Genomic DNA, 114,258 nt, shown 5'->3' with positions numbered 1-114,258 from the left:
CAGTTCGCTGCCCGTTTGCCTTTTCGCACGATAAACATCCAATTACGTTTTATTTCGCCAGGTACAGGTGGCGCGAAAAACGAATTCGTTTACACTGCGATTTCTAAGCATGTTCCAGGGAAATGATTATGTTGAGATTTTTAAACCAGTGCTCCCGCGGTCGCGGAGCGTGGTTGTTAATGGCCCTGACCGCCTTTGCGCTGGAAATGGTCGCGCTGTGGTTCCAGCATGTAATGGGACTCAAACCTTGCGTGCTTTGTATTTATGAACGCTGCGCGCTGTTCGGCATTATGGGTGCGGGCCTGGTGGGCGCGATTGCCCCAAAATCGCCGCTTCGCTATGCCGGTATTGCCATCTGGATATACAGCGCCTGGAAAGGAATTGAACTCTCCTGGCAGCACACCATGATGCAATTGCATCCGTCACCGTTTATGACCTGTGATTTTGCCGCCCGCTTCCCGAGCTGGCTGCCGCTGGACAAATGGCTGCCGCAGGTGTTTGTCGCATCCGGTGACTGCTCCGTTCGTCAGTGGGAATTCCTGACGCTGGAGATGCCGCAGTGGCTGGTGGGCATTTTTGCCGCATACTTCGTCGTGGCGCTGCTGGTGCTGATTGCCCAGCCGTTCAAACCGAAGAAACGCGATTTGTTCGGAAGGTAAAAGCAAAACGGCAACCGAGGTTGCCGTTTTTAGTGTTTGCGCCCTCTCCCGTGGGAGAGGGTTGGGGTGAGGGCATCAGGCCGCACAAACACAAGAAAAAACCCGCCTAGGCGGGTTTTTTTATCTCAACGGGTCGGGTGGTTCATGATGTGGTCTTCCCAGTCACGCACCTCGGACTCTTTCACCGCGATGTGGCGCACTGAAATGCGCTCACCGTGCATCGCCGCTTTTGAACCGGTTAACAGCGGATGCCAGTCAGGCAGACCTTTCCCTTCCGCCAGCAGGCGATACGCGCAGGTATGCGGCAGCCATTCAAAGGTGGGCAAATTATCCCGGGTTAACTTGATGCAATCCGGCTCAAACTCGAAGCGGCGCTCATAGTTACGGCACTGGCAGGTTTTAATGTTTAACTGCTTGCAGGCAACGTTGGTGAAGTAGATTTCGTCCGTGTCTTCATCCATCAGCTTGTGCAGGCAGCACTGACCGCAGCCGTCGCATAAGGATTCCCATTCCGCGTCCGTCATGTCGTCGAGAGTTTTGCTTTGCCAGAAAGGGATGTCGTTCATCAGGATGTCCACACGTCAAAAGAAAGCGCACCTTATAACGAGTCTGGCACGTCGATGCAAGTTTTGCCGCCCTTTTCAGGCGGCAAGAGGAGGTTACAGCACGCGGGTTTTCAGCGACAGGCCGTTAAAACCGACCTCAAGCTCGTCACCGCTGAGCAGCGGGCCAACACCTTCTGGGGTTCCGGTCAGGATCACATCGCCCGGCTTCAGGGTAAAGAAGCGGCTCATGTAGGCGATCAGCGGCACAATCTTATGGATCATGTCTGCCGTGGTGCCCTGCTGGCGGATTTCACCGTTAACCTTCAGGCTGAGCGGGGTGTCCTGCGGATCGCCGGTAAATTCGCTCACCGGCACAAACGCCGAGATCGGGCAGGAATTATCAAACCCTTTGGCTTTTTCCCAAGGCTGCCCGGCTTTCTTCATTTTGCCCTGCACGTCACGTAGCGTCAGATCCAGCGCCACGCCGTAGCCGGCAATCGCTTTCTGAACATGATCTTCGGAGGCCTGACGCAGCGTTGCGCCGATCAGCACGGCGAGTTCAACTTCGTGATGCACCGAGCCGAGCCCCTGCGGCAGGGCCAGCGGCTGGCGGATATCGCAAAGCGCCGTTTCAGGCTTAATGAACAGAACCGGCTCTTCTGGCGTCGCGCTGCCCATCTCCTGAATATGTTTTGCATAGTTGCTGCCCACGCAGACGACTTTGCTGACGGGATAATCCAGTAATGCACCTTGCCAGTTGTGATGTTGATACATGGTCGACCCCTAAACGGTTGATGTGTTGTGCCCAAAAACAGTTGAGACTATTTTTTACCGTTCGCCTCAAGATGCTGTTTTAATAAATTCTCGGGTGGCGGTGGAAGCTGTAAATAATAGCCTTGCTCGGCTAAGGCCGTTTTTACTTTATCCAGATCGGCATTAATCAGTTTCTTACGACCATCAAGCGGCAGCAGCATCGCCAGCTGTGGTCGGCCAAAGTTCTTCATTAATTCTTCAGGCACGCGTGAAAAATCGTCTTTCTTTTCGACATAAAGATAGGTCTGGTCACGGCTTGTACTTCTGTAGATCACACAAAACATGTTTTTACTCTGAATTAATGGGTGGTTGCTTGCCTCAATATACTCCTGACTATAACATGCCTGATACTCTTCGGAATATCGCAGCGAGTGGTTGCGGTTAATAGCAAATTGAGTAAGGCCAGGATGTCAAACACGCCCATCGAGCTTAAAGGCAGTAGCTTCACCTTATCAGTGGTACATTTGCATGATGCAAAACCCGAGGTTATTCGTCAGGCGTTAGAGGACAAAATCGCCCAGGCTCCCGCCTTTCTGAAGCACGCCCCTGTTGTTATCAACGTTAGCGGTCTTGAGGCTCCGGTTAACTGGAAACTTCTCCAGCAGGCCGTCTCCTCGACCGGACTGCGTATCGTGGGCATCAGCGGCTGCAAAGATACTGAGCTGAAAGCGGAAATTGAGCGTGCGGGGCTGCCTCTTCTGAATGAGGGCAAAGAAAAAGCCTCGCGTGCGGCACCCGTTGCCGTGCAAACGCCCCCTCCTGCGGTGCAAAACGTTACTACCGTCACAAAAACGCGAATGATTGATGTGCCGGTTCGTTCCGGTCAGCGCATTTATGCACCAAACTGTGATCTGATTGTTACAAGCCACGTCAGTGCTGGCGCTGAGCTGATTGCAGATGGCAACATTCACGTATACGGTATGATGCGTGGACGTGCGCTCGCGGGTGCAAGTGGCGATCGAGACGCGCAAATATTTTGTACTCACCTGACGGCGGAACTGGTGTCCATCGCAGGTGAATATTGGCTGAGCGACAAGATCCCAGCCGAATTTTATGGCAAAGCGGCTCGCCTGCTTCTGGCAGACGACGCGTTGACCGTTCAACCGTTGAATTGATCCCTTTTTAACAAGGAATTTCTATGGCACGCATTATTGTTGTTACTTCGGGTAAAGGAGGCGTTGGCAAGACCACCTCCAGCGCGGCCATCGCTACTGGTTTGGCCCAGAAGGGAAAGAAAACCGTCGTTATCGACTTCGATATCGGCCTGCGTAACCTCGACCTCATCATGGGATGTGAGCGTCGCGTCGTGTATGACTTCGTGAACGTCATTCAGGGCGATGCCACGCTGAACCAGGCGCTGATTAAAGACAAGCGCACCGAGAACCTCTACATTCTCCCGGCCTCTCAGACGCGTGACAAAGACGCCCTGACCCGTGAAGGGGTAGAAAAGGTGCTCGACGAGCTGAAAAAAATGGAGTTCGACTTCATTGTCTGTGACTCCCCTGCCGGCATCGAAACCGGTGCTCTGATGGCGCTCTACTTCGCTGATGAAGCGATCATCACCACCAACCCTGAAGTTTCATCCGTGCGTGACTCAGACCGTATTCTTGGGATCCTCGCCTCTAAATCCCGTCGTGCGGAAAATGGCGAAGATCCGATTAAAGAACACCTGCTGCTCACCCGCTACAACCCGGGCCGCGTGAATAAAGGTGACATGCTGAGCATGGAAGACGTGCTGGAGATCCTGCGCATTAAGCTGGTGGGCGTTATCCCGGAAGATCAGTCCGTGTTACGCGCCTCTAACCAGGGCGAGCCAGTGATCCTGGATACAATGGCAGATGCAGGTAAAGCTTACGCCGATACCGTTGACCGTCTGCTGGGAGAAGAACGTCCTTTCCGCTTCATTGAAGAAGAGAAGAAAGGTTTCCTCAAACGCCTGTTCGGAGGATAAGTTATGGCATTACTGGACTTTTTTCTCTCGCGGAAAAAGAACACCGCCAACATCGCAAAAGAACGTCTGCAAATTATCGTTGCGGAGCGTCGTCGTAGCGACGCCGAGCCTCACTACCTGCCGCAGCTGCGTAAGGACATTCTGGAAGTGATCTGTAAGTACGTGCAGATTGACCCGGAGATGGTGACGGTGCAGCTGGAACAAAAAGACGGGGATATTTCGATTCTGGAGCTGAACGTGACGCTCCCGGAAGCGGAAGAGTCGCGTCCGTAGGTTTGTGATTTCGTAGCCCCGGTAAGCGCAGCGCCACCGGGGGAATATGCCGGGTTTATCACCCGGCATATTTTTTATCGCGGATAACCTTCCAGCAACGTATTCAGACGATCGGCCATCAATTCCCCGCGCCATCCCGCCATCATTTCCGGTACGCCATTCTGCGGCTTCAGCTTCCAGTGCCAGTTAAGCAGCTGGTTAATCTGACGGCGTGAAGCGAGCAGTTCCGCGCTCAGCTTGCTTTCCGTTGCCACCATCTGCACCAGCGCTTTGATATCTTTAAACGCTTTGCGATAGCCCGGCATATCCATCAGGTTCAGCAGCGGTTCCGGCAGCGCATCTTCCGGCAGCTCCTGCGCTTTTGCGACCAGCGCCAGCAGGGTTTTGCCGTGGAAGCGGATCTCGCTGCCCGAAAGCCCAATGCTGTCCAGCTCGCCCAGGCTGCCCGGCATATAGCGCGCCACCGCCCAGAGATGTTCTTCGCGAACCACAAAGTTAACGGCCAGATCGCGCTCGCGCGCTTTACGCAAACGCCAGTCTGCCAGCAGCTGCAGGCACGCCAGCTGACGCGTACGCAGCTGCCAGGCGTTGCTGATGTCGCGCCAGGCCTCTTTCGGGTCAACTACTTCCTGACGACGCTGCTGGGTCATACGACACTCGTCGAGCGCTGCAGGCAGCCATCCGGAGGCTTCTGCCTCTTTCATTAACTGTCCGGCAATCGGCAGCAGGTAAAACACGTCTGCCGCCGCATACTCCAGTTGACGCTCGGTTAGCGGACGCGCCAGCCAGTCGGTACGGGATTCACTTTTATCCAGCGTCAGCCCCGTATACTCCTCTACCATGGCAGCAAAGCCCCATGAGAGGGGACGATTGCTGAATGCCGCGAGGATCTGCGTGTCAATCAGCGGCTGAGGCATGATGCCAAAGGTGTTCAAAAAGACTTCCAGATCTTCACTGCCTGCGTGCAGGTATTTCGTCACGGCGGTATCGAGCAGCAGGTCACGCATCGGCGTCCAGTCGGTAATGCCGAGAGGGTCGATCAGCGACACGTGTTTACCGTCGTACATCTGAATCAAACCCAGCTGCGGATAATAGGTCCGGGTACGGACAAACTCGGTATCCAGGGCAATGGCAGGAAAGTCGCGCGTCACTTCGCACAGCGAAGCCAGCTCGTCGTTGGTCGTGATCATCTGGTAATTCAAAACGGGTTCTCTTTTGTTTGCGCCCATAAAAAACGCCGGCTTAACCGGCGTCTGGGCGATTAGCGTGAAGCTCAGGCCTTATTGTCTACTTTGCCACGGGCTTCGTCACGTAATTCTCGTCGTAATATCTTCCCGACGTTGGATTTCGGCAGCTCGTCGCGGAATTCCACCAGCTTCGGCACCTTGTAGCCCGTCAGCTGACGACGACAAAACGTTACCAGCGCTTCCTCGGTGAGAGAAGGATCTTTCTTGACCACAAATATCTTCACCGCTTCACCGCTGCTGCCGGAAGGCACGCCGACTGCCGCCACTTCGAGCACGCCGCTGTGCTGCATAACCACGTCTTCGATCTCATTCGGATAGACGTTGAAACCGGAGACCAGGATCATGTCTTTCTTACGATCGACGATGCGCAGGAAGCCTTCGTCATCCATCACCGCAATATCACCGGTGTGCAGCCAGCCGTCTTTGATGATTTCGTCGGTCGCATCGGGGCGCTGCCAGTAGCCCAGCATCACCTGCGGACCTTTGACGCACAGCTCCCCCGGCTCGCCCGGCGCGACTTCGTTATCGTTATCATCGACCAGTTTCGCTTCAGTGGAAGGAACGGGCAAACCAATGCTTCCGCTATGATAGTCGATGTCATGCGGGTTAACGCTGACCAGCGGCGCGCATTCCGTCAGGCCATAGCCCTCCAGCAAATACTGACCGGTGAGCTTCACCCAGCGCTCGGCGACAGCCTGCTGAACCGGCATGCCTCCGCCCGCAGAGAGATGCAGCGTGGAGAAGTCCAGCTGCTGGAACTCTTTGTTATTCAGCAGCGCGTTAAACAGGGTATTTACCCCCGTCATGGCGGTGAACGGGTATTTCGCCAGCTCTTTCACCAGGCCCGGGATATCGCGCGGGTTGGTGATGAGGATGTTCTGACCACCCAGTTCAATAAACAGCAGGCAGTTCATGGTCAACGCAAAGATGTGATACAGCGGAAGCGCGGTGATCACCACCTCTTTGCCCGGATGCAGCAGCGGCCCGTAGGTGGCGTTTACCTGTTCAAGGTTTGCCAGCATATTGCGGTGGGTAAGCATGGCCCCTTTGGCGACGCCGGTGGTCCCGCCTGTGTATTGCAGAAACGCAAGATCTTCCGCGACCACTTCGGGTTTCACATACTGCATACGGTAGCCCGCATGCAGCGCGCGGCGGAAGGAGATGGCGTCCGGCAGATGGTATTTTGGCACCAGACGTTTGACGTATTTGACGACAAAGTTAACCAGCGTGCCTTTGGCGGTGGAGAGCTGGTCCCCCATGCGCGTCAGGATAACGTGTTTCACCTGGGTTTTGTCGACCACCTTTTCCAGCGTATGGGCGAAGTTGGACACAATGACAATCGCGGCCGCGCCGCTGTCGTTCAGCTGATGCTCTAGCTCGCGCGGGGTGTACAATGGGTTGACGTTGACGACAATCATCCCGGCTCGCAGGATACCGAACAACGCCACCGGGTATTGCAGCAGGTTCGGCATCATCAGCGCGACGCGGTCCCCTTTTTGCAGCCCCAACCCTTCCTGCAGATACGCCGCAAACGCCCGGCTGCGCTCCTCCAGCTTACGGAACGTCATCACCTCGCCCATATTCACGAATGCGGGCTGGTCCGCGTAGCGCCTTACCGAGTGTTCAAATAATTCCACCAGGGATTGATAACGGTCAGGATTGATCTCGGCAGGAACATCTGCGGGATAACGGTTAAGCCAAACCTTCTTCAATGCATCACCTCTGAAATGAGTGTTCGTCGTCATCACAACCCCGATAATAAACAGTTTGTTAACATTATATTAACTCAGCGTACCAGTTTATTAATTGTTCAGATTTAAGGTTGCGAAGCGCGTCACTCTTTTTTTTCGTTTTATCCGTAAAAAAACAGAGACAGCGGCTGAGCCGCTGTCTCTTTTCTAACAATAACAGTAAGTTACTCAGTAACGATCGTCTGAACCTGTGCAGGGCCCGGGTTGTACCAACCCCAGCCCGGGTAGCCATAACGATAAGGATGTGGACCCCACATCCACGGATCCATCGGCTGAGGCGGCATGATCACCTGCTGTGCAAGCCGCCAGCGTTTATACCCGTTGACCTGCATGGTCATAAATTTGTACGGCGTGTTGCCGATTTTGCCCTGCACGGCGCCGGTAATCGGCCCGACGACGGTCACCAGCTGTCCGCGGAAATCGACCGGATCGAGGAAACCGCTGACGTCCGCGTAGATACGTCCCCGGGAGGCCTCGCCCAGTACAGGCCGCGCGCCGCTGTCCAGCGGAACGGTGGCGATCTCCAGACGGGTTTTCCCCTGCTGGTTTTGCACGTCTATGACCTTACCGCCAAAGCGTGCTTCCTGGCCGACGTACAGCTCAGGGGCATTCATCACCCGAACCAGATCCTGCTGTGGCGTCGGGCTGCTGCCCTTAATCGCATCAGGAACGGAAACGCATCCGCTCAGTGCTATGGCAACTGTGCCTGCCATAATAAGGGGTACTACTTTAGTCTGAACCGCCATGATGCGACTCCTTTTTCTCAGTTCCTGTTACTGAGATTCACTCGCGGCCCGGAAGTTTCTTCCACGCGACGGTGTTTCGCAAATAAACCGGTTCCGCCTGTTCAACGGCCACGGTTTTTCCTGCTGCGAGCAGCTGGCTGGCAATCGGAAGCATATCTTCAGCAGCCGGGAGCAGCATGTTGCCGTCCACCAGCGTCAATCCGGTGTCGTTCGCCATCTCAGGCCACGCTGGCCAGCCCGTGCCGACGGTCGCCCACTCGCCGGACAGCTGCTTCAGTCGTTCTGTGACCGCTTCTGGCTTAAGCACGGCTTCCGTCTCTTCGCCGTGCCACACGCCCTGCTCGTCGCGGGTGTATTCGGCCCAGTAGACTTCGCCCATGCGTGCATCAATCGCTGCCAGGACGCGCGTTGCCCCGGTCATGCGCCATGCGCCCTGCGCCATGGTGGCAAGGGTAGAGACGCCGATCATCGGCAGTTCGGCGCCCAGCGCCAGCCCCTGCGCAATGCCAATCCCGATACGTACGCCCGTAAAGCTGCCGGGGCCGCGGCCAAAGGCCAGCGCGTCGAGGTCGGTTAAGGAGGTGTTGCCCTGGGTTAAAATGGCTTTTACCAGGGGCAGAATGCGTTGGGTGTGTTCCCGGGGGCACTCTTCGAAATGGGCAGAAACAGCACCGTCGTTCAACAGGGCAACAGAGCAAGCCTCTGTCGCGGTATCAATAGCCAGAATTCGCATCAGTCGTCGCGCTCTCGCAAGGGTCAGTCACAAAATGGCGCGCATCTTAGCACACTCCGGGGTAAATTACTCCGCCGTTGGGTTTGCCAGGAAACGCACCGCGCGTTTTATGTCCCGCGTCCGCGGCGCGGGCGGCAGGCTTGCGAGGAAAGTCGCACCGTAAGGACGCATCACCAGCCGGTTATCGCAGATGACCAGCACGCCGCGGTCGGTGACGTCACGGATTAAGCGCCCTACCCCTTGCTTAAGCGTGATGACCGCATCCGGCAGCTGTACCTCGTCAAACGGATCGCCGCCGCGCAGACGGCAGTCTTCCATCCGCGCCTTCAGCAGCGGATCGTCCGGGGAGGTAAACGGCAGCTTATCAATGATCACCAGCGAAAGCGTGTCGCCGCGCACGTCCACCCCTTCCCAGAAGCTGCTGGTTGCGACCAGCAGGGCATTACCGGCGCTGACAAACTGCTGCAGCAGCTGGCCTTTGCTGGTTTCGCCCTGCAGCAGCACCGGTAGGGTCATCGTGGCGCGGAACTGCTCGGCGAGATCGCGCATCATGGCGTGGGAGGTGCAGAGCATAAAGCAGCGGCCGTTATTGGCCTCGATCATCGGTTTTAGCATTGCAGCCAGATGGCGCGCCGCACCCGGCTGGTTCGGCAGCGGCAGATTACGGGGAACGCAGAGCAGCGCCTGTTTTTCGTAGTCGAACGGGCTGGGCAGGAGCAGCGATTCCGCCTGCTCAATGCCGAGGCGCTCGGTGAAGTGGTGCAGATCGTCATTCACCGACAGGGTTGCCGAGGTAAAGATCCAGCTTCCCGGCTTTTGCGCCATCACCTCTTTGAATTTATCGGCCACCGTCAGCGGCGTGAGCGCCAGCGTGAAATGCCGCGAGGTGCACTCATACCAGTAGCTGTACCCCGGCTGGTTGATCTCTTTCAGCCGTTTGAGCCGACCGCGATAGAGCGTAGCGCGCTCGAAGGCCGCATCCAGCAGCGCGGAGCGGCCGAGGGACAGTTTCGCCACGTCGTAGCAGAGCTCCAGGGCGTCATCGAGCAGCAGCAGCGCGCGCTGGATATTTTTGTCCGCCAGCAGCTCGCGCAGGTTGCCGCGATAGCCCGGCTCGCCGAGCTGTAAGCGGAAATCCTGCGCGCTCTGCGCCAGGCGGTCGGCGCACTTCTGCAGCTGCTGGGTATCTTTGAGTTCGGTCCGGTACGCAATGGTGAAATCTTTCGCCAGATCCTGCAGCTGACGGCTGGAGAGCGACTGACCGAAGTACTGGCTGGCGATATCCGGAAGCTGGTGCGCTTCATCAAAGATCATCACGTCCGCCTCGGGGATCAGCTCGCCGAAACCGTTGTCCTTGACCACCATATCCGCGAGAAACAGGTGATGGTTTACCACCACGACGTCGGCGTCCATCGCCGTTTTGCGCGCTTTCACCACGAAGCAGTCTTTATACAGCGGGCAGTCGCTGCCGAGGCAGTTGTCGTTGGTGCTGGTCACCAGCGGCCAGGCCGGGGAATCTTCCGGCACGCTCGCGCAGGTGCTGATATCGCCCTCTTCGGTCTGGTTCGCCCAGGCACGAAGGATAATAACATCGCTGAGGGTTTGAACAGGCAGGTCGCCGCCCGCCAGCGCCTGCTGCTCAAGGCGCTCCAGGCAGAGATAGTTGGAGCGCCCCTTCAGCAGGGCCAGACGTCCCTTGTATTTCAGCGCCTTAGCTACCGTGGGCAAATCGCGGCTGTAGAGCTGATCCTGCAGCGCTTTTGAACCGGTGGAAATAATCACCTTCTTTTTCGCCCGCAGCGCCGGCGCAAGGTAAGCATAGGTTTTACCCGTGCCGGTACCGGCTTCAACCACCAGCGGCTGAGCCTTATCGATGGCGCGTGCAACGGCGTGCGCCATCTGTCGCTGAGGCTCACGGGGTTTGAAGCCGGGGATAGCCTGCGCTAATTGACCTTCAGGGGAAAAATCGTCTGCCACGGTGCTCTCTCACTGTATTTTTGCACAGGGATTATGTCAGCCCATCCTCTCATGTGCCACCCCAAATAGTGACGACAGGAGAACAATATGGCAGTCTTGCCGCCTGATGACGAAAAATAACGAGGAAACGTTTATGACAATTGTGCGCATTGATGCCGAAGCCCGCTGGTCTGATGTGGTGATCCATAACCAGACGCTCTACTACACCGGCGTCCCGGCTAACCTGGACGCGGATGCGTTCGAGCAGACGGCAAATACCCTGGCGCAGATTGACGCGGTGCTGGAAAAACAGGGCAGCGACAAATCCCGCATTATGGATGCGACGATTTTCCTGGCAAACAAAGATGACTTCGCGGCAATGAACAAAGCCTGGGATGCGTGGGTGGTGGCGGGTCACGCGCCTGTACGCTGCACCGTACAGGCCACGCTGATGAAGCCGGAATACAAGGTCGAGATTAAGATTATCGCGGCGGTTTAAGCCCGATTACTCTTCATCTTCATCCTCGAAACGCGCCACGATCCGCTCGCCGGTATGCGTGGCGCGCAGTTCTTCCGCCACCTGGGAAATCGCCTGTCCGCTGCTCATCCCCTGGGACATCAGTTCCTGAATTCGCTCAACCGCTTTCTGCTGCTGTTCATGGCTCAGAGAAGGTAAACCTGCAAACATCGTCAACTCCTGCTAAATTATTCGCGCTAATTATTTCACGCTGCCCGGTAGTATGCCATACATGAACATGCGCTTCCCCACTGTTATTACCCTGCCCTGGCGGACAGACGCCGCTGAATACTGGTTTGCCCGCCTGAGCCATCTTCCGTTTGCGATGCTGCTGCATTCCGGCCATGCGGATCACCCCTATAGCCGCTTTGATATTCTGGTCGCCGATCCGCTGAAGACGCTGACAACCGATGACCTGTCGCTGACGGACGATCCGCTGGTGCAGCTTCAGCACGACATTAACGCGCTGGGCTTATCTGCCACACCCAACCCGGACCTTCCTTTTCAGGGGGGCGCGCTGGGCCTGTTTGGCTACGATCTGGGTCGCCGTTTCGAAACGCTGCCGGAGCATGCGCAGGCTGATATTTCCCTGCCCGACATGGCCGTGGGGCTGTATGACTGGGCGTTAATTGTTGATCACCAGAAAAAAACGGTTTCCCTGCTGAGCCATCGTGACGTGCAGGCGCGTCTGGCCTGGCTTGAGGCGCAACAGGCTGCACCCGCAGAGACGTTCACGCTGACCTCCGACTGGCGCTCGAACATGAGCGCCGCAGAGTATGGCGAAAAATTCGCGCGCGTTCAGGCGTATCTGCAAAGCGGTGACTGCTACCAGGTTAACCTTGCCCAGCGCTTCCAGGCGACATACCGGGGAGATGAGTGGCAGGCGTTTACCCGCCTTAATGCCAGCAATAAGGCGCCGTTTAGCGCGTTTGTGCGTCTGGAACAGGGGGCGATCCTCAGCCTGTCGCCCGAGCGTTTTATTCATCTGGCCGAGGGCACGATTCAAACCCGTCCGATTAAAGGCACCTTGCCGCGTCTTGCCGATCCCGACGCCGACCGCAAGCAGGCGGAAAAACTCGCCGCCTCGCCGAAAGACCGCGCCGAAAACCTGATGATTGTCGATCTGATGCGTAACGACATTGGCCGGGTGGCCGTTCCGGGGAGCGTCCGCGTGCCGGAACTGTTTGTCGTCGAGCCTTTCCCGGCGGTGCATCATCTGGTCAGCACCATTACCGCGCGGCTGCCTGACTCGCGCACGGCCTGCGACCTGCTGCGCGCGGCGTTCCCGGGCGGCTCCATCACCGGCGCGCCAAAGGTGCGGGCGATGGAGATCATTGATGAGCTGGAGCCGCACCGCCGCAACGCCTGGTGCGGCAGCATCGGCTATATCAGCCTGTGCGGCACGCTGGATACCAGCATTACCATTCGTACGCTGACCTCCTGCAACGGAAACCTTTACTGTTCGGCCGGAGGCGGCATTGTTGCCGACAGTGAGGTCGATGCGGAATATCAGGAAACCTTTGATAAAGTTAACCGTATCCTGAAACAACTGGAGTAATCACGGGTGGAAAAAGAGAACCTGACGCTGGATGACTTTTTATCGCGTTTTCAGCTATTACGACCGCAGGTTAATCGCGAAGCGCTGAATCAACGTCAGGCGGCCGTGCTGATCCCGGTCGTGCGTCGCGCGCAGCCGGGCCTGCTGCTCACCCAGCGTTCCGCCCATTTACGCAAGCACGCGGGTCAGGTCGCTTTTCCGGGGGGCGCGGTAGACAGCTCCGACGCCTCGCTGATTGCCGCCGCGCTGCGCGAAGCGCAGGAAGAGGTGGCCATTCCGCCGGAGGCCGTTGAGGTCATCGGCGTGCTGCCGCCCGTCGACAGCGTCACCGGTTTTCAGGTCACGCCGGTTGTCGGCATTATCCCGCCGGGCCTGCAGTATCACGCCAGCGTCGATGAAGTCTCTGCGGTGTTTGAAATGCCGCTGGAGGAAGCCCTCCGACTGAGTCGTTACCACCCGCTGGATATTCAGCGTCGTGGGCATGACCATCGGGTCTGGTTGTCCTGGTATCAGCATTATTTTGTCTGGGGCATGACGGCGGGCATTATTCGTGAGCTGGCGTTGCAAATCGGCCTGAAGCCTTGACTATACTTTACATTCCGCCCTCTTCTGCCAGGTTTGCGATCTGCGTCGCGCTATTAGCAAAACCCATCGTTAACCATTAGTTTAATTCATGTGAATAGTTAAGCCGAGGTCGGTGTTCCCTCTTACACTATGCGCAGTTATAACATCGTTACTGGAACCCCGGTAACCCTGTCAGGAGTGTGAAAGTGATTAGTATATTCGACATGTTCAAAGTGGGAATTGGCCCTTCGTCTTCCCATACTGTTGGCCCGATGAAGGCCGGTAAACAGTTCGTCGATGATCTGGTCGAAAAAGGATTACTGGAAAGCGTTACCCGTGTCGCCGTGGATGTTTACGGCTCGCTGTCATTAACGGGTAAAGGCCACCACACCGATATCGCCATTATTATGGGTCTGGCAGGCAACATGCCGGATACCGTTGATATTGATGCCATCCCGGCATTTATCCGCGACGTGGAAACACGCGGTCGCCTGCTGCTGGCAAACGGCCAGCAGGAAGTCGATTTTCCGCAGGATGACGGCATGCGTTTCCGTAGCGACAACCTGCCGCTGCATGAAAACGGCATGACCATTCACGCCTGGAGCGGTGAAAAAGAGATCTACAGCAAGACGTACTACTCCATCGGCGGTGGCTTCATCGTGGATGAAGAGCATTTTGGCAAAGACAGCGTCGGCGACGTCAACGTACCGTACCCGTTCAAATCGGCTACCGAGATGCTGGGCTACTGCAAAGAGACCGGTCTTTCACTGTCCGGTATGGTGATGCAGAACGAGCTGGCCCTGCACAGCAAAAAAGAGATTGAAGACTATTTTGCGAACGTCTGGCAAACCATGCGCGCCTGTATCGATCGCGGGATGAACACCGAAGGCGTTCTGCCGGGTCCACTGCGCGTACCGCGTCGTGCCTCCGCCCTGCGCCGTATGCTGGTGACCACGGACAAGTTTTCCAACGACCCGATGAACGTGGTTGACTGGGTAAACATGTTTGCCCTGGCCGTTAACGAAGAGAACGCCGCCGGTGGCCGCGTCGTGACGGCGCCAACCAACGGCGCGTGCGGCATTGTTCCTGCAGTGCTGGCGTATTACGACCACTTTATTGAGCCCGTGACGCCGGATATCTATATTCGCTATTTCCTGGCGGCAGGTGCCATCGGTGCGCTGTACAAGATGAACGCCTCCATCTCCGGTGCGGAAGTGGGCTGTCAGGGTGAAGTCGGCGTGGCCTGTTCCATGGCGGCGGCAGGTCTGGCAGAGCTGCTGGGCGCAAGCCCTGAGCAGGTCTGCGTGGCGGCTGAAATCGGTATGGAACATAACCTCGGTCTGACCTGTGACCCGGTCGCGGGCCAGGTGCAGGTGCCGTGCATCGAGCGTAACGCGATTGCCTCAGTGAAAGCCATCAACGCCTCACGTATGGCGATGCGCCGTACCAGCGAACCTCGCGTATCGCTGGATAAGGTGATTGAAACCATGTACGAAACCGGCAAAGACATGAACGCGAAATACCGCGAGACGTCCCGTGGTGGCCTGGCCATTAAGGTGCAGTGCGACTAATACTGCCTTTCGCCCATCTGCAACGGATGGGCGAATTTCCCTCTTCTTCCTCGTCTCCCGCTGTTTTCCCCACTACACTTTCACTGTTGCGTCCGGCTTTTGTGGCTGGTGGCTTATCAGGCGACCGTTCATGCAAACTGCACAAACGATCATTAAAAACTATCGCCGAAAACGCGTTATCGTCTGTGTCACGGTTGCGCTCCTCACACTCATTCTGACGTTAGGCATTCGCTTTATTTCACAGCGCAATGTTAACCAACAGCGGATCCTCGATTTTACCAGCCACACCGTCCGCGCCCTTGATAACATACTGCTTTCTCTGGAGAACCGCCGCAGCGTGCTGCAGCCCCTGGTGGGACAGCCCTGTCCCCAGGCGCACCTGGCGCTGCGAAAGCAGGCCGCCATTTTGCAGACGGTACGCTCTATCGCCCTGATTAAAGACGGTATCCTGTACTGCTCGAGTATTTTCGGGAGCCGCGATGTGCCCGTTCGTGACTTCCTGAAGGAACTCCCCGCCAGCACGACGAAGCTGATTTTATCCACCGACCAGTGGTTGCTTAAGGACAGCCCGATATTGATTCAGTGGTATCCCGTTTCTCAGGACGGTGAAGCAGGCGTCATCGAGATCATCAATATCGATCTGATCGCCAAAATGATCCTCGAGCCCCAGCGCCCGCTTATCAATGACGTGGCGCTAACCGTGGGCGATCGTTTTCTGCGCTATGGTCAACGCGTCAGCGACAGCCTGACGTTTGATGATAAAGACTCTCTTTTCCAGCAGTCATCAACCCGAAATCCTTTCACCATTACGGTCAGCGGGCCAGGTCCTGGAGCATTAGCCTTAAAAAGCCTGCCAGCCCAGCTGCCGCTGGGGCTTATGCTGAGCCTGTTGCTGGGCTATCTCGCCTGGCTGGCGACGGCAAACCGGATGAGCTTTACGTGGGAGATTGATATGGGCATTGCGGGGCGGGAATTTGAGCTTTTCTGCCAGCCGTTGGTGAATGCCCGCACCCAGGCGTGTACTGGCGTGGAGATCCTGCTGCGCTGGAACAACCCCCGTCAGGGTTGGATCACCCCGGAGGTGTTTATCCCTCTGGCAGAAGAACATAACCAGATTGTCCCCCTGACCCGCTATGTCATCGCCGAAACGGTGCGCCAGATAGGCTACTTCCCTTCCAGCGCCGGTTTTCACATCGGCATTAACGTTGCCGCCAGCCATTTCCGTCACGCGGTGTTGATACAGGACCTGAACCGTCTCTGGTTCAGCGCCTGTCCGCGTCAGCAGCTGGTGATAGAACTCACGGAACGGGATGCGCTGCTGGATGCGGATTATCGCATCGTGCGCGAACTGCATCGCAAAGGGGTGAAGCTCGCCATCGACGATTTTGGCACCGGGAACAGTTCCCTCTCCTGGCTTGAGAAGCTGCACCCGGACGTCCTGAAAATCGACCAGTCGTTTACCACCGCCATCGGCACCGACGCCGTGAACTCGACGGTGACGGATATGATTATTGCGCTGGGCCAGCGGCTTGATATTGAACTGGTTGCTGAGGGGGTCGAGACAGAGGAGCAGGCGCGCTATTTGCGCCGCCACGGCGTACCTGTCCTGCAGGGCTTTTTCTATGCGCGGCCCATGCCGCTACGGGATTTTCCGAAGTGGCTGGCGGGGAGCGCCCCCCCGCCAGCGCATCATAACGGGCACATCGTGCCCTTAATGCCGCTGCGCTAAGCCGGCTTACTCATCTTCGTCGTGGGCTGATTGTTCTTTAACAATACGAACCATATCAACGCGATAGTCGTTGGCTTCAACGATCGTAATGTGCAGCGGCGAAAGCTCGATCACATCTCCGACGCGCGGGATTTGCCCGTTAACCGCGATCACCAGACCAGCAACGGTCGCGATGTCTTCTTCATCGTTGATCACGTTTTCCAGCCCCAGCGTGTGCGAGAGCGCGTGCAGGTCGGTGGTACCTTTAACCAGCCAGCCTTCACCGTCGGCAACAATCTCTGGCGTTTCGTCTGCATCCGGGAACTCACCGGCAATCGCTTCCAGCACGTCCAGCGGCGTGACCAGCCCCTGCACCACACCAAACTCGTTGGTGACGATAACAAAGCTACCGCGAGCGCGACGCAGCACCCCGAGCAGGTTGATCGGATCCAGCGTTTCCGGCACGACAATCGCAGGCGACGCCGCAGCAACGGCTTCCACGTTGACGCCCTCTTCCAGGGCCACCAGCATCTCTTTCGCCCGCACGACGCCGATGATCTCATCCAGCTCACCACGACACACCGGGAACAGGCTGTGCGGTGAAGAGAGCAGCTGCTGGCGAATTTCATCAACGCTCAGGTTAGCATCGACCCAGCTGATTTCCCCGCGCGGCGTCATGATGCCGCGCAGCGAACGGGAGGCCAGGGAGAGCACGCCGTTAATCATGTAGCGTTCCTGTTCCACAAACGCCCCTTCCGGGACCGGAACCGGATTATGGTTTTCGGAATCAGACTGAACGTTCACCTGACGACGACCGCCCATCAGGCGCAGAATGGCATCTGCGGTACGGGCACGCAGCGGCTGATTCGACTGCTGCTTAATAAAGTTACGACGCGCAATCTGGTTGAACAGCTCGATCAGGATCGAGAAGCCAATCGCGGCGTACAGGTAGCCTTTCGGAATATGGAAGCCAAAGCCTTCCGCCACCAGGCTCAGACCAATCATCAGCAGGAAGCTCAGACACAGCACGACCACCGTCGGATGCTGGTTGACGAAGCGCGTCAGCGGCTTCGAGGCCAGCAGCATAACCGCCATTGCAATAACGACAGCCGCCATCATTACCGGCAGATGGTTGACCATGCCGACCGCAGTGATCACCGCATCCAGCGAGAAGACCGCATCAAGCACCACGATCTGCAGTACCACTACCCAGAAGCTGGCATAGCCTTTACCGTGCCCATCATCGTGCTGACGGTTTTCCAGCCGCTCGTGAAGCTCTGTCGTCGCTTTGAAGAGCAGGAATATCCCCCCGATCAGCATGATTAAATCACGCCCGGAGAAGGTGTAATCCATGACGGAGAACAGCGGTTTGGTCAGCGTGACCATCCAGGAGATGACGGAGAGCAGCCCCAGTCGCATGACCAGCGCCAGCGAGAGACCAATCAGACGCGCTTTATCACGCTGTTTTGGCGGCAGTTTGTCCGCAAGGATGGCGATAAACACCAGGTTATCAATGCCGAGAACAATCTCCAGCACCACCAGCGTGAGCAATCCCACCCAGATTGACGGGTCCATTAAGAATTCCATGACAAGCTCCTGCTAAAGGAATGACGAAACGGTGCCCCACTCAATGTGGGCAAAACAGAGGTAAACAGAGTCGATACGTGGCGAGGATCGCCGGTGAATAAGGCGCGAAATGGCCTGGTAGATGACTGACGTCGGTGACGGTCCATATAGTGGGCTGTAGCCCTATACTCCTGAACAATTAAACGGAGGCTAAACATATCAGAGACACTGTGTTTTTAGCAAAGATTTACGTTCCTTTGCAAAGTTCTGTAACACAGCCGCTTTACGCTACAGATAAATCTGTAACGCGTGGCTAAATTACGGATCTTCATCACATAAATTATTTTTTCACTATCTAAAATAATTCGCGGAAGTCTTAGTTTTTTGAACTCTAACCCTTATCTGAATCGATTCGGTTCGCCAATACGATTCTCAGTACGACTGCCTGGCAGGCGTATTAATGATAATAAAAGGAGGTAGCAAGTGACCATTGCTATTGTCATAGGCACACATGGTTGGGCTGCTGAGCAGCTACTCAAAACGGCAGAGATGCTGTTGGGCGAGCAGGAAAACGTCGGCTGGATCGATTTCGTTCCCGGTGAAAACGCCGAGACGCTGATTGAGAAGTACAACGCTCAACTCGAGAAGCTGGATACCAGCAAAGGCGTGCTGTTTCTCGTTGATACATGGGGCGGCAGCCCGTTCAATGCTGCCAGCCGCATTGTCGTCGATAAAGAGCACTATGAAGTTGTCGCCGGGGTCAACATTCCCATGCTGGTGGAAACCTTCATGGCGCGCGACGACAATCCGACGTTCGATGAGCTAGTGGCACTGGCCGTTGAAACCGGTCGCGAAGGGGTTAAGGCCCTGAAAGCGCAGCCGGTTGAAAAACCTGCCCCTGCGCCTGCAGCGGCACCGAAAGCGGCAGCACCGGCAAAACCGATGGGCCCGAACGATTACATGGTTATCGGCCTTGCGCGTATTGATGACCGCTTAATCCACGGCCAGGTCGCCACGCGCTGGACCAAAGAGACCAACGTTCGACGCATTATCGTGGTCAGCGACGAAGTGGCCGCCGATACCGTTCGTAAAACCCTTCTGACTCAGGTTGCTCCTCCTGGCGTTACCGCGCACGTCGTGGATGTCGCCAAGATGATCCGCGTTTACAACAACCCGAAATACGCGGGTGAACGCGTGATGCTGCTGTTCACTAACCCGACAGACGTTGAGCGCATTGTTGAAGGCGGCGTGAAAATCACCTCCGTGAACATTGGTGGTATGGCATTCCGTCAGGGCAAAACGCAGGTCAACAACGCCATTTCAGTCGATGCGAAAGATATCGAGGCATTCAACAAGCTGAATGCGCGCGGTATTGAGCTGGAAGCCCGTAAGGTTTCCACGGATCAAAAACTGAAAATGATGGATTTGATCGGCAAAGTTGGGAAATAAGCCCGCGCCGGTTCTCATATAAAGTTTACGTAATAGGAGAAGTGCAATGGAGATTACCACTCTTCAGATTGTGCTGGTGTTCGTGGTCGCATGTATTGCGGGTATGGAATCCGTACTTGATGAATTTCAGTTCCACCGCCCGCTGGTGGCCTGTACCCTGATTGGGGCCGTTCTGGGTGACATGAAAACCGGTATCATCATCGGTGGTACCCTGGAAATGATCGCCCTGGGCTGGATGAACATCGGCGCGGCGGTTGCGCCCGATGCCGCGCTGGCCTCTATCATTTCTACCGTTCTGGTTATTGCCGGTCACCAGAGTATTGGTGCAGGTATCGCCCTGGCAATCCCGCTGGCAGCCGCAGGCCAGGTTCTGACCATCATCGTTCGTACTATCACCGTTGCCTTCCAGCACGCGGCGGATAAGGCGGCCGACAACGGCAACCTCACGGCACTGTCGTGGATCCACGTTTCATCCCTGTTCCTGCAGGCGATGCGTATCGCGATCCCGGCGGTTATCGTGGCGATCTCTGTCGGTACCAGTGAAGTCCAGAGCATGCTGAACGCCATTCCAGAAGTGGTCACCGGCGGTCTGAACATCGCGGGCGGTATGATCGTGGTCGTCGGTTATGCGATGGTCATCAACATGATGCGCGCAGGCTACCTGATGCCGTTCTTCTACCTCGGCTTCGTGACCGCTGCCTTCACCAACTTCAACCTGGTTGCACTGGGCGTGATTGGTGCGGTGATGGCGATTCTCTACATCCAGCTCAGCCCGAAATATAACCGCGTCGCGGGTGCCCCAGCGCAGGCTGCTGGTAACAACGATCTCGATAACGAACTGGACTAACAGGTGAGCGAAATGGTTGATATGACAAAAACTACCACCGAGAAAAAACTCACTCCGGGTGATATTCGTGGCGTGTTCATCCGTTCTAACCTGTTTCAGGGTTCATGGAACTTCGAACGTATGCAGGCGCTGGGCTTCTGCTTCTCCATGGTACCGGCGATCAAACGCCTGTACCCGGAAAACAACGAAGCGCGCCGTCAGGCCATCAAGCGTCACCTGGAATTCTTTAACACCCATCCTTACGTTGCGGCTCCCGTACTGGGCGTAACGCTGGCAATGGAAGAACAGCGTGCAAACGGCGCAGAGATTGACGATGGTGCTATCAACGGTATCAAAGTCGGTCTGATGGGTCCGCTGGCCGGTGTCGGTGACCCTATCTTCTGGGGTACCGTGCGTCCGGTCTTCGCGGCACTGGGTGCCGGTATCGCGATGAGCGGCAGCCTGCTTGGCCCGCTGCTGTTCTTCATCCTGTTCAACGCCGTGCGTCTGCTGACCCGTTACTACGGCGTGGCCTACGGCTACCGTAAAGGGGTGGACATCGTTAAGGACATGGGCGGCGGCTTCCTGCAGAAACTGACTGAGGGGGCGTCAATCCTCGGCCTGTTTGTCATGGGCGCGCTGGTAAACAAGTGGACGCACGTGAACATCCCGCTGGTGGTATCGACCATCACCGGACAGGATGGTCAGACGCGCGTCACCACCGTGCAGACGATTCTGGACCAGCTGATGCCGGGCCTGGTGCCGCTGCTGTTGACCTTCGCCTGCATGTGGCTGCTGCGTAAGAAAGTGAACCCGCTGTGGATTATCGTTGGCTTCTTCGTCATCGGTATCGCGGGCTACGCCGTCGGCCTGCTGGGTCTGTAAGTTTCAATGCTATAGGCCGGGGGCTTGCCCCCGGTTTTTTTTATCTGGAGGATGAATGACTGTCACGGACATCGTACTGGTTTTATTTGTTGTTGCCCTTCTGGCTTACGCGATCTATGACGAGTTCATCATGCCTCGCCGTCACGGCGAGATGCTGCTCTCCCTTCCCCTTCTGCGACGCGGGCGCGTGGATGCCTTTATCTTCGTGGGTCTCATCGCCATTCTTATTTACAATAACGTTACCAGCCATGGTGCATTATTAACCACATGGTTATTATGTGCGCTGGCATTAATGGCGATTTATCTGTTCTGGATCCGCACGCCGAAAATCATTTTTAAATCCCGCGGATTTTTCTTCGCCAATGTGTGGATAGAATATAACCGTATTAAAGAGATGAATTTATCCGAAGACGGCGTGCTGGTGATGCAATTAGAACAACGCCGCCTGCTTATTCGGGTGAAGAATATTGACGACCTGGAAAAGATATACAAGTTACTCGTTAAAACTCAATGAGTTAGATATATAGCAATGGCTATATACTGCGTTTATCTGGCGCAAGAAATATAGCCAAAGCTATATCTACTTCGTTAATTTTATCTCTATTTGTTAACGATATTTTCACGCCTAAAGACAAATGAAAATCGTTATCAACAAGCATTTTAAATAATGCCTCTTCATTGTTGTTTTATATTCTCAAAATATGTTAAGGTTGCGCCCGTCGTTGGGGAGTAGCCGATTTCCTGTTCGCAGGAAATGTACGTGTCAACATACTCGTTGAAAAACGTGGCACGTACGGATCGCTGACAGCACATCTCATGTGCAGCGCGATCAGGCGAGACCATAGATACATCAACTGCTGTTTACTGGGGGCAGTGATGTGTCATATGGATATCCCCGGTCTGGACGCTGTTATGAATATCTCCGCTACGATCCTTCTCGCTTTTGGCATGTCCATGGACGCATTCGCTGCTTCCATCGGAAAAGGCGCCACGCTCCACAAACCTAAGTTCTCAGAAGCCCTGCGTACCGGTCTGATTTTTGGCGCTATCGAAACGCTGACGCCGCTTATCGGCTGGGGTCTTGGCATGCTCGCCAGCCAGTTCGTGCTGGAGTGGAACCACTGGATTGCGTTCATCCTGCTGGTATTTCTCGGTGGCCGAATGGTGATTGAAGGTTTTCGCGGCAGCGATGAAGAAGACGAGGAGCCTCAGCACCGCCACGGGTTCTGGCTGCTGGTCACCACGGCCATTGCCACCAGCCTTGATGCGATGGCCGTCGGTGTCGGTCTGGCATTCCTGCAGGTCAATATCATTGCCACCGCGCTGGCCATCGGCTGCGCAACCCTGATTATGTCCACGCTGGGCATGATGGTCGGACGGTTTATCGGCCCGCTGCTGGGTAAACGCGCTGAGATCCTGGGGGGGATTGTGTTGATTGGCATTGGTGCCCAAATCCTCTGGGCACACTTCGCCGGTTAATCTTCGCGCTGCCAGAGGTGGATACTGAAGTCCGTCTGGCAGCCAAATGTTGAGTGTGCCGCTAACGCTTCCCATACTTCCGGTTTTGCCCGCCACGCGAACGGCGTCATCTGCAATAACGCGACGGCCTCTTCCCCTTTCAGCGTCATTTCGTACGCCACCGATTCCGCTTGCTTCAGGGTAAAACCGGCAAGCTGCTCAGAATGCGGGGCATGCAGACGCACTTCGTCGTAGATCAGCCCTTTCAGCTCCATCAGATGACGCGGGCCCGGCGTCACGGTGACTACCCATCCGCCCGGTTTTACCACGCGAGCCAGCTCTTCCGCCTTGCAGGGCGCGTAAATGCGAATAACCGCGTCCATACTGGCATCGTCAAACGGAAGTCGGTGGCTGGATGCCACGCAGAACGTTACGTCCGCGTAACGCTTTGCCGCTGCGCGAATCGCCACTTTCGACACGTCCAGACCGAACGTCTGTGCGCCCTTCTCACGAGCAACCTCCGCAAACCGTGCGGTGTAGTATCCTTCCCCACAGCCGATATCGAGCATGGCGGTGGCTGAATCCGGCAGAATGTCATCCAGCATCTGCGCGACGGTCTCCCGCAGCGGCAGATAGTGCCCGGCATCAAGAAATGCGCGTCGCGCCTGCATCATCTCTGCACTGTCGCCTGGATCGCGGGAGCGTTTATGCTGCACCGGCAGAAGATTCACGTAGCCTTCTTTTGCCCTATCAAACTGATGCCCCTGCGGACAAGTATAACTTTTATCTGAGTGCGTCAGGGGGGCGTGGCAAAGGGGACAGCTGAAGGACATGGTGACTCCGGAGCATAATCAAAGGGCGAAGTGTACCGCTATTCGCCCTGGTTATAAACGCCCGGTTAACGCATAACGATAAGGTGATCGGACCCTGCCGGTAACCCGTCAGGTTTCACATTTTCCAGACGCAGCACGTTGCCCATAATCTCACTGAAGACAGGGGCGGAGACGGCCCCGCCGTAGTAGGCACCATTTTGCGGATCGTTAATCACCACCACCAGGGCAAAACGCGGATTGCTGGCAGGTGCAACCCCTGCGGTGTAGGCGACGTATTTATCGACATACTTCCCGCTATCGTCAATTTTCTTCGCCGTACCGGTTTTCACCGCCACCCGGTAATCACGAACGGCGGCCTTAACCCCTCCGCCGCCCGGCAGCGCAACGCTCTCCATCATATGCTCCACCTCGTGCGCAATCTCTTCTGGCATGACGCGTTGCCCGATAACAGGGGGATCGATACGCGTAATCGAGAGAGGTCGCTCAAGCCCGAAGCCGCCAATCGTGGCGTAGACGTGCGCCAGCTGGAGCGGCGTCACCATCAGCCCGTAGCCGAAGGCAAATGTCGCGCGGTCGAGCTGGCTCCAGTATTTACGCTGGGGCAACAGCCCCGCGCTCTCACCCGTTAAGCCAAGCCCCGTATTCGTGCCGAATCCAAAATTTCGGTAGGTATCAATAAGATGCTGGACAGGCATTGCCAGGGACAGTCGGGACACGCCGGTGTCGCTCGATTTTTGCAGGATCCCGGTCATTGTCAGTTCAGGATAATAGCCCACATCGCGGATACGATGCCCGTCGAGGGTATACGGATGCGTGTCAATGACGCTGTCCGGCTGCACCAGCCCCTGCTGCAGGGCCGTCATCAGCACCAGCGGCTTGACCGTGGAACCCGGTTCGAACGTATCGCTGATCGCACGGTTGCGAAAATCGTTTATCGTTGCGCCTTCCCGGTTATTGGGGTTGAAATCCGGATAGCTCGCCATGGCGAGTATTTCCCCTGTGGGGATATTAATGAGCACCGAGGCCCCAGACTCGGCCTTGTTCCAGGCCACGGCATTATCGAGCGCATCCTCGGTGATGGTTTGCAGACGCTCGTCGATACTTAACTGGATGTTATGCGCCGGCGCGGGCGCAACTTCCGTCAGGTTTTCAACCACGCGTCCATAGCGATCTTCCCTTACCTGGCGCACACCCGCCTTGCCGGTCAGCTGCGCGTTGAAGCTTTTTTCCACGCCCTCAATGCCCTGCCCGTCAATATTGGTGAAGCCAATCAGGTTCGCTGCCACATGGCCGGCAGGATAAAAACGGCGGGATTCATCGCGTAAATTGATGCCGGGCAGATTCAGTTTATCTATCCACTTTGCCTGTGCCGGATCGACCTGACGGGCAAGATAAATAAAACGGCCCTGCGGGTTGGCGTTGATTCGCGCCGAGAGTGCGCCCAGGGAGAGATGTAGCGCGTTTGCCAACGCCTGCCAGCGTTCGTCGACGCCAACGCCTCCTTTTGCCAGCACCGTTTTAGGATCGGCCCAAACGGCCCGTACAGGCACGCTCACCGCCAGGGGACGACCTTCGCGATCCATTATCATGCCGCGCGGCGCATCAATCGCCAGCTGGCGGAGGGAGCGCATATCTTCCTGCTTCACCAGATTGTCAGGCTTGATGATTTGCAGCCAGGCTACGCGGCCAAGTAAAAAGGCCAGACTACAGAAAATAGCTAAACAGAGCAGCGCAAAACGCGCTGGCGTGAAATTGCCAGCGGTCATTATCAATTTCTTCTTCACCTGAACCCCAGGACTGTTAAACAACGCCCTGATTTAACGGGAAAAGATGCGCTTAGGGAGGCGAAACAGTGCTACTAACCTCGCAGCTTTGCAACAAGTTACTAACAAGACCGTGAATGGTAATATTTTGAAAGATTAAGGACATAAAAAAGCCCCGCGTTATGCGAGGCTTTATGTCTGAGAGTGAAGTGCTAAGCGCTTCAGTCAGCAGCGGTTCGATCAGATAGCAGTTACGTTAACTGCAGCTGGGCCTTTCTGGCCGTCCTGAATTTCGAACTCAACGTTCTGGCCTTCAGCCAGAGTTTTGAAGCCGTTACCCTGGATTGCAGAGAAGTGTACGAACACGTCTTTGCTGCCGTCAGCAGGAGTAATGAAACCAAAACCTTTAGACTCGTTGAACCACTTAACTTGACCTTTAATCTTTGCCATTTTGCAAAATTCCTTAGAGTGTTTTCTTAGCCCGCAGGCATTAACTGAGATAAAACTGAGACATTACTGCATGAGGCACTAATATAAGGTTCGGCAGAGAAGCGGTATTCAACGACAACGTGTTTACTCAGGACTTCTTTACTGAAAATGCCACACATAAACAGAACTGTACCTCGTTTGACCCAAAACGTGTTATCACACACTATGTTTAATATGGCAAGCCATTTTTAAACATGTCTCGATCCGCCGCACAAATTCGAACAGTGCCTGTCAGGTTTTGCACAATTATGCGCATCACGTCCAGACAGCCCTGCTGCGTAACAAAGACCCAGCGTTGCTTTCACAACCGCTGTAATCTAAGACTTTTTTAACATAGCTCAATCATTACGAACCGTCCAGCAAACAGGAAAAGAAATCTTACGTCTTGATTGAGTTAGAACAATTTGTGAAAACTTATGCTTAAATCATTGTAACGCGACCAAATTGTTTCAGAGAAAAAACAGTGTTAATAACCCGCGCCCAGCTGTATTAAAATGCACCAGCGAATAAACAGCGTTATGCACCAAAATAATGAAATTTTTATGACTCTGCATCAAAAGAAGGCAAGCAAAACGTTTCGATAAAAATAAAACATTCCTGCGCGCCTTTACATCAACAATATATGCAACAATTTATCGCTTCGTTTATAAGGATAAATATTCACCAATCTTCAGTATCCTGAAAGAATGGTTAACTGGTGCTAAATTATCGAGTGCGTGAGTTAACTCCTGCACAGGTTCATCTAAGGATTCATCTGCCAGTTCAAACACGCCCCAGTGAATAGGGAACGCCAGAGGTGAGCCCAGCTGCTGCCACAATGCCACCGCAGATTGCGGATCCATATGATGGACAGCCATGAACCATCGTGGGGCATAGGCACCAATCGGTAACGCGGCGGCATCTATCTGGCCCAGGCGTTCAGGAATTAACAGCAGCTCAGGTGAATAACCGGTATCACCGCTAAACCAGAAACGGTGATGCCGTCCTTCCATCACCCAGCCGCACCACAATGAGCGATTGCGGTTCCATGGCGTGCGCATACTCCAGTGTTGAGCCGGTACGGCGGTCAGCGTCATCCCTTGCCAGGTGAAACTCTGCCACCAGTCTAGCTCAACCACGCGTTTTGCTCCCCGACGCCGAAACCAGTCGGCCAGGCCCAACGGAACAAAAAAACTGACGTCGGGGAAGCGTTTGAGGATACGGCGAATGGTCGCGTCATCAAGATGATCGTAATGATTATGAGAGATGACGACCGCATCAAGCTGATGAAGCTGATCGACTGACAGCGCGGGAGGCGTTTTGCGCTGTGGTCCCAGGAAAGGGAGAGGAGAAGCACGTCGCGAAAACACCGGGTCGGTAAGGATGATATTGCCGTCCAGCTGCAGCAACACGCTCGCGTGTCCGAGCCACCACACCCCATCTTCATGAGTTTGCGTAAGCTCAACCGGATGCCACCACTGGCGGATAAAGTCTTCATAACCCAGCGCGGGCGGCTTCGGTAAACCGGCCTCTTTACGCGCTTTACGCCAACGGTCGAGGTCGCCGGGTTGATGTCCAACAGGATCGGTATTACGAAAACCGTTCGGGGTGTGATGTTTCAGGGAGGGGTCATACCAGGGGTTTTTCCAGACCACAGCCACCTCCCAGGACAAAAAGATTAACGCTCAGCCACCAGGCGGATAAAGTCATCTTCGTCTTTGTTATCTTCAGCGACTGCGTCTTTCGGCGCGTCTTTCTCTTCCGGTTCGTTAGCCTCACACAGACGGCGTAGCAGCGCATTCTGACGTTTTTGCTGATCGAGCAGCGCTTCCAGCAGTTCAATCTGCTCGTTAGTACGGGAACTGGCGCGATTCACAAAAAACCAAATGACCAGCCCGACAAGCAGAACAACCATAGAAATCATCAGGGATGCTATATTTAGCAGCCCTGAATTCAGTAACTCACCCATTTCACCACCTCAATAAAAACGTCTATTTTACCACTGGCGCGAAGGAAGGAAATCACCTTGAGAAAAAATGCGTGTTACCACGGAATAAATTTATTGATTGCGCAAACGCCGCTAAAAAACTGTACATCCTGATCGCACATCACATTGATCGTCTGCGTCCATAACACCACGCACGCTATCAGCACGATAATCAGAATTACCCAGCGTATTTTTTTCACTCCACACTCCGTCTAATGACCTGATGTAACGAGGTTATCACGCTTATCTTAAACAAGGGCTAACTATGCCGCCATCGCGCTTTTTTCAGAATCCTGCACTTGTTTCGTTTCGTAAACCGTTTACGCTAGCATTATGATAACAACGATAAAAGAGGTAATGATGCGCTTAATCATTCGAACAATTATTGCACTGGCCATTGTCTGGATTGGCCTTCTGCTAACGGGTTATGGCGTACTTGTGGGAAGCACCGAAAATGCTGCCGGGTTAGGCATTCAGTGTAAATACTTAACAGCACAAGGAATGAGCACTGCGCAATATCTGCATACTGACAGCGGGATTGTTGGCTTAACCCACTGTCCGGTCCTGCGTAAGACTTCCGTCGTGATTGATAATGGCTAGTCAGCCGGGTAAATGACCGACAAAAAACGCCGCAACAGATGCGGCGTTTTTTATGTGAACAGAGATTAGAACGGGTAGTCGTGATACCCCATCTGTTCAGAAATCTTACGTGCGGCAGTGTGGAGAATAGCCACATACTCATGCAGACGCTCTTCGGAGAAACGTAAGGTTGGGAAAGAGATACTTAAGCCCGCGATCACCACGCCAAAACGGTCAAATACCGGAACGCCGATGCAGCGCAGTCCCTCTTCCTGCTCCTCGTTATCTTCGCCATACCCCTGCTCGCGTACGCGATCGAGCACCGTTAGCAGCGCGTCCGTGCTGGTAATGGTTCGTGAGGTACTTTGCTTGTATTCCACGCCTTCGAGGATCTGCTTCACTTCCTCACGATCGCGCCACGCCAGCAGAACTTTACCAATGGCGGTACTGTAGAGCGGGTTGCGACGACCAATGCGCGAATACATGCGCAGATTGTACATGGAGTCGATTTTATGGATGTAAACAATGCTGTCTTCATCCAGCGCGCCGAGATGGATGGTCTCTTTAGTGAGGCGAGAGATTTCACGCATCTGAATATCGGCGCTGCGGATCAGGTCAACATTTTGTAGCGCGCGGGCACCCAGCTCAAACAGCTTCAGCGTCAGGGAGTATTTTTCAGATTCGCCTTCCTGGGCAACGTAACCCAGCGATTTCATGGTCTGCAAAAAGCGATATACGGTGCTTTTTGACATCATCACGCGCTGTGACAACTCTGTAATACCTATTTCACGCTCCTCTCCCAGCGCCTGTAAGATGCCAAACACCTTCAGCACGGAAGAAACAGAATCTGGCTGTTTATCCAAATCCGCAATAGCCATTTACCACCTCATAGCGAGTGTTTTATAAAAATCAGAACCGGTTTTTATTATAAGTTCCCGTCATGTCACCTGCAATCAATCCCCGTTTACTTCGTTACAAATCTGCGACATATCGCGGCTGTAACAATGCTAAAATAGTTACCCTGAGAATAATTTCACGCTGAGCTTTTTTAACCCTAATGGAAAAGACCCTTTCCGATGGCCTGCCTTTACCCCAGCGGTATGGCGCGATAGCGACCATCATTATCGGTATATCAATGGCGGTCCTTGACGGCGCAATCGCAAACGTTGCCCTGCCAACCATCGCCAGCGACCTGCACGCCTCTCCCGCCAGTTCGATATGGATTGTTAACGCCTATCAGATTGCGATCGTGGTTTCCCTGCTCTCGTTCTCTTTCCTGGGCGATATGTTCGGTTACCGTCGGGTGTATCAGTGCGGTCTGGTGGTTTTCACCTTTACGTCTTTGTTCTGTGCTCTTTCAGATTCACTGCATACCCTGACGCTTGCCCGCATTGCGCAGGGTTTTGGCGGCGCGGCGCTCATGAGCGTAAACACGGCGCTGATCCGCTTAATTTATCCGCAGCGTCATCTGGGGCGAGGAATGGGGATAAACTCGTTTATTGTCGCCGTCTCTTCTGCCGCCGGGCCAACGATTGCGGCGGCGATCCTTTCCGTTGCGTCATGGCAGTGGCTGTTCGCCATCAACGTGCCGCTGGGTATTGTCGCCATCTTCTTTGCCCTGCGCTTTCTTCCCGCTAACGGTCCCAAAAGCACCATGCCGCGCTTTGATGTGGCGAGTGCGGTGATGAATGCCCTGACCTTTGGCCTGTTGATTACGGCGCTGAGCGGATTTGCGCAGGGACAGTCTCTGATGCTTACCGGCGCGGAGCTTATCGCCCTGCTGGCGATCGGCTTCTTCTTTGTTCGCCGCCAGCTCACTCTCCCTGTGCCTCTACTGCCTGTTGATCTGCTGCGTATTCCCCTCTTTTCCCTCTCCATTTGCACGTCTGTCTGCTCGTTCTGCGCCCAGATGCTGGCACTGGTCTCCCTACCCTTCTTTCTGCAAAGCGTGGTTGGACGTTCAGAGGTGGAGACCGGCCTGCTGCTCACCCCCTGGCCGCTGGCGACCATGGTGATGGCACCGCTGGCAGGTTATTTAATTGAACGCGTCCATGCCGGTTTATTGGGTGCTTTGGGGCTGGCGGTGATGGCGACAGGCCTTTTCGCGCTGGCATTGCTACCGTCATCGCCAACCGATCTGGACATCATCTGGCGCATGATCCTGTGCGGCGCGGGGTTTGGTCTGTTCCAGTCCCCTAACAACCACACCATTATCACCTCCGCGCCGCGTCATCGCAGCGGAGGAGCCAGCGGTATGCTGGGGACCGCGCGTCTGCTGGGCCAAAGCAGCGGTGCGGCACTGGTCGCCCTGATGTTTAACCTTGCCGGACAAAACGGTAACCACATTGCGCTTCTCACCGCAGGTGCCCTTGCTTCCCTCGCGGCGGTCGTCAGCGGCCTGCGGGTGACACAGCCCAGGGTTCAGGCATAAAAAAAGCCGGGCAGAGTGTTCTCCTGCCCGGCTTATTAGGGTTCCTGGCGTTACTTCAGGTATTCCCCACTGCGCAGCGCTTCAATACGTTTATCCAGTGGCGGGTGAGACATAAACAGCTCGCTCAGCGATTTGGATTTACCGTTAATGCAGAAGGCCATCATGCTGTTCGCTTCCTGCGGCTCGTAGCTGGTTTTCAGACGCTGCAGCGCGGCAATCATCTTCTCACGACCAACCAGCTTCGCAGAGCCGGCATCCGCGTGGAATTCACGGTGACGAGAGAACCACATGGTGATGATGCTGGCCAGAATACCGAATACCAGTTCCAGAACCATCGACACGGCGAAGTAGATCAGCGGGTTGCCGTTGCTCTCTTCACCTTCGTCGCGGTTGCCGCCCATAAAGCCAGCCGCAATCTGCGCCAGGATACGGGAGATGAAGATCACGAAGGTGTTCACCACACCCTGAATCAGGGTCATGGTCACCATGTCACCGTTGGCGATATGGCTGATTTCGTGGGCGATAACCGCTTCAGCTTCGTCACGGCTCATGTTCTGCAGCAGACCGGTGCTGACGGCAACCAGTGACGCATCGCGACGGGCGCCCGTGGCAAACGCGTTGATGTCCGGGGCATGGTAAATCGCCACCTGCGGCATGGCGATGCCGGCCTGACGGGATTGCTGAGCCACCGTATTCATCAGCCATTGTTCCATATCGTTACGCGGCTGTTCAATAACCTCACCACCCACCGATTTCAGTGCCATCCACTTCGACATCAGCAGGGAGATGAACGAGCCACCAAAACCAAACAGCAGCGCCATAATCAACAGACCCTGAACGCTGCTCGACTGAATTCCTGTCAGGCTTAGCACGAGCCCGAAAACCACCATGACCGCCAGGTTGGTGAGCAGGAAGAGCGCGATTCGCATCATAATTTTCTTTTTACCTCAGTTTAACAAAACGCACTATGCGATTACCCACATCGTATGGGTATTACGGTTATTTTCAAGCATCCGGCGGGCGTAAGTCACCAGAAAGACACAACTTTACACAATTGAAAATCTGGCTGACGGAAGGATGAAGAACAAAAAGAAACAGGCACAATTTCTTGTGCCTGTTGGGAGATTATTTTGCCGGAGCGGGCTGTACGGCAGGTTTCTCTTTTTCCTGATTCGCCAGGTCGAGAGCGATATGTACCGTCTCATCCAGATACGGATCCGGCTCCTGGTAATCTTTTGGCAGATCGTCCAGTTTTTTGAGCAGAGGCTTGCCTTCACGCTTGAAGCGATCGTTGATACGCGCCAGGCGGGTTGCATCGTCTTCGTTGTTCTCTTTCTCACGCTGTGCGTAGTTCAGAGAAACGATATTCCGCTTATCTTTCAGGGCATTGAAGCGTGCGATGTCCTTCATGATGTACTGGAATTCCGGATCTTTCGCGATGCGGTCGTTATGCGCTTTCAGCAGTTCAGGGCCAAATTGCGTCATATCACCCGCTTTCACGTAGGTCGCGGCATTGATGCTGTCCCACGGTAACGCGTTATCTTCAAACTTCTCGCCGGTTTCCGTCTCTTCCGTGCCTGTCGGCATCATAATGTCCGGCGTTACGCCCTTACGCTGCGTACTGCCGCCATTCACGCGGTAGAATTTCTGAATGGTGTACTGAACCGAGCCCAGTGCAGGCCATTCCGGACGCAGCATTTGATCGTAGATACGATTAAGAGAACGATACTGCTGAACGGTGCCTTTCCCGAAGGTTGGCTCACCGACGATCAGCGCACGGCCATAATCCTGCATGGCAGCGGCAAAGATCTCAGACGCGGAAGCACTGAAGCGGTCAACCAGGACCACCAGCGGGCCTTTGTAGTAGACCACACCGTCGTTGTCGGCATCTTCACGCACTTTACCGTTGTTATCGCGCACCTGCACCACGGGACCCGATGGAATGAACAGACCAGAGAGTGAAACCGCTTCCGTCAGCGCTCCGCCGCCGTTACTGCGCAGGTCGATGATAATGCTGCTGACGTTCTGCTTTTCAAGCTTCTGCAGCTGAACTTTCACATCGTCAGTCAGCCCTACGTAGAAGCCAGGAATATCTAGGACACCCACCTTCTCTTTACCCACGGTTTTCACCGACATTTTCACCGCGCGGTCTTCCAGACGGATACGCTCGCGGGTCAGGGTAACGATACGGGTTTTGGTGCCTTTTCCGGCTGGCAGGACTTCCAGACGAACCTTGCTGCCTTTCGGACCTTTGATCAGCGCAACCACGTCATCAAGACGCCAGCCGATCACGTCGACCATGTTCTGTCCGGTTTGTCCTACACCCACAATACGATCGCCTACGCTAATCGCTTTGCTTTTGGATGCCGGGCCACCCGCAACCATCGAATTGATCACCGTGTAATCATCGTCCATCTGCAGCACCGCGCCGATACCTTCAAGAGACAGGCTCATCTCGGTATTGAACTGTTCGGTGTTGCGTGGAGAGAGATAGTTGGTGTGCGGATCGATTTCGTGAGCAAAGGCCGTCATGGCCAGCGAGAAGACATCCTCACTGTTGGTCTGCGCCAGACGACGAATGGCGAATTTGTAACGACGCGTCAGCGTGTCACGGATCTCTTTTTCGTCTTTGCCGGTAAGCTTGAGGCTCAGTTCATCGTATTTAACTTTACCGTCCCACAGCGCATTCAACTCGGCTTCATCTTTCGGCCAGGGTGCTTTACTGCGATCCAGATTAAAGGTGTCGTTGCCGGTGAAGTCCATCGGACGTTCCAGCACTTTCAGCGCGTACTGATAGCGTTCGAAGCGGCGCTTTTGCGACAGGTTGTAGAGATCGTAGAACAGATCCAGCTTGCCTGAGCGCAACTCGTCACCCACCTCGGATTTGCGCTTAGCGAACTGCTCGACATCGCTGGCGAGCAAAACGTTATGGCTGTAATCCAGCAAGTTCAGATAGCGGTCAAAGATTTTGGCCGAAAAGGCCTGATCGAGATCGAACTGACGATAGTGCGAGCGGGTAAAACGTGAGGTCACGCGCTCGCTCACCGTCGCGTGCTGCGTCTCTTCCTTGAGAACCGGAATTTGATCAACACGCGTGATATCGTCCACTGCAAAAGCGTGACCTGTTATGGCAAACAGGCCCGCCAGCGCGGTGAGCTTAAAAAAAGTGTTCATGCCAGGCTTGGCCTCCGTTTCAGAACAACAAGTGTTCTGCGCGTACAATCATTGACATACCAGAAGTCAGCTGTACACGAACGCCATCTTTGGTGATTTCCAGTACGGTGGCGTCCATAGCATTGTTACCCGCTTTTACCTTCAGCGCCTGACCTACGCTCAGGGCGTTAATGTCAGAAACCGGCGTATGGCGCGGCTCTTCACGAGGGGCACGCGGGGCTTTTGCTGCTGGTTTGTCTGCACGCGGTTTGCGATCGTTATTATCGTGACGGCGCGGCGCAGGGCGTGGTTTACGCTCACGACGAGGCGCATCTTCCTGGCCGTTTGCCGCGGCGGCTTCGCGTTTTTTCGCCTGCTGTTCTGCACGTTGTGCCTGAACGCGTGCTTTGGCTTCTTCAAGCTGCTTGCGCGCGTGCTCAACGTGCTGCTCGTCCAGCTCACCACACGGGTTGCCGTCGAGATCCACACGGGTCGCGCCAGCTTTGATACCGTACAGGTAACGCCAGCTCGAAGTATAAAGACGTAAGGCGGAACGCAGCTGAGTTTTGCTGAGGTTCATTTCCCCTTCAACACGTGCCACCAGATCCTGAAAAATACCGACTTTCAGGGGACGCGCTTCACCTTCCGCGCTGAAGCACTGCGGGAAACGCTCGGCCAGAAATGCGATAACTTCTTTACTGCTATTCAACTTAGGTTGATTTTCCATGAAATTTCCTGATTACAACGGACGTTGCCAACAAGCGCAGGCATGAACAGGCGTCATTATAATGACGCTATCAGTAAATGCTACGTTATCCGTTGATTATCCTGCGACGCTCGCAAAGAATTTTTGATAATCGGTTGCCGCGAGTACGTTTTCCAGATTAGCCACCAGCTCGCGCAGCCCCTGTTCGTCCTCGGTTGTAAAGCGACTGAAGACCGTACTGTCGATATCCAGAACGCCAATAATCTGATTTTTGACCACCAGAGGCAGAACGATTTCAGAATTACTGGCGGCATCGCAGGCAATGTGCCCGTCAAATGCATGAACATCTTCCACACGCTGGACCTGATTCTCGGCCACCGCCGTGCCGCATACGCCGCGCCCTACCGGAATACGCACGCAGGCCAGTTTGCCCTGGAACGGACCGAGCACCAGCGTTTCACCTTCCAGAAGGTAAAAGCCGGCCCAGTTCACCTCAGAGAGACGTTCAAACAGCAATGCGCTAGTATTTGCCAGAGTGGCTAAGAAGCTGGTCTCACCCGCCATCAATGCCTTAAAATCGCGGTTCAGATCCGCGTAGAATTCTGTTTTGTTCATTATTCAATCACTTAGTTGTCTTACAAATTTACCGCATAGCCTATTAAAATAAGCATTAAATGCGCTCATGCTCAAGATGAATCCGTTCATGAGTTATTATAACTTTCAACAATACTTATTTGTGCGCAGCTGATGGCCTTAAAAACAACCAAAATTACGCCGACAAGAAAGATAACTGTCCATACGGTAAGCGAAGCTTTGCCACGTGCACATTATCAGCGTTGCCCCCAGTGCGATACGCTTTTTATGTTGCCGAAGATGAAATCGCACCAAAGTGCCTTCTGTCCCCGCTGCGACGCCAAAATTCGCGACGGCCGAGACTGGTCGTTAACCCGTCTCGCCGCCATGGCCGTCACCATGCTGCTGCTGATGCCCTTCGCCTGGAGCGAACCGCTGCTGAAACTCTACCTGCTTGGCGTGCGCATTGACGCCAACGTGCTGCAGGGTATCTGGCAGATGACCCGTCAGGGCGATCCCATCACCGCCGCCATGGTGCTGTTCTGCACCGTTGGCGCGCCGCTGGTGCTGGTTGCCGCCATTGCCTATCTTTGGTTTGGCAATATCCTCGGCATGAACCTTCGCCCGGTGCTGCTGATGCTGGATAAGCTCAAAGAGTGGGTGATGCTGGATATTTATCTGGTGGGCGTGGGCGTTGCGTCAATAAAGGTACAGGACTACGCCTTTTTGCAGCCCGGTATCGGGCTCTTTGCTTTCATCTGCCTGGTATTGCTAAGCATCCTGACGCTGATCCACCTGAACGTTGAGCAGCTCTGGGAACGGTTTTACCCTCAGCGCCCCGCTACACGCCCCGATGAAAATCTGCGCGTCTGTCTGGGATGCCACTATACCGGCTTACCCGACGCGCGTGGACGCTGCCCGCGGTGCCACATTCCGCTGAGACTGCGCCGCAACAATAGCCTGCAAAAATGCTGGGCCGCGCTGATCGCCTCCCTGGTGTTTCTGATCCCAGCCAATATGCTGCCGATTTCTATCATTTACGTGAATGGCGGGCGTCAGGAGGATACTATCCTCTCCGGGATTATCTCCCTTGCACACAGTAACGTCGGGGTGGCGGCGATCGTCTTTATTGCCAGTATCCTGGTTCCCTTTACCAAAGTGGTGGTGATGTTTACCCTGCTCATCAGCATTCACTTTAAATGTGAACAAGGCTTACGAACACGCATTCTGCTTCTGCGGTTCGTCACCTGGATTGGCCGCTGGTCAATGTTAGATCTGTTCGTGATTTCGCTGATGATGTCGCTCATCAATCGCGACCAGCTACTTGCTTTTACAATGGGACCCGCGGCTTTTTATTTCGGCTCTGCGGTGATATTGACTATTCTTGCTGTGGAATGGCTGGATAGCCGCTTACTTTGGGATGCACATGAGTCAGGAAACCCCCGCTTCGCCGACTGAAGCGAGAATTAAAACAAAACGCCGCATTTCGCCATTCTGGTTGCTGCCCGTCATCGCCCTGATGATTGCAGGCTGGCTTATCTGGACGAGCTATGAAGATCGCGGGAGTACGGTCACCATTGATTTCCAGACCGCCGACGGCATCGTCGCCGGGCGAACGCCCGTTCGCTTCCAGGGGGTTGAAGTAGGTACGGTTCAGGACATCTCCCTTGGAAAAGGGCTGAACAAGATTCAGGTGCGGGTCAGTATTAAATCTGATATGCAGGATGCCCTGCGCAGCGAAACGCAGTTCTGGCTGGTGACGCCTAAAGCCTCTCTGGCCGGCGTGTCCGGGCTGGATGCGCTCGTGGGCGGTAACTATATTGGCATGATGCCGGGTAAAGGCGAGCCGCAGGATCACTTTGTTGCTCTGGATACGCAGCCCAAGTACCGCCTCAATAACGGCGATTTGATGATCCATCTGCAGGCGCCGGATCTCGGTTCTCTGAACAGTGGCTCACTGGTCTATTTCCGCAAAATCCCGGTTGGCCGCGTGTACGACTACGCGATTAACCCGAATAAACAGGGCGTCACCATCGACGTGCTGATCGAGCGTCGCTTCACCAATCTGGTGAAAAAAGGCAGCCGCTTCTGGAACGTCTCCGGCGTGGATGCGGATCTCAGCCTGAGCGGTGCGAAAGTGAAGCTGGAGAGTCTGGCCGCGCTGGTGAATGGCGCTATTGCCTTTGACTCCCCGGAAAACTCAAGCCCTGCCACCGCTGATGACTCATTTGGATTGTACGCCGACCTGGCGCACAGCCAGCGCGGCGTGATCGTCAAACTTGCCCTGCCCGATGCTAAAGGGCTAAAAGCGGGCTCAACGCCGCTGATGTATCAGGGGCTGCAGGTCGGCCAGCTCACCAAAATGACGCTCAACCCGGGCGGATCGGTCACCGGCGAAATGACGGTCGATCCAAGCGTGGTCGATCTCCTGCGCGAGAAAACGCGCATCGAAATGCGCAGTCCAAAGCTCTCTCTGAACGATGCCAGCCTCAGCACGCTGTTGACCGGCAATACGTTTGAGCTCATCCCCGGTGAAGGTGAACCCAGCAATAGCTTCGTGATTGCCCCAGCGGATAAAGCCCTGCTGCAAAAACCGGGTGTGGTAACCGTCACGCTGAATGCGCCAGAAAGTTACGGTATCGAAGCCGGACAGCCGCTAATTTTACACGGCGTGCAGGTCGGTCAGGTGCTGGAGCGTAAGCTCTCCGCGGATGGCGTGACGTTCTCGGTCGCCATTGATCCGCAATACAGCGACCTGGTGCACGGTGACAGCAAATTCGTGGTGAACAGTCGCGTCGATGTGAAGGTGGGTCTGGACGGCGTGGAGTTCCTCGGCGCCAGCGCCAGCGAATGGGTGAACGGCGGCATCCGTATTTTGCCTGGCGATAAAGGCCCCGTGCGCGACAGCTATCCGCTGTATGCCAACCTCGAGAAAGCGATTGAAAACAGCCTGAGCGATCTTCCTACCACCACGCTGACGCTAAGCGCCGAAACGCTGCCGGACGTACAGGCGGGATCCGTGGTGCTGTATCGCAAGTTTGAAGTCGGGGAAGTGATCACCGTTCGCCCGCGTGCGGACGCCTTTGATATCGAACTGCACATCAAGCCGGAGTACCGCAAGCTGCTGACGCCAAACAGCGTCTTCTGGGCCGAAGGCGGCGCGAAAGTTCAGCTTAACGGTAACGGGCTGACCGTGCAGGCCTCCCCGCTCTCACGCGCGCTGCGCGGGGCGATTAGCTTCGATAATCTCAGCGGCGCGGGTGCGAATCTGCGCAAAGGTGATAAGCGTATTCTCTTCCCGTCCGAAACCGCCGCACGTGCAGTAGGCGGGCAGATTACCCTGCACGCGTTTGATGCCGGTAAGCTGGCGGAAGGCATGCCAATTCGCTATCTGGGTATTGATATCGGGCAGATCCAGAAGCTGACGCTGATTACCTCACGTAACGAGGTGCAGGCCACCGCCGTGCTTTACCCGGAATATGTGCAGACCTTCGCCCGCACGGGCTCGCGCTTCTCGGTGGTCACGCCGCAGATCTCGGCCGCGGGCGTGGAGCATCTCGACACCATTTTGCAGCCGTACATCAACGTTGAGCCCGGCCAGGGCAATGCCCGTCGCGATTTCGAGCTGCAGGAAGCCACGATCACCGACTCGCGCTACCTTGGCGGCCTGAGCATCGTGGTGGAAGTGCCGGAAGCAGGCTCGCTGAACATCGGCACACCGGTACTGTTCCGCGGCATTGAGGTGGGTACGGTCACGGGCCTGACGCTCGGTACACTCTCCGATCGCGTGATGGTGGCGTTACGCATCAGCGAACGCTACCAGCACCTGGTTCGAAATAACTCGGTATTCTGGCTGGCATCAGGCTACTCGCTGGACTTCGGCCTGACGGGTGGCGTGGTGAAAACCGGCACCTTCAACCAGTTCATTCGCGGCGGTATCGCGTTTGCCACGCCGCCGGGAACGCCGCTGGCGCCAAAAGCGCAGCCGGGTAAACACTTCCTGCTGCTCGAAAGCGAACCGAAAGAGTGGCGCGAATGGGGAACCGCCCTGCCACGTTAAACAGCAATGCTCCGGTGTCAACGCACCGGAGCCTTTATGTTACACTGCGCACCTGAACTTTTCCCTGTGGTGTGCCCGTGGCTCAAAACTCCGTATTTCTTCCTGAACAATTCCTGGCGCAGATGCGCGAGGCGCTTCCTTCTCACCTGTCGTTAGACGATTTTATCGCCGCCTGCCAGCGTCCGTTACGCCGAAGTATTCGCGTCAACACGTTGAAAATCAGCGTCGATGATTTTCTGGCACTGGTCTCGCCGTACGGCTGGCAGCTTACGCCGGTACCGTGGTGTGCTGAGGGGTTCTGGATCGAGCGCGATGACGAAGCCTCACTCCCGCTGGGCAGCACCGCTGAACATCTGAGCGGCCTGTTCTATATTCAGGAAGCCAGCTCGATGCTGCCTGTTGCCGCCCTGTTTACCGATGGCAATTCGCCTGAGCGCGTGATGGATGTTGCCGCGGCGCCCGGCTCAAAAACCACGCAAATTGCCGCCCGGATGGGTAACCGGGGGGCGATCCTTGCTAACGAGTTTTCCGCCAGCCGCGTGAAGGTGCTGCATGCCAACATCAGCCGCTGCGGTATTCATAATGTTGCACTGACGCACTTCGACGGACGCGTGTTTGGCGCCGCCCTACCGGAAGCCTTCGATGCCATTCTGCTGGACGCCCCCTGCTCCGGCGAAGGGGTGGTGCGTAAAGATCCCGATGCGTTAAAGAACTGGTCCGCGGAAAGCAACCTGGAGATCGCCGCCACGCAGCGAGAGCTGATCGAGAGCGCATTTCACGCTTTGCGCCCTGGCGGCACGCTGGTCTATTCAACGTGCACCCTAAACCGCGATGAAAACGAAGACGTCTGTCTGTGGTTGAAAGCGAACTATTCGGATGCAGTCGAGTTTCTGCCGCTTAACGATCTGTTTGCCTCGGCACAAGAGGCGGTCACCCCCGAGGGTTTCCTTCACGTGTTCCCGCAGATTTACGACTGTGAAGGGTTCTTTGTGGCGCGTCTGCGTAAAACGCAGGCGGTTGCTCCCCTGCCCGCACCAAAATTCAAGGTCGGCAACTTCCCGTTTGCCCCCCTTAAAGGTCGCGATGCAGCACAGCTTGAAGCCGCCGCCAAAAAGGTTGGGCTGGTCTGGGATGAGAGCCTGCATCTCTGGATGCGTGATAAAGAGATATGGCTGTTCCCGGCTGAGATCGAGCCGCTCATCGGAAAGGTCCGTTTTTCGCGAATCGGGATCCGCCTGGCGGAAGTGCATAACAAAGGGTATCGCTGGCAGCATGAGGCCGTTATCGCGCTTGCCGGACGCGAGAATACCTTTGCCCTGACGCATCAGGAAGCCGAAGAGTGGTACCGCGGTCGCGATGTCTATCCGGACAGCGCGCCATCAGGCGATGAAGTGATAGTGACGTATCAGGGATACCCGCTGGGGCTGGCAAAAAAGGTCGGCTCAAGGCTGAAAAACAGCTATCCGCGCGAGTTGGTTCGGGATGGTCGGCTGTTTACCGGTAACGATCGCACGGGCTGAAAAAAAGCGCATTTTTTTACTGGCGATTTTGCTCTCCTTGTCTACGATCAAAAATGGGTGAATGCACTGGTCATACCAGATTTTGACAACCGAACCGGAGAGCACTATGACGAAAACCAGCGTGCGTATTGGCGCTTTTGAGATCGACGACGCAGAGCTGCGCGGCGAAGCACAAGGCGATCGAACGTTAAGTATTCCCTGCAAATCCGACCCGGATTTGTGCATGCAGCTCGATGCATGGGATGCAGATACCAGCGTCCCGGCAATACTTGATGGCGAACACTCTGTCCTTTACCGTGAGCATTACGATAGTAAAACCGATGCCTGGGTCATGCGTCTTGCCTGACCTAAAGAGAACCCGCCCGAAGGCGGGTTATTTATTACTGCAGCTGCGCCAGCGTAAAGTAACCGTCAAATATGGCGCCCGTATCAATGTAGTGGAGATTATTAAAATCATACCTTCTGTCGAGGGGCGTATGTCCGAACCAGAAATGATCCGCGCCGCTGATGCCCTGCCCTTTGCCCACCATAAATCCCATCAACCTGTCGCGGTTCCATAAGACGCGCTGAGCGCTGACCGGTTTTTGCCATTGGTATTCCGCAGCCGGATAATCCGCATGGGCTATCACATTCAGACCATTCGCACAGGTTATCTCGATGATATGCGGTAAATCGCGACAGGCCTCAAGCAACGACAGCGCAAGCTGTTGCTGGTCGCGTTCAAGATGCGCAAACCACATTCCGCCATTCATCGTCCAGAGCGAAAAATCGTTATTATCCAGACTGTCGAGCGCCATTTGCTCGTGGTTGCCCCGCACGGCACGAAACCATTTTTCATGTATTAACTGCAGGCATTTCACGCTATCAGGGCCACGATCGATGATATCCCCGACAGAAATAAGCAAATCCTCATACGGGTTAAAATGACGGCGTTTAAGCTCATCCATAAGCCACTGATAACAGCCGTGTATATCGCTGACAACCCAGACGTGACGCCACATCCCACCTTCAATTCGCTGATACATAAGCCCTCCCATAGGAAGTATAGTTACAGTTGACTTATGTGTAGGGACGCTGCACACGAGCGCTTTTCATGAAGCTAAACAAACAGTAAACTAAGGATAAATAAATGTTTCACCAGTATTAATACTCTTTTGCATGCCCCCTAAAATATGCATTGCATAAACTTTGAGGTTTTCCCGTGTCAAATACGCGCCTGCAAAACGATGCGCCACAATCGCATCGTACCCATATCATTTCCGAACTGGTGAAAGGCAAACTCGTTCCAGGCCCTATCTGGCAAAAACGCGAGTACCGTCTTAAATTTCTGTTACGTTCATTGCTGTTCTGGTCTTCTACGCATCGCATGCTCGATGCGCTGGCTCGCCGCGACGATTTTGATCAGTTACTGGCTTCGCAGGTCACCCTGCCGAGCAAAACACATCGCCAGTATCTGATGCGTGGCATGAACGCCAATGCGCGTGCTGATGCCATCGTCAGCCATTATCAGTGGATTGACTCTCTGAAAGACGTCGGCCTGGTCAAGGCCTTAACCGGACCACAAGAGCAATCCATTGTTGAGTTTCATGCCAAAGATGGCGTGAGCTATAACGTCAACGCCATGAATGCCAGTAAAGCAGAGCGTGAGGGCGAATGTACGCTGTGGCTGCGTGATAACGAAAATACCCTGCTTGCCAGTGTGACATTTTGCGTTGCTCGCGAAAACGGAGAATATGTTCTGGTGATTGGCGGTCTTCAGGGCCCGCGACGCAGCGTATCCCGTGATGTGATCAAACAGGCAACCCGAGCCTGCCATGGTCTCTTCCCGAAACGCGTGTTGATGGAAGTGCTTTTCCAATTGGCCACACTTTCCGGCATCAAAGCCATTTATGCGGTCAGCGATGAAGGTCATATCTTCCGTGCACTGCGTTATCGTCTGAGTAAAGGTCGCCATTTCCACGCCAGCTACGATGAGTTTTGGGCCTCTATCGACGGTCAAAAACGTTCAACCTTCAGTTGGCAGTTGCCATTGCAGATGGAGCGCAAATCCCTTGAGGAGATCGCCAGTAAAAAGCGTGCCGAATACCGCCGTCGCTTTGAACTGCTTGATGAAATTGAGGCATCCGTTAAATCCCGCTTTTAAACACGGTTCTGGCTTTTACTGATTGCACACGAAAATTTAACAAAACAGGCAAAAAGGGCTGGACTTCCGCATGCTGTGTTGCGTTATGTTTTAAGCAGTCGAACAGGACGAGCGCGCTGTATGAGAAAGAACTATTGGGATTACTCGTTTACTTTCATACAGATAAAAAGAGACCGAATGCGATTCCTGTTTATACCTGCAATTTATATTTCTGCGGTATATCAAACACATACGCATCAACCAGATTAAAAAGCATACATCTGGTGATGCGTTTTCAGGCACTAAAAATCATATAGTTACTTAAAATTCCGGACAAATTCGGACGTATTTCGAATCGATTCATATCAAATTTACCAGCCGCCCCCGTTCCTGCATACTACGGGTTGCGGCTTCCTGATTGTAAATTTTCAACCTTATGATTTAACTCGTTGAGTGCCTGAAGGCATAGTGAGATAACACCTGGATATTTCATAGCGTAGCTATGTTTACTGTCATCTCGTTTTCTTGTTAGCGGTATTACAATAAAAACCGCCCGTAGGGGGCTATACTAATGAAACGGGTAATTTATCCTCTGATACGCCCTTGTCTCGTAGTGACTGTCGATACATTGCGATTCTCTCCAGCTCAACTTGAGATGGATAACTATCAGAGAGATATATTGCGAACTCGTATACAGGCGGCGGGTTGAAAGTTATCACTGAATACCCAGCATCTTCCAGCAACTCAACAACAATCCCATATGATGGCCTGATACCCGTAAACCAGTAACAGCCATGTCTCTCCATACCCTGAACCGCCTTCGCTGCATGCTCTCTAAAAATAGCCAAATAAACAGATTCAGTAAATGCTTCCATTACACAGACTCCAGTCATCACTTTACTCTAAAAGAACTACAACAAATGTGTATGTAGGAATGCTAATCTCATAGATCTATTTTATGCTGTTCCTGAAGAAGTCTTATAGATTAAAGACTATGAATTTAGAGAAACTGCTTCCAGACCAGCTTATTGAAAAGCGCTTTTACACCTTCCATTATCAAAGCTACAAAAATCATATAGCCACCTAATACGGTCAGTATGTTGGACTATGCACCACTGAACACCACCCCAATGTCACCTATCAACAGAAGCCCAATGCCGACCCAAAAAATATGAAAGCTATGAACAGTAATTGAATAAACCAAATCAGTTAACCCAATCTTCAATTGCAACTTTTCCATTCTTCTGCCTCAGCCAATGTAAGTGGATTGCTTATTATACGCAAAAATCAACTTACCCTTCACACCATTAATTTTAATGATCTGAATCACCCGCTATAGCCTCGCCATCCTGAGTTATTAATGCCTTCCTCTGAACTTTTGCGAAGTCCAGCCTACCGCAGAGCGCAATCAGGATGGTGTCACCTATTTCCGGATTTCTGGCAATATTAATTATCACGTACTCAGCTGATGTTTCGATAGTTCGGCAGTTGTCCTCATGACCGCAAAGGTTGGTAATAGTGAGTATCTCCTCAGCGAGGTCTAATGCAGGTGATTGAAAACCCATGATAGCCCCCTAACACCTAACTGTATGTTTATAGAGCTCAACTAAAAACTGAGGGTCAAGAATTTGGGTCAAAAAACCGCACAAGCGGGTAAGCGATTAATAAAAAAGCACTAAACACCATTCTCTGACTCAAGAGAAACCATACAGAATCATCTCTAACTAAAACTTTGATGTTAATGAACCACAACCAGGTGTGTTCGTGAATGTAATGCAGAAACGGGTACCGAAATCTACTGTTATTACTACTCACATCCTTCCTTCATAGCCATCAATGTAAGCTTCAGAGATAGCATCGCTCATGGCTTTACGCTGTTTAGCCGACCATGATTTATTGTCGACGTAACGAGTGCCCGCAAAAATAGTTTCACTCTGGATGGAGTTCAGAAATGCCTCGCTACGAAACTTATCTGCACGCTTGTTCGCGTCCTCTAAAGACATGCCTGATAAGCGGTCTTTTGCTCCCAGATCATGAAAAGTTTTAAAGAATGGCACCGCCATCTTAATACTGTCGGCTTTTATAACGCGTACATTCGGGTCAAAGCCGTCATCTGCAGCATATACATACTGGCGTGCATGGCGTTCTGCACTTGTTTGAGGGGTGCATGCGCTGCTCATCAAAGATGATGTTAACAACGCACACACGAATAATCCGTTAGATTTATTCATGAAGATCTCCTTTCCAGTAAACAATATTCCCATCAGTAGCTTATCAGGATTTTCCGCTCTCAGTCATACCCCAAAATCTGTCATTGACACGTTAGAAACAGCGGCGTAGGATTCGAATCACTGTATATATAACAATGTGTTTATATACAGTATTGTCTAACTTTTAACCGTCAAAGAGGAATTAACTATGAGTGGTAATGGTGGCGACAACGCACACAACAATGCGTTCAGTGGTGGCAAAAATCCTGGCATCGGTAACTCTGGTTCTGGCAGCCATTCCGGTACATCAGGAAATGGAGGGAATGGTGGCCGTACACAGAATATTAATGGATTTTCTGTGGATCCAAACAACAGTGCACAGGTGAATGCTGCTAACAGAGGTGATGCGGCTGGAGTATTTTCTGCCGGTGGTGCAATTGCTATCAGTTCCGGAGTAGACAGTCATTCAGGTAAAGGCTCCGGTGGTAATGGTGGTAACTCAGGTTCACAGTCTGGTAGTAATAACTCCCAGAATCAAAATGGAAATAGCACTACGAGTGCTCCATCTACCTGGGATAGGACGGCAAAGTATTATGGCTCCAATGATAAAGTTTCCCGAAAAGCGCTTAAGAACTTATATGAACAAGCAGTGCGGGATGGAAATATACCAAAAGCAGCCCGGGGTAATTTGCGCGAAAATGTCCAGAAGATGCTCGATGAAGATAATCAAATTGAAGCATTACAAAAAGCCAGCGAAATTATTGCTGACATGGGGGAAAAAGTTGGTAGTCACTTGGGTCAAAAATATAAAGATGTGTCAAGGGACATCGCAAGTAACGTTAAAAACTTCCAAGGTAAAACAATTCGTAACTACAATGATGCAATGACCTCTCTGAATAAGATTATTGCCAATCCAGGGATGAAAATTAATCAAGGTGATAAAACTGCGATCGTTAACGCATGGAAAAGTCTGAATGCAAGTGACATGGCAAACAAACTCGGCAATCTAAGCAAAGCATTTAAGACTGCAGATCTGGTGATCAAAGTCGAAAAAATCCGAGAGAAAAGTATTGAAGGGTATGAAACAGGAAACTGGGGTCCATTGATGCTAGAGGTAGAGTCCTGGGTTATTAGTGGCATTGCTGTCGGTGTGGCTATGGGAATCTTTGGCGCCCTGGCATCTTTTGTTGCGACAGCCGTCGGGCTTCCTATTACTGCATTAACAATTGCAGGAATTATCGGTATCAGTTATCTGGCTTCATTCATTGACGATAAAATCGTTGATAAAATCAACAATGAAATAATCAGACCAGCTCATTAATCTAAAAGGGGCAGAGATGTTATCTGCCCCTTAGCTTTCAACGGTGCTTTATTTTTAACTTTAAAGTCAAGAAAACTGCATAAGCATAGCTGATGTAATAGCAGGTGAGTATATAACACACATAAAATACGCTTACAAAAAAAACGGTAAGAAGATAATCGTTCCCTGATAAAAGCCTCATAAATCGTCCTGATTCAGTTAACTCCACGTCACACACCAATAAATAATAAACAATTGCAATATAAAACACGGTGAATAGCATAAAAGCCAAAATACCTTTCGTGAAAGAAAAAGTAGTTTTTAAATTTAACTCTCTCCGCGCAATCAAAAAAAACAAAACACCTAACAAAGGAGCGATTTTAACATAAAAACTCATAACACCACTTAATAATGGGTTACTGGCTGAAATCAGCTCAGGAACTTTACCAGATAAAGTATATAAATAATTTAGAGAATCGCTCCCTTGGTTGTTAGCATATAATAAAAAAATCAGAAGCAAAGGTATAACCCCGACAAGAAAAATATAATACATCCTTTTTGCCGCAATATTTGTCATATCCCTTGATTTAATTTGCTTCATAGACATATCACCTACCCTGTGTTTGGAACTTGTCCCTCTGAGTTTAGTCAGTGGATTGAATAATAGAATAATTATATTGCAGATCTGCTAGCCGATCCATTTTGTCGGTGTTGTTGACTTTTTTCATGCATAAAAGCAAATAATACAATTAGTGGGTTAAGTTTTCTCCACAACCTTATGCCAGTTATCTGCAAGCTCTTCGAGCCACCCTCTCCCCTCCTGGCGGAAAAGAGAATCCAACTCGCCATTTTGAACAACCGTTAGAGCACCTAATTTCTGCGGCCCCCCCAGTTCAACCCACGACTTCGGACCTTCAGTGAAGAGGACATGCCACAATTGGGGCATTTCGGTAGATCAGTCATTCCCCAGCCCCTGCAGACGCTGAAAATTAGCCAGCTTCGCTTTCGTGCGGCCGATTTCGGTCGAGATATAGCGCGATGACGGAATAATCAGATCATCTTGACGGCTGGCGAAATGCATTTTCTCTCATTTACGGTCTTAAATTACCATCCTGAGATTTACGCCTCTTATGCATTTGCTAACAAGCTCAACAGTGTAAGCAGGGCCCTTCCTCGAGTTCATATGATTGCAAAAAACAGACTCACGCATACATGGGGACAACATCTGCGTATGCCTCGGTACTTAACTCTATAGATAATGATGTTCTTCAATTACTTGCCACAAACCCTGAAATTTTTGATTTCGAAACAATTGATGATGGAGTAGTTAACATTAACGACTTTCAGACCATGGGGGTTGTAGCATTTGCGAAAGGATGTCTGTTCTCAATTCTCACAACTGGAAGTGTGAGGGTCATGAATCGCCGAGTTAAGGTAAACGCACCTTATAAGCAGTCTTGCCTTGAAAAGAGAGATCGCATGGTTGCAAAACTCTGAGATCGTCTGTGCAGAGCATTCCCAGCATTGCATGAGTTTGGTTGTTAATTTAAAAAACGGTGTGGTATAACGGGAATTGCCGGATATTGAAGTTCGGACAATTTTGGGACATTTTCGGACGGATCGCCGTAAGTGACTGAAATATAATACAGATAAAAAGAGACCGAATACGATTCCTGTATTCGGTCCAGGGAAATGGCTCTTGGGAGAGAGCCGTGCGCTAAAAGTTGGCATTAATGCAGGCTAAGTCGCCTTGCCTTTTAAGAATAGATGACGACGCCAGGTTTTCCAGTCCACAGCTAAAGCGGTCGGAAAAAAAGCGCCAGAGCATCATAAAATGTGAAAAACCGCAGTGCTTTCGCAAGCATCTGCGGTTTTTTATTGGAAACCTGAACGTTAGCAGAGCTTGTCGGCACGCTCGATAAACGGCGCCAGACTCATCTTTTGTCCCGGATGCGCTGGGTCATCGATCTGAATAATGCTGATCGGCTGGCCGCTACTCTTGCCGCTGGCTACCTGCTGCTCTGCGGTATCATTTAACGGGTATTGCACCAGCGTGCTCGGGTTAATGGCATACAGCGCATGGCCCGGACGGCAGGTCAGCATCACCTCTTCGCGATTGAACGCCCATTTGTCCTTACCGACTTCAAAACGGCTGACGGTGATAACCTGCGGTGCGGCAAGCGCGCTCCCCGTGCAGGCCAGCAATATGAGAGAAAGTACTGTCTTTTTCATATGATATTTAACCTTGTCAGAAGGGTTCCCAGGTAGCGAACAGACTGACCGTTGCCAGTACCAGCGCGCCCAGCACCACTTCTGCCTGTGTCATCCTGATAAAAATCTGTTGTGCTCGCCCGGTCTCCGGACGAAACCGTGGCACCAGAAAATACCGATTTGCCAGCGCAATTACCACCATCAACGCCACCAGCGCACATTTGAACAACAAAAACTGCACGTAGCCAGCCTGCCAGGGTACATGGACGCCCAGTATCATGAGCGCATTTATCACGCCGGTGAGCAGCACGCCCGCAACGGCGTAATGCCCCACTCGCGAGAAGCGCATCATGGTATAGATGGCGGCATTCTGCCAGCGTCCTTTCGCCAGACGCATGCAGAACAGCAGGGGCAGTAATCCGCCAAGCCAGGCTGCAGCGCAGATCAGGTGAAAAGCATAGTTAAGCCGCTGCAACGCCCCCATCGGACCGTCGTTCATCGCCGCGTGACCTACCCCAGCCAGCAGGATAAGCTGGCTCATGGCGAGCAGCAGCAGCCGCGACCCCTTCAGCGGCGCGAGCCATGCCGCACCGACCGTCATCACAGCAAGAATCATTTGCCACAGCCAGACGCCACCAAACTGTGTCGTAAATACGCCGTACCAGACCTGCGGAGCAAACACATCTCCCCAGCCGTTACCCATCAGTCCGCCCTGAAGCATAAACATCAGGAGTGCAGCCGCCAGGCTCACCAAGGCCGCCACTTTCTGCTGCAGCTGGAAACGCCGGGACATCAGCCGCTGGAGAGAAGAAGGCGCAAACCAGACGCTGTAAAGCGCGTTGCCAAAAACCAGCATCAGCGCCCCGAAATGGATAAAGCGCAACCCGATATAACACAGCGCCAGCATGCTATTTCACGCTAAAGTGATAGCTGCCTTTGGTTTTATGACCGTCTACAGAGACGACATGCCAGTCTACTTGGTACGTCCCTGACGTCAGCGTTTGTTCCAGCGGAACGGTGAGTAGCGCCTTGTTCTTTTCGTCTCGCGTAGCGGTACCCGTTTTGATGACCTGCTTTTGCGCGTCCGTCACCACCACACCGCTAAATCCCGGTTCGATGCCTTCTGAAAAATGCAGCGTAAGTGCCTGCGGAGCGCTCACCACGCTGTCCGCTGCCGGGATCTGCTGCTTAAGATGCGCATGCGCCAGCGCGGAGGAGGTCATCATTGTAGAGGTCAGAAAAACCAGTGCGCATACCGCGCGGGAAGCGGAGAAACCCATCGCAATCATTCCTTTTTGTTATGTCTGTATGCTAAAGAATAACGCTGTATAATAAACGAGTCGAGGAACATCCTGCCTCCGCTTGTCATCGTCGTGCAATCGCGGTAACGTTGCCGCCGCATAAAAAGGAGAAGGTAATGAAGATCAATCTGGCCGCCCTTCCACAGGACGAGATGGATAAAGTAAATGTCGATCTCGCTGCCGCTGGCGTCGCGTTTAAAGAGCGTTACAACATGCCCGTCGTGGCTGAAGTCGTTGAACGGGAACAGCCCGCCCATCTGCGCGACTGGTTTCGCGAAAGACTCATCGCCCACCGTCTCGCCTCGGTTAACCTCTCCCGTTTACCGTACGAACCTAAAGTTAAATAAGCTTAACGAGCCGTTACACTTCCTTACGCGGAATCTGGCAGGATAAGAAAACCCTGATAAATTTAGGTGTATTCTTAAATCTCTGCGACTCAGTGTATAAGGAAGTCACGATGTCACATTGGAATATAGCGGCAGCCCAGTATGGTGGGCAGCATCAGAGTGTCGATGACCATATCACGCACCACCTGCGCTTCATCGCCGAAGCAGCACGGCAGCGGTGCGATCTGCTGGTGTTCCCTGAACTCTCATTAACAGGCTCGGGTAACACTACGCTACCTCCCCCACCCGATGACGCGCAGCTGGAACCGCTGCTGGACGCGGCGCATTTTTACCGGATTACCGTGATTGCCGGGCTCCCCCTGGAACGGAACGGTCAGCGCCAGAAAGGCCTCGCGCTCTTCACGCCCGCCCGTCACCGCATCCTGCGCTACCCGCAAGGTAGCGGTGCCAGCCTGGTGCCGGGGGAGAAACAGCTCAGCATTATTGATGCGCATGCCGATTCACCCAATCTCGATCCCAGAGCGTCGCTGTTTACCAGCAGTCAGTCCGTAGAGGATCACCGCTGGCGGCAGTCCATCAGTACCCTGCAGCGCTTCGCGCATAAATATGCCATTGCGGTGCTGATGGCGAACGCCTGCGGCGGTAGCGCGCTGTGGGATGAAAAAGGCCAGCTGATCGTCCGCGCAGATCGAGGCGAGCTGCTGTTGACCGGCACGCTCGGCGGAGAGGGTTGGCAAGGCGATATCATTCCTTTAGGCTAGGCGTTTTAAGCTCAGGAGTGTTCAATGCTGCGCGTCATCGATACCGAAACTTGCGATCTTCAGGGCGGAATAGTGGAAGTGGCTTCTGTCGACGTGGTTGATGGTAAAATCGTCAACCCTATGAGCCATCTGGTGCGTCCCGACCGACCCATCAGCCCTCAGGCGATGGCTATCCATCGCATTACCGAATCGATGGTGGCGGATAAGCCGTGGATCGAAGAGATCATTCCGCACTACTACGGTAGCCCGTGGTACGTCGCGCATAACGCCAGTTTTGACCGCCGGGTGTTACCTGAAATGCCGGGGGAATGGATTTGTACCATGAAGCTGGCGCGTCGCCTCTGGCCGGGAATTAAATACAGCAACATGGCGCTGTACAAGTCCCGCAAGCTCAGCGTCAGAACGCCTGAGGGACTGCACCATCACCGGGCCCTGTATGACTGCTATATCACCGCCGCGTTACTGATAGATATTATGAATATCTCTGGCTGGACGCCGGATGATATGGCGACCATCACCGGCCGTCCTGCACTTCTGACCACATTTACCTTTGGGAAATATCGCGGGAAGCCGGTGTCCGAGGTGGCGGATAAAGACCCGGGCTATTTGCGCTGGCTGTATAACAACCTCGACAGAATGAGCCCGGAACTGCGCTTAACGCTGAAACATTATCTGGGCGACGCTTAACGCTCCGCACGGCCTGGCAGCGTGTCCTGCGCCAGGCCTATTAAAAAGGCATATTCCAGGGCAACTCCTTCGTAGGATTTAAATCGTCCCGATTTCCCGCCGTGACCGGAATCCATATCGGTACACAACAGCAGCAGGTTGTCATCGGTTTTCAGCTCCCGCAGTTTTGCCACCCATTTTGCCGGCTCCCAGTATTGCACCTGAGAATCATGCAGACCGGTGGTGACCAACATGTGGGGATAGGCTTTCGCTTCCACGTTATCGTACGGGCTGTACGTTTTCATATAGCGGTAGTACATCTCATCCTGCGGATTCCCCCACTCTTCAAACTCCCCTGTCGTAAGCGGGATGGATTCATCGAGCATGGTCGTCACCACATCGACAAACGGAACCTGCGCGACAATCCCCTTAAAGCGGTCGGGACGCTGGTTGATCGCCGCCCCCATCAGCATGCCGCCCGCGCTGCCGCCCATCCCAAAGCAAAGCTGCGGATCCCCGTAGCCCTGCTCAATCAGCGCATCGCAGACGTCGAGGTAGTCATTGAAGGTGTTTTTCTTTTTCAGGAATTTCCCGTCTTCATACCAGTGCTGCCCCAGCTCACCGCCACCGCGAATATGGGCGATGGCGAAGACAAAGCCGCGATCGAGCAGGCTTAACCGACTGCTGCTGAAATCGGCGTCCATGCTTGAGCCATACGAACCGTAACCGTACACCAGGATCGGGTTTTTGCCTTTCTGGAAGTGGGCTTTGTGATAGACGAGCGAGACGGGGACCTCGACGCCATCCCGGGCGGTGACCCACAGGTGCTCGCTGCGGTAGTTTTCAGACTCAAACCCTTTGACCTCGGTCTGTTTAATCACCTGACGCTGCCCGGTATCCATATCCAGCTCAAACAGGGTGTCCGGCGTGGTCATCGATGAGTAGCCGTAGCGCAGCCGCGAGGATTCAGGTTCAGGGTTGAAACCAATCCACGTCACATAGGCCGGGTCGTCGAACGCGATCCCCACCACTTCCCGCGTTTTACGGTTGATTTGCCGGATACTGGTCAGCCCTCGCTGACGCTCTTCCACCACCAGCCAGTCGGTAAACAGGGTGAACCCTTCAAGCATCACCTGATCCCGCGCGGGGATAAGCACCTCCCATTTGCGCTCATCGCGCACTTTGGTTTTATAGAGACCAAAGTTTTTGCCCTCGCGATTAGAGCGCAAATAAAAGCTGTGCTGGAAGTGATCCAGGCTGTACTCGTGATCCTTGCGGCGCGGCAGGAAACAGAGCGGCTGGGCGTCGGGCAGTTCGGCATCCAGCAGCAGAACTTCCGAGGTCGTCGCGCTGGCCAGGAAGATAATCACATAGTGGCGCGAGGAGGTTTTATGCAGGCTGACATAGAACGTTTCGTCTTTCTCTTCATAGACCAGCTCGTCGTCAGCGGAGTCCGTTCCCACGGTGTGTCGCCACACCTGATAAGGCAGCAGCGTCGAGGCGTGCTTTTTGACGTAGTAAACCGTCTCGGAATCATTCGCCCAGACAAAATCCGGGGAGACGTTTTCCAGCATTTCCGGATACCAGTTGCCGGTGTCCAGATTGCGAAAACGCAGGCCGTACTGGCGACGGGAGAGATAATCCTCCGCCAGCGCCATCACCGCGTTATCCGGCGAAATGGACATGCCGCCCAGGGTATAAAATTCGCTGTGGGCGGCGCGCTGGTTGGCATCCAGCAGAATATCCCACTCATCCCATTCGGCGCTTAATACCGACTGACGCTGGTAGATGGGATACTCATTGCCGGGCTCGTAAATATGGCGATAGCGATAGCCGTTTTTGGTCCAGGGCGCGGAGATATCGCGCTGAGGAATACGCTGCACCATCTCATTCAGCAGCTGGTCCTGAAGCGTCTGCTGGCTGGACATGACCTTGCGGCCATAGTCGTTTTCCTCGTGCAGGTAGTCGAGTACCTCTGGCCGGGAGCGCGAATCGTCCCGCAGCCAGTAATAGTTGTCTATGCGCGTATCGCCATGCGTGGTGATCGCATAAGGAGTACGTCGAGCTTTCGGTGGCATGTCATCATTCTTTTAAGTTTTACACCCTATAAGGTTGGCAAAACCCACGCATGATGCAAGCGAAACAGCGTCGCGACGGCGGAGGCTATCCCTGTAACGCCTGTTTTTGTTCGCGGATATCCCGCTCAATGCCCTCGCGCACGTCCTGAGGGATCTTTAACGCATCACCCAGGGCGTTAAGGTAGCCCCGCTCCATAAAGTGATCGATATCGATGGCGGCACAGCTGAGGAAATAGAGCTCCAGCGCCTCTTCCTCATTTTTCACACTTTGCGCAAGACGCTGCGGCTCAAGCGGCTGTTCGATGGCCTGCGCCACCAGCGCTCTGCCCTTCTCTTCAACGCCGGCTTCACGCAGCTGCTGCTCGATCGCCGATCGTTCTTTATCGTCAATATGCCCGTCACTTTTCGCGGCAAAAACCAGCGCAAGAATGAGCCGTTCGGTACGCAGATCCAGCGGCGAGGTGTGCTCGCCATAATGCGGTTCATCGCTGTGCGCGGTCCGTACCCGGTCCTTGTACTTATTCCACAGCACGGTGCCCGCGATAGCGCCGCCGCCGGCCAGCAGTGCACCTGTGCCATATTTTGCCAGCAGCTTGCGTGAGGATTTATTCGCGACCAGCAGGCCTGCCAGCCCGCCGAGCGCCCCGGGTACCAGCAGTTTGCTCAGGTCCCGTTCGCCAGAAGATGTTTTCTGCCCTAACAGGGATTGCAATTGATTTAACCAGCCAGACATGGTTTCCCTCACTTAACGGTGAACATGTTCCACAGCGTAAGCGAGCGGGCGTCAGGAAATGTCTGGTCGGGCTAAAGAAGCGCAAATTTCTGCCCTCGCGTTTATCCCTGCGCAAGACAGACGCAAACGTTTTCGTTTATACTGCGCGCAACTTTTTTAGGGGGATTGTTATGATTCGTTTAGGAACTGCGCTGCGACCTGCGGCGACGCGAGTGGTGCTGTTGGGATCGGGCGAGCTGGGAAAAGAGGTCGCCATTGAGTGCCAACGTTTAGGTGTGGAAGTCATCGCCGTAGACCGTTACGCCGACGCACCCGCCATGCACGTCGCCCATCGTTCTTATGTGATTAACATGCTGGATGGCGATGCCCTTCGCGAACTGATTACGCGCGAGAAGCCCGATTTCGTTGTACCGGAAATTGAAGCGATTGCCACCGATACGCTGATCGCCCTGGAGCAGGAAGGCCAGCGCGTGGTGCCCTGTGCGAAAGCCGCAAAGCTGACCATGAACCGTGAAGGCATTCGTCGCCTGGCGGCAGAAGAGCTGGGATTGCCCACCTCGAGCTATCGTTTTGCGGGCGATAAGGCCGCGTTCCTGCAGGCCGTAGAGGAGATTGGCTACCCGTGTATCGTTAAGCCGGTGATGAGCTCCTCCGGTAAAGGGCAGAGCTTCATTCGCGACAGCAGCACGCTCGATAAGGCGTGGGATTACGCCCAACAGGGTGGCCGCGCCGGCGCCGGTCGCGTCATCGTTGAAGGCGTCGTGAAGTTTGATTTCGAGATCACCCTGCTGACCGTCAGCGCCGTTGACGGCGTCCATTTCTGCGATCCGATTGGCCACCGTCAGGAAGATGGCGATTACCGCGAATCCTGGCAGCCGCAGCAGATGAGCGCCCTGGCGCTGGAGCGTGCTCAGGCGATCGCCCGTAAAACCGTCCTCGCGCTGGGCGGCTATGGCCTGTTCGGCGTAGAGCTGTTTGTATGCGGTGATGAGGTGATTTTCAGTGAAGTCTCCCCTCGCCCGCATGACACCGGCATGGTCACGCTGATTTCGCAGGATCTTTCCGAGTTCGCCCTGCACGTGCGCGCCTTCCTCGGCCTGCCCGTCGGCGGTATCCGTCAGTACGGCCCGGCCGCCTCGGCGGTCATCCTGCCGCAGTTAACCAGCCAGAACGTTACGTTTGAAAACGTCGACGCGGCAGTGGGTGCCGGGTTGCAGGTACGTTTGTTCGGCAAGCCGGAGATCGACGGTACCCGTCGTCTTGGCGTGGCATTAGCCACCGGGGATAACGTTGACGACGCCGTGGCGAGAGCGAAAGCAGCCGCAGCAAGCGTTAAGGTAACGGGATAAAAAAACGGGCCGAAAGGCCCGTTTTTCATGCGGCGAATGGCTTACTGCTTCGCGCCTTCCACCGCTTCGCGAGCCAGTTTTGTGATGCGATCCCAGTCGCCCGCTTCCAGCGCATCCGCCGGAACCAGCCATGAGCCACCGATGCACAGCACGCTTTTCAGCGCCAGGTAGTCACGGTAGTTGGCAGGAGAGATACCCCCCGTCGGGCAGAAGCGTACCTGAGAGAAGGGACCCGCAATCGCCTGCAGCGCTTTAGTGCCGCCGTTCGCTTCAGCCGGGAAGAATTTGAACTCTTTCAGACCGTAGTCCATGCCCAGCATCAGTTCAGAGACGGTGCTGATGCCCGGGATCAGCGGAATAGTGCCTTCGGTCGCGGCTTTCAGCAGCGACTCGGTCAGGCCCGGGCTGATGGCAAACTGCGCGCCCGCTTCGGTCACTTCAGCCAGCTGTTTTACGTTCGTCACGGTACCCGCACCGATGATGGCGTCCGGCACTTCTTTAGCAATCGCGCGAATGGCATCCATCGCGCAGGCGGTACGCAGGGTCACTTCCAGAACGCGAACGCCACCCGCAACCAGCGCTTTCGCCATCGGTACAGCGTGCTCCAGCTTGTTTACCACGATAACCGGCACGACAGGGCCAGTGGTCAGGATTGCTTCTGCACTTGTTTTCCAGTTTTTCATCAGAGTTTTCTCTCGCCAGATCGTTAAAATCAAGTCGTCTTAAAACGTAATACAGGTTGCGCCCTGCTCCGCACCGGAGAGCTTCTCACGCAGCGCGCTGAACATTTCGCGTCCGGTCCCCACGCGCGATGCGCTCAGGTCAGGAATATGGGGTTGACGTGCCGCCAGCTCGGCGTCATCCACCAGCAGGGTTAACTCGCCTGTCTGACCGTTAACGCGGATCATGTCACCGTCACGCACTTTCGCCAGCAACCCGCCGTCGTAGGCTTCAGGCGTCACGTGGATGGCTGAAGGCACTTTGCCGGATGCCCCGGAGAGGCGTCCATCGGTTACTAACGCAATTTTGAAACGGCGGTCCAATAATACACCAAGTGGTGGCATAAGTTTATGTAATTCTGGCATCCCGTTAGCTTTAGGCCCCTGATGACGCACCACCACCACGCAGTCTTTGTCGAGCAGACCGGCGTCAAAGGCGGGTAATACGTCGTGCTGGCTTTCAAACACCACCGCCGGCGCTTCGATAATCTGGTTCTCTTCCGGTACGGCAGAGGTCTTCATTACCGCACGACCGAGGTTGCCGCTCAGCACTTTGGTGCCGCCGTGAGGAGAGAACGGTTTGTCGATGGTGGCGATCACCTGCGCATCAAGAGACGCGCTCACCCCTTCGCGCCAGTCCAGCTCGCCGTTGTTCAACCACGGCTCCTGGGTATAGCGCTGAAGGCCAAAGCCTGCCACGGTATTTACGTCTTCATGCAGCAGTCCGCCTTTCAGCAGCTCGCGCATCAGCAGCGGTACGCCGCCCGCGGCCTGGAAGTGGTTAATATCCGCCGGACCGTTCGGGTACAGGCGTGCCATCAGCGGCACCACGGAAGAGATCTCGGAGAAGTCATCCCAGTTAATCAGAATGCCCGCCGCACGCGCCATGGCCACCAGGTGCATGGTGTGGTTGGTTGACCCCCCGGTTGCCAGCAGCGCGACAATCCCGTTGACGATGACCTTTTCGTCGACCATTTTGCCCATCGGCATCCATTCGTTGCCGTTGCCGGTAAGACGCGTGACCTGACGGGCCGCAGCCTCGGTCAGCGCCTTGCGCAGCGGCGCGTCCGGCTGGATAAAGGATGAGCCCGGAAGCTGCATCCCCATAAACTCCACCACCATCTGGTTCGTGTTCGCGGTACCGTAAAACGTACAGGTGCCCGGCGCATGGTAGGACGCGGCTTCCGCCTCCAGCAGCGCCTGACGGTCTGCTTTCCCTTCCGCGTACAGCTGGCGGATACGCACTTTTTCTTTGTTCGGCAGACCGCTCGCCATTGGGCCCGACGGCACGAAGATCGCAGGCAGATGCCCAAACGACAGCGCCGCCATTACCAGGCCCGGAACAATCTTGTCGCACACGCCGAGATACAGCGCGCCATCAAACATGTTGTGCGACAGGCCCACCGCCGCGGACATAGCAATCACTTCGCGGCTCAGCAGGGAGAGCTCCATACCGTCCTGGCCCTGCGTCACGCCGTCGCACATGGCGGGTACCCCACCCGCCACCTGGCCGACCGCATTCACGCTGTGCAGCGCTTTACGGATGATATCCGGGTAAACCTCATAGGGCTGGTGCGCGGAGAGCATATCGTTATAGGAGGTAATGATGGCGATATTGTTACGCAACATGCTTTTCAGCGACGCTTTATCATCAGGCTGGCAGGCGGCGAAACCGTGCGCCAGGTTACCGCAGGCCAGTTGAGATCGGTGGACGGTGTTGCTCTTTGCCTGTTCAATCCGGGAGAGGTAGGCCGAGCGGGTCTCTTTCGAGCGCTCAATAATGCGTTGTGTTACGCGTAACAATGTCGGATTCATAAAAGCTCCTCTAATTTATCTGTCCGGGCTCGGGAGTTTACAAAGTCGCTGGCAGTTGTTAACAACGCTGAAACGCTTGCTGTCCGGAGCTCAGGGGCAAAATCACTTCCGGCAGTGTAATAAAAAAAGCTCCGCGGGTGAATCCACGCGGAGCTTAAAAGTTGAAAATTGTGCCACTAGCTGAGTTAGATCATGTTACCGGTAAAATAACACTTTCGGGCTAGCGGATTATCTTACTCAAACTCGTTCCAGGAGCGGCCATCGCGGGTGATCATCGCCACCGACGCGACCGGTCCCCAGGTGCCCGCCTGATACGGTTTTGGCGCATCCTGATCGGCAGCCCAGGCTTCGGTGATGGAGTCGACCCATTTCCACGCCTCTTCCACTTCATCGCGGCGCACGAACAGCGCCTGGATACCGCGCATGGTTTCCAGCAGCAGACGCTCGTAAGCATCGGCCAGGTGCGTCTGGTTAAAGGTTTCGGAGTAGCTCAGATCCAGCTTGGTGGTCTGCAGGTTGTGTTTATGATCCAGGCCCGGCACTTTGTTCAGGATCTGGATATCCACGCCCTCGTCCGGCTGCAGACGAATGGTCAGTTTGTTCTGCGGCAGCTCCTGCCAAGACTCTTTGAACAGGTTCAGTTCCGGGTTCTTAAAGTAGACAACCACTTCGGAACATTTAGCCGGCAGACGTTTACCGGTGCGCAGGTAGAACGGAACCCCCGCCCAGCGCCAGTCGTCGATATCCACGCGGATCGCCACAAACGTCTCGGTGTTGCTGGACTTGTTCGCACCCTCTTCTTCCAGGTAGCCCGGCACTTTTTTGCCTTGCGCAAACCCGGCGGTGTACTGACCGCGAACGGTCTTCTCACGCACGTTGGAGCGGTCGATGCGGCGCAGTGACTTCAGCACTTTCACTTTCGCGTCACGGATGCTGTCCGCCGTCAGGTCAGACGGTGGAGACATGGCAATCATGCACAGGATCTGCAGCAGGTGGTTCTGGATCATGTCGCGCATCTGACCGGCCTGGTCAAAGTACCCCCAGCGACCTTCAATCCCCACCTCTTCCGCCACGGTGATTTCCACGTGGTCGATAGTGCGGTTGTCCCAGTTATTTACAAACAGGGAGTTAGCAAAACGCAGCGCCAGCAGGTTCAGTACCGTCTCTTTACCGAGATAGTGGTCGATACGGTAGACCTGGCACTCTTCAAAGAACTCGCCCACCTGGTCGTTGATTTCACGCGAGGTTGCCAGCGAGGTACCCAGCGGCTTCTCCATCACGACGCGCGCCGGTTTGGCGTTCAGTTTGGCTTCGCCCAGGCCTTTGCAGATGGCGCCGAAGGTGCTTGGCGGCATGGCGAAATAGTTAATGGTGACACGGTTTTTCTGATCCAGCATCGCGCCTAAGCGGGTAAACGCGCTGACGTCATTAACGTCCAGGTTGCAGAAATCGAGACGTCCACTCAGGGTATCCCACAAACTTTCATCAATTTTTTCCTTCATGAAAGTTTCGAGCGCCTCGCGGACGACTTTGGTATAAGCGTCCTTGTCCCAGTCGGCGCGCCCTACACCCAGGATACGGGTATCCGGATGAATTTGACCCGCTTTCTCCAGTTGATACAGGGAAGGCAGCAATTTTCGGCGTGCAAGGTCGCCTTTCGCGCCGAAAATGACCAGGTCACATGCCTGGGCTGTTTGCGTTACCGCCATGTCATTCTCCTCAGTTGGATCACCTGGTACTTCTGCCAGGTATCGTTGTAATTTTATTACAATGCACTGTACTGCTTTTACGTCATTCCCGAAACCATTAGCGCTTATCGTCGCGTGCGATACCGCGATTTTTCACCCTTTGGATGATTACGACCGCTTAATGACGCAACAACCGTCGTTTCTTTGCGCAACAGGGTCACAGCAAAACCCGACACCGATCAAGTAATGAAAAAAAACAACAACATTATCTTGTCGATTATTACCCTTTATGGAAGCCACGAGGGTAATATCGGCTAAATCGAATCACGATTTCATCAATTTATGAAATCGTTTACACCCATGAGCATCCTGTTAACATGAACATGCTGGAAAAAATCCAGTTTCAACTGGAACACCTTAGCAAATCCGAGCGAAAAGTGGCCGAGGTCATTCTCGCCTCTCCCGCTCAGGCGATTCATTCAAGCATCGCCGCTCTGGCACAGGAAGCGGGTGTTAGCGAACCCACGGTCAATCGCTTTTGCCGCAGCCTGGAAACGCGCGGCTTCCCTGATTTTAAACTGCATCTGGCACAAAGTCTGGCTAACGGCACCCCTTATGTTAATCGTAATGTGGATGAAGACGACAGCGTTGATGCCTATACCGCGAAAATTTTTGAATCGGCTATGGCTTCGCTTGACCACGTCCGACAGTCTCTGGACATGAGTTCCGTGAATCGCGCGGTGGATTTACTCACCCAGGCGAAGAAGATTGCGTTCTTTGGTCTCGGCTCGTCGGCAGCCGTCGCGCATGACGCCATGAACAAATTTTTCCGCTTTAACGTCCCGGTGATTTATTCCGATGACATTGTCCTGCAACGCATGAGCTGTATGAATTGCAGTGAAGATGACGTCGTGGTACTGATTTCGCATACCGGCCGCACCAAGAGTCAGGTAGAGCTGGCGCAGCTGGCCCGTGAAAACGATGCCATGGTGATTGCCCTCACCACGGCAGGCACGCCGCTGGCGCGTGAGGCAACGCTGGCGATCACCCTCGACGTGCCGGAAGACACCGACATTTATATGCCGATGGTCTCCCGCCTGGCCCAGCTCACCGTGATTGACGTGCTGGCGACCGGTTTTACCTTACGTCGGGGCGCAAAATTCCGGGATAACTTGAAGCGGGTCAAGGAAGCGCTGAAGGAATCGCGTTTTGATAAAGAATTGCTTATAAAGAGCGATGTTCCCTAATAGTTGATAACGAAGACGTAACCAATAATTACGATGTAACGATTTACGGCATTCGGTCCACTCTCCGCTGCCTTGCAGCAGATGAAGACCGATTCAATGTTCACGCAACACCAAAGTTGTTTCAGTCAACGGAGTATTACATGTCCAGAAGGCTTCGCAGAACCAAGATCGTAACCACCTTAGGCCCGGCCACCGATCGCGATAATAATCTTGAGAAAATTATCGCCGCTGGTGCCAACGTGGTGCGTATGAACTTCTCTCACGGTACGCCAGAAGACCATAAATTACGTGCCGACAAAGTGCGTGAAATCGCAGCAAAACTGGGCCGCCACGTGGCTATCCTCGGTGATTTGCAGGGTCCCAAAATCCGTGTCTCAACCTTTAAAGAAGGTAAAGTTTTCCTCAATATCGGCGACAAATTCCTGCTGGATGCCAACCTGGGCAAAGGCGAAGGCGATAAAGAAAAAGTCGGTATCGACTATAAAGGCCTGCCGGCTGACGTGGTACCTGGCGATATCCTCCTGCTCGATGACGGTCGCGTACAGCTGAAAGTGCTGGAAGTTCAGGGCATGAAAGTGTTCACCGAAGTCACCGTCGGCGGCCCGCTCTCCAACAATAAAGGCATCAACAAACTGGGCGGCGGCCTCTCTGCAGAAGCGCTCACCGATAAAGACAAAGCGGACATCGTGACGGCTGCGCTGATCGGCGTGGACTACCTGGCTGTCTCCTTCCCGCGCTGCGGCGAAGATCTGAACTATGCGCGTCGCCTGGCACGCGATGCAGGCTGCGATGCCAAAATCGTCGCCAAAGTTGAGCGTGCGGAAGCCGTTTGCGATCAGGATGCCATGGACGATGTGATCCTCGCGTCTGACGTGGTGATGGTTGCGCGTGGCGACCTGGGTGTGGAAATCGGCGACCCTGAGCTGGTCGGTATCCAGAAAGCGCTGATTCGTCGCGCACGTCAGCTGAACCGCGCGGTGATCACCGCCACTCAGATGATGGAATCGATGATCACCAACCCAATGCCAACCCGTGCAGAAGTCATGGACGTGGCAAACGCCGTGCTGGACGGAACCGATGCGGTGATGCTCTCCGCAGAAACCGCAGCGGGCCAGTATCCGGCAGAAACCGTGGCCGCCATGGCGCGCGTCTGCCTGGGCGCTGAAAAGATCCCAAGCATCAACGTCTCTAAACACCGTCTGGACGTGCAGTTCGACAATGTGGAAGAAGCGATTGCGATGTCGGCAATGTATGCGGCAAACCATCTGAAGGGCGTTACCGCGATCATCACCATGACCGAATCTGGCCGCACCGCGCTGATGACCTCGCGTATCAGCTCGGGTCTGCCGATCTTCGCCATGTCCCGTCACGAACGTACTCTGAACCTGACGGCGCTGTACCGCGGTGTGACGCCGGTCCACTTCGACAGCACCAATGATGGCGTGGCCGCCGCGCACGATGCCGTAAACCTGCTGCGCGACAAAGGCTATCTGGTGTCCGGTGATATCGTCATTGTGACCCAGGGCGATGTAATGAGCACCATCGGCTCAACCAACACCACCCGCGTTATGACCGTCGAGTAATAACGTCTCTGTTAAAAAGCCCTCTCCAGATGGAAAGGGCTTTTTTTATTTCGTTGGATACAGCTCTTTGCGTTTATACGGCTCTGTTTCGCCCGGTTTGCGCGTTTTAAGCAGCTTCAGAATCCACGTGTACTGTTCGGCATGCGGCCCCACCAGTATCTCTACCTCTTCGTTCATTCGACGCGCGATGGTGTGGTCGTCTGCGGTCAGCAGATCGTCCATCGGAGGACGGACCTCAATACTCAGTCGATGCGTTTTGCCGTCATAGACCGGGAATAGCGGGATCACGCGGGCACGACAGACTTTCATCAGGCGACCAATCGCGGGGAGCGTCGCTTTATAGGTCGCAAAGAAATCAACAAACTCGCTGTGCTCGGGGCCGTGATCCTGATCCGGCAGATAGTAGCCCCAGTACCCCTGACGTACCGACTGAATGAAGGGCTTAATGCCATCGTTACGGGCATGCAGGCGTCCGCCAAAACGACGACGCACCGTGTTCCAGACAAAATCGAAAATCTTATTGCCCTGATTGTGGAACATTGCCGCCATCTTCTGGCCCTGAGAGGCCATCAGCATCGCCGGAATATCAACGCCCCAGCCGTGGGGGACGAGGAAAATGACTTTCTCGTCATTGCGGCGCATCTCCTCGATGATCTCCAGCCCTTTCCAGTCAACGCGATCGACGATTTTATCCGGCCCTTTCAGCGCCAGCTCCGCCATCATCGCCATGGCCTGCGGCGCGGTAGTATACATCTCATCAATGATTGCCTCGCGCTCGGCGTCGCTTTTCTCAGGAAAACAGTAATAGAGGTTGATCTGCGCACGACGGCGGGCGCTCTTGCCTAAACGCCCCGCCAGACGACCAATTTTACCCAGAACGGGATCGCGAACAGAGGCAGGCAGCATCGCCATCCCCGCAAAGGCGTAAACACCAAGCCAGGCGCCCCAGTTGCGCGGATGGCGGAAGGATTTTTCAAACTCAGGAATGTATTCAATATTGTTTTTTTGGGTTTCCATGCTGGATCCAGGGTCTGATGACGCAAAATTTTATTCAGATAGTGTAGCGAGGCAGTCGTCCACGCACAAAAGAAAAAGCCGGCGTAAGTGTGCGCCGGCTTTTTTAACAAAAACAGAGAACTTAGTTTAAGCTCAGCTGCGGCATCACCTCTTTCACCTGCGCCAGATAATCAGTACGATCTTTACCTGTCAGGCCTTCAGTGCGCGGCAGTTTCGCGGTCAGCGGGTTCACTGCTTGTTGGTTGATCCACACTTCATAGTGCAGGTGCGGGCCGGTAGAACGTCCGGTATTGCCGGAGATCGCAATACGGTCACCACGCTTCACCTTCTGGCCCGGTTTGACCAGCAGCTTACGCAGGTGCATATAGCGGGTCGTATACGTACGGCCATGACGTACCGCGACGTAATATCCGGCGGCACCGCTACGCTTGGCCACCACCACTTCGCCATCCCCTACCGCCAGTACCGGCGTGCCCTGCGGCATAGCAAAGTCAACACCACGGTGCGGCGCGACGCGCCCGGTTACCGGGTTCAGACGACGCGGGTTAAAGTTCGAGGAGACGCGGAACTGTTTTGCCGTCGGGAAACGCAGGAAGCCTTTCGCAAGGCCCGTACCGCTGCGGTCATAGAACTTACCGTCTTCGGCACGAATCGCGTAGTAATCTTTGCCCTCAGAGCGCAGACGTACGCCCAGCAGCTGGCTTTGCTCGCGTTTGCCGTCCAGCATTTCGCGGGACATCAGAACGGAGAACTCATCGCCCTTCTTCAGCTTACGGAAATCCATCTGCCACTGCATGGCTTTGATCACCGAGCTGATTTCAGCGCTGGTCAAGCCCGCATCTCGCGCGCTGGAGACAAAGCTCGCGCCCACGGTGCCTTTCAGAACGCTGTTAACCCAGTCGCCCTTCTGCATTTCGCTGGTCATCTTGAAACCGTTTGCAGTGCGATCGTAGGTGCGGGTTTCGCGGCGGGACATTTCCCAGGTCAGACGCTGGAGATCGCCATCCGCCGTTAGTGTCCAGGAGAGCTGTTGTCCAATTTTCAGGTTACGAAGATCTTTATCCGCAGCCGCCAGCTGGCTGATATTGCCCATGTCGATGCCGTACTGGTTCAGCACGCTGCTCAGCGTGTCCCCGGTAGACACAACATATTCGTGAATACCGGCTTCGTTCTCGGTTTTATCGTCCAGCTCATCCTGCGGGATGGCTTCATCTTCCTGAGCCGCCTGGTCGATAGGCTCACTGGCTTCAGGCAGCAAAGAACGGATTTCGCTCTTTTCAAGCTCAATGGTTTTGATGATAGGGGCAGAACTCGGGTGGTAAACATAGGGCCGCCAGACGGCGACCGCTAAGGTGAGTACTGTAAGCGACCCCAGCATAACGCGGTGGGGTCGAGGCAGATTGTTAAATGCCAGGGCGACAGAGCGGGCTATCTGTTGCACGTATTCACTTCCTCGTTAATCTCCTTTCAGGCAGCTCGCATACTGGTTCGCCAGTTGGCTGAGGAACTGCGAATAGCTCGCTTTGCTCAACTGGATATGCGTACCTAGCGGGTCAAGGGTTCCCATGCGCACGGATGTTCCCCTGGCCACGGCTTCTACGACCGCTGGCCTGAACTGTGGCTCAGCAAAAACGCATGTCGCTTTTTGCTCAACCAACTGTGTTCTGATTTCATGTAAACGCTGCGCACCAGGCTGAATTTCAGGATTGACGGTAAAATGACCCAGCGGGGTCAAACCGTAGTGTTTTTCGTAATAGCCATAGGCGTCATGAAAAACGAAATACCCTTTACCTTTCAACGGTGCGAGCTCATTACCTACCTGCTTATCGGTTGCGGCTAATTGTGCCTCAAAATCCTTCAGGTTGGCGTCTAGTTTGGCTCGACTTTGCGGCATAAGTTCCACTAATTTGTAATGGATTGCAACCGCTGAAAGCCGCGCTATCTCTGGGGATAACCAAAGATGCATGTTGTACTCGCCGTGATGGTGATCTCCATCACCTTTTTCACCCTCTGCAGCGTGATGGTCATGTTCGTCACCGTCGTCATCCGCCCCTTTCATGAGCAGCGGTTTCACGCCGGGGAGGTCTGCAATCGCGACCTGCTTTTCGCCGGCAACCTGTTTTGCTGACTTCTGCATGAACGCTTCCATTTCCGGGCCAATCCAGACGACTAAGTCCGCGTTTTGTAAGCGTTTTACATCTGACGGGCGCAGGGAATAGTCATGCTCGGATGCACCATCAGGGAGCAGAACCTGGGTTTCCGTGACCCCGTCTGCAATGGCCGACGCGATGAATCCGAGTGGTTTAAGCGAAGCGACAACCGCAGCGTTAACATCTTGTGCGGTTGTACCCCAAAGGGCAGCGGATAATGCTGCGAAAAGAAGCGTATTTTTATGTAACATAATGCGACTAATCATCGTAGTGAATGCGTGGAATGTGATATTATAACATTCGTTGACTTCTTCAAGCTTAAAATGACATGACGACATTGGTTTCCCTTGAAAATATTTCGGTCTCATTTGGCCAGCGCCGCGTCCTCTCTGACGTGTCGCTCGATCTGAAGCCCGGCAAAATTCTGACGCTGCTCGGCCCCAATGGCGCAGGCAAATCCACCCTGGTGCGCGTGGTGCTGGGTCTGGTCGCACCCGATGAAGGCGTGATCAAGCGCGAGGAAAAATTGCGTATCGGCTATGTGCCGCAAAAACTTCATCTCGACGCCACGCTGCCGCTGACGGTCAGCCGCTTCCTGCGTCTGCGCCCCGGCACGCGTAAAGCCGATATTCTCCCGGCACTGAAACGCGTGCAGGCGGGCCATCTTGTCGATGCGCCGCTGCAAAAACTGTCCGGCGGTGAAACTCAGCGAGTCTTACTTGCCCGTGCGCTGCTGAGCAGCCCGCAGCTGCTGGTGCTGGATGAGCCAACACAGGGGGTCGACGTCAACGGCCAGGTCGCGCTATACGATCTTATTGACCAGCTGCGTCAGGAACTGGACTGCGCGGTGCTGATGGTATCCCACGACCTGCATCTGGTGATGGCAAAGACTGACGAAGTGCTGTGTCTTAACCACCATATCTGCTGCTCCGGCACGCCAGAAGTGGTCTCCATGCACCCGGAATTTATCTCCATGTTCGGCCCTCGCGGCGCTGAACAGCTGGGCATCTATCGCCATCATCATAATCATCGCCATGATTTACAGGGACGAATCGTACTGCGTCGGGGAAATGGACACTCATGATTGAACTGTTACTGCCCGGCTGGCTGGCCGGGATTATGCTTGCCTGCGCCGCGGGTCCGCTCGGCTCGTTTGTCGTCTGGCGCAGAATGTCCTATTTTGGCGATACCCTGGCGCACGCGTCCCTGCTGGGTGTTGCCTTTGGTCTGTTGCTTAATGTGAACCCGTTTTACGCGGTGATCGTCGTCACGCTGTTGCTGGCCGCCGGTCTGGTCTGGCTGGAGAAGCGCCCTCACCTCGCAATTGATACGCTGCTTGGCATTATGGCGCACAGTGCCCTGTCACTGGGCCTGGTGGTGGTCAGCCTGATGTCGAATATCCGCGTGGATCTGATGGCTTACCTGTTCGGTGACCTGCTGGCCGTCACGCCAGACGATCTCATCGCAATCGCGATTGGCGTTGTGGTGGTGCTCGCTATTCTGCTCTGGCAGTGGCGTAACCTGCTGGCCATGACCGTCAGCCCGGACCTGGCGTTTGTCGACGGCGTGAAGCTGCAGCGCGTTAAGCTGCTGCTGATGCTGGTAACGGCGTTAACCATTGGGGTGGCGATGAAGTTTGTCGGCGCGCTGATTATTACATCACTGCTGATCATCCCTGCGGCTACGGCACGTCGTTTTGCCCGTACGCCGGAGCAGATGGCCGGTGTGGCCGTGATTGTCGGAATGATTGCGGTAACGGGTGGACTCACCTTCTCGGCGTTCTATGACACGCCTGCGGGGCCGTCTGTGGTGTTAAGTGCTGCGGTGTTGTTTATTTTCAGTATGATGAAGAAGACCGCAAATTAACATCGAGGGCGCTGATGCCCTCACCCTGGCCCTCTCCCACAGGGAGAGGGAACAATGCATTACGGCATTGCCGGTGGCGTAATGCCAAAATGATTCCACGCCCGCACCGTTGCCATACGTCCACGCGGGGTGCGCTGCAGGAAGCCCTGCTGGATCAGATACGGTTCAAGCACGTCCTCGATGGTTTCGCGCTCTTCCCCGATTGCCGCCGCCAGGTTATCCAGCCCAACCGGGCCGCCAAAGAACTTATCCAGCACCGCCAGCAGCAGTTTACGGTCCATATAGTCAAAGCCTTCGGCATCGACGTTCAGCATATCCAGCGCCTGCGCGGCGATCTCGGCGGAAATCGAGCCATCGTGCTTCACTTCGGCAAAGTCACGTACGCGGCGCAGCAGACGGTTGGCGATACGCGGCGTACCGCGGGAACGCTTCGCCACTTCAAACGCGCCCTCTTCGCTCATTTCCAGCCCCATATAGCGGGCGCTACGGCCAACGATATGCTGGAGGTCCGCTACCTGGTAAAACTCAAGACGCTGCACGATACCGAAACGGTCGCGCAGCGGAGAGGTCAACGACCCGGCCCGCGTCGTTGCACCAATCAGGGTAAACGGCGGCAGATCGATTTTGATGGAGCGCGCGGCCGGGCCTTCGCCAATCATGATATCCAGCTGGTAATCTTCCATCGCCGGATAGAGCACTTCCTCCACCACCGGCGACAGGCGGTGGATCTCATCGATAAACAGCACGTCATGCGGTTCGAGGTTGGTCAGCATCGCAGCGAGATCGCCCGCCTTCTCCAGCACCGGGCCGGAGGTGGTGCGCAGGTTGACGCCCATTTCATTGGCGACGATATTCGCCAGCGTGGTTTTCCCCAAACCCGGAGGGCCAAAAATCAGCAGGTGATCGAGCGCATCGCCGCGCAGCTTTGCCGCCTGGATGAAAATCTCCATCTGGGAACGAACCTGCGGCTGGCCGATATACTCATCAAGCAGTTTTGGGCGGATCGCGCGATCCACCACGTCATCTGCCTGAATAGTGCCTGCCGATACCAGGCGGTCTGCTTCAATCATCCTTTACCTCACAATGCAGCGCGCAGCGCTTCGCGAATCAGGGTTTCACTGCTGGCGTCCGGTTTGGCAATTTTGCTCACCATACGGCTGGCCTCCTGAGGTTTATAGCCCAGCGCCACCAGCGCGGCAACCGCTTCCTGCTCGGCATCATCATCCGTGGCAGGGCCGCCTGGCGAGGTCAGTACCAAATCGGCAGCCGGCGTGAACAGATCGCCATGCAGACCTTTAAAGCGGTCTTTCATCTCGACAATCAGGCGCTCTGCCGTTTTCTTGCCGATGCCCGGAAGCTTAATCAGCGCAGCAGGATCTTCGCGCTCAACGGCATTCACAAACTGTGACGCTGACATGCCGGATAAAATCGCCAGCGCCAGCTTCGGGCCAACGCCGTTAGTTTTAATCAGCTCGCGGAACAGGGTCCGCTCCTGCTTGTTATTGAAGCCGTACAGCAGCTGGGCATCTTCACGCACCACAAACTGAGTAAAGACAATCGCCTCTTTGCCCGCGTCCGGCAGCTCATAGAAGCAGGTCATCGGCATATGGACTTCATAGCCCACGCCACCCACTTCCAGCAGCACTAACGGGGGTTGTTTTTCAATGATGATGCCTCTGAGTCTGCCTATCACGTGACGCTCCTGCGTTCTGGGAGAAATTAACTGCCGACATAATAAAAAAAGGCTGGATGTTTATCCAGCCTGATTTCTCATTATCGTAACCTGCCTCGCGCCAGATTAAGCCGCGACTCGCTCATCTGCATCGCGTTCTGGCTGACGTGACAGTGGGTAATCGCAATCGCCAGCGCATCCGCGGCGTCAGCCTGCGGGTTCGCTGGCAGCTTCAGCAGGGTCCGCACCATGTGCTGCACCTGACTTTTCTCCGCGCTACCAATGCCCACCACCGTCTGCTTGACCTGACGTGCCGCGTATTCAAATACCGGCAAATCCTGGTTGACCGCAGCCACAATGGCCACTCCGCGCGCCTGACCGAGCTTTAGCGCCGAATCGGCGTTTTTCGCCATAAAGACCTGCTCGATAGCGAAATAGTCCGGCTGAAACTGGGTGATGATCTCCGACACGCCCGCATAAATGAGCTTCAGGCGCGACGGCAGATCGTCCACTTTGGTGCGAATACAGCCACTGCCCAGGTAGGTTAGCTGGCGTCCCACCTGACGAATAACGCCATAACCGGTGACGCGTGAGCCTGGGTCAATCCCGAGAATAATCGACATCACGCGTCTCCTGTAACGGATTTACACGCTCTCATTAGAGAGTCGCTGCAACCTCATCAGAGATTTCACCGTTGTGGTACACTTCCTGCACGTCGTCGCAGTCTTCGAGCATGTCGATCAGACGCAGCAGTTTTGGTGCGGTTTCCGCATCCATGTCCGCTTTGGTGGACGGGATCATGGAGACTTCAGCGTTGTCCGCTTTCAGGCCAGCCGCTTCCAGCGCGTCGCGCACGGCACCCATCTCTTCCCATGCGGTGTAAACGTCGATAGCACCGTCATCGAACGTCACCACGTCTTCCGCACCGGCTTCGAGCGCCGCTTCCATGATCGCATCTTCATCGCCTTTCTCGAAGGAGATGACGCCTTTTTTGCTGAACAGGTAAGCAACGGAACCGTCAGTGCCCAGGTTGCCACCGGTTTTGGTGAACGCGTGGCGCACTTCCGCAACGGTACGGTTACGGTTGTCGGACAGGCACTCAACCATCACCGCCGTACCGCCAGGGCCGTAACCTTCATAAATGATGGTTTCCATGTTCGCGTCTTCGTCGCCGCCCACGCCACGTGCGATAGCACGGTTCAGGGTGTCACGCGTCATGTTGTTGGACAGCGCTTTATCAACCGCCGCGCGCAGACGCGGGTTAGAAGCCGGGTCACCGCCGCCCAGACGCGCTGCCGTCACCAGCTCGCGAATGATTTTGGTAAAGATCTTACCGCGCTTGGCATCCTGTGCCGCTTTGCGGTGTTTGGTGTTGGCCCACTTACTATGACCTGCCATAAAAATATCCTCAAAGAGCGCGCCTTTTCAGGCAGCGTTAATTACAAATTCTTCAATCGCCTGCCGGTTGCTCCACGACTTGGTCAGTGCGGCGGCCTCCGCCGCATTCACCCAGCAGTAGGTCAGGTGTTCGGTAAACACGATCTCCCGTTCATGGGGGAGCGCGAGACAGAACCACGACTCCGTGTTGCGGCTGGTACCCGGCGCGTAGCGATGACGTAAATGGCTAAAAATTTCAAACTCCACCGTGCGCTGACAGTCCTTCAGGGTCAGTTGCTCGCGGGCAACGTCAATGGCGACCTCTTCCTTTACTTCACGCGCGGCGGCCTGCGGCGCGGTTTCTCCCTCTTCCAGACTGCCGGTTACCGACTGCCAGAAATCAGGGTCATCGCGCCGCTGCAACATCAGCACCCGCTTCGTGTCTTCTGCATAAATGACCACCAGAACCGAAACGGGAAGCTTATATTCCATATCAGTTTTTCTCTTCCTTCTTCACCACTTCAATGCCCAGCTCAGCCAGAGAGGCTGGGTTAGCAAAGCTTGGCGCTTCGGTCATCAGACACGCTGCGGCAGTGGTTTTCGGGAAGGCAATAACATCACGAATGTTATCGGTGCCGGTCAGCAGCATGGTCAGTCGGTCAAGACCGAAGGCCAGACCTGCGTGCGGAGGCGTACCGTATTTCAGCGCGTCCAGCAGGAAGCCAAACTTCTCGCGCTGCTCCTGCTCGTTGATGCCCAGGATGCCGAACACGGTCTGCTGCATTTCACCGCTGTGAATACGCACGGAACCACCGCCCACTTCGTAGCCATTGATAACCATGTCATAAGCGTTCGCGACCGCGTCTTCCGGCGCCGCTTTCAGCTCTGCTGCCGTCATGTCTTTTGGCGAGGTGAACGGGTGGTGCATCGCCGTCAGGCCGCCTTCACCGTCGTCTTCAAACATTGGGAAGTCGATAACCCACAGCGGCGCCCATTTGTTTTCGTCGGTCAGGCTCAGGTCTTTGCCGAGCTTCAGACGCAGCGCGCCCATCGCATCCGCCACGACTTTCTTATTGTCTGCGCCGAAGAAGATCATGTCGCCGTCCTGCGCGCCGGTGCGCTCAAGGATCGCTTCCACGATGTCCGCGTTCAGGAACTTCGCTACCGGGCTGGTGATACCTTCCAGACCTTTCGCACGCTCGGTCACCTTAATATAGGCCAGACCTTTCGCGCCGTAGATCTTGATGAAGTTGCCGTAGTCGTCGATCTGCTTGCGGCTCAGTGCTGCACCACCCGGCACGCGCAGGGCCGCCACGCGGCCTTTAGGATCGTTAGCCGGGCCAGCGAAGACGGCAAACTCAACGCCTTTCACCAGGTCTGCAACGTCCACCAGCTCCATCGGGTTACGCAGGTCAGGTTTGTCGGATCCGTAGCGACGCTCGGCTTCAGCGAAGGTCATAATTGGGAAATCGCCCAGCTCAACGCCTTTTACGTCGTTCCACAGGCTACGCACCAGGGCTTCCATCACTTCACGCACCTGCTCGGCGGTCATGAAGGAGGTTTCCACGTCGATCTGGGTAAATTCTGGCTGGCGGTCAGCGCGCAGGTCTTCGTCGCGGAAGCATTTAACGATCTGATAGTAGCGATCGAAGCCGGACATCATCAGCAGCTGTTTGAACAGCTGCGGAGACTGCGGCAGCGCGTAGAATTTACCTTTATGAACGCGGGATGGGACCAGGTAGTCGCGCGCGCCTTCCGGCGTGGCTTTGGTCAGCATCGGGGTTTCGATATCGAGGAAACCGTGATCATCCATAAAGCGACGCACCAGGCTGGTGATTTTCGCACGGGTTTTCAGGCGCTGAGCCATTTCCGGGCGACGCAGATCCAGGTAGCGGTATTTCAGACGCGCTTCTTCAGTGTTGACGTGGTTGGAGTCCAGCGGCAGCGCTTCAGCACGGTTGATGATCGTCAGATCGGACGCCAGCACTTCAATGGCACCCGTCGCCATGTCGGCGTTGACGTTTTTCTCGTCACGCGCACGCACGGTGCCAGTAACCTGAATGCAGAACTCATTACGCAGCTCAGAGGCCAGCTTCAACGCATCTGCGCGATCCGGGTCGAAGAACACCTGAACGATACCTTCGCGGTCGCGCATATCGATGAAGATAAGGCTACCAAGATCACGACGACGATTGACCCAACCACACAGGGTGACCTGCTGTCCGACGTGGGACTGACGCAGCTGCCCGCAATATTCTGTACGCATGAGATATCCCTTAATTAGCCGCAGGCTAAATGTCGCCTGGTATGCAGGCTACTATGTCGCAGCTTTCTGTATGTCACAACTGGATGAAAAAAGGCGGCTATTATACTGGAAATTCCGCCGGACGATAAGAGCGAACCACGGCCAGGCGGTCGTTTGCTGCACTCTTATTGCGCATTCTCACAAAAATTAACAAAATTATGCGACCAATAACAGGCCATCACGTCGTATGGTGTCCAGAAGTGATTAATTTAACGGGAGTAACGATGTTAACCCTTGATGCCAAAAAAACCGCGCTTGTAGTGATTGATTTACAGGAAGGCATTTTGCCCTTTGCCGGTGGCCCGCATACCGCAGACGATGTGGTCAGCCGCGCCGCTCGCCTGGCGGAGAAATGCCGTGCCAGCGGTGCGCAGGTGGTCATGGTGCGCGTCGGCTGGTCCGCGGATTACGCCGAAGCGTTAAAACAGCCCGTTGATGCGCAGGCACCCGCGCGAGTCCTGCCGGAAAACTGGTGGACGTACCCGGTCTCACTCGGCAAATGCGACAGCGATATTGAAGTGACCAAACGCCAGTGGGGTGCCTTCTACGGTACCGATCTCGAGCTGCAGCTCCGCCGTCGCGGCATTGACACCCTCATCCTGTGCGGCATTTCCACCAATATCGGCGTGGAGTCAACCGCCCGCAACGCCTGGGAACTGGGCTTTAATCTGGTGATCGCCGAAGATGCCTGCAGCGCGGCCTCCGCGGAACAGCATAAGGGCAGCATGACGCACATCTTCCCGCGCATCGGTCGCGTGCGCAGCACGGATGAGATCCTTCGCGCACTATGATGTATGTGGGCCTGCCCCAGTGGTCGCACCCGAAATGGGTGCGCCTTGGCATCACCAGCCTTGAAGAGTATGCCCGACACTTCAACTGCGTCGAGGGCAACACCACCCTGTATGCGCTCCCCAAAGCCGAGATTGTCACACGCTGGCGGGAGCAAACAACCGACGATTTCCGTTTCTGTTTTAAGTTTCCGGCGACCATTTCTCACCAGGCCGCACTGCGAAACTGCGGTGAGTTGACCGACGAATTCTTTGCCCGGATGGCGCCTCTGGCAAACCGCATCGGCCAGTACTGGCTGCAGCTTCCGGCCGCCTTTGGCCCGCGTGACCTGCCCGCACTGTGGACGTTTCTGGACGCCCTGCCCCGGGAGTTTACCTACGGGGTGGAGGTCCGACACCAGGACTTCTTTGCGAAGGGCGAAGCAGAAAAAGCGCTCAACCGCGGCCTTCTTGAGCGTTCCGTCAACCGGGTGATCCTCGACAGCCGTCCGGTGCACAGCGCAATACCGCACAGTGAGGCCATCATTGAGGCGCAGCGAAAAAAACCGAAAGTGCCGGTCCACGCCATCGTGACTGCGCAGAACCCGATGGTCAGGTTTATCGGCAGCGATAACATGCAGCAAAACCAGGCGATGTTCGCCGTCTGGCTGGAAAAACTGGCCTCGTGGGAACACACCACCACGCCGTATCTCTTTTTGCACACGCCGGATATTGCCCAGGCCCCCGAACTGGTCGATGCTCTGTGGCAGGCCTTGCAGACTGCGGTGCCGTCCGTGGGCAGCGCCCCTTCCATCCCACAACAATCTTCTCTTTTCTGATATCACCCCCTATCATAGTGAAGTGCCATCTGCCAAAAACAGGGAGTTTGTATGGTCAGCGCGCTGTATGCGGTGTTAGGTGCATTACTGCTGATTAAGTTTTCATTTGATGTTGTGCGCCTCAGAACGCTGTACCGTGTCTCTTACGGTGACGGCGGATTTTCAGAGCTACAAAGCGCTATTCGCATTCATGGCAACGCGGTCGAATACATTCCCGCAGCCTTAATCCTGCTGCTTTTTATGGAGATGAATGGCGCAGAAACCTGGATGGTTCATATCTGTGGCCTGCTTCTTATTGCTGGCCGCCTGATGCATTATTACGGCTTTCACCACCGCTTAATCCGCTGGCGTCGTTCCGGCATGAGTGCGACCTGGTGTTCGCTTTTGCTGATGGTGCTGGCTAACCTGTGGTATATGCCGTGGGAGTTGGTTTTCTCCCTCCATTAGCGCACAATACGCCACTTTATTTTTCCCGGATTTTTACGTTATGTCAGATCGCGACACGCTTTTTTCCGCGCCTATCGCCAGCCTGGGCGACTGGACCTTCGATGAACGGGTAGCTGAAGTCTTCCCGGATATGATCCAGCGCTCTGTTCCCGGTTATTCCAATATTATCTCTATGATCGGCATGCTGGCTGAGCGCTTCGTTCAACCCGGCACGCAGGTCTATGACCTGGGCTGCTCGCTCGGCGCGGCAACGCTGTCGGTTCGTCGTAATATTCACCAGGAAGGCTGCCGAATCATTGCCGTCGATAACTCCCCGGCCATGGTTGAGCGCTGCCGTCGCCATATTGACGCGTACAAAGCCCCTGTTCCGGTGGACGTGGTGGAAGGTGATATCCGCGAGATTGAGATCAATAACGCCTCGATGGTGGTGCTGAATTTCACCCTTCAGTTCCTGGTGCCGGAAGACCGCCAGCTGCTGCTGGACAAAATTTATCAGGGGCTGAATCCTGGCGGCGCGCTGGTGCTCTCGGAGAAATTCAGCTTCGAAGATGCCGAAGTTGGCGAGCTGCTGTTCAACATGCACCACGATTTCAAACGGGCGAACGGCTACAGCGAGCTGGAGATCAGCCAGAAGCGCAGCATGCTCGAAAACGTGATGCTGACGGATTCCGTAGAAACCCACAAAGCGCGTCTGAGCAAAGCCGGGTTTGAGCACAGCGAACTGTGGTTCCAGTGCTTTAACTTTGGTTCGCTGGTGGCGCTGAAAGCGGGGAAACCGGCATGATCGAATTCAGTAACTTCTATCAGCTGATTGCCAAAAACCAGCTCTCCCACTGGCTTGAAACCTTGCCCGCGCAGATTGCCGCCTGGCAGCGCGATCAGCAGCACGGCCTGTTAAAGCAGTGGTCAAACGCGGTGGAGTTTCTGCCCGAGCTGACCCCGCATCGTCTGGATCTTCTGCACAGCGTAACCGCCGAAAGCAAAGAGCCGCTTCCGGCCGGGCAGATCAACCGCATCGAAACGCTGATGCGCAATCTGATGCCGTGGCGCAAAGGCCCGTTCTCGCTGTACGGGGTGAACATCAACACCGAATGGCGCTCGGACTGGAAATGGGATCGCGTTCTGCCGCACCTTTCCGACCTGACCGGACGTACCATTCTGGACGTGGGCTGCGGCAGCGGTTACCACATGTGGCGCATGATTGGCGCGGGCGCGCACCTGGCGGTCGGTATTGACCCGATGCAGCTGTTCCTGTGCCAGTTTGAAGCGGTACGTAAGCTGCTGGGTAACGACCAGCGCGCGCACCTGCTGCCGCTGGGCATTGAACAGCTCCCTGCCCTGAAAGCGTTTGATACCGTGTTCTCCATGGGCGTACTGTATCACCGTCGTTCTCCGCTGGAGCACCTGTGGCAACTGAAGGATCAGTTGGTCAGCGGCGGCGAGCTGGTGCTGGAAACGCTGGTGATCGAAGGGGATGAACATGCTGTTCTGGTGCCGGGCGATCGCTACGCGCAGATGCGCAACGTTTACTTCATCCCTTCCGCGCTGGCGCTGAAGAACTGGCTGGAGAAGTGCGGGTTTGTGGATGTGCGGATTGCCGATGTCAGCGTGACCTCTCTCGAAGAGCAGCGCCGCACCGACTGGATGATCACTGAATCGCTGGAGCAGTTCCTCGACCCGACCGATCACAGCAAAACCATTGAAGGCTATCCGGCGCCGATGCGTGCGGTTTTGATAGCGACGAAGCCGTAGCCTGTTAGCCGGGTGGCGGCTGCGCCTTACCCGGCCTACGCGTCGCACGTTTTCTCCAAAATAGTTCAAGCTGCAGCAAGGCGGCAACGCAGCGAATCCCCGGGAGCTTACATCAGTAAGTGACCGGGGTGAGCGAGGCGGCCAACGCGGCTGCGGCTTGAAATATGAAGGAGAAAAAAAGGCCCCTGTTGAAATTGCAGGGGCCTGGTACAAGCAAGCATCATATTGGGCGACATGATGCGCGGTAAAAATCGGTACGTTGCTACACGTGATGGCGCTCAATCAGCGACTTCATTTCCGCAACCGACTCTCCCTCTACGCCGTAGCGTGAATACTCATCTGCTTCAGCATCCGTCGACATTGACAACCCTGTATTGCGATAACGCATGGGCGAAGGTATCCATTTACCCGCGGAGCTGTGCAGCTCTTCTACCCCAGCGTTTAAAAACCGTTCCAGATTGCTGGCGCGGACTCCCGCACCCGCCATTATTATTGGAACACCGGAATGTGCTTTTAGTTCCGTAATTAATTGCAGTCCTTTTTCAGCTGACGCCTGTTGACCCGATGTCAGAATGCGCGCCACGCCAAGTTCTCCAAGCGTTTCAAAGGCCTGAAGCGGATCTTTACACATATCAAATGCACGATGAAAAGTGACGGCCAGCCCCTGTGCGGCGCTCATCACCTGACGCATGCGCGGGAGATCGATATTGCCGTCTTCATCCAGCAGACCGGTGACCAGCCCGGGGAACCCCAGGTCGCGCACGAGGGCGATGTCTTCAAGCATGGCACTGAACTCGCCCGCCGTGTAACAAAAATCACCGCCGCGCGGGCGAATAATCGGGTGAACGGGAATGGTGACGGCCTGACGGGCAGACTTCAACACGCCGAAGGACGGCGTCAGCCCGCCCTCTTTGGGTGCCGCGCACAGTTCAATGCGGTCAGCCCCGTGTTTTTGTGCGGTCACAGCACACTCCACGCTGTAACAACAAATCTCCAGCAGCGCCATTTAATCCTCCTGAAATCCCACTAAACGAATCATCATGCCACGCCGTCCGTTTTCAGTCGCGGCGTGAACTCACATCTCTTACGCTTCGCTGGCAACGATCTGCTCAATGGTCCACGGATGAAACTTCACCGTGACCTGTCCGTCCGTGACGGCCAGCGTCGGGTTAGGTAACCGCTCGCGCTCGCCTTTTGGAGAACTCGTCTTCACAAAAATTCCCGGCTTGCTTAAGCCGTCGTCAGAAAGCAGGGCCAGCGCACGCGCGTTCAACGTCTCCGGCTCACCCGGCAGGACAATTTCGATATGCTCCCAACCTTCGTGCGGATAGCGCTTCTCGCCCGGCCACGGCAACTCAACCACGGTGAAGTGCCAGTGCGCCACGTTCACCGGTTCATGCAGTTTAAACAGGCAAATGGGGCGACCATTGATGATGTTCTCGGAGAGCAACACGCCGCACTCTTCGAAACCGCGACGCCAGCGCTCTGCGGTGGCATTCTGATGACAGCGCAAAGAGATGTGATCGGCCTCAAGCGGTGCGATATCCAGACCCAGACGGGTGGCAAGTTCTGTGAACGCCTGGGTGAAGCGCGGTAAATCTGCGGAAATATCATGCAGTTCGTCAATGGATTGCCAGTTCGCCATAATTCACTCTCTTTTCGTGTCGCAAAGCCGCTAATTTACTCTGTTGCCCTGTTTTGACCAACCGCTGAATCCGGCTTTTTATGACTGCATGTTTATGCACACCTTCACTGCCTGGATTCTGAGCAATCTTCAGGCCCCGCGATGCTGACGACAGAAGGCATTTGCAGTATACTCCCGCCCTAAATTCTTTAACTGGCGCGGGCGGTTGTAAGCCCGCATCAAAAACGTAAGGTATCCAGGTGAATATTCAGGCTCTTCTCTCCGAAAAAGTCAGTCAGGCACTGATTGCCGCAGGTGCACCTGCGGATTGCGAACCGCAGGTTCGTCAGTCAGCAAAAGTACAGTTTGGCGACTATCAGGCTAATGGCGTGATGGCAGTGGCTAAAAAACTGGGCATGCCGCCGCGACAGCTCGCTGAGCAGGTACTGACGCATCTGGATCTCACCGGCATTGCCAGCAAAACCGAAATTGCCGGCCCGGGCTTTATCAATATCTTCCTGGAACCTGCGTTCCTGGCCCGCCACGTTGATGCGGCGCTGAAATCCGATCGTCTGGGTGTGTCCCAGCCGGAAGCGCAGACCGTCGTGATCGACTATTCTGCGCCGAACGTGGCGAAAGAGATGCACGTTGGCCACCTGCGCTCCACCATCATCGGTGATGCCGCAGTGCGCACGCTCGAGTTCCTCGGTCACAAGGTGATCCGCGCGAACCACGTGGGCGACTGGGGTACCCAGTTCGGCATGCTGATTGCTTACCTGGAAAAACAGCAGCAGGAAAACGCGGGTGAAATGGCGCTGGCGGACCTGGAAGGGTTCTATCGCGAAGCCAAAAAACACTACGACGAAGACGAAGCCTTTGCCGAGCGCGCGCGCAGCTACGTGGTAAAACTGCAGGGCGGCGATCAATACTTCCTCGAGATGTGGCGCAAGCTGGTTGACATCACCATGTCTCAGAACCAGCTTACCTATAACCGCCTGAACGTCACCCTGACCCGTGACGACGTGATGGGTGAAAGCCTGTATAACCCAATGCTGCCCGGCATTGTGGCGGACCTGAAAGCGAAAAATCTGGCGGTTGAGAGCGAAGGCGCAACGGTTGTGTTCCTTGATGAGTATAAAAACAAGGAAGGTGAACCGATGGGCGTGATCATCCAGAAAAAGGATGGCGGCTATCTCTACACCACTACTGACATCGCCTGCGCAAAATACCGTTACGAAACGCTGCATGCCGACCGCGTGCTGTACTACATCGACTCCCGTCAGCACCAGCACCTGATGCAGGCGTGGACCATCGTGCGTAAAGCCGGTTACGTGCCGGATTGCGTTCCGCTGGAACACCACATGTTCGGCATGATGCTGGGTAAAGACGGCAAGCCGTTCAAAACCCGTGCGGGCGGTACCGTGAAGCTGTCCGACCTGCTGGACGAAGCGCTGGAACGCGCCCGCCGTCTGGTGGCCGAGAAGAACCCGGACATGCCTGCTGACGAACTGGAAAAACTGGCCAACGCCGTGGGTATCGGTGCGGTGAAATACGCGGATCTTTCCAAGAACCGTACCACCGACTATATCTTCGACTGGGATAACATGCTGGCGTTTGAAGGCAACACGGCGCCATACATGCAGTACGCTTACACCCGCGTGCTGTCGGTATTCCGTAAAGCTAATATCGACGAAAGCGTGCTGGCAAATGCTGCCGTGACCATCACGGAAGATCGTGAAGCGCAGCTGGCGGCACGTCTGCTGCAGTTCGAAGAGACGCTGACGGTGGTCGCGCGTGACGGCACGCCGCACGTGATGTGTGCTTACCTGTACGATCTGGCGGGTCTGTTCTCCGGCTTCTACGAGCACTGCCCTATTCTGTCTGCGGAAAACGAATCGGTCCGCAACAGCCGCCTGAAGCTGGCGCAGCTCACGGCGAAGACCCTGAAGCTGGGTCTGGATACCCTGGGTATCGAAACCGTAGAACGTATGTAATACAAAAAACCCGGCAAGCGCCGGGTTTTGTTTTTTGCAGTCCTGCTCACGCAACCGTCAGCGGTAGTTCACGATGACAGAATTACTCTGCACCTTCAGCGCCGGGATCAAACGTCCCCCGCCCGGCACTTCCCAGATGAAACGCAAAGGCTCAATGGCCGGTACGCCGTTGAACGCCTGCGTCGTACCATTTTCGCCGTCGATTTCCGTGCAGCGCGTCTGAGAACAGAGACGCACCCGCAGTCCGGCTGGCGTAGGGCCAATCAGCCGGTAGTTCCAGACCACAAGGCCCATCTGACCGGAAACGCCTTCAGAAGGCGAAAGCGGGTTAGAGGACATGGCGACGCCCCGGTTGCTGAGGGTCACCCCCATGCTGCTTGCCTGCCAGGTTCCCTCCCCGCCAGCCTGTGCCACCAGCGGGAAGAGTAAAATCCAAAGCCATTTACGCATTATTTTCCTCCAATCGTCGCGGTCATGCGGATATGACGGTTGTCCGACAGCTCCAGATTCGAGAGTACGACCAGCTGATTCAGGCTACGACGCAGGAAGCGAGACAGCAGCGGACGCAGCGCATGGTTCACCAGCAGCACCGGCGGCGCGCCCAGCATCTCCTGACGCGCCAGCGCCTCCTGGGTTTGTGCCAGCAGACGGTCCGCCAGGCCCGGCTCCAGCCCGCCCCCGCCCTGCAGGGCCTGAAGCAGCAGGCGTTCAAGCGGCGTATCGAGGCCGATCACCTGCACTTCTCCGGTTCCCGGGAACCACTGCTGGGTGATCGCGCGCCCCAGCGCCACGCGCACCACCGCCGTCAGCTCGTGCGGATCGCTCTGGATTGGCGCATGCTCTGCCAGCGTTTCCAGAATGGTGCGCATATCGCGGATCGGTACCTTTTCTTCGAGCAGGTTTTGCAGCACCTTGTGCAGCGTGGTCAGCGTCACCACGCCCGGGACCAGATCTTCCGTCAGCTTCGGCATCTCCTGCGTGACGCGGTCCAGCAGCTGCTGCGCTTCCTGACGGCCAAACAGCTCCGCCGAGAATTGCCCAATCAGGTGATTAAGGTGGGTCGCCACCACGGTACTGGCTTCAACAACCGTATACCCCTGGATCTGCGCCTGCTCTTTCAGGGCACTTTCAATCCAGATCGCGGCCAGACCAAAGGCCGGGTCGATGGTTTGCTCGCCCGGCAGCGTGCCTGCGGCGGTACCGGGGTTAATCGCCAGCCAGCGGCCCGGATAGGCATCACCGCTGCCAATTTCAACGCCTTTCATCAGGATGCGATAGCGCGCGGGCGGCAGGTCCATATTGTCGCGGATGTGAACAACCGGCGGCAGGAAGCCCATATCCTGCGCGAATTTTTTACGGATGCTGCGGATACGGCCAAGCAGCTCGCCGTCCTGCTGGAAATCGACCATCGGGATCAGGCGATACCCGACCTCCATTCCCAGGGAATCTTCCAGCTGAACGTCGTTCCAGGTCGCTTCGACGGCCTGGGTATTCTCCGGCATTTTTACCGGAACAGGTTCCGCAGCTGGTTTGGTTTCACGGCCGCGCATCCACCAGGCTAGCCCCAGCAGACCTGCCGTAAACAGCAGGAAGACGAGGTTTGGCATCCCCGGCACCAGACCGAGCAACCCGAGAACCGCCGCGGCAAGCAGCATGACGCGCGGGTTGCTGAACAGCTGGCCCACCATCTGCTCGCCAACGTCCTGATCGGTGCTCACGCGGGTCACTATGACACCCGCCGCCGTGGAAATCACCAGCGCCGGGATCTGCGCAACCAGACCGTCACCAATGGTCAGCAGCGTATAGCTTTCCGCCGCGTGGCCCATGTCCATTCCGTGCTGCAGTACCCCCACCAGCAGGCCGCCGACCACGTTAATCACCATGATCAGAATGCCTGCGATGGCGTCACCGCGCACAAACTTACTCGCACCGTCCATGGAGCCGTAAAAGTCCGCTTCCTGCGTCACTTCCGAACGGCGTTTTTTGGCTTCATCTTCGGCGATAAGACCGGCGTTCAGGTCGGCGTCGATCGCCATCTGCTTGCCCGGCATCCCGTCGAGCACAAAGCGCGCGCCCACTTCCGCAATACGCCCTGCACCTTTGGTGATGACCATAAAGTTGATGATAACGAGGATAACGAACACCACGATACCGATAGCGAAATTACCGCCCACCAGGAAGTGGCCGAACGCTTCCACCACTTTACCCGCCGCTGCCGCCCCGGTGTGACCTTCCATCAGGATGATACGCGTGGACGCTACGTTCAGCGCCAGTCGCAGCAGGGTGGTAAACAGCAGAATGGTCGGGAACGCGGCGAATTCCAGGGTACGCTGGGTGAACATCGCCACCAGCAGCACCATAATGGACAGCGCAATATTGAAAGTGAAAAGCAGGTCGAGGATGAACGCCGGGAGCGGCAGTACCATCATCGACAGAATTAGCAGGATCAGAATCGGCCCGGCCAGGATCTGCCATTGGGTCGATTTCAGGTTGCCGGGCAGGCGCAACATTGCCACCAGATTAGCCATCAGTGTCCTTCTCGTTCATAAAATCCAGCGCGGCAGGCACCGGAAGGTTCTCAGGTTTCACAGGCCGTTGACCGCCGGCCAGACGCCAGCGCTTCAACTGCCATACCCAGGCCAGCACTTCCGCCACGGCGGCGTAGAGCTGTCCCGGGATCTGTTGTCCAATATCCGCATGGCGGTACAGGGCACGCGCCAGCGGAGGAGCTTCCAGGATCGGCACGCGGTGTTCGGTGCCAATTTCCCGGATACGCAGAGCAATCAGCCCCGCCCCTTTCGCCACCACTTTCGGCGCGCTCATTTTGTTTTCGTCATAGCGCAGCGCAACGGAATAGTGCGTCGGGTTAGTAACAATGACGTCGGCCTTCGGCACATCTTCCATCATGCGGCGACGGGCGGCGGCACGCTGCATCTGGCGGATGCGCCCTTTCACGTGCGGGTCACCTTCCATCTGCTTATATTCGTCACGAATATCCTGCCGTGACATGCGCAGTTTTTTGAAGTGGGTATAAAGCTGGAAGATCACGTCAAAACCCACCATCGGGATAATGCTGAGCACCACTAGCAGCGCGCAGAGCCCGACCAGATTCAGCGCGTTGCTCATCGCGGTGAGCGGTGATTCGCTGATAAGACGCATCATTTCCGGCCAGTGGTACCAGAGGTAAAACCCTGCGGAACTGCCCATCAGCACCGATTTGAGAACGGCTTTGAGCAGCTCAGCCCCGGTCTGGGCAGAGAACATTTTCGCAATGCCCGGCAGCGGGTTCAGTTTGGAAAATTTCGGCTGCAGCGATTTGGCGCTAAAAACCAGACCGCCGAGCATCACCGGCGAGACCAGTGCGACCAGCACAACCCCGGTAATCAGGGGCAGCAGCGCAACCATGGCCCCTTTAATAAGCTGAATAATCTGGCTGAGGATCAGATTCGGATCGTTGACCATGCTGTGGTCAAAGCGTAAGCCGGTGGACAACATTCCCGCCAGTTTGCGGGCGAGCGACTCCCCGCCCCACCAGATAATGCACACCCCTACGATAAGGATCAGCAGGGAGGTCAATTCTCGGGATCGGGGGATCTGCCCTTCCTCACGCGCCTTTTCTAGTCGGTGGGGTGTGGGGGCTTCCGTTTTGTCGTCGTTCTCTTCTGCCACAGTGCATGCTCAGCCCATTACGTCACGGGTATCATGCCAGCGCAGCGGAAATCCAATGGCGGGAAAAGCCCGTTTATTCGGGCTCTTTTCGGTGATTTTGTCGCAAACCGCCTCAGGTGGCGTTAACCCCCTGAGGCGGAACGGACCATCAGAAGCCGAGGCTGTCCAGCAGGTCGTCGACCTGATCCTGGCTTGCCACCACGCCCGCTTTGCTGGCGTCGAGCTGAGGACCATTGAGCAGGCTTTCATTCTCGCGTTTTGGACGGGCTGCCGGCTCCGGAATGTTCTCCAGCAGAACCATCAGCAGCTGACGTTCAATCTCCTGGATAACATCCATCATGCGCTTGATCACCTGACCGGTTAGGTCCTGGAAATCCTGCGCCATCATGATGTCCAGCAGCTGGGCGTTGGTGAAGCTGGTGTGACCCGGCACATCACCCAGGTACTGACGGGTATCCGTCACCAGCTCGCGGGCATCCGCCAGCTCGATAGGGTTCTCAAACCACTCGTCCCAGCGTTTGCTCAGCGCTTTCGCCCCCTTTTCCATCGCATCCTGGTGCGGCTGTGACGCTTCAACGCTGTTCAGCGCACGTTCCGCGGCCTGAGCGGTCATCTGCACAACATAGTCCAGACGATCGCGGGCATCAGGAATGGCTTCCGCGGCTTCGGCAATCGCCTGATCCAGACCCAGCTCGCGCAGGCTGTCACGCAGCATGCGCGTCAGGCTGCCGATGCGGACGATGATATCGCTCGGCGAGTGTTCTTCAACGGGTTTCATAGCAGGTTGCAACATTTCCATCACCTCACATGCCGAGTTTCTCGAAGATCTTACCGAGCTTCTCTTCCAGGGTTGCCGCGGTGAATGGCTTCACCACATAGCCGCTTGCGCCCGCCTGTGCAGCGGCAATGATGTTCTCTTTTTTCGCTTCTGCAGTGACCATCAGAACCGGCATAGACGCCATTCCCGCATCGGCACGAATGGTTTTCAGCAGTTCCAGACCGTCCATGTTAGGCATGTTCCAGTCGGAGATAACAAAACCAAACCCGCCAGCCTGCAGCTTGTTCAGCGCATCAACGCCGTCTTCTGCTTCTTCAACGTTGTTGAAGCCCAGCTCTTTCAGCAGGTTGCGCACGATGCGACGCATGGTGGAAAAGTCATCCACAACCAAAAACTTAAGCTCTTTATCCGCCATAAAATAATACTCCTGAGTCAAATACGTATTGCCTGTCCGGCACTGATTTTCGCCAGCATCTGCTGGCTTACCTGGCTAAGATCGACCACTTCGCTCACGCCACCCATATTGATGGCCTCGCGCGGCATGCCGAACACCACACAACTTGCTTCATTCTGCGCAATCGTCCAGGCGCCAGCCTGGTGCATTGCAAGCATTCCGGCGGCACCATCGTTGCCCATCCCCGTCAGGATCACCCCAACGGCGTTGCGCCCCGCATGTTTCGCCACCGAATGAAACAGCACATCCACCGACGGACGGTGCCGGTTGACCGGCGGTCCGTCATGAATTTTGATTTGATAGTTAGCGCCGCTGCGCGCCAGCTCCATATGCTTGTCGCCCGGGGCGATGTAGGCATGTCCCGGGAGCACGCGCTCGCCGTCTTCCGCCTCTTTCACGCTGATCTGGCATAGCTTGTTCAGGCGTTCGGCGAACGAACGGGTAAAGCCTGGCGGCATATGCTGAGTGATCAGAATACCCGGACTTGAAAGCGGCAATGGCTGGAGTACATGACGAATTGCCTCTGTTCCTCCGGTTGACGCGCCAATCACCAGCAGTTTTTCCGAGCTGAGTAAGGGACCGGCCTTCAGGGTCGCAGGCGCGGCCATCGGCGTGTGGGCGGCAAGCTTCGCACGAGACGCGGTGCGGATCTTCTCGGCGATCATTTCGCTGTAGGCCAGCATCCCTTCGCGAATGCCGAGCTGCGGTTTGGTGACAAAATCCACCGCCCCCAGCTCCAGCGCGCGCAGGGTGATTTCCGAGCCTTTTCCGGTCAGGGAGGAGACCATCACCACCGGCATGGGCCGAAGCCGCATTAATTTTTCGAGGAAATCTATGCCATCCATGCGCGGCATCTCGACATCCAGCGTTAGCACGTCGGGGTTATATTTTTTAATTAAATCCCGCGCAACCAGCGGATCGGGCGCGGTTGCCACCATCTCCATGTCGCTGTGGCTATTGATAATTTCAGTCATGATCTGACGCATCAGCGCTGAATCATCGACAGACAACACCCTGATTTTACTCATGCTTTTTCCTTACTCAGCGCATATACCGTTTGCCCACGCAGGCTAAACTCACGCGCGAGGTTGCTGAAGTTTTCCGAGTGCCCTGCAAACAGTAAACCGTCAGGCTTGAGCAACGGAACAAACCGACGCAGAATGTCCTGTTGCGTCGTTTTATCAAAATAGATCATGACGTTACGGCAAAAGATAGCGTCGAACGGCCCCGGCACGTTGTACTGCTTATCCAGCAGGTTTACGGGCGCGAATTCAACGCAGTTCGCCAGCTCCTGGCGTACGCGTACCAGACCTTCATGCGGTCCCGTACCGCGCATGAAATAACGCTGCAGCTGCTGCGGTGACAGCGTTTTCAGCTCATCCTGGCGATAAACACCGTTACGCGCCTTCTCCAGCACCTCGGTATCGATATCGCTGGCGTAGACTTTCCAGCGTCCGGGCGTCATGCCCAGGGTGTCAGCCAGGGTGATCGCCAGCGAATACGGTTCTTCGCCCGTCGAGGCGGCCGCACTCCATACGCGATACTCCCCGGTGCGACGGCGTGCGTGCTCGGCCAGGACCGGGAAGTGGTGGGCTTCACGGAAAAACGCCGTCAGGTTGGTGGTTAACGAGTTAATAAAAGCCTGCCACTCCGCGCTGTTCTGGTTCGCCTCGAGCATGCTCAGATAGCGGCCAAAATCATCCAGCCCCAGCGTGCGCAAGCGCCGCACCAGACGGTTGTAGACCATGTCGCGCTTATGATCCGCAAGCACGATCCCCGCACGCTGGTAGATTAACTGACATATCCGACGAAAATGCGCGTCGGACAGCGCGAGGCGCTGTGTCATCTGCAACAATAATGACGTTTGCCCAGGGGGCATTGGTGATGTCATAGCGCCTTCTTAATTACATTCAGGATACAACTGGCACGGCCTGCGACCGCCCGACTTCTGTTACTGCTTCAACGTGCTCTTTCACATTAAACACCGCGACCAGTCCGGTCAGACGATCTGCCTGGCTGGCCAGCTGATCGGTTGCCGCTGCCGCTTCCTCAACTAACGAGGCGTTCTGTTGCGTCACCTGATCCATCTGGCTGACGGCTTGTGCAACCTGTTCAATGCCGCGGCGCTGTTCGTCCGACGCCGAGGCAATTTCGCCCATAATGTCGTTCACCCGCGTCACGGAGGTGACGATCTCGTGCATGGTTTTCGCCGCCGTATCCACAAGCGTTGAGCCCTGCTGAACGCGCGAGACCGACTCTTCGATCAGCACCTTAATCTCTTTCGCCGCGTTGGCGCTGCGGCTCGCCAGGTTACGCACTTCCCCCGCCACCACCGCAAATCCTCGCCCCTGCTCCCCGGCGCGCGCCGCTTCCACGGCGGCATTCAGCGCCAGAATGTTGGTCTGGAACGCGATACCGTCAATCACGCTGATGATGTCACCAATTTTCTGCGAACTGGTGGCAATCTCCTGCATGGTGCTGGCGACATGGGACGCCTGGTCTCCGCCTTTCTTCGCCGTCATCGCCGCCTGTTTTGACAGGTCAGACGCCTGACGCGCGTTATCGGCGTTCTGGCTTACCGTCGCGGTCAGCTGCTCCATGCTGGCCGCCGTCTGCGCCAGCGAAGCCGCCTGCTGCTCGGTGCGGGACGAGAGATCGTTATTGCCCGCCGCAATCTCTGAGATCCCGGTGTGCATGGCATAACTGCCCTGCCGCACGTCGCTCACCGTTTCCCGCAGCGATCCCTGCATCGCCTTCAGGCTGGCAAAGATCGCCGAAATTTCGTTCCTGCCGAACACCGCTACCGGACGCGCCAGATCGCCTTTCGCAATACTGTCGAAGTGGCTGCTGATAATCGCCAGCGGCTGGACAATCATTCTGCGCGACCAGAGCAGTGCGGCGCCGGTCAGCAGCCCTGCCAGAATCACCACCACGGCAAAGATGACGCCCGACATATGATAGCTTTGACGGCTCTGTTCACCGGCACGCTGAACAGACTGGTTAATATCCTGCTGCCACGCGTTAAAGCTGCCATCAAACGCCGCCTGCGAGGCCTGAACCGGCGCAGTCATAAAGTCCGACAGCTGGTTGTTCTCAAGCCACGTCGCCTGATGGTCCAGATCGCTGTACCACTGTTCAAAGTTCGTCTTCATGGCGGCCTTCAGCGCTTTCTCTTTCTCGCTGTCGGCGGCCTGCGCCGTAAAAGCTTTAAACTGTGCGTCAGCCTGTTTCAGGCTGTCGCGCGCGGTCGCCATCAGCGCTTTAATGTCATCCGGCGGATAACTCAGCGCGGTTAAGGTTCCTGCCTTGTTCAGCGCAGTGCTTGCCTGCAACAGCACGGCACGCGTTTGTGCCAGTGCGGAGCGCTGCTGATTACTCGTCTCAACTTCCTGCAAATTCTGATAGCCATCGCGAAACGCCCAAAAAGACAACCCGTTACTGCCAACCTGCAACACACCGCAAAGGATCAGAATCAAAAACAGTGTGGTCGAGATACGAATACGATTTAACATCCACGCTCCCATCAAGCGGCAAGCAGCCGCGGTTTAATTGTCAGTCAAAATGTTTCCCAGTTTTCATCTTGTCCGGTCGTCGCGGTGCGCGTACGGCTTGCAGCCGATTCAGCGGCTGGCGCGCGATACGTCGCCTGCGAGGTGACCGTGTTTCCAGCGAGTGAAGCGAGACGAAACGCCGAGACGGCCATCTTCAGACGGCTCGCCTGGTCTTCCAGCGCAGCGGCCGCCGCAGCGGACTCCTGCACCAGCGCGGCGTTTTGTTGTGTCACGCGATCCATTTCCGATACCGCCAGGGCAACCTGGTCGATACCACGACTCTGCTCATCAGACGCAGAGGCGATTTCACCCATGATGTCCGTCACGCGGGTGACGGCATTCACGATGTCATTCATGGTCTCCCCGGCACTTTCCACCAGCACGGAGCCGGTATCCACGCGGGAGACGGAATCTTCAATCAGCGACTTGATCTCTTTTGCCGCGTTGGCGCTGCGGCTGGCCAGATTGCGCACTTCCCCGGCCACCACGGCAAACCCGCGTCCCTGTTCGCCCGCCCGCGCCGCTTCCACGGCGGCGTTAAGCGCCAGAATGTTGGTCTGGAAGGCAATACCGTCAATGACGCTGATGATGTCGGCGATTTTCTTCGAGCTGTCGGCGATTTCGTGCATGGTTTTCACCACGCCATCCACCACGCGACCGCCGCGCTGCGCCGTCTCGGAGGCGCTTTCTGCCAGCTGAGACGCCTGACGGGCGTTATCGGCGTTCTGCTTCACGGTCGCGGTAAGCTGCTCCATGCTGGCGGCCGTCTCTTCCAGGGCGGAAGCCTGCTGCTCGGTACGAGATGAGAGATCGTTATTCCCCATCGCAATTTCGCTGGTGCCGGTATAAATAGCTTCCGACCCGTTGCGCACGTTGGCGACGGTGTCGATTAACGAACGCTGCATGTGGTCAACGCTATTTGCCAGCTCGGTGATCTCATTACGCCCGGAAACGGTCAGCGTTTTGGTCAGATCGCCGCCGGCAATTTCACGAATGTGGGCAATGACGCGGCCAAGAGGATTCAGCAGAATATGGCGAATGCCGTACCAGACTGCGACCAGCACAATGACCAGCGCCAGCGCCATCACGGCCATCTGCCATTTCGCAAAACGATAGTCATTCTGGCTTGCGGTAAAGGCCGAGTGATAGAGATCGCCACTGACCTTCGCGTATTCCCCCAGCGCCGCGCCGAGGGCGTTTTGCATCCCCTGCGTAGGCTGTGCGAAATAGGCGTCCATATTGCCGCTCTCCAGGAACTGAATCAGTTCCGTCAGACCGGCATGGTAGGCGCTGTATTTTTCATCGATATTCTGGCTCACCTGCTCCATCGCAGGCTGCGGGGTGATCTTTTTGAAGGCGTCGTAGTGTTTAGCGGCGTCAGCAAGGGTGGCACGGGCATTTTTCAACAGATCGGTTTTCGCGCTGCTCTGCTGATTGTTGGGATCCATCATCATGCGCGCGGACGAGCGGCTCAGGTTGATACGCGTTTGCAGCATCAGATCCCACGTTGACGTGAGTTCACTTTGCTGCAGACGGAGATCGTTCGAGGCCGCGAAGCTGTCCTGGTTCTGTTTTAATGACGAGAAAAAAAGCCCGCCGGAGATAAGCTGAAGAAGTGCGAAAATGACCAGCACCATCATAAGCATTGTGACAACGCGGATACGGTTCAACATACAACACCTTCTCATAGATTTATTAACGGTGTTATCGGCACTACCCACAGGAACTTTACATTTGAGAAAGGGAAAAGCGCGGGGCTAAAACGCCACGTCAACAATCAGCGTATCGGTGTAGGTTCCGGCGGGTGGCGTGGTCTGATTGGTCAGGACTTTCGCGGTGTAATTGTAGGTGCGCAGCAAGCCGTCGGTGCTGACCTGTGACGATACCGCGCTGGACCAGCGCTCGCTGCCGCTGCCGCCCCAGCGGTTACTGGTGGCTTCTTTATAGATGTCATAGCTCATGGCGTTGCTGCCGCTCACCATGCGCCGCACGTTGTTCAGCGCGTTAGCCCCGTTGTTAATGCCGATGGTATACGTACTTCCTTTGGTACAGGTGACGGCAATCGCCTGCGAAACGGTAGGGAAACTTTGTACCAGCGGTGCGCTGTTGAAGTTCACGTCCGGCGTGGTCATGGCGCTGCAATCGTTGGTAACAGTCATGTTCAGTAGAATGGTGGTCGTCGCGGTGCCCGCCTGATTGATTGTGCAAATGCCGAGCGCGCCCACGGAGCACACGCTGTAGTTAACGCTGAAGGTTAACTGCACCTGATATGGCCCGGCAGTGACGTTTTGTCCGGCGACGGTGCGAAAATAGAGCGGAATGTTGTACTGCTTTGACCCCAGCAGCCCCAGCAAGGTATTTCCACTCCAGGTATACGATTTACTTATCTGTACCTCGCTGCTGCTCGCGCAGCCCGAGAGTCCGCACAGCCGGGTGGGGATCACGTCCGTGATAGTCGCATCATCTGTCCGTTTCATGGTGGCCCGGCTGCTGCCCGAAACCGATGCCGCGGTGTAGGTCAGCGTCACCGAGTCGTTGGTCAGCAGATTCAGTATGGCATCACAGGACACCACCAGCGTGCCGGTGGTTTCCACCTCGCCTGTTCCGCTGAGCGCGAAGGAGGTGACGCTGCCAAATGAGGCATTGACCGTACTGACGGTACACGCCGCCCAGCCGCCGCCGGAGAACAGCAGCAGAATCAACAGCAGCAGGCGCGTCATGGCGCCTCCCGACAAATCAGCGGCCCGTAGGTTTTCAGCTTGTGTTCCGGATTGGCCCCCACGGTCAGGGTAGCCGTGCAGCGTTTTCCGTCAGGCGCTATCACCTCCAGCGGGTTCACATCACTAAGATTTTCCAGCCAGGCGATGCCGTCATACCCCACCACCGCATTGCTGCGCGAGACCCGTCGGACCTGGCTTCCCACCGGCAGCGCCTGCCCGTGCGTATCATGCAGAATAACGCTTGCCACCCGCTCCTGCTCCATTGGGAAATCAACCAGATAGCCGCTGTGACGGCGGATCGCGATCCGTCGCTCGGTCTCTTTCAGACGGGTATCCGCCGGCAGATTCAGGGTATCGATCCGGTAGCTTGCGGGGTAATACGCCGACACCCCGCTCACCAGCAGGTAGCCGTTGTTATTGGTTTTACCGACGGGCTGGTTCTCGTAGCTGACGGGCACATCCGGATGACCGTCGGTACTGATGACCACAAACGCATCGTTGATTTTATTCGCTGCAAACAGTTCGCCGTCCATCAGGACAATTGCGCCCATCGCCTCGCCCCACCAGGTCATGGTATCCCTTTCGCCATAACCGCCGCCCTGCAGCTCTATGTTGTTATTGCGCCAGCCCAGCGTCCCCTGTTGATAATCACTGGATCTTGACTGGTTGGCCCAGGCCATGTTCCAGCTAAACCCACCGTCAGAAGGCATGGAATGGTTATAGTTGATGCGCTGGGTACTGCCTGCATCCGGGGTATTTTCAACGGTGACGGCAGCGCTGTCGCGTGCACCCAGTGGCACCTGCAGCGACAGCGCGACCGTCCAGTCTCCCCGCTGCTGATCCCGGCTGCCGGCCAGGTAAATACTGCTCGCCCCCCACAGATTGCGGCTCCAGGAGAGATTGAGCAGCTCGGTTTTTTGGCTGTCGAAACTCTCCACGCCGATCCAGGCCGCACCGATGTTGCCGTACTGTCCCAGATTGAAGGTCAGAGAATACTGGTCCGTATTACGGCTGAAGCTGGCGATGGGTTTATCGTTTTCGTCATACACCGTCGGCTGGTCGTAAAGGGCCAGATTGCCAAAGCCGCGACCGCGACGCGTGTGCTGGGTGGCGACGCTAAACGCGCTGGTGCTGTACTGGTAACCCCAGTTGATTTGCCCGCCCGCATCATCGCGCATACGGCTTTGCGAGTAAGAGGTATTCACCACGCCAAACTGGCCGAGTTTTATCACGGTCCCCGCCCCACCCAGCGCCAGCTCCTGCGCCCCTTCCGCGTGGCCTTCCAGCGTTAGCCAGTCTGTTAGACCGTAGCGATACGAGCCGCTGCCCGCCGCGGAACCGTAGTCAAAATTCTTGATGCCGTAGTTACGCCGCAGGCTGCCCAGGGTCACGGCACCGTCGCTGAGCCCTTGCTTAAGCAGGTCGCTGGTGACGTAAAACGGTAGCGTGGTGCTCACCTGGCGCCCCAGCGCATCCGTCGTGACCAGCACCGCATCCCCGGCGCCGTTGATATAGGGCAGATTGGTCAGGGTGAAGGGGCCCGGCTGAAGCTGGGTTGAGCCGGAACGATAGCCATTGATAAAGAGATCGACCGAGGTGGGTACCGCGGCCTCCCCTGCGAACTCGGGCAGCGGCCATGTCACCAGATCGGGGCGCAAGGAGAAATCCCGCCCGACGCTTATCCCCCCCATCCGCACGCTGGAGCTCCAGCTCAGGGCATCGCTAATCACATCCCCGACGCTCCAGCTCATCGCGTCATCTTCGTTAGTGAACAGCAGGGTCGTGTCATAGCGAACATACCCTTCCTGCTGGCCGTCGTTACCGCTGAAATTTTCGCGCGCGTAGCCGGTGGAGGAAAAGGAGCCGTTCTCGTTGAAGTAGCGGAACTCATGCCAGAGCGACGCCTGACCGCCGATATGTTCCGTGCGGTTGGTGTAGAAATCGTAATTCAGCAGCGCCCCGCGCCCGTAGTGCGGTTTGGCCTGTGTCGTTTGCGCGCTGAACGGCGTCACCCGGGCCGTCACCCAGTCGCGGGGAACGGTCAGCAGCAGGCGCTGCGCGGCGCTGTCGTACTCCACCCGAACCAGGGCAAGCGAGGAGAGATTCACCTCTCCGGTGGGAACATGCGCCGGGGGCAGCCCCGCGCGCAGCAAATCGGCGCTGGAGATAAAGAAAGCGCCTTTACGTTGCGTCACGGGCACGACCAGACCGGTATCGTAGTGGTTGACCACGAGGGCAAGCTGGAAAACCGCTTCATCATGTATCGCCTGTGCCTGGGGCGGCGGCGGTAAACTGTCGTCACCGGGCTCGGCCCAGGTTGCGGAACTGACGCAGAGCAATATCATCATCGCCGGCTTCAGTTGACGGGCGTCGACTGCCATTGTGCGTCCCTGGCATTAATCTGCGCGCTCATCCGCTCTGGCTGACGAACGCCAGCGGGTACCGGCCAGCTGCGGGTGCTGCCCGGAAGGACGTAACCCAGTAATCCCTCCGCAACCGTGCGTTTCTGCCCTCCCTGCTCCAGCGCCACCTGGCTTAGCCTGACATGGACATCCCCGCGATTTCGAACCTCCAGCGCAGGCTGTCCACCCGCCTGCGTCACCCGCCAGCTCAGGTTTCGGGTCTCCACCAGCGCGTGGTGCGCGCCCTCTTTTATCGTCGGTATCCCCTGTCCATACACAAACAGAGGAATGGAGTATCGCATCTGCAATTTGAGGCCAATGGAGGGTTCGGCCTTGGCATCAGGCTGGGGGATTTCATCGACAATAATGCGGTAGGCCTGTTCGACGCCTGCGGGGACTGAAGTCTGTTTGATAAGGCGAATAAGCTGCTTGCTGCCCGTGCCAATCGTGACGATCGGCGGGCTGGCGACCACGTCCTGCTGCGCGGTATAACGCTCGTGTCCGTCCTCCTGCTTCCAGCGCACGATGCGGACCTGCATCGTCGTGGCGCTGTTTCCCTGGTTCTGGATCCACAGTTCCGTGGCATTGGCGTCCGCAGCAAGCCACGGATCGATCGGCCAGAGCAGGATAGTGGCCGCCGCCTGTACCTGGCCGATTGCCGCAGCCATGCCCAACGCGCCCGCCAGACAAACGGGTCTGAAAAATGGCTTCATCAACACTCTCCCTTTATTACCATGACAAGGTCACGGTGAGCTGATCGGAATACGTTCCTGCCGGGCTAAATCCGGTCAGTAGCGCCACGCCAAAAAGCGGCAGCGCGATGTTATTGCTATTGGTATAGGTCACCGCTATCGCCTGGTTGACGCCAATTTCGCTGTTCGCGGCCAGCGAGCTGCTGCTGTAAAGCCGGTACGGCACCAGTTCTGTTCCGCCTGACCGCTTCATCCGGCGGACGGAGGCGTAATTCTGCCCGCCGTTAATGCTCATGCTCAGCGCCACGCCCGGCGTACAGGCGATAGACAACGCCCCGTTTGGCACAAAGCTGGTGCTGACCGGCGCGCTCTCGACGCCGTTATGGGTGCCAAAATCCAGCGTACCGAGAAGCCCTCCGCTACCGGTGGCTACCGCGCATCCCGGTACAATCGTCGCGCTGACCTTAAACGACTGTGATGTCACCGCATTCGCCGCGGGCATCATGAGCAATCCGACGAGCAGCGCGAAAAAAGGCTGCACGTGTCCCTCTGCGCATTTGCGCAGACCTGTGAGAGTTGCCTTCATGGCTATTCGGGACTAATAGGTTACGCTGACGTTAATCGTGTCGGTGTAGGTTCCCGGGACGACCGTCACGCTGTTACCACCGCCGGTAATACGTCCGTAGAGGGTGTAACTGTCTACACCTCCGGCCGTTGAGGCGATCGGCAACGCGGCGTTGTTGGCAATCACGGTGTTAAACCCGCTGTCGCTGTACAGGCTGTAAGCCACGCCCTGGGCCGCGTTGGCCGTATTAACCAGATAGCGTTCAGGCGTCCCCGGCGAACCGACAACGGTTCCGGGTGCCGTAGAATGGGTATTACCGGTGATCGCCACCGTATAGCTGGCGGTCGTACATTGAATGGTGAAGGTGTTTCCGCCGCTGGCGCCGCTCAGCTGCGTCGTAAGAGTGGAAAAGGTTGCCGGATGGGTACCGAAATCGAGCGTACCGAAATTAATGCCGCTTTGCGCGGGCGATCCGTTTATCAGACAGCCGTTTGTCAGCGTCAGCGTCGCGCCGATGGTGCCACTGCTGGTGACGGCCAGCGCCTGATGGGCCGTAGTCGCAGTCAGTAAGGTTCCTGCGCAGATCAAAAGGAGTTTTCTTTTCATTTACCACCCTCCAGAAGACGTCTCCGTTCCCTTGCCACATTTTATTTTTGTCGTTCAAGATGTTAGCCCCGCTTAAGGTTCCTTTGAGGGGGTTATTGAGAATTTAGTTTACGGATATCGCTTCGACCACCCGCCCCTCAACGCATAAGCCATATGTCTTATTGACTTAATTTCCTTATTAATAACAGAGAGTTAAATTTATTTAATCCGCGATTTTATTTTTTCCGGAGAGAATATATCCATTAAAATGTGATGCAGATCACAATATATCGTCAGGGCAATAACAACAAAATTAATAAAACTTAAAAAGGTGTTGTATCCCCCTACACTTTGCGTCAATTTATGTGCCGAATAATTTCCTGCATCGTAATAAAAAATTTATATGTATCGATGCGGGCTACATCTGAAGCGCATAGAGGGTCTTTTTTCGTGGCAAGTGCAAACAAACTCACACTCTTCATCGTGATATTCATGCTGGCGGGTATTCTTTCAGGGGCAGCAATTCATGAATATGCATCTGCGGATGCCATCACAGCCTGGTCGGATAACATTACCCTTCTGACCGATATTTTCCTCCGTCTGATCAAAATGGTCATTGCACCATTGGTCTTCAGCACGCTTACCGTCGGCATTATGAAACTGGGCGAAACCTCCACCATTGGCCGCGTTGGCGGTAAAGCGATGGTGTGGTTTATCAGCTCATCCGTGCTCTCCATTCTGGTTGGCCTGTTTATCGTCACGCTGGAGCATCCGGGAAGCGGTCTGAACCTGACGATCCCAACCGAAGCGGTGGATACCGGTCTGGCCGTTGGCGGCATGACGCTGAAAGCGTTCCTGTCGCACACCATTCCAACCAGTATCGCAGGGGCGATGTCGAACAATGAGATCCTGCAGATTGTGGTGTTCTCGATGTTCTTCGGCATCGGCGGCGCGTCGCTGGGGCAGAAATTCAACGCGCCGCTGGTGGCCGCGCTGGATGTGGTTTCCCATATCATGCTGAAGGTCACGGGTTACGTGATGTACGTTGCTCCGCTGGCCATTTTTGCGGCGATCTCCTCCGTGATTGCCACGCAGGGTCTTGGCATTCTGCTGAACTACGCCTCCTTTATTGGCGGCTACTATGTTGCCATTCTTCTCACCTGCATGGTGCTGCTGGCCGTGGGTTACATGGTGCTGAAAAAAGAGGTGTTCCGCCTGGTCAGCATGCTGAAAGATCCGGTCCTGGTGGCGTTTACCACCAGCAGCTCTGAAGCCGCCTACCCTAAAACGCTTGAACAGCTGGAGCGTTTTGGCTGCTCGCGCAACATCGCCTCTTTCGTTCTGCCGATTGGCTACTCCTTCAACCTGGTGGGTTCGATGGTGTACTGCTCTTTCGCTTCGATGTTTATCGCTCAGGCGTACAACATTCACCTGAGCTTCTCGGAAGTGACGGTTCTGATGCTGACGCTGATGCTGGCCTCCAAGGGGATTGCGGGCGTACCGCGTTCATCCCTGGTGGTGCTGGCCGCGACGATCCCAAGCTTTAACATTCCGGTGGCGGGTATTCTGCTGCTGATGGGGATCGACCACTTCCTGGATATGGGCCGTTCCGCAATTAACGTTCTGGGGAATGGTATTGCGACCGCGATGCTGTCCCAGAATGAAGGTGCGCGGGAAGCTGAAGCGGAAGCTGAGCTGGTAAAGCAGGAAGCGTAATGGCATGAAAAAAGGGTGAGGCCTGATGCCCTCACCCCAACCCTCTCCCACAGGGAGAGGGAGCAAACACAAAAAACGGCAACCTGGGTTGCCGTTTTGCATTTACCTACGCTACGTGACTCGCCGCGATATCCAGCAGCGCCATCTCATCGCTGTTCAGCAGCTTCTCGATGTTCACCAGAATCAGCATACGCTCGCCGAGCGCGCCCAGACCGGTCAGGTATTCGGTCGACAGCGTGACCGCAAACTCCGGCGCAGGGCGAATTTGGTCTGAGGTCAGGGAAAGCACATCAGATACGCCATCGACCACGATACCGACCACGCGCTGCCCCAGGTTCAGAACGATCACCACGGTGTTGTCGTCGTAGTCAACGTCGCCCTGGCTGAACTTCACGCGCAGGTCCACGATTGGCACAATAACGCCACGCAGGTTGGTGACACCTTTAATAAAAGCAGGCGTGTTAGCGATGCGGGTAACCTGGTCGTAACCACGGATTTCCTGCACTTTCAGGATATCGATGCCGTACTCCTCATCGCCTAAAGTGAAGACCAGGAATTCCTGCCCTGATGGCTCGCCCGCCAGTTTCGTTACATTACTCATACCGGTCATGTTATTACCTTCTACTTAATCAGGCGGCTGTGTACGCCACACGTTGTTCACGATTTAATCCCTGAAGCGCCGACACATCGACGATCAGCGCCACGCTACCATCACCCAGAATGGTGGCGGCAGAAATACCCGGCACTTTGCGGTAGTTACTTTCGAGGTTCTTCACCACCACCTGGTGCTGGCCAATCAGTTGATCAACCAGCAGCGCGTAACGGCGGCCCGCGCTTTGCAGGATCACAACGATACCCTGCGTGGCCTCTGTCTTCGCCCCGTCTACTTCGAACACTTTCCACAGTTCCACCAGCGGCAGGTACTCACCGCGCACTTCAAGAACGCGCTCGCCGCCCGCCAGCGGATGCAGATCTTCTTCACGCGGCTGCAGGGATTCCATCACGGCGTTCAGCGGCAGGATAAAGACTTCGTCCGCCACTTTGACTGACATGCCGTCGAGGATCGCCAGCGTCAGCGGCAGAAGAATGCGAATGGTAGTGCCGGAACCCTGTTTAGACTGGATCTCAACGTGGCCACCCATCTCCTGGATGTTACGTTTCACCACGTCCATGCCTACGCCGCGTCCGGAGACGTCAGTCACCTGCTCTGCGGTAGAGAAGCCCGGTGCGAAGATCAGCATGCCCACTTCTTCGTCGGTCATGTTTTCATTGACCGCCATCCCCTGCGAAATTGCTTTTGCCAGGATGCGCTCGCGATTCAGACCGGCGCCGTCATCGGTCACTTCGATGCAGATGTTCCCGCCCTGATGTTCCGCAGAGAGGATCAGGTTGCCGACCGGGGATTTTCCGGCGGCAATACGGTTTTCCGGCAGTTCGATACCGTGGTCGAGACTGTTACGCACCAGGTGCGTTAACGGATCGATGATACGCTCGATCAGGCTCTTATCCAGTTCGGTTGAGCTGCCCATCAGGGTCAGTTCAATCTGTTTATTCAGCTTGCTGGCAAGGTCGCGCACCAGACGCGGGAAGCGGCTGAAAACATATTCCATCGGCATCATACGGATGGACATGACCGATTCCTGCAGGTCACGGGCGTTACGCTGCAGCTGGCCCATGCTGGTGATCAGATCGCCATGGGTGACCGGGTCGAGTTCGTTTGAACGTTGCGCCAGCATCGACTGGGTGATCACCAGTTCGCCCACCAGGTTAATCAACTGGTCAACCTTCTCAACGGCAACGCGGATACTGGTTGACTCGCTGGAGCGCGCGGCAGGTTTTTCACCACGGCCAGGCGCAGCGGCCTCTTTTGGTACTGCCTTCAGCGCCGGGGCCGCAGGCGTCACAGCCGGTGCCGCGGCCTGAGCGACAACAGCCACCTCTTCCGCAGCCGCAGGGGCGTCAACCGCAGCCGTTTCGGTTTCGAAAGCGATCTGGTCAGCTTCAATCACAAAGCACAGAACCGCCACGATATCGTCCTGGCCAATCCCGTCATCAAGCGTCGCGGCCAGGCTGTCTTTGCCTTTTACCACGTTGCTTAATTTCGCCAGGTTACCCAGCTCTTCTTCCAGCAGGTTAACTTCGTTCTCTTTCAGGCGCGACAGCACAACGCGCAGTTTGCCCGCCTGCGCAGCGGCTGGCGCGGCCTCGTCGGCAGCAACCGCATCGACAACGCTCAGTTTCGCGGCCGGAACCACCGCTGCGGCAACCTCACCTTTTGCTTCCAGCGCGAGCTGGCGCAGCGCATTGCAGATGTATTCAAAGCTGGCGGCATCAGGCTCTGCCGAACTTTTATAGGCGTCGAGCTGTTCCTGCATAATATCTTTGGTTTCCAAAAACAGGTTGATAATGTCGGTATTGAGCTGCATCTCACCGCGTCGTGCTTCATCAAGCAGGTTTTCCATTAAATGGGTCGTTTCCTGCAGGATGGTAAATCCAAACGTTCCGGCTCCGCCTTTAATAGAATGCGCCGCACGGAAGATGGCATTGAGCTGCTCGGAGTCCGGTGCTTCGGGCACCAGGTCGAGCAAGTGTTGTTCCATATCGGCCAACAATTCGTCGGCTTCATCAAAGAATGTCTGGTAAAAATCGCTAATATCCATGCTCACGCTATCACCTCGGATTGGCTGGTGGCGATGTTGGAACGGCAGCCGAAGGAACGGCCCCAGGCTGTTTTAAATCGTCCAGTGACTCATTCTGACTTTCGGCGTTTTCATGCAGGATGGCCTGCTCCGCCTGCTGGTTCAGCACTAAAAGACTGATACGACGGTTGATGGCATCATCCGGCCCGCGGTCGGAAACGCGCATGGTTGCGGCCATGCCGACTACGCGCAGTACCTTGCCATCATCAAGCCCACCTGCCACCAGCTCGCGACGCGAGGCGTTGGCACGATCGGCAGAAAGCTCCCAGTTGCTGTATCCCTTCTCCCCATTGGCGTACGGGAAATCATCCGTGTGTCCTGACAGGCTGATTCGGTTAGGAATGCCGTTCAGCACCGGTGCAATACCGCGTAGAATGTCGCGCATGTACGGTTCGACTTCCGCACTCCCGGTTTTAAACATTGGGCGGTTCTGGCTGTCGATAATCTGAATACGCAGCCCTTCCTGCACCAGGTCGATCTTCAGATGTGGGCGCAGCGCGCGCAGCTTCGGATCCGCCTCAATCAGCTGATCGAGATCGCCACGCAGTTTCTTCAGACGCGCCTGCTCCATCTTTCTTTTTAGCTCGTCGATGTTCGGCTCTTTTTTCACCTCACCCTTCTGCTGGGTGTAATCATCGCCGCCGCCCGGGATTGGGCTTTCGCTGTTAGAAATACGCGGCCCACCGGCCACCGCCGTTGCCAGCGGTGTGCGGAAATATTCGGCAATCTGGATCAGTTCTTTTGGGCTGGAGATGGAGATCAGCCACATCACCAGAAAGAACGCCATCATTGCTGTCATAAAGTCGGCGTACGCAATTTTCCACGAGCCGTGTGCGCCATGCCCGCCGCCCTTGTGCTTGCGTTTTTTTACGATGACGATCGGATGGGACTGGTTTTTCATGCGTCCTCAGTTGTCGTCTGTTGGTTTGGGTTTTTCACCGCACGCACGTGTTCTTCAAGCTCGATAAACGACGGACGCTCGCTGGAGTAAAGCGTTTTACGGCCAAACTCAACCGCGATCGGTGGCGCGTAACCGTTGAGGTTAGAGAGCAGCGTGATCTTCACGCACTGCATCATTTTGGTGGTTTCCGCGCTCTTCTGGCGCAGAACGCTTGCCAGCGGAGAGATGAAGCCGTACGCCAGCAAAATACCGAGGAAAGTCCCCACCATCGCATGGGCAATCAGCGCACCGAGCTCGGCTGCCGGACGGTCTGCCGAGGCCAGAGCGTGAACCACCCCCATTACCGCAGCAACGATACCGAATGCCGGAAGCGAGTCGCCGACCAGCGCCAGGCTGTTGGCCGGCACTTCAGATTCGCTTTCGTGAGTTTCGATCTCTTCGTCCATCAGCGCTTCGATTTCGAAGGTATTCATGTTGCCGCTGATGATGAGTCGCAGATAGTCGACGATGAAGTCCAGCATCATCGCGTCAGCAAGAATGCGCGGATAGCTGGCAAAAATTTCGCTCTCTTTCGGGTTTTCAATATCCCGTTCAAGCGAGAACATCCCCTGCTGACGCGACTTCGCCATCAGGCGATAGAGCAGTGCCAGCAGATCCATATACATGCTTTTGGTGTATTTCGAGCGACGGAACAGCAACGGAATCGCTTTCAGCGTGCCCTTGATCGATTTACCGTTGTTGCCAACGATAAAAGCCCCTACCCCTGCACCGCCGATGATAATAAGTTCAGCCGGTTGATAGAGTGCTCCAAGGTGCCCGCCGGTCATCATGTAACCGCCGAAAACTGTACCGAGAACTACCAGGTAACCTAATAAGATAAGCACGACATCATCCTTCCGCTAGTGACTATGGCAAGGACGTCCAGCTCGCAGCGTTTACCGTTTGCGGGGTAAAAAAAAGCAGCGGTAATTGCTTACCGCTGCTGGAATCTTTCCCACACGTTCGGGTTAAACAGCTTGTTCGATCTGTTCATCCAGCAGTTGTGGAATAATATCGGCAGCATCCCGGGAAAGTTTACGTCTTTTTACTGCGCGGGATGGAGGCTGACATAAACTACAGGCGAAGCTGCCTGCAGGCTGATGAGCGTGGGTAATAAAATTGCCGTTGCAGCAGTTGCAGCGCGACAGCTCAAGCATTCCGCTCTCAACAAAACGCACCAGCGTCCATGCGCGGGTCAGCGCCAGCAGAGGGCCTTCTTCCTGCTGTGGGCATTGTTCAAGGTAAAGTTTGTACGCTTTGATTACGGCGTCAACGCCGCTACACAAACCAGTTTTGAGAAGATACTGCCAGGCATTACAGAACATGGAAGCGTGAATATTCTGCTCCCACGTCATAAACCAGTCGGTAGAAAACGGCAGCATGCCTTTCGGCGGGGGACTACCACGTAACTCTTTGTACAGCTTGATGAGACGGCCACGGCTCAACTGAGTCTCGCTTTCCAGCATTTGTAAACGAGCACCCAGTGTAATCAGCTCCATGGCCAACTGTATGTCACGCGCTTCCTGAACAATGCTTTTCTCGCTCATTGCTAGGCCCTTTTCTTACGGGCTGCGTCATCAGGCTGGCTGATTTCGTTAAGCAAGCGAGTGGAGAGAAGAATACCGGTATGGATCTGTTGAAGATCGTCCACACGGGAATCCTGCGTCAGACGCGTTATTGTCTGCGAATCATCGAAACGGAACTGGCAAACCAGTTGATTCGTTTCAGCCAGTTTAACCATCTGCGGGAGGGTTAAACCGCCCAGCATGGTTGCCATCTCTTCGTTAATACCCAGACGAAACATCGCGGACGCCTTGTCCTGACTAATCAAACGCTGCGCGAGCAGTAAATACGACAAATTAATGTCATAGATATGTTTTAGCAACTCGGATGTATGCATTGTTCCCATCCCGAATAACCAACTATTATTTTTATGCGGAAAGACCGCACCCCGTGATGTCGCCGGGAAATCACCCGGTATAAAAAAGAAAAGGCTAAATGCATAGTTGAATTTAGGTTTGTATTCACTGAAACGCGTAAGAGAGAAACCGCGAATGCGTCTCTTACATGTTTTATCATTTCTTACAAATAACTAAGATTTTTCCTAATTCGACGCAAACTCTACTCGTCAGTTTTGTCACATACAATCCAGCCACCCTCAAATTTAAAAAAAATGTGATCCACGTCACACAATTTAAGTGAATATGACCCATAAATCCATCAGTATGACTTGTAATTTGTTTGTTTTTTAACCAATCAGTACTGTTTTGTATTCTTAATTGACGAATACTCATGCAGACGGGCGATCCGAACTGGCATGCAACGTGCTTCTACCCCCGTAAGCGCTACGCTGAAACATTTACAACAAACCCCTCTCCGGGAAACATTTTTCTTACCGTGAAAAAACATATAGTTATGCAGGTAGCACAAAAAAGATGTTTCAGGACGTGATCATTCGAAATGAGTTTGTAACGCGCCAAAACGATTTAACAGTTAAAGCGTGAATTTGTGTGATTTACGTTAAGTTGTTAATTTTTTTCATTTAGGCGCATTTTTCAGTTATTCTTCTTATAAGAATAATTAATGAATAATTATGATAAGCTTCACACTAATGTCGTAATCAGCTCTTGCAGAACCTGGGAATTCGCGGTAAAGGTGATCAAACGCTGTCTGACAGACACCTAAGGAGTGCGCCATGAGTTACTCCCATCTTCTTGTTTCCGTTGCAGTTTCTCCAGAAAGTCATCAACTCGTCGCCCGGGCCGTTTCCATTGCCAGACCCCACAATGCCCGCATCAGCCTCATCACGCTCGCCGCAGAGCCAGAGATGTACAATCAGCTGGCCGCCCCCATGCTGGAGGATATTCGTGAGGTCCTTCAGGAAGAAACGCAGCAATTTCTGCGCGAACTGGTGGAAAAGGCACAATATCCGGTTTATGAGACAATTATTGCGACCGGTGAACTTAACGCCCATATTCTCGACATGTGTCGTAAACAACATATTGATTTAGTGATTTGCGGGAATCATAACCACAGCTTTTTATCGCGCGCAGCCTGTGCGGCGAAATCCATAGTCGCATCGAGCCAGGTTGATGTGCTGTTAGTGCCACTTGGGGGGAGTTAACCCCCCAGTGGAAAATCAGGCGAGTTTAGGGAAGGTCGCGATCTTTTTTTGCAGATCGCCTTCATGACTTTGCGGGGTGATATCCCGGAGATCCTGAATAAAACGTGCCTGCCAGTGGTTAATGTCGTTCTTACGGATCGTCTCCATCATATCAGCATGACGGGAAATACGTTCCGTGAGCGGCATAGTCAGGGCACGATTCAGCGCGTTTGCCACGTCGTCCCTGTCATAAGGGTTAACGATAAGCGCCGACGTGAGCTCATTTGCGGCACCGGCAAACTGGGAGAGCACCAGAACACCCGGGTCGTCAGGATCCTGGGCCGCCACATACTCTTTCGCGACGAGGTTCATCCCGTCGCGCAGCGGCGTAACCAGGCCAACATCCGCATAGCGGAAGACCTTCATCAGGATCTTACGGTCAAAGTGCTGGTTCAGATAAAACAGCGGCGTCCAGCCCAGCTGCCCGTAGCGGCCATTAATGCGCCCTGCTTCTGTCTCCAGCTGATGGCGAATGTCCTGATAGGCCTGAACCTCACCGCGCGACGTCGGCGCGATCTGGGTATAACGGATTTTACCGTGATGCTGCGGATATTTATCCAGCAGCGTTTCATACGCCAGGAAGCGTTCCGGCAGCCCTTTGGAATAATCAAGACGCTCAACCGAGAAGATATTTTTCACGTGTTTGAGTTCATTCTTAAGCTGCGCCAGCTTCGGCGGCAGCGGGCCGGAAGCCTGCTCCGCGATTTCGTCAGGTTCAATCCCAATTGGATACACTTCGGTGTGGAACGTTTTCCCCCACGCCGTATGGGTTTTCCCGCCTTTGGTCACCAGACGCGCTTTACCTGACACGGAGTCAAGGAATGCGAGGCGGTCATTTTCGGTCTGGAAGCCCAGCAAATCGTAATCACACAGCGCCTCCAGCAGCTCTTCATGCGGCGGGAGCGCGGTAAAAATTTCCGGCGTCGGGAACGGGATGTGCAGGAAGAAGCCAATCCGGTTATTTACCCCTCTTTTTCGCAGCTCTCTGGCGAAGGGCAACAGGTGATAATCGTGGATCCATAAAATATCGTCTTCTTCGATTAATGGCAGCAGTTTATCCGCCAGCAGCGCATTCACGCGCGAGTAGCCTTCGAAGGATTCACGCTGGAATTTGACCAGGTCAAGACGATAGTGAAACGCGGGCCACAGGACGGCATTCGAGAACTGCGAGTAATACTCGTCGTAGTCTTTCTCTTTCAATGCAAATGAAGCCCACGTAATGTTTCCGCGCGTCACCTTTTTGAGCGGTTTCTCTTCTTCACTGATTTCCCCACTCCAGCCAAACCACAGCCCGCCAGCGGCTTTTAAGGCACCTAATACCCCTACCGCCAGGCCACCCGCACTGGCTTTTTTATCGTCAGGCGGTGCGATTCGGTTAGAGACGACGACTAAGCGACCCATAATGGTTTCCCCCTTTGCTTTGCGCTATTTGTTGTTGTTGCTTGTTAGCGATGTCAGATATCCACTGCCAGACGCTGGCGACATCCGCCAGTCGCCATTCGGCAACAGTGTCACCAGGCCCCACCTTGACGGCGATCCCTCCGGCCTGATTCACCACGCGAAACCCGGCCTCGTCGGTCAGGTCATCCCCAATGAAAACGGGCGTTCGCCCTTTGAAAGGCGGCGACGCCATAAACGCGGCGATGGCCGCGCCTTTATTAATCCCTTTCGGTTTTAACTCAACCACGCATTTGCCGGGCTGCAACGCCAGCTGTGGATGCGCATCTGCCACCCTCTGAGCAAGCGTAAGTACTGCCTCCTCATGCTGCGGCGCCTGACGATAATGCAGGGCAAAGGCCATGCCTTTGGCTTCCAGTTCGGTGCCAGGCAGCGCTTCCAGCGCGTCAGAAAGTTGCTTATGGAGCGTTTGCGTGAGTGCGTCGGGGAGTGAAACGATATGCGTTTGATCATGGATGTCGCGGCGCTCCGCTCCGTGTACACCGGCCAGCGGAAAGTGGTATGGACTGGCGAGCAGATCCAGCTCGGCCATTGAGCGCCCTGATATCAATGCCAGTGCTCCCTCATTCATGAGCGAGAGCTGATGCAAATCCTGTAACACCGCCTCCGGAATAGACACCTGATCGGGGTGCGGTTTTATCCCGGCGAGCGTGCCGTCGAGATCAAAAAAGAAAGCATAGTGTCCGGGCAGTACAGGCGGTGCGGTTAACGTGTCAGCCACCCTTTTCCTCCTTACGGTTTACGAGAGGTAAACGCCTTTACCTCTTTCATAGCCATGTAAGTATAGACAGTGTGACGTGGCTCGCCATTTGACAACCGCCCCGCCAGTATTACTGGCGGGGCGGTTAAGAGGTCAACTAAGGTTATAAGTTGAGCAATAAAAGAGGTGCAAAACGGTTACACGGTACGCTTCGCTTTTTGCTTGTAACGGTCGAAAATCACCGCTGCCAGCAGGATCAGACCACGTACCACGTACTGCGAAAACGGCGAAATATTCAGCAGGTTCATGGCGTTCTCCACCGTCCCTAAAATCAGGATACCGGCCACCACATATGAGATTTTTCCGATGCCACCCTTGAGGGAAACGCCCCCTAACACGCAGGCCGAAATGACGATCAGCTCGTAACCGATAGAGGTCATCGGCTGGCCGCTGGTCATACGCGACGCCAGAATAATCCCCGCTGCGGCAGAAACCAGCCCAGAGAGCACAAAGATAATAATCTTGGTGCGTACGACCGGCACCCCAGCCAGACGGGCGGCCTCTTCATTACCGCCAATCGCCAGCGTATTACGGCCAAAGGTGGTCCGGTTAAGCAGGAAGCCGAACAGGATCAGGCAGGCCACCGTCAGCCATATAGGCGCAGGCAGACCCAGCCAGTTGGCATAACCCAGCGTGAAGAAGCGCTCGTCTTCAATCCCCACCGCTTTACCGTCGGAGATGATATAGGCCAGCCCGCGGACAATTTGCATCGTCGCAAGCGTGGTGATCAGGGCGTTAATCTTCAGGCGCGCGATAACAAAACCGTTCACCAGACCGCTGATGACGCCGAGTAACAGACCGGCTAAGACGCCAATCCACAGGCTCTCCGTCATGTTGATCACCACGGCCGTCGTGACGCCCGCACAGGCAATCACCGACGCCACCGACAGGTCAAAATCGCCGGAGGCCAGGCAGAACAGCATCCCGCAGGCCACCATCCCGGACATGGAAATGGCCAGCCCCAGCCCCTTCATATTAATGAAGGTGGCAAAATTAGGGACAAAGATCGCGCAGGCAAGGAACAGTGCGGCAAAAACCACCAGCATGCCGTACTGATCCCAGATACGTCCAATACTCAGCGCCGACTTCGGCTTCGGCACTCCGGATGTAGTAACAGAGGACATCATTAACTCCTTACTCAGGCGACAGCCTGGCTAACTTTAGGCATGGCGAGGTTCAACGCCTGTTGTTCATTCGCCTGTTCATGAAGTAATTCGCCGGCAATTTCGCCTTCACGCATCACCACAATGCGGTCGGCCACGCCAAGCACCTCCGGCAGATCGCTGGAGGCGAAGAGCACCGCCACGCCGCGTTTTGCCAGCTCATAGATCACGTTATAGATTTCGTGTTTTGCCCCCACATCGATACCGCGCGTCGGCTCGTCCAGCAAAATGACCTTCATATCTTCTGACAGCCAGCGGCCTAAAATTGCCTTCTGCTGGTTTCCGCCTGACAGATTCATGATCAGCTGTTCCGGACCCGGCGTTTTGATATTCAGCGAGCGAATATGGTGGTCGGCGTTACTCGACTCCCAGCTATCGTTTATCAGGCAACCGGCGCGAATAAACTTACGACGGGCAGAAATATTGATGTTGTCGCGCACCGAGTGCACCGGAATGATCCCCTCGGCTTTCCGGTCTTCCGGGCAGAGCATCATCCCCGCCCCGATCGCGTGGGCCGGTTTCTGGATATCTACCCGTTCGCCGTCAATAGAAACCTGACCATCGGTAATACGGGTACCGCCGAACAGACCTTTCATCAATTCGCTGCGCCCCGCCCCCACCAGACCAAACAGGCCGACGATTTCACCGCTGCGTACGGATAACGAAATCGGTGTTCTGACGCCCGGCGCTTTGACGTTATCCAGGCGCAGGCGTTCCGGGCCGTACGGGCGCGGTTGCCAGTGATAAATATCGCCCAGATCGCGTCCGACCATCGCCTGAACCAGCTGGTCATGGTTCACCTGCGCCATGTCGGTAAAGGTGCGCACATAGCGTCCATCTTTAAAGACGGTGATGGCGTCGCTCAGGGCAAAAATCTCTTCCATACGGTGCGAGACATACAAAATCGTGCGGCCTTCCTGACGCAATTCGCGGATCACGCGGAACAGATTTTCGATTTCACGCTTAGAGAGCGAACTGGTAGGTTCGTCGAAGGCAATAATTCTGGCGTTACGCGCCAGCGCCTTGGCAATTTCAACCATCTGCCACTGGCCGATGGAGAGGTATTTCAGCGGCGTCTGGGGATCGACGTCCAGGCCCAGATGCTTAAGCTGCAGCCCCGCTTCATAATTAAGTAGCGAACGATTTACCACGCCGCCTTTGTGCGGGAGCTGTCCCAAATAGATGTTTTCCGCCACGGTCATCTCAGGAATGAGGTGCAGCTCCTGGTAGATGATCGCCACCCCGGCATTGAGCGCCGCCGTGGTATCGGCAAACGCCACCTCTTCACCGCGTATGGCCAGCGAGCCGGTAGTGGGCGCGTAGTTACCGCTGAGGATCTTCAACAGCGTGGATTTTCCCGCACCGTTTTCCCCCATCAGGGCGTGAACCTGGCCGGCATAGCAGTCGAAGCTGATATCGGTCAGCGCGTTAACACCGGGGAAAGTTTTCCCGATGCCGCGAAAAGAGAGATACGGATCAGACTGTCGCATAACGTCTCCGTGATTCCTGTAGTGTGTACGTCTGGCCCCTCACGAAGGATGAGGGGCACAATCACCGCGTATTACTTACCGCCCAGTCCTTTTTTCGCCAGCTCCTCTTTGAAGTTGTCGCGGGTAATCAGCACCACGTCGGTCACTTCGGTAAATTTCGGCGGCTCAGCCCCTTTGGTGACCCAGTTGTAGAGCATCTCACTGGATTTATAGCCGTGAACGTCCGGGCTTGGCAGCAGAGAACCGTAGAAGCCGGTAGCCTGCGCTTTGGACAGCTCGCTGACGGCGTCAACGCCGTTGATGCCAATCCCGATCACGTCAGGCGCTTTAAAGCCCTGGCCTTCCGTCGCGCGTACCCCACCCAGCACGGTGTTGTCGTTCATGCCGACCACCAGCCAGTGTTTGACCTCCGGATGCTGAACCAGCATAGAGTTCGCGGCGTCGAAAGCGCCCGGGATATCGTTAGATTTGGTAGGGACTTTGTAGATCTGTTTTTCCGGGAAACCGGCCGCTTTCAGCGCGTCCATTGAACCGGAAGTACGGCGACGTGCGGTGTCCAGCTCGTCTGCGGTAATGGCCATCACCGCAGTCTCTTTGACATCCCAGCCGCGCTTTTGCATCTCTTTATAGAGTTCCTGCCCCTGGCGTTCGCCAATTTTGGTCGCCGCCATCATCACCAGCGGGACGCTATCCATCGGCTTGCCTTTGGCGTTAACGAACTGATCGTCAACCGCGATGACCTTCATATCGTAACCGCGCGCTTTCGCCGCGATGGCCGAACCGAGCTTTGGATCCGGAGTACAGATAACGAAACCTTTCGCACCGCTGGCCGCCAGGCTGTCGATGGCGTTCAGGGTTTTCTCACCGTCAGGCACGGCGATTTTAATCACTTCAAAACCTAAATCTTTCCCGGCTTTATCGGCGAATTTCCACTCAGTCTGGAACCAGGGCTCTTCGGGCTGTTTTACCAAAAAACCGAGTTTTAAATTCTCAGCGATAGCGGATTGTGACATAACGGCAGCCAGACCGATGGCCGCCAGCGCTTTAGTAAATTTGTGCATGGTAAACTCCAGCTTTAGCATTCTTTTCTGTAGGGAATATGTGCGTGCTTCTTATTTAATCGGACTTAAAACAAGGCATTAGCGCTTACCTCGTCATAAGCGTTATTGCTGGTGATAGTTTTAGCGGGAAATTAATCATCCATAAGAGAGCCCCATCACACCGCAGAATTACAGTAATTGCGTACATAAATTCAGCGAAAAATGACATAAAAAAGGCAGGATTTGTCAGACAAATGAAAGTGGGTTAAGCAGAATTATCCATAAGATTAGCTAAGAAATCCCTGATACCCCTCAGCGGACTAAACGTCACCCGGTGTTAAAGGGGTTCAAGATGTTTTTCATCAAAAATGCACCAGGTACCTGAACACGGTTATTCCGCAGAATTTGATTTAGCGCAATTTTATTAGCACATCATATATTCGAAAACATTAATCCGTATTTCTCTTTTTCACGGAGTATTATTCCAACTTAATATTTTCGAAAGAGTAACAGTGTATCACTGCAATAAAAATTGTTAATTATTAGAGCATTAAACCATATTCAATTCATGGCAAGCTGATTGCATTTCTGTACTATATTAAACTTTGTAATGTATGGTAAATACAGCCCAATTAAGAGTTTTCTTAGACCAAAGACAAGGGTATGCTTATTTATATCGAACACAGGAAGTGAATTTCGGTCGACTTCGGTCACGGCAGAATGTGTATTTCTGCTCTTTTCTTCATATTTGCCTGACGCTCAGGTTAAGCAACGGACATCACGTCCCACAGTCAATAAGGATATGAGTATGGCTACCCAAACGATGATGCAAAAACTTAACGCGCAGATGAACCTTGAGTTCTACGCCTCGAATCTGCACCTTCACTTAAGTGCGTGGTGTGCCGAGAATAGCCTCACGGGATCTGCCACCTTCTTTCGCTCTCAGGCGCAAAGTAACGTCACCCATATGATGCGTGTCTTTAACTTCCTGAAAGCCGCAGGGGCAAATCCTGTCGTTAAAGCCCTTGATGGGATCAATGAAAATTACTCTTGCCTGGAAGAACTGTTTCAGAAGACGCTTGAAGAGTATGAACAACGCTGCAGCACCCTCAACAAACTGGCCGATGAAGCCAGAGCGCAGCAGGACATTACGACGCTCAGCTTCTTACGCGATATGGATAAAGAGCAGCAGCAGGATGGCCTGCTGCTGAAGACGCTGGCGGATGAGATCCATAATGCGCAGCAGGCAGGTTTATGTCCTGAGCAAACCGACCGTCATCTGCTCGACATCGTGGCGGTGCAGCACCACTGAGTTTTTTGGCCTGCTCCCATTCGGAGGAGCAGGCTCCCTTCACGTCTCCAACCTTCTGCTTTTGCTGAAATTTAACAAATCAGATCTGGCTCCCAATGATTAACCACACAACGTGTGATGATTTATTTAGTTACATAATCATTGACGAGGGAGCATCATGATCACCATTGAGTTTGTTGTCATTCTCCTCTGCCTGCTGACGGGTACGCGTTTCGGCGGTATGGGGCTCGGGTTAATTAGCGGTATTGGTCTTTTTATTTTATGTTTTGTCTTTGGTCTGCAACCGGGTAAGCCGCCGGTAGACGTTATGCTGACCATCCTCGCGGTGATTGGTTGTGCCGCTACGCTGCAGACTGCGGGTGGCCTCAACGTCATGATGCAGTTTGCTGAACGTCTGCTGCGCAAACACCCACAGCACATCACCCTGCTCGCCCCATTCACCACCTGGATGCTGACCTTTCTGTGCGGCACCGGGCATGTGGTCTATACCATGTTCCCCATCATTGCGGATATCGCCCTGAAAAAAGGGATCCGCCCCGAGCGCCCCATGGCCGTGGCATCGGTCGCGTCGCAGATGGCGATTACCGCCTCCCCCGTGTCCGTTGCCGTGGTGTCGCTGGTGTCTATCCTGGCGGCCCAGCATGGTATCGGCCACGCGTGGGGGATCCTGGAAATTCTCGCCGTGTCGGTTCCCGCTTCACTTTTCGGCGTAGCTATTGCTGCCCTGTGGAGTTTACGCCGCGGAAAAGATTTGGCGGATGACATGGAGTTTCAGGAAAAGCTGAAAGATCCTAAGCAGCGCGAGTTTATCTACGGTGGAACGGAGACGTTAATGAATCAGCGTTTCCCTAAACAGGCCTACTGGTCCACGTGGATTTTCTTTGCCGGTATTGCCGTGGTCGTTTTGCTGGGTGCGTTCCCTGAGCTGCGCCCCGCCTTTGAGCTGAAAGGCAAAATGACGGCGCTGTCGATGAACCTTGTTATTCAGATGATGATGTTAATTGCAGGGGCCGTGATGCTAATGGCCTGTAAGGTCAACGCGTCGGCGATTTCCAACGGCGCGGTGTTTAAGGCCGGTATGGTCGCGATCTTCTCGGTGTTCGGCGTGGCGTGGATGAGCGATACCTTTTTCCAGGCGCATCTCGACGAGTTAAAGCTGGCGCTGGAAGGCGTCGTGAAAAGCCACCCGTGGACGTATGCTATTGTGCTGTTTCTGGTGTCAAAACTGGTGAACAGCCAGGCGGCTGCGCTGACGGCCGTTGCGCCTATGGGCCTCATGCTCGGCATCGACCCGAAAATGCTGATCGCCTTTTTCCCTGCGTCATACGGCTATTTCGTCCTGCCGACCTACCCAAGTGATTTGGCCTGCATCGGCTTTGACCGTTCAGGCACCACCCGCATCGGCAAATTTATCATCAACCACAGCTTTATTCTGCCTGGGCTGATTGGGGTAAGCTGCGCGTGCGCGGCGAGCTACCTGCTGGTCCAGACGTTCTTCTGACAGTATCAAGGGGCGACACATGCCGTCGCCCATTTCCCGGTTTTAGTGGGATTCACCCTGCGGCGTGAATCGCAGTTCAATCAGCGCGATGGCTTTCTGGATCGCACGAAGCGTAACCGGATCGGCGGCAGCGGGATGGCTGGCGAAATCGATGTTTTTCAGCTGCGTAGACATCTTCTCGCGCACTTCAACCGGCGCAATCACGTCAAGAACATCAAGGATTTGTTTGATAACCAGCTGACAGGCGACAACGTCAGAGACCAGTTCCTGATCGGCGCTCAGGTTTTGTGACATGGGGTTTTCTCCTTATTTAAAGGCCGCCATAGTAGCAAAACACACCCCTGGCATCTTCCCTTCATCGCCTGCAGGTATAAAAAAACCCGCCGAAGCAGGTTTTTTTATCAGAACATGGCGCCCGGCGGCACGTCTTTGAAGGTGCGGCAGTAATTGGCCCACATACTTTTCAGGATTTTGCGCAGTTTCACGATGATGCTCCATTAACTTGTTATACAACTTTATTATCAACGTGCCTATAATATGACCACCATCACAAAAATCAACACTTTTGTGATGCGCATCACATTTATATCAGGGCATGGCCTGAAAGCGCTCACCGCGGACCCGTTGCGAAGAGTGAGGGCAGATTGTCCGGCTATTCCAGCCATTGCAGCGGGCATCTGCGGGTACGATAACGTATTTCCATCCACTCAGAGCGAATCATGAAAAGAGTCATTGTAGCCGGTACAATCCTGCTGCTCGCGGGATGTACCATTAACCGCCAGGCTGAAGTCAGCAGCCTCGACGCGCCGAA

General features: G+C 55.1%; 114 protein-coding genes, 1 pseudogene and 1 riboswitch (1 of these 116 cut by a window edge). Of the genes and pseudogenes, 41 read left to right on the top strand and 74 right to left on the bottom strand.

What is annotated here, in order from left to right; all coding sequences use genetic code 11:
- Positions 1–128 precede the first annotated feature (128 nt).
- The gene (gene dsbB, locus BM007_RS16400; protein ID WP_024909807.1) at positions 129–659 is read left to right on the top strand and encodes a disulfide bond formation protein DsbB; all 531 of its coding nucleotides are present in this window, start codon (positions 129–131) and stop codon (positions 657–659) included.
- 125 nt (positions 660–784) lie between these two features.
- Here dsbB and BM007_RS16395 read toward each other — a convergent pair whose 3' ends face one another.
- The 3 genes from BM007_RS16395 to BM007_RS16385 all read right to left on the bottom strand — a co-directional run bounded on the left by BM007_RS16395 (position 785) and on the right by BM007_RS16385 (position 2,301).
- Positions 785–1,225 carry a YcgN family cysteine cluster protein gene (locus tag BM007_RS16395; protein ID WP_024909872.1) on the bottom strand — a complete coding sequence of 147 codons (441 nt, stop codon included), beginning with the start codon at positions 1,223–1,225 and terminating at the stop codon, positions 785–787.
- 93 nt (positions 1,226–1,318) lie between these two features.
- The gene (locus BM007_RS16390; RefSeq protein ID WP_048992179.1) at positions 1,319–1,978 is read right to left on the bottom strand and encodes a fumarylacetoacetate hydrolase family protein; all 660 of its coding nucleotides are present in this window, start codon (positions 1,976–1,978) and stop codon (positions 1,319–1,321) included.
- Positions 1,979–2,025: 47 nt separating this feature from the next.
- Positions 2,026–2,301 (bottom strand): YcgL domain-containing protein, encoded by a 276-nt coding sequence (locus BM007_RS16385; RefSeq protein WP_029742143.1) that lies wholly within the window; start codon positions 2,299–2,301, stop codon positions 2,026–2,028.
- A gap of 123 nt (positions 2,302–2,424) precedes the next feature.
- Between BM007_RS16385 and minC the strand changes: the two genes are divergently transcribed.
- Genes minC through minE form a run of 3 tightly spaced genes read left to right on the top strand, consistent with a single transcriptional unit; the run spans position 2,425 to position 4,241 of the window.
- A complete protein-coding gene (minC, locus tag BM007_RS16380; protein WP_023312186.1) occupies positions 2,425–3,132 on the top strand; it encodes a septum site-determining protein MinC in 708 nt (235 codons plus the stop codon).
- Positions 3,133–3,155: 23 nt separating this feature from the next.
- Positions 3,156–3,968 carry a septum site-determining protein MinD gene (minD, locus tag BM007_RS16375; protein WP_008500505.1) on the top strand — a complete coding sequence of 271 codons (813 nt, stop codon included), beginning with the start codon at positions 3,156–3,158 and terminating at the stop codon, positions 3,966–3,968.
- A gap of 3 nt (positions 3,969–3,971) precedes the next feature.
- The gene (gene minE, locus BM007_RS16370) at positions 3,972–4,241 is read left to right on the top strand and encodes a cell division topological specificity factor MinE (protein ID WP_008500504.1); all 270 of its coding nucleotides are present in this window, start codon (positions 3,972–3,974) and stop codon (positions 4,239–4,241) included.
- 74 nt (positions 4,242–4,315) lie between these two features.
- Here minE and rnd read toward each other — a convergent pair whose 3' ends face one another.
- The 5 genes from rnd to BM007_RS16345 all read right to left on the bottom strand — a co-directional run bounded on the left by rnd (position 4,316) and on the right by BM007_RS16345 (position 10,695).
- Positions 4,316–5,443 (bottom strand): ribonuclease D, encoded by a 1,128-nt coding sequence (gene rnd / locus BM007_RS16365; RefSeq protein WP_090419898.1) that lies wholly within the window; start codon positions 5,441–5,443, stop codon positions 4,316–4,318.
- 71 nt (positions 5,444–5,514) lie between these two features.
- On the bottom strand, positions 5,515–7,200 hold the full coding sequence (fadD, locus tag BM007_RS16360; protein ID WP_133549346.1) for a long-chain-fatty-acid--CoA ligase FadD: 1,686 nt from the start codon (positions 7,198–7,200) through the stop codon (positions 5,515–5,517).
- 203 nt (positions 7,201–7,403) lie between these two features.
- Positions 7,404–7,985: a Slp family lipoprotein gene (locus BM007_RS16355; protein WP_090419820.1), complete on the bottom strand. Its 582-nt coding sequence runs from the start codon at positions 7,983–7,985 to the stop codon at positions 7,404–7,406.
- A gap of 37 nt (positions 7,986–8,022) precedes the next feature.
- Positions 8,023–8,718, bottom strand: a complete 696-nt coding sequence (tsaB, locus tag BM007_RS16350; RefSeq protein WP_024909864.1) for a tRNA (adenosine(37)-N6)-threonylcarbamoyltransferase complex dimerization subunit type 1 TsaB — start codon at positions 8,716–8,718, stop codon at positions 8,023–8,025.
- A 66-nt stretch (positions 8,719–8,784) separates the two neighbouring features.
- Positions 8,785–10,695: a DNA repair helicase YoaA gene (locus BM007_RS16345; protein ID WP_090419817.1), complete on the bottom strand. Its 1,911-nt coding sequence runs from the start codon at positions 10,693–10,695 to the stop codon at positions 8,785–8,787.
- Between the two features lie 133 nt (positions 10,696–10,828).
- Between BM007_RS16345 and BM007_RS16340 the strand changes: the two genes are divergently transcribed.
- Entirely contained in the window at positions 10,829–11,173 is a 345-nt protein-coding gene (locus BM007_RS16340; protein WP_024909862.1) for a RidA family protein, read from the top strand.
- A gap of 6 nt (positions 11,174–11,179) precedes the next feature.
- Here the strand turns inward: BM007_RS16340 and BM007_RS16335 are convergent, their stop codons facing one another.
- On the bottom strand, positions 11,180–11,362 hold the full coding sequence (locus tag BM007_RS16335; protein ID WP_008500497.1) for a YoaH family protein: 183 nt from the start codon (positions 11,360–11,362) through the stop codon (positions 11,180–11,182).
- Positions 11,363–11,423: 61 nt separating this feature from the next.
- Between BM007_RS16335 and pabB the strand changes: the two genes are divergently transcribed.
- The 4 genes from pabB to BM007_RS16315 all read left to right on the top strand — a co-directional run bounded on the left by pabB (position 11,424) and on the right by BM007_RS16315 (position 16,613).
- Entirely contained in the window at positions 11,424–12,749 is a 1,326-nt protein-coding gene (gene pabB, locus BM007_RS16330; RefSeq protein WP_061714888.1) for an aminodeoxychorismate synthase component 1, read from the top strand.
- A gap of 6 nt (positions 12,750–12,755) precedes the next feature.
- Positions 12,756–13,334: a CoA pyrophosphatase gene (locus BM007_RS16325; protein ID WP_048029449.1), complete on the top strand. Its 579-nt coding sequence runs from the start codon at positions 12,756–12,758 to the stop codon at positions 13,332–13,334.
- 185 nt (positions 13,335–13,519) lie between these two features.
- Positions 13,520–14,884, top strand: coding sequence for an L-serine ammonia-lyase (gene sdaA / locus BM007_RS16320; protein ID WP_024909859.1), 1,365 nt, complete (start codon positions 13,520–13,522; stop codon positions 14,882–14,884).
- Between the two features lie 130 nt (positions 14,885–15,014).
- A complete protein-coding gene (locus tag BM007_RS16315) occupies positions 15,015–16,613 on the top strand; it encodes an EAL domain-containing protein (protein WP_090419814.1) in 1,599 nt (532 codons plus the stop codon).
- Between the two features lie 6 nt (positions 16,614–16,619).
- Here BM007_RS16315 and yoaE read toward each other — a convergent pair whose 3' ends face one another.
- Positions 16,620–18,179, bottom strand: coding sequence for a CNNM family cation transport protein YoaE (gene yoaE / locus BM007_RS16310; protein ID WP_032647743.1), 1,560 nt, complete (start codon positions 18,177–18,179; stop codon positions 16,620–16,622).
- Between the two features lie 462 nt (positions 18,180–18,641).
- Between yoaE and manX the strand changes: the two genes are divergently transcribed.
- The 5 genes from manX to mntP all read left to right on the top strand — a co-directional run bounded on the left by manX (position 18,642) and on the right by mntP (position 22,797).
- Entirely contained in the window at positions 18,642–19,607 is a 966-nt protein-coding gene (gene manX / locus BM007_RS16300; protein ID WP_024909730.1) for a PTS mannose transporter subunit IIAB, read from the top strand.
- Positions 19,608–19,653: 46 nt separating this feature from the next.
- Positions 19,654–20,454 carry a PTS mannose transporter subunit IIC gene (gene manY, locus BM007_RS16295; RefSeq protein ID WP_024909729.1) on the top strand — a complete coding sequence of 267 codons (801 nt, stop codon included), beginning with the start codon at positions 19,654–19,656 and terminating at the stop codon, positions 20,452–20,454.
- A gap of 12 nt (positions 20,455–20,466) precedes the next feature.
- Positions 20,467–21,318 (top strand): PTS mannose transporter subunit IID, encoded by an 852-nt coding sequence (locus BM007_RS16290; RefSeq protein WP_006810994.1) that lies wholly within the window; start codon positions 20,467–20,469, stop codon positions 21,316–21,318.
- A gap of 55 nt (positions 21,319–21,373) precedes the next feature.
- Positions 21,374–21,832, top strand: a complete 459-nt coding sequence (locus tag BM007_RS16285; RefSeq protein WP_090419811.1) for a DUF986 family protein — start codon at positions 21,374–21,376, stop codon at positions 21,830–21,832.
- A gap of 198 nt (positions 21,833–22,030) precedes the next feature.
- Positions 22,031–22,220, top strand: a riboswitch (yybP-ykoY riboswitch).
- 10 nt (positions 22,221–22,230) lie between these two features.
- Positions 22,231–22,797: a manganese efflux pump MntP gene (mntP, locus tag BM007_RS16280; RefSeq protein WP_090419896.1), complete on the top strand. Its 567-nt coding sequence runs from the start codon at positions 22,231–22,233 to the stop codon at positions 22,795–22,797.
- Here mntP and rlmA read toward each other — a convergent pair.
- From rlmA to mgrB, 7 genes and pseudogenes are all read right to left on the bottom strand, one after another.
- Positions 22,794–23,609 (bottom strand): 23S rRNA (guanine(745)-N(1))-methyltransferase, encoded by an 816-nt coding sequence (gene rlmA, locus BM007_RS16275; RefSeq protein WP_048992199.1) that lies wholly within the window; start codon positions 23,607–23,609, stop codon positions 22,794–22,796. The genes mntP and rlmA overlap by 4 nt on opposite strands.
- Before the next feature lie 65 nt (positions 23,610–23,674).
- Complete coding sequence (gene ftsI, locus BM007_RS16270; protein WP_090419808.1) at positions 23,675–25,375, bottom strand: peptidoglycan glycosyltransferase FtsI; 1,701 nt, start codon at positions 25,373–25,375, stop codon at positions 23,675–23,677.
- A 237-nt stretch (positions 25,376–25,612) separates the two neighbouring features.
- Positions 25,613–25,822, bottom strand: a complete 210-nt coding sequence (gene cspE, locus BM007_RS16265) for a transcription antiterminator/RNA stability regulator CspE (protein WP_001062678.1) — start codon at positions 25,820–25,822, stop codon at positions 25,613–25,615.
- Between the two features lie 13 nt (positions 25,823–25,835).
- Positions 25,836–25,980 (bottom strand): annotated as a pseudogene (locus BM007_RS16260) (DUF2627 domain-containing protein).
- Positions 25,981–26,505: 525 nt separating this feature from the next.
- Complete coding sequence (locus BM007_RS16255; protein ID WP_090419804.1) at positions 26,506–27,495, bottom strand: MBL fold metallo-hydrolase; 990 nt, start codon at positions 27,493–27,495, stop codon at positions 26,506–26,508.
- 23 nt (positions 27,496–27,518) lie between these two features.
- Positions 27,519–27,809, bottom strand: coding sequence for a YebO family protein (locus BM007_RS16250; protein ID WP_090419801.1), 291 nt, complete (start codon positions 27,807–27,809; stop codon positions 27,519–27,521).
- A gap of 74 nt (positions 27,810–27,883) precedes the next feature.
- Positions 27,884–28,027 (bottom strand): PhoP/PhoQ regulatory lipoprotein MgrB, encoded by a 144-nt coding sequence (mgrB, locus tag BM007_RS16245; RefSeq protein WP_006175995.1) that lies wholly within the window; start codon positions 28,025–28,027, stop codon positions 27,884–27,886.
- 160 nt (positions 28,028–28,187) lie between these two features.
- On the opposite strand from mgrB, the gene BM007_RS16240 reads away from it, so the two are divergent.
- A complete protein-coding gene (locus tag BM007_RS16240) occupies positions 28,188–28,427 on the top strand; it encodes a YobH family protein (RefSeq protein ID WP_090419798.1) in 240 nt (79 codons plus the stop codon).
- 65 nt (positions 28,428–28,492) lie between these two features.
- Here BM007_RS16240 and kdgR read toward each other — a convergent pair whose 3' ends face one another.
- The gene (kdgR, locus tag BM007_RS16235; RefSeq protein ID WP_023312208.1) at positions 28,493–29,284 is read right to left on the bottom strand and encodes a DNA-binding transcriptional regulator KdgR; all 792 of its coding nucleotides are present in this window, start codon (positions 29,282–29,284) and stop codon (positions 28,493–28,495) included.
- A 179-nt stretch (positions 29,285–29,463) separates the two neighbouring features.
- Between kdgR and BM007_RS16230 the strand changes: the two genes are divergently transcribed.
- The gene (locus BM007_RS16230; protein ID WP_024909721.1) at positions 29,464–30,837 is read left to right on the top strand and encodes an MFS transporter; all 1,374 of its coding nucleotides are present in this window, start codon (positions 29,464–29,466) and stop codon (positions 30,835–30,837) included.
- 50 nt (positions 30,838–30,887) lie between these two features.
- Here the strand turns inward: BM007_RS16230 and htpX are convergent, their stop codons facing one another.
- The 4 genes from htpX to BM007_RS16210 form a co-directional block, all read right to left on the bottom strand.
- A complete protein-coding gene (htpX, locus tag BM007_RS16225; RefSeq protein ID WP_014884290.1) occupies positions 30,888–31,769 on the bottom strand; it encodes a protease HtpX in 882 nt (293 codons plus the stop codon).
- A gap of 193 nt (positions 31,770–31,962) precedes the next feature.
- Positions 31,963–34,011 carry a carboxy terminal-processing peptidase gene (prc, locus tag BM007_RS16220; protein ID WP_024909720.1) on the bottom strand — a complete coding sequence of 683 codons (2,049 nt, stop codon included), beginning with the start codon at positions 34,009–34,011 and terminating at the stop codon, positions 31,963–31,965.
- 19 nt (positions 34,012–34,030) lie between these two features.
- Positions 34,031–34,717: an RNA chaperone ProQ gene (gene proQ, locus BM007_RS16215; RefSeq protein ID WP_024909719.1), complete on the bottom strand. Its 687-nt coding sequence runs from the start codon at positions 34,715–34,717 to the stop codon at positions 34,031–34,033.
- A gap of 96 nt (positions 34,718–34,813) precedes the next feature.
- Positions 34,814–35,311: a GAF domain-containing protein gene (locus BM007_RS16210; protein ID WP_032647756.1), complete on the bottom strand. Its 498-nt coding sequence runs from the start codon at positions 35,309–35,311 to the stop codon at positions 34,814–34,816.
- 132 nt (positions 35,312–35,443) lie between these two features.
- Between BM007_RS16210 and yebS the strand changes: the two genes are divergently transcribed.
- From yebS to BM007_RS16190, 4 genes are all read left to right on the top strand, one after another.
- The gene (yebS, locus tag BM007_RS16205; protein WP_032647758.1) at positions 35,444–36,727 is read left to right on the top strand and encodes a membrane integrity lipid transport subunit YebS; all 1,284 of its coding nucleotides are present in this window, start codon (positions 35,444–35,446) and stop codon (positions 36,725–36,727) included.
- Positions 36,696–39,329 (top strand): PqiB family protein, encoded by a 2,634-nt coding sequence (locus tag BM007_RS16200; protein WP_153257554.1) that lies wholly within the window; start codon positions 36,696–36,698, stop codon positions 39,327–39,329. The genes yebS and BM007_RS16200 overlap by 32 nt, the downstream gene beginning before the upstream one ends.
- 71 nt (positions 39,330–39,400) lie before the next feature.
- Positions 39,401–40,849, top strand: a complete 1,449-nt coding sequence (rsmF, locus tag BM007_RS16195; RefSeq protein WP_217642346.1) for a 16S rRNA (cytosine(1407)-C(5))-methyltransferase RsmF — start codon at positions 39,401–39,403, stop codon at positions 40,847–40,849.
- Between the two features lie 106 nt (positions 40,850–40,955).
- Positions 40,956–41,195, top strand: coding sequence for a YebV family protein (locus tag BM007_RS16190; RefSeq protein WP_008500472.1), 240 nt, complete (start codon positions 40,956–40,958; stop codon positions 41,193–41,195).
- A gap of 34 nt (positions 41,196–41,229) precedes the next feature.
- Here BM007_RS16190 and pphA read toward each other — a convergent pair whose 3' ends face one another.
- Positions 41,230–41,874 carry a protein-serine/threonine phosphatase gene (pphA, locus tag BM007_RS16185; protein ID WP_090419789.1) on the bottom strand — a complete coding sequence of 215 codons (645 nt, stop codon included), beginning with the start codon at positions 41,872–41,874 and terminating at the stop codon, positions 41,230–41,232.
- Positions 41,875–42,050: 176 nt separating this feature from the next.
- Here pphA and BM007_RS16180 point away from each other — a divergent pair, with 176 nt between their 5' ends.
- Positions 42,051–42,992 carry a VirK/YbjX family protein gene (locus BM007_RS16180; RefSeq protein WP_090419786.1) on the top strand — a complete coding sequence of 314 codons (942 nt, stop codon included), beginning with the start codon at positions 42,051–42,053 and terminating at the stop codon, positions 42,990–42,992.
- 542 nt (positions 42,993–43,534) lie between these two features.
- On the opposite strand, the gene BM007_RS16175 is transcribed toward BM007_RS16180, so the two are convergent.
- The 3 genes from BM007_RS16175 to BM007_RS16165 all read right to left on the bottom strand — a co-directional run bounded on the left by BM007_RS16175 (position 43,535) and on the right by BM007_RS16165 (position 45,202).
- The gene (locus tag BM007_RS16175) at positions 43,535–43,846 is read right to left on the bottom strand and encodes a hypothetical protein (protein WP_090419783.1); all 312 of its coding nucleotides are present in this window, start codon (positions 43,844–43,846) and stop codon (positions 43,535–43,537) included.
- Between the two features lie 438 nt (positions 43,847–44,284).
- Entirely contained in the window at positions 44,285–44,536 is a 252-nt protein-coding gene (locus tag BM007_RS16170; protein WP_024909711.1) for a hypothetical protein, read from the bottom strand.
- A gap of 246 nt (positions 44,537–44,782) precedes the next feature.
- A complete protein-coding gene (locus BM007_RS16165) occupies positions 44,783–45,202 on the bottom strand; it encodes an Exc2 family lipoprotein (RefSeq protein ID WP_090419781.1) in 420 nt (139 codons plus the stop codon).
- Positions 45,203–45,389: 187 nt separating this feature from the next.
- On the opposite strand from BM007_RS16165, the gene BM007_RS23535 reads away from it, so the two are divergent.
- Entirely contained in the window at positions 45,390–46,502 is a 1,113-nt protein-coding gene (locus BM007_RS23535) for a colicin-like pore-forming protein (RefSeq protein ID WP_090419778.1), read from the top strand.
- Positions 46,503–46,539: 37 nt separating this feature from the next.
- Here BM007_RS23535 and cui read toward each other — a convergent pair whose 3' ends face one another.
- The 5 genes from cui to yobA all read right to left on the bottom strand — a co-directional run bounded on the left by cui (position 46,540) and on the right by yobA (position 49,972).
- Positions 46,540–47,088: a colicin immunity protein Cui gene (gene cui, locus BM007_RS16155; RefSeq protein WP_090419776.1), complete on the bottom strand. Its 549-nt coding sequence runs from the start codon at positions 47,086–47,088 to the stop codon at positions 46,540–46,542.
- A 348-nt stretch (positions 47,089–47,436) separates the two neighbouring features.
- Entirely contained in the window at positions 47,437–47,562 is a 126-nt protein-coding gene (locus BM007_RS23530; RefSeq protein ID WP_302847466.1) for a hypothetical protein, read from the bottom strand.
- An 812-nt stretch (positions 47,563–48,374) separates the two neighbouring features.
- A complete protein-coding gene (locus BM007_RS16140; protein WP_024909705.1) occupies positions 48,375–48,713 on the bottom strand; it encodes a YebY family protein in 339 nt (112 codons plus the stop codon).
- Positions 48,714–48,729: 16 nt separating this feature from the next.
- Positions 48,730–49,599 carry a copper homeostasis membrane protein CopD gene (gene copD, locus BM007_RS16135; RefSeq protein ID WP_090419771.1) on the bottom strand — a complete coding sequence of 290 codons (870 nt, stop codon included), beginning with the start codon at positions 49,597–49,599 and terminating at the stop codon, positions 48,730–48,732.
- A gap of 1 nt (position 49,600) precedes the next feature.
- Positions 49,601–49,972 (bottom strand): CopC domain-containing protein YobA, encoded by a 372-nt coding sequence (gene yobA, locus BM007_RS16130; protein WP_024909703.1) that lies wholly within the window; start codon positions 49,970–49,972, stop codon positions 49,601–49,603.
- Positions 49,973–50,109: 137 nt separating this feature from the next.
- Here yobA and BM007_RS16125 point away from each other — a divergent pair, with 137 nt between their 5' ends.
- From BM007_RS16125 to exoX, 3 genes are all read left to right on the top strand, one after another.
- Complete coding sequence (locus tag BM007_RS16125; protein WP_008500465.1) at positions 50,110–50,340, top strand: DNA polymerase III subunit theta; 231 nt, start codon at positions 50,110–50,112, stop codon at positions 50,338–50,340.
- Positions 50,341–50,450: 110 nt separating this feature from the next.
- Positions 50,451–51,101, top strand: a complete 651-nt coding sequence (locus BM007_RS16120) for a carbon-nitrogen hydrolase family protein (RefSeq protein WP_045908215.1) — start codon at positions 50,451–50,453, stop codon at positions 51,099–51,101.
- A gap of 24 nt (positions 51,102–51,125) precedes the next feature.
- Positions 51,126–51,788: an exodeoxyribonuclease X gene (gene exoX / locus BM007_RS16115; RefSeq protein WP_010432611.1), complete on the top strand. Its 663-nt coding sequence runs from the start codon at positions 51,126–51,128 to the stop codon at positions 51,786–51,788.
- Here exoX and ptrB read toward each other — a convergent pair.
- Both ptrB and BM007_RS16105 read right to left on the bottom strand, forming a co-directional pair.
- Positions 51,785–53,845: an oligopeptidase B gene (ptrB, locus tag BM007_RS16110; protein ID WP_032647775.1), complete on the bottom strand. Its 2,061-nt coding sequence runs from the start codon at positions 53,843–53,845 to the stop codon at positions 51,785–51,787. The two genes, exoX and ptrB, sit on opposite strands and share 4 nt — an antisense overlap.
- A gap of 85 nt (positions 53,846–53,930) precedes the next feature.
- Positions 53,931–54,578, bottom strand: a complete 648-nt coding sequence (locus BM007_RS16105; RefSeq protein ID WP_090419768.1) for a tellurite resistance TerB family protein — start codon at positions 54,576–54,578, stop codon at positions 53,931–53,933.
- 170 nt (positions 54,579–54,748) lie between these two features.
- Here BM007_RS16105 and purT point away from each other — a divergent pair, with 170 nt between their 5' ends.
- Positions 54,749–55,927, top strand: a complete 1,179-nt coding sequence (gene purT / locus BM007_RS16100; RefSeq protein WP_090419766.1) for a formate-dependent phosphoribosylglycinamide formyltransferase — start codon at positions 54,749–54,751, stop codon at positions 55,925–55,927.
- 41 nt (positions 55,928–55,968) lie between these two features.
- Here the strand turns inward: purT and kdgA are convergent, their stop codons facing one another.
- The 3 genes from kdgA to zwf all read right to left on the bottom strand — a co-directional run bounded on the left by kdgA (position 55,969) and on the right by zwf (position 60,170).
- Positions 55,969–56,610, bottom strand: coding sequence for a bifunctional 4-hydroxy-2-oxoglutarate aldolase/2-dehydro-3-deoxy-phosphogluconate aldolase (gene kdgA, locus BM007_RS16095; RefSeq protein WP_024909698.1), 642 nt, complete (start codon positions 56,608–56,610; stop codon positions 55,969–55,971).
- Positions 56,611–56,649: 39 nt separating this feature from the next.
- Positions 56,650–58,461, bottom strand: a complete 1,812-nt coding sequence (gene edd, locus BM007_RS16090) for a phosphogluconate dehydratase (RefSeq protein ID WP_090419763.1) — start codon at positions 58,459–58,461, stop codon at positions 56,650–56,652.
- 233 nt (positions 58,462–58,694) lie between these two features.
- Positions 58,695–60,170, bottom strand: coding sequence for a glucose-6-phosphate dehydrogenase (gene zwf / locus BM007_RS16085; RefSeq protein WP_023312228.1), 1,476 nt, complete (start codon positions 60,168–60,170; stop codon positions 58,695–58,697).
- A 356-nt stretch (positions 60,171–60,526) separates the two neighbouring features.
- Between zwf and BM007_RS16080 the strand changes: the two genes are divergently transcribed.
- Together BM007_RS16080 and pyk are read left to right on the top strand one after the other, a co-directional pair.
- Positions 60,527–61,396 carry a MurR/RpiR family transcriptional regulator gene (locus BM007_RS16080; RefSeq protein ID WP_090419760.1) on the top strand — a complete coding sequence of 290 codons (870 nt, stop codon included), beginning with the start codon at positions 60,527–60,529 and terminating at the stop codon, positions 61,394–61,396.
- A 140-nt stretch (positions 61,397–61,536) separates the two neighbouring features.
- Entirely contained in the window at positions 61,537–62,979 is a 1,443-nt protein-coding gene (pyk, locus tag BM007_RS16075; protein ID WP_008500455.1) for a pyruvate kinase, read from the top strand.
- 45 nt (positions 62,980–63,024) lie between these two features.
- Here the strand turns inward: pyk and lpxM are convergent, their stop codons facing one another.
- From lpxM to znuA, 3 genes are all read right to left on the bottom strand, one after another.
- Positions 63,025–63,996 (bottom strand): lauroyl-Kdo(2)-lipid IV(A) myristoyltransferase, encoded by a 972-nt coding sequence (gene lpxM, locus BM007_RS16070; protein ID WP_061714872.1) that lies wholly within the window; start codon positions 63,994–63,996, stop codon positions 63,025–63,027.
- Between the two features lie 121 nt (positions 63,997–64,117).
- The gene (gene mepM / locus BM007_RS16065; protein WP_024909694.1) at positions 64,118–65,437 is read right to left on the bottom strand and encodes a murein DD-endopeptidase MepM; all 1,320 of its coding nucleotides are present in this window, start codon (positions 65,435–65,437) and stop codon (positions 64,118–64,120) included.
- Between the two features lie 15 nt (positions 65,438–65,452).
- Positions 65,453–66,397, bottom strand: a complete 945-nt coding sequence (gene znuA, locus BM007_RS16060) for a zinc ABC transporter substrate-binding protein ZnuA (RefSeq protein ID WP_139210920.1) — start codon at positions 66,395–66,397, stop codon at positions 65,453–65,455.
- 77 nt (positions 66,398–66,474) lie between these two features.
- On the opposite strand from znuA, the gene znuC reads away from it, so the two are divergent.
- Positions 66,475–67,230 (top strand): zinc ABC transporter ATP-binding protein ZnuC, encoded by a 756-nt coding sequence (gene znuC, locus BM007_RS16055; protein ID WP_061714871.1) that lies wholly within the window; start codon positions 66,475–66,477, stop codon positions 67,228–67,230.
- Entirely contained in the window at positions 67,227–68,012 is a 786-nt protein-coding gene (gene znuB / locus BM007_RS16050; protein WP_024909692.1) for a zinc ABC transporter permease subunit ZnuB, read from the top strand. Before znuC ends, znuB begins: the two co-directional genes overlap by 4 nt.
- Before the next feature lie 59 nt (positions 68,013–68,071).
- Here the strand turns inward: znuB and ruvB are convergent, their stop codons facing one another.
- From ruvB to aspS, 6 genes are all read right to left on the bottom strand, one after another.
- Positions 68,072–69,082 (bottom strand): Holliday junction branch migration DNA helicase RuvB, encoded by a 1,011-nt coding sequence (ruvB, locus tag BM007_RS16045; RefSeq protein ID WP_023312235.1) that lies wholly within the window; start codon positions 69,080–69,082, stop codon positions 68,072–68,074.
- A gap of 8 nt (positions 69,083–69,090) precedes the next feature.
- Positions 69,091–69,705 carry a Holliday junction branch migration protein RuvA gene (gene ruvA / locus BM007_RS16040; protein WP_090419754.1) on the bottom strand — a complete coding sequence of 205 codons (615 nt, stop codon included), beginning with the start codon at positions 69,703–69,705 and terminating at the stop codon, positions 69,091–69,093.
- Between the two features lie 80 nt (positions 69,706–69,785).
- On the bottom strand, positions 69,786–70,307 hold the full coding sequence (gene ruvC / locus BM007_RS16035; RefSeq protein WP_003859749.1) for a crossover junction endodeoxyribonuclease RuvC: 522 nt from the start codon (positions 70,305–70,307) through the stop codon (positions 69,786–69,788).
- 34 nt (positions 70,308–70,341) lie between these two features.
- Positions 70,342–71,082: a YebC/PmpR family DNA-binding transcriptional regulator gene (locus tag BM007_RS16030; protein ID WP_008500447.1), complete on the bottom strand. Its 741-nt coding sequence runs from the start codon at positions 71,080–71,082 to the stop codon at positions 70,342–70,344.
- Positions 71,083–71,109: 27 nt separating this feature from the next.
- Positions 71,110–71,553 (bottom strand): dihydroneopterin triphosphate diphosphatase, encoded by a 444-nt coding sequence (gene nudB / locus BM007_RS16025; protein ID WP_090419753.1) that lies wholly within the window; start codon positions 71,551–71,553, stop codon positions 71,110–71,112.
- 1 nt (position 71,554) lies between these two features.
- Positions 71,555–73,327 carry an aspartate--tRNA ligase gene (aspS, locus tag BM007_RS16020; protein ID WP_048992234.1) on the bottom strand — a complete coding sequence of 591 codons (1,773 nt, stop codon included), beginning with the start codon at positions 73,325–73,327 and terminating at the stop codon, positions 71,555–71,557.
- A 263-nt stretch (positions 73,328–73,590) separates the two neighbouring features.
- Between aspS and BM007_RS16010 the strand changes: the two genes are divergently transcribed.
- Genes BM007_RS16010 through cmoB form a run of 5 tightly spaced genes read left to right on the top strand, consistent with a single transcriptional unit; the run spans position 73,591 to position 77,171 of the window.
- On the top strand, positions 73,591–74,157 hold the full coding sequence (locus tag BM007_RS16010) for a hydrolase (RefSeq protein ID WP_090419750.1): 567 nt from the start codon (positions 73,591–73,593) through the stop codon (positions 74,155–74,157).
- Entirely contained in the window at positions 74,154–74,972 is an 819-nt protein-coding gene (locus BM007_RS16005; RefSeq protein ID WP_090419747.1) for a DUF72 domain-containing protein, read from the top strand. The genes BM007_RS16010 and BM007_RS16005 overlap by 4 nt, the downstream gene beginning before the upstream one ends.
- A 51-nt stretch (positions 74,973–75,023) precedes the next feature.
- Positions 75,024–75,419 (top strand): MAPEG family protein, encoded by a 396-nt coding sequence (locus BM007_RS16000; RefSeq protein WP_021240443.1) that lies wholly within the window; start codon positions 75,024–75,026, stop codon positions 75,417–75,419.
- Between the two features lie 40 nt (positions 75,420–75,459).
- Positions 75,460–76,203, top strand: a complete 744-nt coding sequence (gene cmoA, locus BM007_RS15995; protein WP_048992239.1) for a carboxy-S-adenosyl-L-methionine synthase CmoA — start codon at positions 75,460–75,462, stop codon at positions 76,201–76,203.
- Positions 76,200–77,171, top strand: coding sequence for a tRNA 5-methoxyuridine(34)/uridine 5-oxyacetic acid(34) synthase CmoB (gene cmoB / locus BM007_RS15990; RefSeq protein ID WP_090419744.1), 972 nt, complete (start codon positions 76,200–76,202; stop codon positions 77,169–77,171). The genes cmoA and cmoB overlap by 4 nt, the downstream gene beginning before the upstream one ends.
- Before the next feature lie 262 nt (positions 77,172–77,433).
- Here the strand turns inward: cmoB and cutC are convergent, their stop codons facing one another.
- Together cutC and BM007_RS15980 are read right to left on the bottom strand one after the other, a co-directional pair.
- A complete protein-coding gene (cutC, locus tag BM007_RS15985) occupies positions 77,434–78,177 on the bottom strand; it encodes a copper homeostasis protein CutC (RefSeq protein WP_032647799.1) in 744 nt (247 codons plus the stop codon).
- A gap of 78 nt (positions 78,178–78,255) precedes the next feature.
- The gene (locus tag BM007_RS15980) at positions 78,256–78,816 is read right to left on the bottom strand and encodes a VOC family protein (protein ID WP_090419741.1); all 561 of its coding nucleotides are present in this window, start codon (positions 78,814–78,816) and stop codon (positions 78,256–78,258) included.
- A gap of 239 nt (positions 78,817–79,055) precedes the next feature.
- Between BM007_RS15980 and argS the strand changes: the two genes are divergently transcribed.
- Complete coding sequence (argS, locus tag BM007_RS15975) at positions 79,056–80,789, top strand: arginine--tRNA ligase (RefSeq protein ID WP_090419738.1); 1,734 nt, start codon at positions 79,056–79,058, stop codon at positions 80,787–80,789.
- 57 nt (positions 80,790–80,846) lie between these two features.
- On the opposite strand, the gene BM007_RS15970 is transcribed toward argS, so the two are convergent.
- From BM007_RS15970 to BM007_RS15905, 14 genes are all read right to left on the bottom strand, one after another.
- On the bottom strand, positions 80,847–81,239 hold the full coding sequence (locus BM007_RS15970; RefSeq protein ID WP_024909681.1) for a flagellar protein FlhE: 393 nt from the start codon (positions 81,237–81,239) through the stop codon (positions 80,847–80,849).
- Positions 81,239–83,317, bottom strand: a complete 2,079-nt coding sequence (gene flhA / locus BM007_RS15965) for a flagellar biosynthesis protein FlhA (RefSeq protein WP_024909680.1) — start codon at positions 83,315–83,317, stop codon at positions 81,239–81,241. Before flhA ends, BM007_RS15970 begins: the two co-directional genes overlap by 1 nt.
- The gene (gene flhB, locus BM007_RS15960) at positions 83,310–84,458 is read right to left on the bottom strand and encodes a flagellar biosynthesis protein FlhB (protein WP_024909679.1); all 1,149 of its coding nucleotides are present in this window, start codon (positions 84,456–84,458) and stop codon (positions 83,310–83,312) included. The genes flhA and flhB overlap by 8 nt, the downstream gene beginning before the upstream one ends.
- 148 nt (positions 84,459–84,606) lie before the next feature.
- Positions 84,607–85,251 carry a protein phosphatase CheZ gene (gene cheZ / locus BM007_RS15955; RefSeq protein WP_023312251.1) on the bottom strand — a complete coding sequence of 215 codons (645 nt, stop codon included), beginning with the start codon at positions 85,249–85,251 and terminating at the stop codon, positions 84,607–84,609.
- Between the two features lie 10 nt (positions 85,252–85,261).
- Complete coding sequence (gene cheY, locus BM007_RS15950) at positions 85,262–85,651, bottom strand: chemotaxis response regulator CheY (protein ID WP_008500431.1); 390 nt, start codon at positions 85,649–85,651, stop codon at positions 85,262–85,264.
- 17 nt (positions 85,652–85,668) lie between these two features.
- Positions 85,669–86,718: a protein-glutamate methylesterase/protein-glutamine glutaminase gene (locus BM007_RS15945; RefSeq protein ID WP_008500430.1), complete on the bottom strand. Its 1,050-nt coding sequence runs from the start codon at positions 86,716–86,718 to the stop codon at positions 85,669–85,671.
- Entirely contained in the window at positions 86,715–87,581 is an 867-nt protein-coding gene (gene cheR, locus BM007_RS15940) for a protein-glutamate O-methyltransferase CheR (protein ID WP_023312253.1), read from the bottom strand. The genes BM007_RS15945 and cheR overlap by 4 nt, the downstream gene beginning before the upstream one ends.
- A gap of 19 nt (positions 87,582–87,600) precedes the next feature.
- A complete protein-coding gene (tap, locus tag BM007_RS15935) occupies positions 87,601–89,202 on the bottom strand; it encodes a methyl-accepting chemotaxis protein IV (protein WP_024909678.1) in 1,602 nt (533 codons plus the stop codon).
- A 44-nt stretch (positions 89,203–89,246) separates the two neighbouring features.
- The gene (tar, locus tag BM007_RS15930; RefSeq protein ID WP_048992252.1) at positions 89,247–90,914 is read right to left on the bottom strand and encodes a methyl-accepting chemotaxis protein II; all 1,668 of its coding nucleotides are present in this window, start codon (positions 90,912–90,914) and stop codon (positions 89,247–89,249) included.
- A gap of 84 nt (positions 90,915–90,998) precedes the next feature.
- Complete coding sequence (locus BM007_RS15925; RefSeq protein ID WP_032647810.1) at positions 90,999–91,961, bottom strand: Csu type fimbrial protein; 963 nt, start codon at positions 91,959–91,961, stop codon at positions 90,999–91,001.
- Complete coding sequence (locus BM007_RS15920; protein WP_090419735.1) at positions 91,958–94,342, bottom strand: fimbria/pilus outer membrane usher protein; 2,385 nt, start codon at positions 94,340–94,342, stop codon at positions 91,958–91,960. The genes BM007_RS15925 and BM007_RS15920 overlap by 4 nt, the downstream gene beginning before the upstream one ends.
- Complete coding sequence (locus BM007_RS15915) at positions 94,318–95,076, bottom strand: fimbrial biogenesis chaperone (protein WP_024909674.1); 759 nt, start codon at positions 95,074–95,076, stop codon at positions 94,318–94,320. Before BM007_RS15915 ends, BM007_RS15920 begins: the two co-directional genes overlap by 25 nt.
- Positions 95,077–95,092: 16 nt before the next feature.
- Entirely contained in the window at positions 95,093–95,641 is a 549-nt protein-coding gene (locus BM007_RS15910) for a Csu type fimbrial protein (protein WP_024909673.1), read from the bottom strand.
- Between the two features lie 12 nt (positions 95,642–95,653).
- On the bottom strand, positions 95,654–96,226 hold the full coding sequence (locus BM007_RS15905; protein WP_032647817.1) for a Csu type fimbrial protein: 573 nt from the start codon (positions 96,224–96,226) through the stop codon (positions 95,654–95,656).
- Positions 96,227–96,655: 429 nt separating this feature from the next.
- Here BM007_RS15905 and BM007_RS15900 point away from each other — a divergent pair, with 429 nt between their 5' ends.
- Positions 96,656–97,921 (top strand): dicarboxylate/amino acid:cation symporter, encoded by a 1,266-nt coding sequence (locus tag BM007_RS15900; RefSeq protein ID WP_024909671.1) that lies wholly within the window; start codon positions 96,656–96,658, stop codon positions 97,919–97,921.
- A 106-nt stretch (positions 97,922–98,027) separates the two neighbouring features.
- Here the strand turns inward: BM007_RS15900 and cheW are convergent, their stop codons facing one another.
- The 6 genes from cheW to flhD form a co-directional block, all read right to left on the bottom strand.
- On the bottom strand, positions 98,028–98,531 hold the full coding sequence (gene cheW, locus BM007_RS15895) for a chemotaxis protein CheW (protein ID WP_023312262.1): 504 nt from the start codon (positions 98,529–98,531) through the stop codon (positions 98,028–98,030).
- 19 nt (positions 98,532–98,550) lie between these two features.
- Positions 98,551–100,587, bottom strand: a complete 2,037-nt coding sequence (gene cheA / locus BM007_RS15890) for a chemotaxis protein CheA (RefSeq protein WP_024909670.1) — start codon at positions 100,585–100,587, stop codon at positions 98,551–98,553.
- Positions 100,588–100,591: 4 nt separating this feature from the next.
- Entirely contained in the window at positions 100,592–101,521 is a 930-nt protein-coding gene (gene motB / locus BM007_RS15885; RefSeq protein WP_024909669.1) for a flagellar motor protein MotB, read from the bottom strand.
- Positions 101,518–102,405 carry a flagellar motor stator protein MotA gene (gene motA, locus BM007_RS15880; RefSeq protein ID WP_008500417.1) on the bottom strand — a complete coding sequence of 296 codons (888 nt, stop codon included), beginning with the start codon at positions 102,403–102,405 and terminating at the stop codon, positions 101,518–101,520. Before motA ends, motB begins: the two co-directional genes overlap by 4 nt.
- Before the next feature lie 123 nt (positions 102,406–102,528).
- The gene (gene flhC, locus BM007_RS15875) at positions 102,529–103,107 is read right to left on the bottom strand and encodes a flagellar transcriptional regulator FlhC (RefSeq protein ID WP_008500416.1); all 579 of its coding nucleotides are present in this window, start codon (positions 103,105–103,107) and stop codon (positions 102,529–102,531) included.
- 2 nt (positions 103,108–103,109) lie between these two features.
- Positions 103,110–103,460, bottom strand: coding sequence for a flagellar transcriptional regulator FlhD (gene flhD, locus BM007_RS15870; protein ID WP_023336137.1), 351 nt, complete (start codon positions 103,458–103,460; stop codon positions 103,110–103,112).
- 795 nt (positions 103,461–104,255) lie between these two features.
- Between flhD and uspC the strand changes: the two genes are divergently transcribed.
- Entirely contained in the window at positions 104,256–104,684 is a 429-nt protein-coding gene (uspC, locus tag BM007_RS15865; RefSeq protein WP_024909668.1) for a universal stress protein UspC, read from the top strand.
- A gap of 15 nt (positions 104,685–104,699) precedes the next feature.
- Here uspC and otsA read toward each other — a convergent pair whose 3' ends face one another.
- From otsA to araF, 5 genes are all read right to left on the bottom strand, one after another.
- Positions 104,700–106,124: an alpha,alpha-trehalose-phosphate synthase gene (otsA, locus tag BM007_RS15860; RefSeq protein WP_048992259.1), complete on the bottom strand. Its 1,425-nt coding sequence runs from the start codon at positions 106,122–106,124 to the stop codon at positions 104,700–104,702.
- Positions 106,099–106,902 (bottom strand): trehalose-phosphatase, encoded by an 804-nt coding sequence (otsB, locus tag BM007_RS15855; protein WP_090419732.1) that lies wholly within the window; start codon positions 106,900–106,902, stop codon positions 106,099–106,101. Before otsB ends, otsA begins: the two co-directional genes overlap by 26 nt.
- A gap of 176 nt (positions 106,903–107,078) precedes the next feature.
- Positions 107,079–108,065: an L-arabinose ABC transporter permease AraH gene (gene araH / locus BM007_RS15850; RefSeq protein ID WP_061714861.1), complete on the bottom strand. Its 987-nt coding sequence runs from the start codon at positions 108,063–108,065 to the stop codon at positions 107,079–107,081.
- A gap of 14 nt (positions 108,066–108,079) precedes the next feature.
- Entirely contained in the window at positions 108,080–109,594 is a 1,515-nt protein-coding gene (araG, locus tag BM007_RS15845) for an L-arabinose ABC transporter ATP-binding protein AraG (RefSeq protein WP_048992264.1), read from the bottom strand.
- Positions 109,595–109,665: 71 nt separating this feature from the next.
- Positions 109,666–110,655: an arabinose ABC transporter substrate-binding protein AraF gene (gene araF, locus BM007_RS15840; RefSeq protein ID WP_024909787.1), complete on the bottom strand. Its 990-nt coding sequence runs from the start codon at positions 110,653–110,655 to the stop codon at positions 109,666–109,668.
- A 787-nt stretch (positions 110,656–111,442) separates the two neighbouring features.
- Here araF and BM007_RS15830 point away from each other — a divergent pair.
- A complete protein-coding gene (locus BM007_RS15830) occupies positions 111,443–111,946 on the top strand; it encodes a non-heme ferritin-like protein (RefSeq protein WP_061714860.1) in 504 nt (167 codons plus the stop codon).
- 157 nt (positions 111,947–112,103) lie between these two features.
- On the top strand, positions 112,104–113,447 hold the full coding sequence (locus BM007_RS15825) for an anaerobic C4-dicarboxylate transporter (RefSeq protein WP_008500406.1): 1,344 nt from the start codon (positions 112,104–112,106) through the stop codon (positions 113,445–113,447).
- 42 nt (positions 113,448–113,489) lie between these two features.
- On the opposite strand, the gene BM007_RS15820 is transcribed toward BM007_RS15825, so the two are convergent.
- Both BM007_RS15820 and azuC read right to left on the bottom strand, forming a co-directional pair.
- Positions 113,490–113,741, bottom strand: a complete 252-nt coding sequence (locus BM007_RS15820) for a DUF2766 family protein (RefSeq protein ID WP_008500405.1) — start codon at positions 113,739–113,741, stop codon at positions 113,490–113,492.
- Between the two features lie 107 nt (positions 113,742–113,848).
- Positions 113,849–113,932, bottom strand: a complete 84-nt coding sequence (gene azuC, locus BM007_RS15815; RefSeq protein WP_014884364.1) for a stress response protein AzuC — start codon at positions 113,930–113,932, stop codon at positions 113,849–113,851.
- 234 nt (positions 113,933–114,166) lie between these two features.
- On the opposite strand from azuC, the gene yecR reads away from it, so the two are divergent.
- Positions 114,167–114,258, top strand: the 5' end (the start) of a protein-coding gene (gene yecR / locus BM007_RS15810) for a YecR family lipoprotein (protein WP_024909785.1). The gene runs 247 nt beyond the window's last position; 92 of the gene's 339 nt are visible here — the first part of the coding sequence; it begins with the start codon at positions 114,167–114,169; the stop codon falls past the right edge of the window.

This window comes from Enterobacter sp. NFIX59, from assembly GCF_900113755.1.
Lineage (GTDB): Bacteria > Pseudomonadota > Gammaproteobacteria > Enterobacterales > Enterobacteriaceae > Enterobacter > Enterobacter pseudoroggenkampii.
Note: the sequence above shows the minus strand (reverse complement) of the source record. Positions and strands in the feature narration are given on the sequence as shown.

What these genes read in the sequence shown, in the direction of transcription:
- dsbB (WP_024909807.1), top strand. Translation starts at nt 129, where the DNA reads ATGTTGAGATTTTTAAACCAGTGCTCCCGCGGTCGCGGAGCGTGGTTG.
- BM007_RS16395 (WP_024909872.1), bottom strand. Translation starts at nt 1,225, where the DNA reads ATGAACGACATCCCTTTCTGGCAAAGCAAAACTCTCGACGACATGACG.
- BM007_RS16390 (WP_048992179.1), bottom strand. Translation starts at nt 1,978, where the DNA reads ATGTATCAACATCACAACTGGCAAGGTGCATTACTGGATTATCCCGTC.
- BM007_RS16385 (WP_029742143.1), bottom strand. Translation starts at nt 2,301, where the DNA reads ATGTTTTGTGTGATCTACAGAAGTACAAGCCGTGACCAGACCTATCTT.
- minC (WP_023312186.1), top strand. Translation starts at nt 2,425, where the DNA reads ATGTCAAACACGCCCATCGAGCTTAAAGGCAGTAGCTTCACCTTATCA.
- minD (WP_008500505.1), top strand. Translation starts at nt 3,156, where the DNA reads ATGGCACGCATTATTGTTGTTACTTCGGGTAAAGGAGGCGTTGGCAAG.
- minE (WP_008500504.1), top strand. Translation starts at nt 3,972, where the DNA reads ATGGCATTACTGGACTTTTTTCTCTCGCGGAAAAAGAACACCGCCAAC.
- BM007_RS16355 (WP_090419820.1), bottom strand. Translation starts at nt 7,985, where the DNA reads ATGGCGGTTCAGACTAAAGTAGTACCCCTTATTATGGCAGGCACAGTT.
- tsaB (WP_024909864.1), bottom strand. Translation starts at nt 8,718, where the DNA reads ATGCGAATTCTGGCTATTGATACCGCGACAGAGGCTTGCTCTGTTGCC.
- BM007_RS16340 (WP_024909862.1), top strand. Translation starts at nt 10,829, where the DNA reads ATGACAATTGTGCGCATTGATGCCGAAGCCCGCTGGTCTGATGTGGTG.
- BM007_RS16335 (WP_008500497.1), bottom strand. Translation starts at nt 11,362, where the DNA reads ATGTTTGCAGGTTTACCTTCTCTGAGCCATGAACAGCAGCAGAAAGCG.
- pabB (WP_061714888.1), top strand. Translation starts at nt 11,424, where the DNA reads ATGAACATGCGCTTCCCCACTGTTATTACCCTGCCCTGGCGGACAGAC.
- BM007_RS16315 (WP_090419814.1), top strand. Translation starts at nt 15,015, where the DNA reads ATGCAAACTGCACAAACGATCATTAAAAACTATCGCCGAAAACGCGTT.
- yoaE (WP_032647743.1), bottom strand. Translation starts at nt 18,179, where the DNA reads ATGGAATTCTTAATGGACCCGTCAATCTGGGTGGGATTGCTCACGCTG.
- manY (WP_024909729.1), top strand. Translation starts at nt 19,654, where the DNA reads ATGGAGATTACCACTCTTCAGATTGTGCTGGTGTTCGTGGTCGCATGT.
- BM007_RS16290 (WP_006810994.1), top strand. Translation starts at nt 20,467, where the DNA reads ATGGTTGATATGACAAAAACTACCACCGAGAAAAAACTCACTCCGGGT.
- BM007_RS16285 (WP_090419811.1), top strand. Translation starts at nt 21,374, where the DNA reads ATGACTGTCACGGACATCGTACTGGTTTTATTTGTTGTTGCCCTTCTG.
- mntP (WP_090419896.1), top strand. Translation starts at nt 22,231, where the DNA reads ATGAATATCTCCGCTACGATCCTTCTCGCTTTTGGCATGTCCATGGAC.
- rlmA (WP_048992199.1), bottom strand. Translation starts at nt 23,609, where the DNA reads ATGTCCTTCAGCTGTCCCCTTTGCCACGCCCCCCTGACGCACTCAGAT.
- ftsI (WP_090419808.1), bottom strand. Translation starts at nt 25,375, where the DNA reads ATGACCGCTGGCAATTTCACGCCAGCGCGTTTTGCGCTGCTCTGTTTA.
- cspE (WP_001062678.1), bottom strand. Translation starts at nt 25,822, where the DNA reads ATGGCAAAGATTAAAGGTCAAGTTAAGTGGTTCAACGAGTCTAAAGGT.
- BM007_RS16250 (WP_090419801.1), bottom strand. Translation starts at nt 27,809, where the DNA reads ATGGGTGAGTTACTGAATTCAGGGCTGCTAAATATAGCATCCCTGATG.
- BM007_RS16240 (WP_090419798.1), top strand. Translation starts at nt 28,188, where the DNA reads ATGCGCTTAATCATTCGAACAATTATTGCACTGGCCATTGTCTGGATT.
- kdgR (WP_023312208.1), bottom strand. Translation starts at nt 29,284, where the DNA reads ATGGCTATTGCGGATTTGGATAAACAGCCAGATTCTGTTTCTTCCGTG.
- BM007_RS16230 (WP_024909721.1), top strand. Translation starts at nt 29,464, where the DNA reads ATGGAAAAGACCCTTTCCGATGGCCTGCCTTTACCCCAGCGGTATGGC.
- htpX (WP_014884290.1), bottom strand. Translation starts at nt 31,769, where the DNA reads ATGATGCGAATCGCGCTCTTCCTGCTCACCAACCTGGCGGTCATGGTG.
- prc (WP_024909720.1), bottom strand. Translation starts at nt 34,011, where the DNA reads ATGAACACTTTTTTTAAGCTCACCGCGCTGGCGGGCCTGTTTGCCATA.
- proQ (WP_024909719.1), bottom strand. Translation starts at nt 34,717, where the DNA reads ATGGAAAATCAACCTAAGTTGAATAGCAGTAAAGAAGTTATCGCATTT.
- BM007_RS16210 (WP_032647756.1), bottom strand. Translation starts at nt 35,311, where the DNA reads ATGAACAAAACAGAATTCTACGCGGATCTGAACCGCGATTTTAAGGCA.
- yebS (WP_032647758.1), top strand. Translation starts at nt 35,444, where the DNA reads ATGGCCTTAAAAACAACCAAAATTACGCCGACAAGAAAGATAACTGTC.
- BM007_RS16200 (WP_153257554.1), top strand. Translation starts at nt 36,696, where the DNA reads ATGAGTCAGGAAACCCCCGCTTCGCCGACTGAAGCGAGAATTAAAACA.
- BM007_RS16190 (WP_008500472.1), top strand. Translation starts at nt 40,956, where the DNA reads ATGACGAAAACCAGCGTGCGTATTGGCGCTTTTGAGATCGACGACGCA.
- pphA (WP_090419789.1), bottom strand. Translation starts at nt 41,874, where the DNA reads ATGTATCAGCGAATTGAAGGTGGGATGTGGCGTCACGTCTGGGTTGTC.
- BM007_RS16175 (WP_090419783.1), bottom strand. Translation starts at nt 43,846, where the DNA reads ATGGAAGCATTTACTGAATCTGTTTATTTGGCTATTTTTAGAGAGCAT.
- BM007_RS16170 (WP_024909711.1), bottom strand. Translation starts at nt 44,536, where the DNA reads ATGGGTTTTCAATCACCTGCATTAGACCTCGCTGAGGAGATACTCACT.
- BM007_RS16165 (WP_090419781.1), bottom strand. Translation starts at nt 45,202, where the DNA reads ATGAATAAATCTAACGGATTATTCGTGTGTGCGTTGTTAACATCATCT.
- BM007_RS23535 (WP_090419778.1), top strand. Translation starts at nt 45,390, where the DNA reads ATGAGTGGTAATGGTGGCGACAACGCACACAACAATGCGTTCAGTGGT.
- cui (WP_090419776.1), bottom strand. Translation starts at nt 47,088, where the DNA reads ATGTCTATGAAGCAAATTAAATCAAGGGATATGACAAATATTGCGGCA.
- BM007_RS23530 (WP_302847466.1), bottom strand. Translation starts at nt 47,562, where the DNA reads ATGCATTTCGCCAGCCGTCAAGATGATCTGATTATTCCGTCATCGCGC.
- BM007_RS16140 (WP_024909705.1), bottom strand. Translation starts at nt 48,713, where the DNA reads ATGAAAAAGACAGTACTTTCTCTCATATTGCTGGCCTGCACGGGGAGC.
- copD (WP_090419771.1), bottom strand. Translation starts at nt 49,599, where the DNA reads ATGCTGGCGCTGTGTTATATCGGGTTGCGCTTTATCCATTTCGGGGCG.
- yobA (WP_024909703.1), bottom strand. Translation starts at nt 49,972, where the DNA reads ATGGGTTTCTCCGCTTCCCGCGCGGTATGCGCACTGGTTTTTCTGACC.
- BM007_RS16125 (WP_008500465.1), top strand. Translation starts at nt 50,110, where the DNA reads ATGAAGATCAATCTGGCCGCCCTTCCACAGGACGAGATGGATAAAGTA.
- BM007_RS16120 (WP_045908215.1), top strand. Translation starts at nt 50,451, where the DNA reads ATGTCACATTGGAATATAGCGGCAGCCCAGTATGGTGGGCAGCATCAG.
- exoX (WP_010432611.1), top strand. Translation starts at nt 51,126, where the DNA reads ATGCTGCGCGTCATCGATACCGAAACTTGCGATCTTCAGGGCGGAATA.
- ptrB (WP_032647775.1), bottom strand. Translation starts at nt 53,845, where the DNA reads ATGCCACCGAAAGCTCGACGTACTCCTTATGCGATCACCACGCATGGC.
- BM007_RS16105 (WP_090419768.1), bottom strand. Translation starts at nt 54,578, where the DNA reads ATGTCTGGCTGGTTAAATCAATTGCAATCCCTGTTAGGGCAGAAAACA.
- purT (WP_090419766.1), top strand. Translation starts at nt 54,749, where the DNA reads ATGATTCGTTTAGGAACTGCGCTGCGACCTGCGGCGACGCGAGTGGTG.
- kdgA (WP_024909698.1), bottom strand. Translation starts at nt 56,610, where the DNA reads ATGAAAAACTGGAAAACAAGTGCAGAAGCAATCCTGACCACTGGCCCT.
- edd (WP_090419763.1), bottom strand. Translation starts at nt 58,461, where the DNA reads ATGAATCCGACATTGTTACGCGTAACACAACGCATTATTGAGCGCTCG.
- zwf (WP_023312228.1), bottom strand. Translation starts at nt 60,170, where the DNA reads ATGGCGGTAACGCAAACAGCCCAGGCATGTGACCTGGTCATTTTCGGC.
- BM007_RS16080 (WP_090419760.1), top strand. Translation starts at nt 60,527, where the DNA reads ATGAACATGCTGGAAAAAATCCAGTTTCAACTGGAACACCTTAGCAAA.
- pyk (WP_008500455.1), top strand. Translation starts at nt 61,537, where the DNA reads ATGTCCAGAAGGCTTCGCAGAACCAAGATCGTAACCACCTTAGGCCCG.
- lpxM (WP_061714872.1), bottom strand. Translation starts at nt 63,996, where the DNA reads ATGGAAACCCAAAAAAACAATATTGAATACATTCCTGAGTTTGAAAAA.
- znuA (WP_139210920.1), bottom strand. Translation starts at nt 66,397, where the DNA reads ATGTTACATAAAAATACGCTTCTTTTCGCAGCATTATCCGCTGCCCTT.
- znuC (WP_061714871.1), top strand. Translation starts at nt 66,475, where the DNA reads ATGACGACATTGGTTTCCCTTGAAAATATTTCGGTCTCATTTGGCCAG.
- znuB (WP_024909692.1), top strand. Translation starts at nt 67,227, where the DNA reads ATGATTGAACTGTTACTGCCCGGCTGGCTGGCCGGGATTATGCTTGCC.
- ruvB (WP_023312235.1), bottom strand. Translation starts at nt 69,082, where the DNA reads ATGATTGAAGCAGACCGCCTGGTATCGGCAGGCACTATTCAGGCAGAT.
- ruvC (WP_003859749.1), bottom strand. Translation starts at nt 70,307, where the DNA reads ATGTCGATTATTCTCGGGATTGACCCAGGCTCACGCGTCACCGGTTAT.
- BM007_RS16030 (WP_008500447.1), bottom strand. Translation starts at nt 71,082, where the DNA reads ATGGCAGGTCATAGTAAGTGGGCCAACACCAAACACCGCAAAGCGGCA.
- nudB (WP_090419753.1), bottom strand. Translation starts at nt 71,553, where the DNA reads ATGGAATATAAGCTTCCCGTTTCGGTTCTGGTGGTCATTTATGCAGAA.
- aspS (WP_048992234.1), bottom strand. Translation starts at nt 73,327, where the DNA reads ATGCGTACAGAATATTGCGGGCAGCTGCGTCAGTCCCACGTCGGACAG.
- BM007_RS16010 (WP_090419750.1), top strand. Translation starts at nt 73,591, where the DNA reads ATGTTAACCCTTGATGCCAAAAAAACCGCGCTTGTAGTGATTGATTTA.
- BM007_RS16005 (WP_090419747.1), top strand. Translation starts at nt 74,154, where the DNA reads ATGATGTATGTGGGCCTGCCCCAGTGGTCGCACCCGAAATGGGTGCGC.
- BM007_RS16000 (WP_021240443.1), top strand. Translation starts at nt 75,024, where the DNA reads ATGGTCAGCGCGCTGTATGCGGTGTTAGGTGCATTACTGCTGATTAAG.
- cmoA (WP_048992239.1), top strand. Translation starts at nt 75,460, where the DNA reads ATGTCAGATCGCGACACGCTTTTTTCCGCGCCTATCGCCAGCCTGGGC.
- cmoB (WP_090419744.1), top strand. Translation starts at nt 76,200, where the DNA reads ATGATCGAATTCAGTAACTTCTATCAGCTGATTGCCAAAAACCAGCTC.
- cutC (WP_032647799.1), bottom strand. Translation starts at nt 78,177, where the DNA reads ATGGCGCTGCTGGAGATTTGTTGTTACAGCGTGGAGTGTGCTGTGACC.
- BM007_RS15980 (WP_090419741.1), bottom strand. Translation starts at nt 78,816, where the DNA reads ATGGCGAACTGGCAATCCATTGACGAACTGCATGATATTTCCGCAGAT.
- BM007_RS15970 (WP_024909681.1), bottom strand. Translation starts at nt 81,239, where the DNA reads ATGCGTAAATGGCTTTGGATTTTACTCTTCCCGCTGGTGGCACAGGCT.
- flhA (WP_024909680.1), bottom strand. Translation starts at nt 83,317, where the DNA reads ATGGCTAATCTGGTGGCAATGTTGCGCCTGCCCGGCAACCTGAAATCG.
- cheZ (WP_023312251.1), bottom strand. Translation starts at nt 85,251, where the DNA reads ATGTTGCAACCTGCTATGAAACCCGTTGAAGAACACTCGCCGAGCGAT.
- cheY (WP_008500431.1), bottom strand. Translation starts at nt 85,651, where the DNA reads ATGGCGGATAAAGAGCTTAAGTTTTTGGTTGTGGATGACTTTTCCACC.
- BM007_RS15945 (WP_008500430.1), bottom strand. Translation starts at nt 86,718, where the DNA reads ATGAGTAAAATCAGGGTGTTGTCTGTCGATGATTCAGCGCTGATGCGT.
- cheR (WP_023312253.1), bottom strand. Translation starts at nt 87,581, where the DNA reads ATGACATCACCAATGCCCCCTGGGCAAACGTCATTATTGTTGCAGATG.
- tap (WP_024909678.1), bottom strand. Translation starts at nt 89,202, where the DNA reads ATGTTAAATCGTATTCGTATCTCGACCACACTGTTTTTGATTCTGATC.
- tar (WP_048992252.1), bottom strand. Translation starts at nt 90,914, where the DNA reads ATGTTGAACCGTATCCGCGTTGTCACAATGCTTATGATGGTGCTGGTC.
- BM007_RS15925 (WP_032647810.1), bottom strand. Translation starts at nt 91,961, where the DNA reads ATGACGCGCCTGCTGCTGTTGATTCTGCTGCTGTTCTCCGGCGGCGGC.
- BM007_RS15920 (WP_090419735.1), bottom strand. Translation starts at nt 94,342, where the DNA reads ATGGCAGTCGACGCCCGTCAACTGAAGCCGGCGATGATGATATTGCTC.
- BM007_RS15915 (WP_024909674.1), bottom strand. Translation starts at nt 95,076, where the DNA reads ATGAAGCCATTTTTCAGACCCGTTTGTCTGGCGGGCGCGTTGGGCATG.
- BM007_RS15910 (WP_024909673.1), bottom strand. Translation starts at nt 95,641, where the DNA reads ATGAAGGCAACTCTCACAGGTCTGCGCAAATGCGCAGAGGGACACGTG.
- BM007_RS15905 (WP_032647817.1), bottom strand. Translation starts at nt 96,226, where the DNA reads ATGAAAAGAAAACTCCTTTTGATCTGCGCAGGAACCTTACTGACTGCG.
- cheW (WP_023312262.1), bottom strand. Translation starts at nt 98,531, where the DNA reads ATGACCGGTATGAGTAATGTAACGAAACTGGCGGGCGAGCCATCAGGG.
- motB (WP_024909669.1), bottom strand. Translation starts at nt 101,521, where the DNA reads ATGAAAAACCAGTCCCATCCGATCGTCATCGTAAAAAAACGCAAGCAC.
- flhC (WP_008500416.1), bottom strand. Translation starts at nt 103,107, where the DNA reads ATGAGCGAGAAAAGCATTGTTCAGGAAGCGCGTGACATACAGTTGGCC.
- flhD (WP_023336137.1), bottom strand. Translation starts at nt 103,460, where the DNA reads ATGCATACATCCGAGTTGCTAAAACATATCTATGACATTAATTTGTCG.
- uspC (WP_024909668.1), top strand. Translation starts at nt 104,256, where the DNA reads ATGAGTTACTCCCATCTTCTTGTTTCCGTTGCAGTTTCTCCAGAAAGT.
- otsA (WP_048992259.1), bottom strand. Translation starts at nt 106,124, where the DNA reads ATGGGTCGCTTAGTCGTCGTCTCTAACCGAATCGCACCGCCTGACGAT.
- araH (WP_061714861.1), bottom strand. Translation starts at nt 108,065, where the DNA reads ATGTCCTCTGTTACTACATCCGGAGTGCCGAAGCCGAAGTCGGCGCTG.
- araG (WP_048992264.1), bottom strand. Translation starts at nt 109,594, where the DNA reads ATGCGACAGTCTGATCCGTATCTCTCTTTTCGCGGCATCGGGAAAACT.
- araF (WP_024909787.1), bottom strand. Translation starts at nt 110,655, where the DNA reads ATGCACAAATTTACTAAAGCGCTGGCGGCCATCGGTCTGGCTGCCGTT.
- BM007_RS15830 (WP_061714860.1), top strand. Translation starts at nt 111,443, where the DNA reads ATGGCTACCCAAACGATGATGCAAAAACTTAACGCGCAGATGAACCTT.
- BM007_RS15825 (WP_008500406.1), top strand. Translation starts at nt 112,104, where the DNA reads ATGATCACCATTGAGTTTGTTGTCATTCTCCTCTGCCTGCTGACGGGT.
- BM007_RS15820 (WP_008500405.1), bottom strand. Translation starts at nt 113,741, where the DNA reads ATGTCACAAAACCTGAGCGCCGATCAGGAACTGGTCTCTGACGTTGTC.